This is a genomic window from Mycobacterium sp. IS-2888 (assembly GCF_001954215.1).
Lineage (GTDB): Bacteria > Actinomycetota > Actinomycetes > Mycobacteriales > Mycobacteriaceae > Mycobacterium.
Genome location: NZ_MBET01000023.1, coordinates 1 through 83363, shown reverse-complemented (window position 1 = coordinate 83363; position 83363 = coordinate 1). Strand labels below are relative to the sequence as shown.

At 67.8% G+C, this 83363-nt stretch carries 90 protein-coding genes, 4 pseudogenes and 2 riboswitches; of the genes and pseudogenes, 42 read left to right on the top strand and 52 right to left on the bottom strand.

Annotation, left to right across the window (positions count from 1 at the left end; all coding sequences use genetic code 11):
- The coding region (locus A5745_RS24925) for a hypothetical protein (protein ID WP_371336835.1) at positions 1–256 on the bottom strand (256 nt) is incomplete at its 3' end.
- Between A5745_RS24925 and A5745_RS03960 the strand changes: the two are divergent.
- Positions 165–1097, top strand: a pseudogene (locus tag A5745_RS03960) (26S protease regulatory subunit); the annotation flags it as partial. The gene A5745_RS24925 and the pseudogene A5745_RS03960 overlap by 92 nt on opposite strands.
- Here A5745_RS03960 and A5745_RS03955 read toward each other — a convergent pair.
- The gene (locus A5745_RS03955) at positions 1071–1667 is read right to left on the bottom strand and encodes a TetR/AcrR family transcriptional regulator (protein ID WP_076062634.1); all 597 of its coding nucleotides are present in this window, start codon (positions 1665–1667) and stop codon (positions 1071–1073) included. The pseudogene A5745_RS03960 and the gene A5745_RS03955 sit on opposite strands and share 27 nt — an antisense overlap.
- Positions 1668–1688: 21 nt before the next feature.
- Here A5745_RS03955 and A5745_RS03950 point away from each other — a divergent pair, with 21 nt between their 5' ends.
- From A5745_RS03950 to A5745_RS03940, 3 genes are read left to right on the top strand one after another with little or no spacing between them, the layout of a single operon-like run.
- Positions 1689–2495 (top strand): DUF2867 domain-containing protein, encoded by an 807-nt coding sequence (locus A5745_RS03950; RefSeq protein WP_076115166.1) that lies wholly within the window; start codon positions 1689–1691, stop codon positions 2493–2495.
- A gap of 41 nt (positions 2496–2536) precedes the next feature.
- Positions 2537–2986, top strand: a complete 450-nt coding sequence (locus A5745_RS03945) for a hypothetical protein (RefSeq protein WP_240563063.1) — start codon at positions 2537–2539, stop codon at positions 2984–2986.
- Entirely contained in the window at positions 2983–3882 is a 900-nt protein-coding gene (locus A5745_RS03940; RefSeq protein WP_076115165.1) for an SDR family NAD(P)-dependent oxidoreductase, read from the top strand. The genes A5745_RS03945 and A5745_RS03940 overlap by 4 nt, the downstream gene beginning before the upstream one ends.
- Positions 3883–3886: 4 nt before the next feature.
- Here the strand turns inward: A5745_RS03940 and A5745_RS03935 are convergent, their stop codons facing one another.
- The 6 genes from A5745_RS03935 to A5745_RS03910 are packed head-to-tail and all read right to left on the bottom strand — an operon-like array spanning position 3887 to position 8060.
- Entirely contained in the window at positions 3887–4699 is an 813-nt protein-coding gene (locus tag A5745_RS03935) for an enoyl-CoA hydratase-related protein (protein WP_076115164.1), read from the bottom strand.
- Complete coding sequence (locus tag A5745_RS03930; protein WP_076115163.1) at positions 4696–5346, bottom strand: LON peptidase substrate-binding domain-containing protein; 651 nt, start codon at positions 5344–5346, stop codon at positions 4696–4698. Before A5745_RS03930 ends, A5745_RS03935 begins: the two co-directional genes overlap by 4 nt.
- A gap of 3 nt (positions 5347–5349) precedes the next feature.
- Positions 5350–6489, bottom strand: coding sequence for a glutamate--cysteine ligase (locus A5745_RS03925; RefSeq protein WP_371336834.1), 1140 nt, complete (start codon positions 6487–6489; stop codon positions 5350–5352).
- Complete coding sequence (locus A5745_RS03920; protein WP_076062646.1) at positions 6470–7174, bottom strand: superoxide dismutase family protein; 705 nt, start codon at positions 7172–7174, stop codon at positions 6470–6472. Before A5745_RS03920 ends, A5745_RS03925 begins: the two co-directional genes overlap by 20 nt.
- Positions 7175–7221: 47 nt before the next feature.
- Entirely contained in the window at positions 7222–7698 is a 477-nt protein-coding gene (locus A5745_RS03915) for a LytR C-terminal domain-containing protein (RefSeq protein ID WP_076115162.1), read from the bottom strand.
- 53 nt (positions 7699–7751) lie between these two features.
- Complete coding sequence (locus tag A5745_RS03910) at positions 7752–8060, bottom strand: DUF3263 domain-containing protein (RefSeq protein WP_046185798.1); 309 nt, start codon at positions 8058–8060, stop codon at positions 7752–7754.
- Positions 8061–8255: 195 nt separating this feature from the next.
- On the opposite strand from A5745_RS03910, the gene A5745_RS03905 reads away from it, so the two are divergent.
- The 4 genes from A5745_RS03905 to A5745_RS03890 all read left to right on the top strand — a co-directional run bounded on the left by A5745_RS03905 (position 8256) and on the right by A5745_RS03890 (position 11003).
- Positions 8256–8849: a peptide deformylase gene (locus A5745_RS03905; protein WP_076115161.1), complete on the top strand. Its 594-nt coding sequence runs from the start codon at positions 8256–8258 to the stop codon at positions 8847–8849.
- Positions 8849–9634, top strand: a complete 786-nt coding sequence (locus tag A5745_RS03900) for a GNAT family N-acetyltransferase (protein ID WP_076115160.1) — start codon at positions 8849–8851, stop codon at positions 9632–9634. Before A5745_RS03905 ends, A5745_RS03900 begins: the two co-directional genes overlap by 1 nt.
- A gap of 41 nt (positions 9635–9675) precedes the next feature.
- Positions 9676–10479 carry an exodeoxyribonuclease III gene (locus A5745_RS03895; RefSeq protein ID WP_175879757.1) on the top strand — a complete coding sequence of 268 codons (804 nt, stop codon included), beginning with the start codon at positions 9676–9678 and terminating at the stop codon, positions 10477–10479.
- Positions 10480–10562: 83 nt separating this feature from the next.
- Positions 10563–11003, top strand: coding sequence for a hypothetical protein (locus tag A5745_RS03890; protein ID WP_076115158.1), 441 nt, complete (start codon positions 10563–10565; stop codon positions 11001–11003).
- Between the two features lie 17 nt (positions 11004–11020).
- Here A5745_RS03890 and A5745_RS24920 read toward each other — a convergent pair whose 3' ends face one another.
- Positions 11021–11185 (bottom strand): Rv1535 domain-containing protein, encoded by a 165-nt coding sequence (locus A5745_RS24920; protein ID WP_254848491.1) that lies wholly within the window; start codon positions 11183–11185, stop codon positions 11021–11023.
- Between the two features lie 93 nt (positions 11186–11278).
- Between A5745_RS24920 and A5745_RS03880 the strand changes: the two genes are divergently transcribed.
- Positions 11279–11554 (top strand): hypothetical protein, encoded by a 276-nt coding sequence (locus tag A5745_RS03880; protein ID WP_139329437.1) that lies wholly within the window; start codon positions 11279–11281, stop codon positions 11552–11554.
- A gap of 9 nt (positions 11555–11563) precedes the next feature.
- Here the strand turns inward: A5745_RS03880 and A5745_RS03875 are convergent, their stop codons facing one another.
- Complete coding sequence (locus tag A5745_RS03875; protein ID WP_076062658.1) at positions 11564–12250, bottom strand: PAS and ANTAR domain-containing protein; 687 nt, start codon at positions 12248–12250, stop codon at positions 11564–11566.
- 84 nt (positions 12251–12334) lie between these two features.
- Positions 12335–12444, top strand: a riboswitch (TPP riboswitch).
- Here A5745_RS03875 and thiC point away from each other — a divergent pair.
- The 3 genes from thiC (at position 12436) to A5745_RS03860 (ending at position 15502) form a co-directional block, all read left to right on the top strand.
- Positions 12436–14064, top strand: a complete 1629-nt coding sequence (thiC, locus tag A5745_RS03870; RefSeq protein ID WP_076062659.1) for a phosphomethylpyrimidine synthase ThiC — start codon at positions 12436–12438, stop codon at positions 14062–14064. (Overlaps the previous riboswitch by 9 nt.)
- Positions 14061–14888, top strand: coding sequence for a bifunctional hydroxymethylpyrimidine kinase/phosphomethylpyrimidine kinase (gene thiD, locus A5745_RS03865; protein WP_076062661.1), 828 nt, complete (start codon positions 14061–14063; stop codon positions 14886–14888). Before thiC ends, thiD begins: the two co-directional genes overlap by 4 nt.
- Complete coding sequence (locus tag A5745_RS03860) at positions 14885–15502, top strand: alpha/beta family hydrolase (RefSeq protein ID WP_076115156.1); 618 nt, start codon at positions 14885–14887, stop codon at positions 15500–15502. The genes thiD and A5745_RS03860 overlap by 4 nt, the downstream gene beginning before the upstream one ends.
- Here the strand turns inward: A5745_RS03860 and A5745_RS03855 are convergent, their stop codons facing one another.
- Positions 15503–16288 carry an oxidoreductase gene (locus tag A5745_RS03855; RefSeq protein WP_076062665.1) on the bottom strand — a complete coding sequence of 262 codons (786 nt, stop codon included), beginning with the start codon at positions 16286–16288 and terminating at the stop codon, positions 15503–15505.
- Positions 16289–16502: 214 nt separating this feature from the next.
- Here A5745_RS03855 and A5745_RS03850 point away from each other — a divergent pair, with 214 nt between their 5' ends.
- Together A5745_RS03850 and A5745_RS03845 are read left to right on the top strand one after the other, a co-directional pair.
- Positions 16503–16940 carry a MarR family winged helix-turn-helix transcriptional regulator gene (locus A5745_RS03850; protein WP_076062666.1) on the top strand — a complete coding sequence of 146 codons (438 nt, stop codon included), beginning with the start codon at positions 16503–16505 and terminating at the stop codon, positions 16938–16940.
- 24 nt (positions 16941–16964) lie between these two features.
- Positions 16965–17840 carry an LLM class F420-dependent oxidoreductase gene (locus A5745_RS03845; RefSeq protein WP_076115155.1) on the top strand — a complete coding sequence of 292 codons (876 nt, stop codon included), beginning with the start codon at positions 16965–16967 and terminating at the stop codon, positions 17838–17840.
- Here A5745_RS03845 and A5745_RS03840 read toward each other — a convergent pair.
- From A5745_RS03840 to A5745_RS03815, 6 genes are all read right to left on the bottom strand, one after another.
- Positions 17807–18181: a DUF4190 domain-containing protein gene (locus tag A5745_RS03840; RefSeq protein ID WP_076115154.1), complete on the bottom strand. Its 375-nt coding sequence runs from the start codon at positions 18179–18181 to the stop codon at positions 17807–17809. The genes A5745_RS03845 and A5745_RS03840 overlap by 34 nt on opposite strands.
- A 10-nt stretch (positions 18182–18191) precedes the next feature.
- Positions 18192–19688, bottom strand: coding sequence for a peptidase (locus A5745_RS03835; protein WP_076115169.1), 1497 nt, complete (start codon positions 19686–19688; stop codon positions 18192–18194).
- 125 nt (positions 19689–19813) lie between these two features.
- Entirely contained in the window at positions 19814–21280 is a 1467-nt protein-coding gene (locus A5745_RS03830) for a M28 family peptidase (protein ID WP_076115168.1), read from the bottom strand.
- A gap of 8 nt (positions 21281–21288) precedes the next feature.
- Positions 21289–22788, bottom strand: coding sequence for a M28 family metallopeptidase (locus tag A5745_RS03825; protein ID WP_076115153.1), 1500 nt, complete (start codon positions 22786–22788; stop codon positions 21289–21291).
- 39 nt (positions 22789–22827) lie between these two features.
- On the bottom strand, positions 22828–23205 hold the full coding sequence (locus A5745_RS03820) for a DUF2752 domain-containing protein (RefSeq protein WP_076062673.1): 378 nt from the start codon (positions 23203–23205) through the stop codon (positions 22828–22830).
- 61 nt (positions 23206–23266) lie between these two features.
- Positions 23267–23605, bottom strand: a complete 339-nt coding sequence (locus A5745_RS03815) for a CD225/dispanin family protein (protein ID WP_076062675.1) — start codon at positions 23603–23605, stop codon at positions 23267–23269.
- Positions 23606–24004: 399 nt separating this feature from the next.
- On the opposite strand from A5745_RS03815, the gene A5745_RS03810 reads away from it, so the two are divergent.
- Positions 24005–24505, top strand: a complete 501-nt coding sequence (locus A5745_RS03810; protein ID WP_076062676.1) for a serine/threonine protein kinase — start codon at positions 24005–24007, stop codon at positions 24503–24505.
- Positions 24506–24592: 87 nt separating this feature from the next.
- The gene (locus tag A5745_RS03805) at positions 24593–25111 is read left to right on the top strand and encodes a hypothetical protein (protein WP_076062678.1); all 519 of its coding nucleotides are present in this window, start codon (positions 24593–24595) and stop codon (positions 25109–25111) included.
- A gap of 3 nt (positions 25112–25114) precedes the next feature.
- Here the strand turns inward: A5745_RS03805 and A5745_RS03800 are convergent, their stop codons facing one another.
- The 4 genes from A5745_RS03800 to thiO all read right to left on the bottom strand — a co-directional run bounded on the left by A5745_RS03800 (position 25115) and on the right by thiO (position 27843).
- A complete protein-coding gene (locus A5745_RS03800) occupies positions 25115–25879 on the bottom strand; it encodes an SGNH/GDSL hydrolase family protein (protein WP_076115152.1) in 765 nt (254 codons plus the stop codon).
- Entirely contained in the window at positions 25876–26634 is a 759-nt protein-coding gene (locus A5745_RS03795) for a thiazole synthase (protein ID WP_076115151.1), read from the bottom strand. Before A5745_RS03795 ends, A5745_RS03800 begins: the two co-directional genes overlap by 4 nt.
- Positions 26627–26833 carry a sulfur carrier protein ThiS gene (gene thiS / locus A5745_RS03790; protein ID WP_076062683.1) on the bottom strand — a complete coding sequence of 69 codons (207 nt, stop codon included), beginning with the start codon at positions 26831–26833 and terminating at the stop codon, positions 26627–26629. Before thiS ends, A5745_RS03795 begins: the two co-directional genes overlap by 8 nt.
- Positions 26830–27843, bottom strand: coding sequence for a glycine oxidase ThiO (gene thiO, locus A5745_RS03785; protein ID WP_076062685.1), 1014 nt, complete (start codon positions 27841–27843; stop codon positions 26830–26832). Before thiO ends, thiS begins: the two co-directional genes overlap by 4 nt.
- Positions 27834–27944, bottom strand: a riboswitch (TPP riboswitch). It overlaps the preceding gene by 10 nt.
- A 31-nt stretch (positions 27945–27975) precedes the next feature.
- Here thiO and thiE point away from each other — a divergent pair.
- Positions 27976–28644, top strand: coding sequence for a thiamine phosphate synthase (thiE, locus tag A5745_RS03780; protein WP_076115150.1), 669 nt, complete (start codon positions 27976–27978; stop codon positions 28642–28644).
- Here thiE and A5745_RS03775 read toward each other — a convergent pair.
- Positions 28616–29248: an NUDIX hydrolase gene (locus tag A5745_RS03775; RefSeq protein ID WP_076062688.1), complete on the bottom strand. Its 633-nt coding sequence runs from the start codon at positions 29246–29248 to the stop codon at positions 28616–28618. The genes thiE and A5745_RS03775 overlap by 29 nt on opposite strands.
- Positions 29249–29386: 138 nt before the next feature.
- On the opposite strand from A5745_RS03775, the gene glnX reads away from it, so the two are divergent.
- From glnX to A5745_RS03760, 3 genes are read left to right on the top strand one after another with little or no spacing between them, the layout of a single operon-like run.
- Entirely contained in the window at positions 29387–30706 is a 1320-nt protein-coding gene (glnX, locus tag A5745_RS03770) for a protein kinase G-activating protein GlnX (protein ID WP_076115149.1), read from the top strand.
- Positions 30706–31683: a glutamate ABC transporter substrate-binding protein gene (locus A5745_RS03765; RefSeq protein WP_076115148.1), complete on the top strand. Its 978-nt coding sequence runs from the start codon at positions 30706–30708 to the stop codon at positions 31681–31683. The genes glnX and A5745_RS03765 overlap by 1 nt, the downstream gene beginning before the upstream one ends.
- An 11-nt stretch (positions 31684–31694) precedes the next feature.
- Positions 31695–33989, top strand: a complete 2295-nt coding sequence (locus tag A5745_RS03760; protein WP_371336836.1) for a serine/threonine-protein kinase PknG — start codon at positions 31695–31697, stop codon at positions 33987–33989.
- A 42-nt stretch (positions 33990–34031) separates the two neighbouring features.
- Here the strand turns inward: A5745_RS03760 and A5745_RS03755 are convergent, their stop codons facing one another.
- The 4 genes from A5745_RS03755 to fgd form a co-directional block, all read right to left on the bottom strand.
- A complete protein-coding gene (locus tag A5745_RS03755) occupies positions 34032–34895 on the bottom strand; it encodes an endonuclease domain-containing protein (RefSeq protein ID WP_076115146.1) in 864 nt (287 codons plus the stop codon).
- A 124-nt stretch (positions 34896–35019) separates the two neighbouring features.
- Positions 35020–36177: an acetate kinase gene (locus A5745_RS03750; protein WP_076115145.1), complete on the bottom strand. Its 1158-nt coding sequence runs from the start codon at positions 36175–36177 to the stop codon at positions 35020–35022.
- Positions 36167–38266, bottom strand: a complete 2100-nt coding sequence (gene pta, locus A5745_RS03745; RefSeq protein ID WP_076115144.1) for a phosphate acetyltransferase — start codon at positions 38264–38266, stop codon at positions 36167–36169. Before pta ends, A5745_RS03750 begins: the two co-directional genes overlap by 11 nt.
- Positions 38259–39269: a glucose-6-phosphate dehydrogenase (coenzyme-F420) gene (gene fgd / locus A5745_RS03740; RefSeq protein ID WP_076115143.1), complete on the bottom strand. Its 1011-nt coding sequence runs from the start codon at positions 39267–39269 to the stop codon at positions 38259–38261. Before fgd ends, pta begins: the two co-directional genes overlap by 8 nt.
- Positions 39270–39299: 30 nt before the next feature.
- Between fgd and A5745_RS03735 the strand changes: the two genes are divergently transcribed.
- Positions 39300–40046 (top strand): MBL fold metallo-hydrolase, encoded by a 747-nt coding sequence (locus A5745_RS03735; protein WP_076115142.1) that lies wholly within the window; start codon positions 39300–39302, stop codon positions 40044–40046.
- Between the two features lie 10 nt (positions 40047–40056).
- Positions 40057–40482, top strand: a complete 426-nt coding sequence (locus A5745_RS03730) for a nuclear transport factor 2 family protein (protein ID WP_076115141.1) — start codon at positions 40057–40059, stop codon at positions 40480–40482.
- Here A5745_RS03730 and A5745_RS03725 read toward each other — a convergent pair.
- The 6 genes from A5745_RS03725 to A5745_RS03700 are packed head-to-tail and all read right to left on the bottom strand — an operon-like array spanning position 40454 to position 45845.
- Positions 40454–41812, bottom strand: a complete 1359-nt coding sequence (locus tag A5745_RS03725) for an NtaA/DmoA family FMN-dependent monooxygenase (RefSeq protein ID WP_076115140.1) — start codon at positions 41810–41812, stop codon at positions 40454–40456. The genes A5745_RS03730 and A5745_RS03725 overlap by 29 nt on opposite strands.
- The gene (locus A5745_RS03720) at positions 41809–42930 is read right to left on the bottom strand and encodes an LLM class flavin-dependent oxidoreductase (protein ID WP_076115139.1); all 1122 of its coding nucleotides are present in this window, start codon (positions 42928–42930) and stop codon (positions 41809–41811) included. Before A5745_RS03720 ends, A5745_RS03725 begins: the two co-directional genes overlap by 4 nt.
- The gene (locus tag A5745_RS03715; RefSeq protein WP_076115138.1) at positions 42927–44024 is read right to left on the bottom strand and encodes an LLM class flavin-dependent oxidoreductase; all 1098 of its coding nucleotides are present in this window, start codon (positions 44022–44024) and stop codon (positions 42927–42929) included. Before A5745_RS03715 ends, A5745_RS03720 begins: the two co-directional genes overlap by 4 nt.
- Positions 44021–44518 (bottom strand): GNAT family N-acetyltransferase, encoded by a 498-nt coding sequence (locus A5745_RS03710; protein WP_076062711.1) that lies wholly within the window; start codon positions 44516–44518, stop codon positions 44021–44023. Before A5745_RS03710 ends, A5745_RS03715 begins: the two co-directional genes overlap by 4 nt.
- Positions 44519–44565: 47 nt before the next feature.
- Entirely contained in the window at positions 44566–45483 is a 918-nt protein-coding gene (locus A5745_RS03705; RefSeq protein ID WP_076062713.1) for an SAM-dependent methyltransferase, read from the bottom strand.
- Positions 45480–45845 carry a DUF3054 domain-containing protein gene (locus tag A5745_RS03700; RefSeq protein ID WP_076115137.1) on the bottom strand — a complete coding sequence of 122 codons (366 nt, stop codon included), beginning with the start codon at positions 45843–45845 and terminating at the stop codon, positions 45480–45482. Before A5745_RS03700 ends, A5745_RS03705 begins: the two co-directional genes overlap by 4 nt.
- Positions 45846–45877: 32 nt before the next feature.
- Here A5745_RS03700 and A5745_RS03695 point away from each other — a divergent pair, with 32 nt between their 5' ends.
- Entirely contained in the window at positions 45878–47062 is a 1185-nt protein-coding gene (locus A5745_RS03695) for an acyl-CoA dehydrogenase (protein ID WP_076115136.1), read from the top strand.
- Between the two features lie 28 nt (positions 47063–47090).
- Complete coding sequence (locus tag A5745_RS03690; protein WP_076115135.1) at positions 47091–47699, top strand: hypothetical protein; 609 nt, start codon at positions 47091–47093, stop codon at positions 47697–47699.
- A gap of 8 nt (positions 47700–47707) precedes the next feature.
- Here A5745_RS03690 and A5745_RS03685 read toward each other — a convergent pair.
- Positions 47708–47944: pseudogene (locus tag A5745_RS03685) on the bottom strand (DUF4436 family protein); the annotation flags it as partial.
- A 189-nt stretch (positions 47945–48133) separates the two neighbouring features.
- Positions 48134–49516 carry an HNH endonuclease signature motif containing protein gene (locus A5745_RS03680; protein WP_076115134.1) on the bottom strand — a complete coding sequence of 461 codons (1383 nt, stop codon included), beginning with the start codon at positions 49514–49516 and terminating at the stop codon, positions 48134–48136.
- 370 nt (positions 49517–49886) lie between these two features.
- Between A5745_RS03680 and A5745_RS24200 the strand changes: the two genes are divergently transcribed.
- On the top strand, positions 49887–51584 hold the full coding sequence (locus A5745_RS24200) for a serine/threonine-protein kinase PknH/PknJ (protein WP_076115167.1): 1698 nt from the start codon (positions 49887–49889) through the stop codon (positions 51582–51584).
- 239 nt (positions 51585–51823) lie between these two features.
- Positions 51824–53203 (top strand): NAD(P)/FAD-dependent oxidoreductase, encoded by a 1380-nt coding sequence (locus A5745_RS03670; protein WP_076062721.1) that lies wholly within the window; start codon positions 51824–51826, stop codon positions 53201–53203.
- On the opposite strand, the gene A5745_RS03665 is transcribed toward A5745_RS03670, so the two are convergent.
- From A5745_RS03665 to A5745_RS03645, 5 genes are read right to left on the bottom strand one after another with little or no spacing between them, the layout of a single operon-like run.
- A complete protein-coding gene (locus A5745_RS03665) occupies positions 53200–54420 on the bottom strand; it encodes an O-succinylhomoserine sulfhydrylase (RefSeq protein WP_076115133.1) in 1221 nt (406 codons plus the stop codon). The two genes, A5745_RS03670 and A5745_RS03665, sit on opposite strands and share 4 nt — an antisense overlap.
- Positions 54417–54839 carry a rhodanese-like domain-containing protein gene (locus tag A5745_RS03660; RefSeq protein WP_139329434.1) on the bottom strand — a complete coding sequence of 141 codons (423 nt, stop codon included), beginning with the start codon at positions 54837–54839 and terminating at the stop codon, positions 54417–54419. Before A5745_RS03660 ends, A5745_RS03665 begins: the two co-directional genes overlap by 4 nt.
- A complete protein-coding gene (gene purT, locus A5745_RS03655; RefSeq protein WP_076115132.1) occupies positions 54836–56110 on the bottom strand; it encodes a formate-dependent phosphoribosylglycinamide formyltransferase in 1275 nt (424 codons plus the stop codon). The genes A5745_RS03660 and purT overlap by 4 nt, the downstream gene beginning before the upstream one ends.
- 35 nt (positions 56111–56145) lie before the next feature.
- On the bottom strand, positions 56146–56784 hold the full coding sequence (locus tag A5745_RS03650) for a PaaI family thioesterase (protein ID WP_076062726.1): 639 nt from the start codon (positions 56782–56784) through the stop codon (positions 56146–56148).
- A complete protein-coding gene (locus tag A5745_RS03645) occupies positions 56781–58079 on the bottom strand; it encodes an adenylosuccinate synthase (protein ID WP_076115131.1) in 1299 nt (432 codons plus the stop codon). The genes A5745_RS03650 and A5745_RS03645 overlap by 4 nt, the downstream gene beginning before the upstream one ends.
- Positions 58080–58160: 81 nt before the next feature.
- Between A5745_RS03645 and A5745_RS03640 the strand changes: the two genes are divergently transcribed.
- Genes A5745_RS03640 through A5745_RS03625 form a run of 4 tightly spaced genes read left to right on the top strand, consistent with a single transcriptional unit; the run spans position 58161 to position 60949 of the window.
- Positions 58161–58817, top strand: coding sequence for a peptidase M50 (locus tag A5745_RS03640; RefSeq protein ID WP_076115130.1), 657 nt, complete (start codon positions 58161–58163; stop codon positions 58815–58817).
- A 33-nt stretch (positions 58818–58850) separates the two neighbouring features.
- Positions 58851–59219, top strand: a complete 369-nt coding sequence (locus A5745_RS03635) for a DoxX family protein (RefSeq protein ID WP_076115129.1) — start codon at positions 58851–58853, stop codon at positions 59217–59219.
- Positions 59220–59228: 9 nt separating this feature from the next.
- Positions 59229–60008 (top strand): site-2 protease family protein, encoded by a 780-nt coding sequence (locus tag A5745_RS03630; protein WP_076115128.1) that lies wholly within the window; start codon positions 59229–59231, stop codon positions 60006–60008.
- 41 nt (positions 60009–60049) lie between these two features.
- Positions 60050–60949: a cation diffusion facilitator family transporter gene (locus A5745_RS03625; RefSeq protein ID WP_076062735.1), complete on the top strand. Its 900-nt coding sequence runs from the start codon at positions 60050–60052 to the stop codon at positions 60947–60949.
- Here the strand turns inward: A5745_RS03625 and A5745_RS03620 are convergent.
- Positions 60946–61359 carry a DUF3151 domain-containing protein gene (locus tag A5745_RS03620; protein WP_076115127.1) on the bottom strand — a complete coding sequence of 138 codons (414 nt, stop codon included), beginning with the start codon at positions 61357–61359 and terminating at the stop codon, positions 60946–60948. The genes A5745_RS03625 and A5745_RS03620 overlap by 4 nt on opposite strands.
- An 18-nt stretch (positions 61360–61377) precedes the next feature.
- On the opposite strand from A5745_RS03620, the gene A5745_RS03615 reads away from it, so the two are divergent.
- Complete coding sequence (locus tag A5745_RS03615) at positions 61378–62238, top strand: hypothetical protein (protein ID WP_076115126.1); 861 nt, start codon at positions 61378–61380, stop codon at positions 62236–62238.
- Here A5745_RS03615 and fbaA read toward each other — a convergent pair.
- Entirely contained in the window at positions 62235–63266 is a 1032-nt protein-coding gene (fbaA, locus tag A5745_RS03610; RefSeq protein ID WP_076115125.1) for a class II fructose-bisphosphate aldolase, read from the bottom strand. The genes A5745_RS03615 and fbaA overlap by 4 nt on opposite strands.
- Positions 63267–63339: 73 nt before the next feature.
- Between fbaA and A5745_RS03605 the strand changes: the two genes are divergently transcribed.
- Entirely contained in the window at positions 63340–64056 is a 717-nt protein-coding gene (locus A5745_RS03605; RefSeq protein ID WP_076062740.1) for a DedA family protein, read from the top strand.
- Here the strand turns inward: A5745_RS03605 and A5745_RS03600 are convergent.
- From A5745_RS03600 to clpB, 9 genes and pseudogenes are all read right to left on the bottom strand, one after another.
- Positions 64018–65967, bottom strand: coding sequence for an acetoacetate--CoA ligase (locus A5745_RS03600; RefSeq protein ID WP_076115124.1), 1950 nt, complete (start codon positions 65965–65967; stop codon positions 64018–64020). The genes A5745_RS03605 and A5745_RS03600 overlap by 39 nt on opposite strands.
- The gene (locus tag A5745_RS03595) at positions 65964–67106 is read right to left on the bottom strand and encodes a glycoside hydrolase family 76 protein (RefSeq protein ID WP_076115123.1); all 1143 of its coding nucleotides are present in this window, start codon (positions 67104–67106) and stop codon (positions 65964–65966) included. Before A5745_RS03595 ends, A5745_RS03600 begins: the two co-directional genes overlap by 4 nt.
- Before the next feature lie 123 nt (positions 67107–67229).
- Complete coding sequence (locus A5745_RS03590; protein ID WP_083662692.1) at positions 67230–69113, bottom strand: MFS transporter; 1884 nt, start codon at positions 69111–69113, stop codon at positions 67230–67232.
- A 46-nt stretch (positions 69114–69159) separates the two neighbouring features.
- Positions 69160–69804, bottom strand: coding sequence for an RNA methyltransferase (locus A5745_RS03585; RefSeq protein ID WP_076115121.1), 645 nt, complete (start codon positions 69802–69804; stop codon positions 69160–69162).
- Positions 69801–70706: a hypothetical protein gene (locus A5745_RS03580; RefSeq protein ID WP_076115120.1), complete on the bottom strand. Its 906-nt coding sequence runs from the start codon at positions 70704–70706 to the stop codon at positions 69801–69803. Before A5745_RS03580 ends, A5745_RS03585 begins: the two co-directional genes overlap by 4 nt.
- A 12-nt stretch (positions 70707–70718) precedes the next feature.
- Complete coding sequence (pyrE, locus tag A5745_RS03575) at positions 70719–71261, bottom strand: orotate phosphoribosyltransferase (protein WP_076115119.1); 543 nt, start codon at positions 71259–71261, stop codon at positions 70719–70721.
- Between the two features lie 17 nt (positions 71262–71278).
- A pseudogene (locus A5745_RS24195) lies at positions 71279–71356 on the bottom strand (short-chain dehydrogenase); the annotation flags it as partial.
- A gap of 44 nt (positions 71357–71400) precedes the next feature.
- On the bottom strand, positions 71401–72252 hold the full coding sequence (gene ttfA, locus A5745_RS03570) for a trehalose monomycolate transport factor TtfA (RefSeq protein WP_076115118.1): 852 nt from the start codon (positions 72250–72252) through the stop codon (positions 71401–71403).
- A 151-nt stretch (positions 72253–72403) separates the two neighbouring features.
- Positions 72404–74950, bottom strand: a complete 2547-nt coding sequence (gene clpB / locus A5745_RS03565) for an ATP-dependent chaperone ClpB (RefSeq protein ID WP_076062807.1) — start codon at positions 74948–74950, stop codon at positions 72404–72406.
- 104 nt (positions 74951–75054) lie between these two features.
- On the opposite strand from clpB, the gene A5745_RS03560 reads away from it, so the two are divergent.
- From A5745_RS03560 to A5745_RS03550, 3 genes are read left to right on the top strand one after another with little or no spacing between them, the layout of a single operon-like run.
- Complete coding sequence (locus A5745_RS03560) at positions 75055–76227, top strand: FAD-binding oxidoreductase (RefSeq protein ID WP_076115117.1); 1173 nt, start codon at positions 75055–75057, stop codon at positions 76225–76227.
- Between the two features lie 9 nt (positions 76228–76236).
- Positions 76237–77127, top strand: a complete 891-nt coding sequence (locus A5745_RS03555; protein WP_076115116.1) for an aldose 1-epimerase — start codon at positions 76237–76239, stop codon at positions 77125–77127.
- 15 nt (positions 77128–77142) lie between these two features.
- Positions 77143–77490 carry a YbaB/EbfC family nucleoid-associated protein gene (locus tag A5745_RS03550; protein WP_139329433.1) on the top strand — a complete coding sequence of 116 codons (348 nt, stop codon included), beginning with the start codon at positions 77143–77145 and terminating at the stop codon, positions 77488–77490.
- A gap of 1 nt (position 77491) precedes the next feature.
- On the opposite strand, the gene A5745_RS23915 is transcribed toward A5745_RS03550, so the two are convergent.
- The gene (locus tag A5745_RS23915) at positions 77492–77923 is read right to left on the bottom strand and encodes a hypothetical protein (protein WP_076062759.1); all 432 of its coding nucleotides are present in this window, start codon (positions 77921–77923) and stop codon (positions 77492–77494) included.
- A 49-nt stretch (positions 77924–77972) separates the two neighbouring features.
- Between A5745_RS23915 and A5745_RS24560 the strand changes: the two genes are divergently transcribed.
- Both A5745_RS24560 and A5745_RS03535 read left to right on the top strand, forming a co-directional pair.
- Positions 77973–78293, top strand: coding sequence for a WXG100 family type VII secretion target (locus tag A5745_RS24560; RefSeq protein WP_170874507.1), 321 nt, complete (start codon positions 77973–77975; stop codon positions 78291–78293).
- A 2-nt stretch (positions 78294–78295) separates the two neighbouring features.
- Positions 78296–78586 (top strand): WXG100 family type VII secretion target, encoded by a 291-nt coding sequence (locus A5745_RS03535; RefSeq protein WP_076115114.1) that lies wholly within the window; start codon positions 78296–78298, stop codon positions 78584–78586.
- Here the strand turns inward: A5745_RS03535 and A5745_RS03530 are convergent.
- A complete protein-coding gene (locus tag A5745_RS03530) occupies positions 78561–79700 on the bottom strand; it encodes a hypothetical protein (RefSeq protein WP_076062764.1) in 1140 nt (379 codons plus the stop codon). The genes A5745_RS03535 and A5745_RS03530 overlap by 26 nt on opposite strands.
- 89 nt (positions 79701–79789) lie before the next feature.
- Here A5745_RS03530 and A5745_RS03525 point away from each other — a divergent pair, with 89 nt between their 5' ends.
- From A5745_RS03525 to A5745_RS03505, 5 genes and pseudogenes are all read left to right on the top strand, one after another.
- On the top strand, positions 79790–81103 hold the full coding sequence (locus A5745_RS03525; RefSeq protein WP_076115113.1) for a putative toxin: 1314 nt from the start codon (positions 79790–79792) through the stop codon (positions 81101–81103).
- On the top strand, positions 81100–81738 hold the full coding sequence (locus A5745_RS03520; protein WP_076062767.1) for a HEAT repeat domain-containing protein: 639 nt from the start codon (positions 81100–81102) through the stop codon (positions 81736–81738). Before A5745_RS03525 ends, A5745_RS03520 begins: the two co-directional genes overlap by 4 nt.
- Positions 81739–81746: 8 nt before the next feature.
- Complete coding sequence (locus A5745_RS03515) at positions 81747–82382, top strand: hypothetical protein (protein ID WP_076062769.1); 636 nt, start codon at positions 81747–81749, stop codon at positions 82380–82382.
- Positions 82383–82391: 9 nt separating this feature from the next.
- Positions 82392–83027, top strand: coding sequence for a hypothetical protein (locus A5745_RS03510; protein WP_076062770.1), 636 nt, complete (start codon positions 82392–82394; stop codon positions 83025–83027).
- A gap of 14 nt (positions 83028–83041) precedes the next feature.
- Positions 83042–83363, top strand: a pseudogene (locus A5745_RS03505) (hypothetical protein); the annotation flags it as partial.

Below are 83363 nucleotides of genomic sequence, written 5' to 3'. Positions count from 1 at the left end.
GGCCCCCCCCGGGGGGGGGGGCCGGCGGCGCGGGCGCGCGCGGCCGCCCGCCGGCCGCTTCGCGCACCAGCGCGGCCAGGTCGGCGGCGACGAAACCCGGTGTGCGGCCGGCGATTTCGTCGAGATCGAGGTCGCCGGTGGGTACCGGCTTGAGCAGCGTCTCCAGCAGTGCCCTGCGGGCGGCCTCGCGCGCCAGCGTCGACGGCCAGCCGCCCAGGCTGGAGCAGGCCGACCTCGTCGGTGCGCTCAGCGTCATCCGGCCGCTGTCCCGTTCGGCCAGCGAGGAACTGACCGTCGGGAACGTCACGCTCGACGACGTGGGTGACATGGCCGAGGCCAAACAGGCGCTGACCGAAGCGGTGCTGTGGCCATTGCAGCATCCCGACACCTTCGCCCGGTTGGGCGTCGACCCGCCGCGCGGGGTGCTGCTGTACGGCCCGCCGGGCTGCGGCAAGACCTTCGTGGTCCGCGCGCTGGCCAGCACCGGACAGCTGAGCGTGCACGCGGTCAAAGGCTCCGAGCTGATGGACAAGTGGGTGGGCGCGTCGGAAAAGGCCGTGCGCGAGCTGTTCCGGCGGGCCCGCGATTCCGCGCCATCGCTGGTGTTCCTCGACGAGATCGACGCGCTGGCCCCGCGGCGCGGCCAGAGCTTCGACTCCGGCGTGACCGACAAGGTGGTGGCCGCGCTGCTGACCGAACTCGACGGCATCGACCCGCTGCGTGACGTCGTGGTGCTGGGCGCCACCAACCGGCCCGATCTGATCGACCCCGCGCTGCTGCGCCCGGGCCGGCTGGAACGGCTTGTCTTCGTCGAACCGCCCGACGCCGCCGCCCGCCGCGAAATCCTGCGCACCGCAGGCAAATCCATCCCGCTGAGCGCCGACGTCAACCTCGACGACGTAGCAGCGGAACTCGACGGCTACAGCGCGGCCGACTGCGTGGCGCTGCTGCGAGAAGCCGCGCTGAGCGCGATGCGCCGGTCCATCGACGCCGCGGACGTGACGGCGGCCGACCTCGCGGCGGCCCGCAAAACCGTGCGCCCCTCGCTGGACCCGGTCCAGGTGGACGCGCTACGCGCGTTCGCCAAAGCTCTCTAGCATCGCCCGCGCCGCCGCCGCCACGTCGGCCTCGAGCCAGCGCGGCATCGGATCGTCATGCGCGTGGCGCCGCACCACGGCGTACGGCAGGTCGGCAACCGCCCGGGCGACCGCGTCGATGCACCGCGCGCTGCCGCTGCCGAACAGCTCGCGCGCCAGGCCGCGAACCCGCTGGATCAGCGGCGCGTTCATCGCGGCCAGTGTCTCGGAGAACGCCACGTCGGGCTCGCCGTCGAGCAGATCACCCGGTCGCATCGTCAACAACAGCCGAGCGTCCTCGGGAAGTTCGCGCGCGAAGCTGATCGCCGCCACGGCCATCGTGACGGCGGTGTCAATCGGTGTCTCCCCGTCGGCCGCCATCGCTCGCGCCTGGAAACGTTCCAGCGCGCGCAGCCACGCCGCCGTCAGGATGCCGTCGCGGTTGCCAAACCGGTGATACAGCGTGCCGGCCGGCGCACCGCTGGATTTCGCGATCGCCGCCACGCTCGCCGCGCGCGGTCCGCCGTCGAGCACCAGCGCCCGCGCTGCGTCGAGGATCACATCGGTCTCATGCTTCCGCGGTGGGGCCATGATCTAGTACGATCCTTCTATATGGAACGATTACCCTATATTGATGAGCATGCCATAACGATTGACGCGAATCGCGACGACACGTGGTCGGCGCTGCTGCGCGTGATGTGCCGCGACCCGGGCGACCCGTCCACCGTGCCGCCCGGTTTCGTGCTGGACGAGGCGCGGCCACCCGAGCGGTTCGCGCTGAAGGGGCGCCACCCGTTCGCCGTATACCGGTGGGTGTTCGAGCTGGACGACGCCGGGCGGCAGACCCGGCTGCGGGCGGCGACGTGGGCGGACTTTCCGGGAATTCACGGCAAGGCCTATCGCGCGCTGGTGATCGGGACCGGCGGGCACCGCGTCGCGGTGCGATGGACGCTGCGACGCATCGCCGCGGCCGTACTGGCGGCGCGGGCAGAAACCAGCAAGACCGCGGCCGACTACACGGACGTCTTCGAGGTCCCCATCCTGCACGGCGACTCGCGCACCGCCGAACAGATGTTTCGTGACGCGCTGAGGGACCAACCCGGCGGAGGCGTTGTGCTATGGATCCACCGCCACGTGTTGAGATTTAGGCTAGGTCCGCCCTCCTCACCGAATCACGTAATCGGTTGGCAGATCATGCATTCGGACCCCGATGCCCTCGTACTGACGACAAACGGGTCGCTGATGCGCGGCGAACTCACGCTGCGACGCGAGGACGGTCGACGTGCCACGCTCACCACTCACGTGCACTATCACCGCAAAGTCGCCGCCCGAACGGTCTGGGCCGTGGTGGGCCCTCTGCATCGGGTCATCGCACCACGGCTGACGCAGCGCGCCGCCCGTCTGGTGGCCGCCCCTTGAATCTGGGCCTGACCTGGGGTGTGCGGCCAACGGAACGAACCGTGCCGCTGCCCTGCGACGCATTGCGCCCGCGCGCCGGCGTCCAGGCCGACCGCGCGATCAGCATCGCCGCGCCGCCGTCGATCGTGTTCTGCTGGCTGTGCCAGTTGCGCGTAGCACCCTATAGCTATGACATCCTGGACAACCTCGGCCGGCGCAGTCCTCGAGCGCGCGACCCCGAACTGGTTCATCTCGAAGTGGGACAGCGATTCATGACCTTGTTCGCCTTGCAGTCGTTCACCGACGGTGAGCAGATCACCTTGCGGTCCAAGGGCGTCGCGGTCACCTACGCGGTCCGGCCGGAAGGGGCCGGCTCGCGGCTGCACGCGCGCGTATGGTTCGCGGGGCCCCGGCTGCCCGCTCGTGCGCTGGCGCTCGGCGATCTGGTGATGATGCGCAAGCAGCTGCTCACGCTGAAGTCCTTGGCCGAGCGGGAAGCCGGATCGCAATGACCGAACGCCCGACGGCCCTTCAGGTCGTCGAGGGAATCGACCTGTCCGGCAAGGCATGTGTGATCACGGGCGCGTCGTCCGGGCTGGGCCGTGAGTCGGCACGGGCACTGGCCGCCGCGGGCGCGCACGTGGTCCTGGCGGCGCGCGACCATGGCGCGCTGGCCCAGACGTCCGAATGGATACGGGCGGAAGTGCCCGGCGCGCGGACGTCGACGGTTCACCTGGACCTCACCGCGCTTTCCAGCGTGCGCGCGGCGGCCACGGCGATCGGCGACCTCGCGCCGGTGATCCACGTGTTGATGAACAACGCCGGCGTCATGTTCACCCCGTTCGAGCGGACGCGGGACGGCTTCGAAATGCAGATCGGGACAAATCATTTCGGGCATTTCGAACTAACCCAGCTCCTCGTCCCGCGGCTGGCGGCCGCCGGGAAAGCCCGCATCGTCATCCTGTCGTCGCGTGGTCACCTCCTGGGCGATGTCGACCTGAACGATCCCAATTGGGACGGCCGTGACTACGACAAGTTCGCCGCGTACGGCGCGTCCAAGACGGCGAACATCCTGCACGCCGTGGAGGCCGACCGGCGCCTGCGCGAGATGGGAATCCGGGCGTATGCCGTCCATCCCGGCACCGTCGCCACGTCGCTGGCGCGCCATATGTCCCGGTCGGATTTCTCCCAGCTACGCGAACACGCGTCGGGACGCCTGGAGGTCACCACGCCCGAGCACGGTGCGGCCACCCAGGTTTGGGCGGCGGTGAGCCCCGAGCTGGCGGACCGGGGTGGATCGTATCTCGAAGATTGCGGTGTCAGCGACGCGGTCGCGCCCTATGCCCGCGACACCCAGCGCGCGGCGCAGTTGTGGACGCTCTCCGAGAAGTTGTGTGCGGCGCGGTGAGCCCTCACGGCTCCGGTAAAGCCGTCCACTCGTCGGAAAGCCGCGCGCTGAACCGGGGTGGCCGTCGATCCAGGAACGCGGCGACGCCTTCGCGCGCGTCCGCGGTGCCCATCACCCGGTGGTGCAGCTGCGTTTCCAGCGACGCGACCTCATGCGGGCTGTAGTTGTTGATCGCGCTGTCCCACAGCAGCCGCTTGGCGAGCGCCGCGGACATCGGAGCGACATTGACCGCGATGTCGCGCGCTATTTCCATCGCGTGGGCGAGCACCCGCTCGGCGGGCAACGCCGCATTGGCGACGCCGAGCGCGACGGCCTCCGCTCCGGTGAAGGTCCGGCCGGTCAGCAGTATCTCCGCGGCCGCGCCCAGCGTGGTCAGATGCGCCAACGTCCAGTGCGACATGCAGTCCGGTATCACGCCCCGGCGCACTTGCACCACACCGTATTTGGCGTCGACCGCGACGATGCGGATGTCGGCCTGCAGCGCGATGGTGAGCCCGATGCCGATGGCGTGGCCGTTGAGCGCGGCGATCACGGGCTTGCGCAATTCGAAGGCGGCCGGGTCGATCGGCGATGCCGAGAACGTCTCGCCCGGGGCGTCGAACGGCGAGATGTTGCCCGAGAAGTCCGCGCCGGCGCAGAACGCGCCGCCGGCTCCGGTGACGACGATGGCGCGGACGTGGTCGTCAGCGTCGCAGTCCCGATACGCCTGACTCAACAGCGCACCCATCTCTGCGGTGTAGGCGTTGAGATGGTCGGGACGATTCAGCGTGAGCACCGCCACGCCGTCGTTGATCTCAACTGTCACATCGGTATTCATTCGGATAATTGGAACTCCACCATCTCGGCGACGGTGTCCACGGCCTCGCGCAGCGCGGCGAGCCGCTCGGCCGCCGACGGCGCGGTCAGCACGGCGTACCGGTCTGCGGTCCCGATCGGAATGCGGGCCGCCAACCCAAACATCAGCGAGCCGGGGTCGTCGGCGTCGGCTTCGTCGTAGCCCAGCAGCACGTCGCGGCCGGGCAGCTGCGCGCCGCGCGCTTCGGCGATCCGCTCGAACAGCGCGATTACCCGGTCTTCGATGTCGTGCAGTTGCGCGTGGGTCACGGGTTCCCCCGGCTCGTCGGGCCACAGCGTGACGGTCGCCCGTGGGTAGGGGTCGTCGGTCAGCCACTCGCGCACCCGAATTCGCTCGCCGGTACGGCAGCGCAGCGCGTATCGGTCGAGGCCGTGATCGACGCATTCGGTGATCCGGGTCAACACGCCGACATCACAGCGCGTCTCGCCGCCGCCGACCTCGCGCCCGCGCGAGATGAGCACGACCCCGAAGGGATCATCGGCCTCGACGCAGTGGCGCACCAGCGCGACATAGCGGGGTTCGAAAATCCGCAGCGGCAGATCCTGGTTGGGCAGCACCGCCGATTCGAGCGGAAACATCGCCATCTCAACGGTTTCGAGATCCGCCATGGCTCAGCTGTCCAGCTCGCTTACGAGCGCGTCAACAACGGCGCGCAGATCACCGTCATGGTCTTCGGCGACCCGGCGCTGCCGCTGATACGAAGCGCCGACTCGCGGGATGTCGGCCACCGCCGCCAATTCGTCGGCGCAGTGCAGCGACTTCGCGACGGGCTCGAGCCGGTTCAGCACGTCGAGGAGATCCTCGGTGACCAGGCGCTCGTTGCTGTCGGCGTCCTGGATGATGATCGCGTCCAGGCCGTAGCGGGCGGCTCGCCACTTGTTCTCCTGCACATGCCAGGGCGGCATTGTCGGCAACGACTCGTCGGCGTCCAGCCGGCGGTCCAGGTCCACAATCAGGCAGTGCGTCAGCGCCACCAGCGCGGCCAGCTCGCGCAGGTTGGACACGCCGTCGCAGACGCGCACCTCGATGGTGCCCAGATGCGGCGAAGGCCTGATGTCCCAACGGACTTCGTCGATATGGTCGATGATGCCGGTCTTCTTCTGGTCGTAGACGAAGCCCTCGAACTCCGCCCAGGTCTGGAACTGAAACGGCAGCCCGGCCGTCGGTAACTGCTGAAACATCATCGCGCGATTGCTGGCGTATCCGGTGTCCTCGCCACCCCACCACGGTGACGAGGCGGACAACGCGAGCAGGTGCGGGTAGTACTTCAGCAGCGACGACATGATCGGCATCACCTTGTGCGCCGAGGAGATTCCGACATGCACATGCACACCCCAGATCAGCATCTGACGGCCCCACCACTGGGTGCGCTTGATCAGCTCGGCATAGCGCGGCGCATCGGTGAGCTTCTGGGTGGACCATCGCGCGAACGGGTGGGTGCCCGCGCAGAACAGCTCCATGCCGCGGTCGCGGACGATCCGGCGGGCCGGCCCCAGTGTTTCGCGCAGGTCCTCGATCGCCTGTCCGGTGCAGTCGCAGATACCGCTGACGACCTCGACGGTGTTGCGCAGCAATTCCTTGTGCACGCGCGGGTTTTCGCCGATCTCGGCGATGACGGCGGTGGCCTCGTTGCTCAGGTCGCGGGTCTGCGCGTCGACGAGCGCGAACTCCCACTCCACGCCGATGGTCGGCCGCGGTGAGCGCTTGAAATCGATGCGAGCGCGGGTCTTGTTAGCCGGCACCGATGACACCGCAGGCCACCCGCTTGCCGGCGTCGCCGGTGCTCATCGTCGTCGCGTCGGGCCCCGGCGTGCCGTTGGTCTGGTTGTAGCGATCGCGCGGGATGTTGCCGAAGTTGTCGGCGCCGGCGTGAATGATGATCGCGGTCTTCTCGCCGTTCAACAGGTCTTCCATCGTGAACGCGTCGGTGGTCGTCATCAGCGTCCCCGAACCGTCCTTGCGAACCTGCAGCGACGTCAGGTCACCGCTGGCGGGTTCGGCCGCGTGCCCCGGCACCTGGAAGTGCCCGCCGGCGGACAGGAAGTCGCCGGGCGCGCCGCCGGTGGGTGCGACCGAATTGGGCTCGCACTTGCCGACCTTGTGGATGTGCACGCCGTGGAAGCCGGGCGTGAGCTGACCCGGGCCGGTCGTCGCGATCGTGATGGTGGCATAGCCGTTGGCGAACTCGAGCGTCGCGGTGGCGACCTGGGCGCCGTCCGGAGCCTTCAGATGGGTGATCATGCGCTGCGATGCGGACGCCGCGCCGGCGCCCGCGGGCGCTCCCTCCTCGCCCGAGCCTCCCGACGGCGCGGGCGATCCGGTCCAGATCGCCGGCGGGGTACCCGGGATCGACGACGCGTGTTGGGGCGACGAGCACGCACCTACCAACGCGATCGCGAACGTGGCGGCGGCAGCGACATTGCGGTGCTTAGGCATAGCGGAAGCCTAGCCCGCCGACCTCCGAATTTGCAGCGATGCGAACGTCAGCCCGTCACCAACACGATGACGCCGGGAGGCTGGTTGGTGAGCGCGGGGATGCGCGGTTGGACGGGTGCGCTCAGATTCTTGCCCACGGCATCGGCGGTGGCGTGCTCGTCGTCGGCGTCGGTGTAGTACACCGTGGTGGCCCCGACGTCGGGGATCGACAGGTTCCCCACCTCGGTGACCTTGAAGCCGGCACCGGTGAGCTGGTCCTTGGTGTGCGCGGCGACGCCCTCTTTGGACGAGACGTTGTACACGCGCACCTCGGCCTGGTTCGCCGGGGCCTTACCGGTCGTCGAGGCCGTCGTCGAGGTGGTGCTGGTCACGCTGGACACCTGCGACGCCGAGTCGTCCTCGGAGGTTCCCGAGCTACCCAGGGCCTGCCAGCCCAACAGCAGGAAAATGACGCCCAGGAACAGCAGCACCATCACCATGGCCCGCAGGGGAAGCCCCGTCGAGTCGGGGACGCGCTCTTTCATCGCAGCCCACTGTAGCTAGAACCGGGCCGGAACCTGCAAAGGCGCGTCAGGTGTCAGGTGACCTCGAAGCCCAGGCGCCGCGCCGCACGGGCCTTCTGGCGGCTGGCGCGCAGCCGTCGCAACCGCTTCACGAGCATCGGGTCGGCGGCCAGCGCCTCGGGCCGGTCCACCAGCGCGTTGAGCACCTGGTAGTAGCGCGTCGCCGACATCGAGAACAGCTCTTTGATCGCTTCTTCCTTGACTCCCGCAAATTTCCACCATTGGCGTTCGAATGCGAGGATGTCGTGTTCGCGGCGCGTCAGCCCATCGGCGATTTCAGAGTCGTCCCCCGATCGATTTGCCCGCGCCATGGCGCTGTCCATATCGCTTCCCCTGGACCCTTCTCGGCGATTCTCAAACTGTGCGAATGACTTGACTTACATAGGGGCATGTTTCGGCGAATATTGAACCACGCCGCGAACCCTCAAGCCGTAATCCAGACCCGCGAGTCGGCGGATTCGCCAAGATTGCCCGACTGTCCCCCAAGCCGTTGTCCACCCCGCCTAAGCTAGCCGACCATGGCAGTCGTACCCATTCGCATCGTGGGAGATCCGGTCTTGCACGCCCCGACGACACCGGTGGCGGTGGCCGCCGATGGTTCGCTACCGGCGGATCTGGCCGCATTGATCTCCGACATGTACGACACCATGGACGCCGCCCACGGGGTCGGGCTGGCCGCCAACCAGATCGGCTACGGACTGCGGCTGTTCGTCTACGACTGCGCCGAGGACCGCGGACTAACGGACCGCCGCCGCGGTGTGGTCGTCAATCCCGTCCTGGAGACCTCCGAAATCCCCGAGACCATGCCCGATCCGGGGGACGACGACGAGGGGTGCTTGTCGGTTCCCGGCGAGTCGTTCCCCACCGGCCGTGCGAAGTGGGCGCGGGTCACGGGACTCGACGCCGACGGCAGCCCCGTCGCCATCGAGGGCACCGGCCTGTTCGCGCGCATGCTGCAGCACGAGACCGGACACCTGGATGGCTTTCTCTATCTGGACCGGCTCATCGGCCGGCACGCCCGCGCCGCGAAGCGCGCGGTGAAGTCGCACGGCTGGGGCGTCCCGGGTTTGTCGTGGTTACCCGGCGAGGGGCCGGACCCGTTCGGCCACTGATGATCTCGTGGCCCGAGCCGGGAACGCGGGTGACGGTCCGGTACCGACGCCCCGCCGGTTCGGTCCCGCCGCTGACAGATGCGGTGGGGCACCTGCTGGCGGTCGATCCGGTGGTGCGAGTGCGCACGAAAACCGGCGCCGTCGTCGAGTGCTCGCCCGCCGACGTGGTGGCGCTGCGGGTGCTGACCGACGCGCCGGTGCGCGCGTCGGCCATCAGGGCACTCGAACACGCGGCCGCCGCGGCCTGCCCCGGGGACGAACACACGTGGCTGGACGGCTGGCTCCTGCGCGCCGGAGACGATACCGTCCTTTGCGTCAATTCCGCTGTGCCCCTGGATATTTCCGCCAGCACCGCGACCATCCCCGCGATCGTCGACTGGTACGACCGGCGTGCCCTGACAGCGTGGCTGGCCTTCCCCGACCGGTTGCTGCGGCCGCCACCCGGCCTCGCGGCCGAACACACCGAGCGCGTCTCGGTGCGCGACCTGTCGAGCCTCACGCCAGCGTCACAGCCGGACCCGACCGTGACGCCAGAGCAGCGGGAGCGCTGGCGCGCCGCGGTGACCGACGCGCCCGACGGCACCCGGTGGGTGGGGCTTTCGGCCGTGCGCGACGCGGATGACGCGGCCGCGCTGCTGGCCTGGGGTGCACGCATGGGCGCAACCCGCGCGTACGTGGAAGTCGGCGACGACGACACTGACAAGATCGCGCTTGCGGAATCCCTCGGCTTTCGGCTGCACCACCGCCGCCGCTACGTGGCCGCCCGAAGAATCGATACGGTCTAGCCATGCCCGACGGCGTGATCGATGGCGGCGACCCGCCGCGGCTGCGGCTGGCCACCTGGAACGTGAATTCGATCCGCACCCGCCTGGACCGCGTCGTCGACTGGCTTGCTCGCGCCGACGTCGACGTGCTGGCCATGCAGGAGACCAAATGCGCCGATGGCCAATTCCCGGCCCTGCCGTTCTTCGAACTCGGCTACGAGGTCGCACACGTCGGCTTCAACCAATGGAACGGCGTCGCCATCGCCTCCCGCGTCGGTCTGGACGATATGCAGATCGGCTTCGACGGGCAGCCCAGCTGGAGTAGCAAGCCCGAGGTGGCCGCCGCGGCGGAAGCCCGCGCCCTGAGTGCCACCTGCGGTGGTGTTCGGGTGTGGAGCCTGTACGTGCCAAACGGGCGGGCCCTGGGCGATCCGCACTACACCTACAAGCTGGATTGGCTTGCCGCCCTGCGTGATACGGCCGCCGGGTGGCTGCACGACGATCCGACAGCGCAGATCGCGCTGGTCGGGGACTGGAACATCGCCCCGACGGACGACGACGTCTGGAGCACCGAATTCTATGCCGGCGCCACGCACGTCTCCGAGCCGGAGCGGCGTGCGTTCAACGCGATCGTCGACGCTCAATTCACCGACGTGGTAAGGCCTTTCACGCCCGGCCCCGGGGTCTATACCTACTGGGACTACACCCAGTTGCGGTTTCCGAAGAACCGGGGCATGCGCATCGACTTCATCCTCGCGTCGCCGGCGCTGGCCGCCCGCGTGATCGATGCGCAGATCGTCCGTGAGGAACGCAAAGGCAAGGCGCCGAGCGATCACGCGCCCGTGCTGATCGATATCAAACGCTGAGCCGAATGCGTATGGCCGTTCGCTCCCGTTGAAATAGTCCAGAGCCGGCGTACGCTTGCGATATCTAAAGCCAGGGAGTCGCTATGGGTGTCGTTGGCGGAACGGTCCGCAGCATGGGCAAAACGGTGAATCGTGCGGCAGCGGCCACCACGGCGACCGCCGGAGCGTTGGGCGGCGCCGCGGTGAACGGAATCGTCGGCGGCGTAACCGGCGCCGCGGAAGGCATTAGGCGCGGAATCAACTCCGGCAGTCATTCGACGCCTGCGGCCGCGCTCGCCATCGGTGCGCTCGGTGTCGCCGGCCTGGTCGAGTGGCCGGTGCTGCTGGCGGTCGGTGGCGGCGCGCTGTTGCTGCAGCGGCTGAACCGCAAACCGGATACGCAGCCAACGGCCGCGAAAGCAAACCTCAAGCCGGTTCCGACGGAGCGGCCGCCGCAAAAGGCTCAGAAAGCCGCCGCCAAGCGGCCGGCCAAGAAGACGACGGGCCGCCGGGCGGGCACCACTCAATTGCGCAGCACCAACTGAATGTGTGAGTACCGGGCTCAGCCGACTGCCCGGCTGTGCCCCCCTCGGCCCGCCGGCGCGGGCTCAGGTGCGCGGCACGACATCCGATCGGTCTCCACAATCTCCACGACGCCCACACGCCAGAGCAGGGCATATAGCTGCCGCACGGGCACGGTCAGCACAGAAGCTACCGTCGAAGTCATCGGATCGGCCAGGACGTCGGTCGTCGACATATCTCCGACGTTGACCACCCGACCCGGCTCAACGGCAAATGCTTAGTTACGGAAAGGCAAATGATGGCCGAAAAGAAGGCTCGCAGGGGGACCTCGCAGAGCGAGGCGGTGCAGAAAATCCGCGAAGGCGAGACGTTCGCCGTAAATCTTCCGGTTTTTGGTCAGCTGGAGATTCCGCGGCCCGAGCAGATGGCCTATTACGGGGGTCTGGCGGCGCTGGCCGCGTTCGAACTCATCGACTGGCCGGTGGCCATGGTCATCGCCGCCGGACACCTCTTGGCGAGCAACCACCACAACAAGGTCCTCGAGGAGCTCGGCGAGGCGATGGAAGAGGCCTAGCCGGGCCCGTCAGCGGCTGGATTCGACCGGAACGCGTTCGTGCACGGTCAGCAGCACGTGGTCGAACTGGCTTTGCACGGTCGGCGACGGCGGCGGCAGGCTGACGACTTCGCTGACGAGTTGTTTGGCCAGCACGCGTAGCTTGACGTTGGTCTCCTGCGACCGCCATTGCAGCACCCGAAAGGCCTGATCCGCGCTGACCCGGTAGACGGCTATCAGGACGCCCTTGGCCTGCTCGATGGCCGCGCGGTTCTCGAACAAGTCCGGCAGCGCCTCGTCGAGCACCTCCTGCCGGGTTTCCGAGCGCGCCTCGTCGAACGTATCGGTGAGGTCGATGTAGTAGCCCGCGGTGCCCACGACCGCACCCGATTCGTCCAGGATGCGGTCGGCCACGACGATCGCGTCATGCTCACCGCCGGCGGTGTCGATGAAGCGATGACGGCTGGAGAATGATTCTCCCGACTGCACCGCGTAATCGAGCAGATCACGGACGTGTTCGCGGTCATCGGGATGCTTGTGCGACAGCAGCAACTCCGTCGTCGGCACGACAGACCCGGGCTCGTAGCCGTGCATCCGCGCGACCTCGTCGGACCATTCCCAGCGCTCGCCCGCGAACCAGAAGCGGAAGCTGCCAACGCTCAAGTGTCCCGAGGCGGCGCCCTCGGCATCGCCGGTCGTAGGCGTGGGCTGTGGCACGTCTCCATCATTCCACCGGGTGGATTCGACGGCGAGAGTCGGCAGGCACGGCGTTGGGGGTAACGTCGCGTGCGGACGATCAAACAACTAGGGCGCGGGAGCGCACGCCGAGTGCGCTGAGAGGACGGCTGGGGCCGTCGACCGTACGAACCTGACCGGGTAATGCCGGCGTAGGGAGATGACGAATGACCGCAACTGTCGAACCGTCCGTGACCACGGGACCCATCGCGGGCAGTAGCAAGGCCTATCGCGAAATTGCGGCGCCCGGCACCGGCGCGGGTCTCAAGGTTCCGTTCCGGCGGGTGCACCTGTCCACCGGCGACCACTTCGACCTCTACGACACCTCCGGTCCGTATACGGATCCGGACGCGATGATCGACTTGGCGGCCGGGCTGCCGGCGCGGCCCGGCGTGGTCCGCGACCGCGGGACCCAGCTGCAGCGCGCCCGCGCCGGGGAGATCACCGCCGAGATGGCGTACATCGCCGCGCGCGAGGACGTGTCGGTCGAGCTGGTGCGCGACGAGGTCGCCCGCGGCCGCGCGGTGATCCCGGCCAACCACAATCACCCCGAGAGCGAGCCGATGATCATCGGCAAGGCATTCGCGGTCAAGGTCAACGCGAACATCGGCAACTCGGCGGTGACGTCGTCGATCGCCGAGGAGGTCGACAAGATGGTGTGGGCCACCCGCTGGGGCGCGGACACCATCATGGACCTGTCCACCGGCAAGAACATTCACGAAACCCGCGAATGGATCCTGCGCAATTCGCCGGTGCCGGTGGGCACGGTGCCGATCTATCAGGCACTGGAGAAGGTCAAGGGCGATCCGACGGAGCTGACCTGGGAGATCTACCGCGACACCGTGATCGAGCAGTGCGAGCAGGGCGTGGACTACATGACCGTGCACGCCGGCGTGCTGCTGCGGTATGTGCCCCTGACCGCCAAGCGCGTCACCGGCATCGTGTCCCGCGGCGGGTCGATCATGGCGGCCTGGTGCCTGGCGCATCACCGAGAGTCGTTCCTGTACACGCATTTCGAGGAACTGGCCGACATCTTCGCGCGCTACGACGTCACCTTCTCGCTGGGTGACGGGCTGCGTCCCGGCTCGATCGCCGACGCCAACGACGCCGCGCAGTTCGCCGAGCTGCGCACCCTGGGCGAGCTGACCAAGATCGCGAAAGCCCATGGCGCACAGGTGATGATCGAGGGTCCCGGACACATCCCGATGCACAAGATCGTCGAGAACGTGCGGCTCGAGGAAGAGCTGTGCGAGGAGGCGCCGTTCTACACGCTGGGTCCGCTGGCCACCGACATCGCGCCGGCCTACGACCACATCACGTCGGCGATCGGCGCGGCCATCATCGCGCAGGCCGGTACCGCGATGCTGTGCTACGTGACCCCCAAGGAGCACCTGGGATTGCCCGACCGCAAGGACGTCAAGGACGGGGTGATCGCGTACAAGATCGCCGCGCACTCGGCGGACTTGGCCAAGGGCCACCCGCGCGCGCAGGAGCGCGACGACGCCCTGTCGACGGCCCGCTTCGAGTTCCGCTGGAACGATCAGTTCGCGTTGTCGTTGGACCCCGACACCGCGCGGGAGTTCCACGACGAGACGCTGCCCGCCGAACCGGCGAAGACGGCGCACTTCTGCTCGATGTGCGGACCGAAGTTCTGCTCGATGCGCATCACGCAGGATGTCCGCGACTACGCGGCCGCACACGGGCTCGACAGCGAGGAAGCCATCGAGGCCGCAATGGCCGAGAAGTCGGTCGAGTTCGCCGAGCACGGCAATCGGGTGTATCTACCTATAACGTGACGTACCTGCCGCTGCCCGGGCCGGGCGAGACGCCGCTGCGGGTGCTGGCCATCGCCGGGTCCGACTCCGGCGGCGGCGCCGGTATGCAGGCCGATGTGCGCACCTGCACGCTGCTCGGGGTTCATGCGCTGTGCGCGGTGAGCGCGGTGACGGTGCAGAATTCGGTGGGCGTCAGAGGTTTTCACAAGGTCCCCGGCGACGTCATCACGGCCCAGATCGAGGTGGTCTGTCACGACATCGGTTTGCAGGCGGCCAAGACCGGCATGCTGGCGTCGGGCGAAATCATCGAAGCGGTCGCCGCGGCCTGGCGGGACCACGGCGGCGACGCCCCGCTGGTGGTCGACCCGGTGTGTGCGTCGATGCACGGCGACCCACTGTTGGACACGAGCGCACTGGATTCGGTTCGTACCGAACTGTTTCCGCTGGCTCGCTTGGTGACGCCGAACCTGCACGAGGTGCGGTTGCTGGTCGGCATCGACGTCGTCGACTCGCGGTCGCAGCGAGAGGCCGCACGCGCACTGCACGACTTGGGACCCAAGTGGGCGTTGGTCAAGGGCGGGCACCTGCAGGGTTCGGCGAGCAGCACGGATCTTTTGTTCGACGGCACCGACTTTCACGAGTTCGACTCGCCGCGGGTGGACACCATTCACGACCACGGCGCCGGGGACACCTTGGCCGCGGCGACGGCGTGTGCGCTGGCGCACGGGTTCACGGTGCCGGACGCGGTGTCGTTCGCGAAGGGGTGGGTGACCGAATGCCTGCGCGCCTCCTATCCGCTGGGCCACGGACACGGGCCGGTCTCGCCGCTCTTCCGGTTGTCATGAACCTCGACCAGATCGCGGGCGTCGCGCACCGACCCGCAGGCCCGGCCGCCGGGGTGGTCGTGCTGACCCACGGCGCCGGAGGTAGCCGGGAATCCACACTGCTGCAACAGGTTTGCGACGAATGGGCGCGTCGTGGCTGGCTCGCGGTGCGGTACAACCTGCCCTACCGCCGCCGCCGGCCCAAGGGCCCGCCGTCCGGCTCGGCGGCGGGTGACCGCGCCGGAATCGTGGAGGCGATCACCGTGTGCCGCGGCCTCGCCGACGGGCCGCTGATCGCCGGCGGACATTCCTACGGTGGCCGGCAGACGTCGATGGTCGTGGCCGCCAACGAAGCACCGGTGGACGTGCTGACGCTGTTCTCCTACCCCGTGCACCCGCCCGGCGAGCCGGAGCGGCCCCGCACCGAGCACCTGCCCGACATCACGGTGCCGACGGTGTTCACCCACGGCACCTCGGACCCCTTCGGCACCCCCGACGAGGTTCGTGCGGCGGCGGCTTTGGTCACCGCACCGATCGAGGTCGTCGAAATCGCCGGCGCCCGACACGATTTGCGTTCGACGAAGCTCGATGTGCCCGCGCTCGCGGTGGACGCGGCGCTGCGCCTGCTGCGCTGATCACAGCGTGGTGACGTAGCCGCCGTCGATGCGATAGTCGGATCCGGTGATGTTCCCGGCGCGGTCGCTGGCAAGGAACAAGACGAGGTCGGCGACTTGCTCGGGGGTGGTGAAAAGGCCCGTCGGAGTATTCTCGATGATCGCCGCCCGGACTTCCCCGGGCGTGCGGCCGTCGGCGGCGGCGTACTGAGCGGCCAACCTACCCTCGTCGGTCCAAATCTCCGTCAGCACCGCCCCGGGGCTAACCAAATTGACTCGGATGTCCTTCGGCGCCAACTCTTTTGACAACGCTTTCGAAAAACTGGCGAGGGCGGCTTTGGCGGCGCAATAGTCATAGCTTTCGGGATTGGCAAGGTAGGCGTTGATCGAGCCGATGATGACGATAGAGCCGCGGCCGCGCCTTTCGATCTGGGGTAGCGCGGCGCGGACGGATCGCACGGCGGCCATCACGTTGAGATCCCACGTCGCTTGCCATTGATCGTCGGTGATGCCGGCCAGCCCGCCCGCACGGACCTTCGAACCGCCGACGTTGTTGACCAGAATGTCGATCCCGCCGCGCTCGGCCGCCACGGCGACCAGCTCTTCGGCTGCGCCGGCCTGGGAGAGGTCGACGGGCACGAACGACGCCTGCCCCGTCTCTTCGAGCGCCGGCAGTCCCTTGCCGGGCGTCCGTGACCCGGCCACCACATGAACCCCCGCATCCACGAGGGCTTTGGTGATCGCGAAACCGATGCCTTTGCTGGCGCCGGTGACTACTGCGGTCTTCCCCGATAGACGCAAATCCATATCAGTCCTTCCCGCGTCTGCGGCGCGCACGACGCTAGAGGCTACGCCGCACTGGGCGCGGACTTCGTCAAGCGCGATCCTGGCGCGCCACCGGTTAGAGCTTGCCCAATGGACCGCAACGGGCTCGCCGCAACCCGAGATACGAACCTCCTCCGCCGAGCTATTTATACAGTCCAAACTGGACAGTCTTAGCTGTCTAGTCTAGATTGGTGGCATGGATGGCATCGGCGAGTCCGCCGTCGCGGCCGCGCGAGATATTCGGGTGGTCTTCAGCCGGCTGCGGCGGCGGTTGAGGAACGTCGCGGTTGGTGAGGATCTGACTCCGTCACAGACGGCGGTGCTCACCCGGCTATGGAAAGAGGGGGCGTCGTCGGCCAGCGCGTTGGCAGGCGCAGAACGGGTACGCCCCCAGTCGATGGCAACCATACTGGCCGCCCTCGCACAACGTGGGCTCATCGAGCGCACTCCCGACCCGGAAGACGGTCGGCGCCAAGTGGTCTCGCTGACCGAGGCGGGCCGTGAGCGCGCCGAGAGCGACCGTCAAGTGCGGGAGGAGTGGCTGGCACGCGCGATGCAGGAGCGGTACTCCGAACGCGAGCGGCGCATCATCCTTGATGCGTTGTCGCTGCTGGAGCGCCTAACCGAACAATAGCTACACGAAAGGACAGATTTGGCAATGCAATTGGGAGTGCACTTCATCGATTTTCTGCCAGGCGACCCGGCGAAGCTGGGCCCGACGCTTGCCGACGCGGCCAGAGCCGCCGAGGAAGGCGGGGCAACGCTGTTCACGCTGGCCGACCACTTCTTCCAGATGGAAGCCCTTGGGCCCGCGCAGGATCCTTTCTTGGAGGGCTATACATCCCTGGGTTTCCTGGCCGGACAAACAACGACTATCGACCTGGCCCTGCTGGTCACCGGGGTGACGTATCGCTATCCCGGGGTGCTGGCCAAAACCGTCACCACGCTCGACGTGCTGTCCCAAGGCCGATCGATACTTGGCCTGGGCGCGGCGTGGTATGACCGCGAACATGTCGCGCTCGGCATTCCGTATCCGGCGCTGAGCACACGCTTCGAGATGCTGGAGGAGACGCTGCAGGTATGCCGGCAGATGTGGAGCGATGATGACGGCCCGTACAACGGCAGGCACTATCAGCTGGCCGAGACAATCTGTGCGCCCCAACCGATTCGGCGGCCACCGATTCTGATTGGCGGCGACGGCGAGAAGAAGACGCTGCGGCTGGTCGCGCAGTACGCCGATATCTGGAACAGCATGGCGACCGATGTCGACGAGCTGAAGCACAAGGTCGATGTGCTGAACCGCCACTGCGACGCGGTGGGCCGTGATCCCGGCGAAATCCGCAAGACGGCCGGCGGCCTCGCGACCATGGATCCGTTCGATGACACCGACGCGTACCTGAAGACTGTGGAGCGCTATGCCGCGCAGGGCATCGAGATGATCAACGTCGGTCCCCTGCCGGGAAACCCGGATCCCGTCGGCTTCATCCGCCGGTATGCCGATCAGGTGATGCCGAAGCTGGCCGGGATAGGTTGAGCTGCAACGACTATCGCCGTCGCCGGCGAGCTGGAATGCGTGTGTGACGTGCCGCCGAATACGGCCCCGAGGATCCCCGCGAATATCACCAGCGCGGTCACGATGCCGCCGATGACGATTCCGGCAATCGCCAAACCGCGGCCGCCCTGGCCGCTCTGCCTGATCTGGCCCAGCGCCAAAACGCCGAGGATGATGCCCAGAATGCCGCCGATGATGCACAGCCAACCGAACAAGGAGCACACCAACGAGGCGATGGCCAGCCCATTGGTGCCGACGGGCTGTGGTGGCGGATAACCATAACCACCCGGCGGTGGCGGATAGCTGGGCGGGGGTTCCGACACGGACGCCTCCTTATCCGGGGTAACGCGAGTAGCACGCGTCCATGTTGCCGGTCACGCCGCCGCGGAACGCCGCTATCCGCGTGAAGCCGGCCGGAACGCTGGTACCGTCCGCGTCGCTGGCCACCAGGTGGTTGGTGAGCAACCCCGCGACGGCTTCGTCGAGGTCGCCGGCGGTCAGCAAAAGCTCCTTCTTGGAAGGCAAGTCGATGGGTTCGGCCATCTTGCGGTGCACAACACCGGTCAGGCACGCGGTGCGCAGCGCGGTCCACGGGCTTTGCATCGCCAGCCCGCGTTCGTGCTGTACCGCCAGCGCGTATCGCGACATCACGACCGACAGGGCGGTGTCGTCTCCCTGCGGCAGCGTGTGTTCGCTCTCGGCGGAGACCTTCCCCATCTTCGCCAGCCCGGGCAGATCGACCACGATGGTGTTGGTGGCCGGACAATACGACGCCGGCGGGCTGGCTTTCGCATCCGGGCAATCGGCCGGCTTGTAGGACAACGTCGGCGGATTCTTCGGCGAGAAGATCTTTCCCAGCAGCTCCATCAGCGTCGACAGGGTGTCTTCGTTGAGCGTGACCTCGCCGGTCTCCGGGTCCCCGCTGTTATCGACGCGCAGGGTCTTGGGAAGGTCGCCGCGGCGCTGCTCGATTTCCTGCTTGTTGATCCCTGCGCAAGCCGACGCCCCGCTGATGAAGCCCATCTGGAAGGCGCTGATCCGATCCAGGGCCGAGCCGTGTTCGTCGTCGTTCTCGGTGTCCGCGTCCATCACCGGGTCACGGGTGGTGATGATTCCCGCCAGCACGTGGTCGAGTCCGTCGGCGGTGCTCAGCGTGAAGCGCGGCGACTTGCCGTCGGCCACCCAGAACAGATAGACGCCGGCGAAACAATCGGCCTGCTGTTCGCGAACGATGGTGGGGTCCTTGCGGGTCACCAGTTTCGCCATCTGCTGCAGGGCATGCCCGAACTCGTGGGCCAGCACGCCGTTGACGGACATGTCGCCGAAATAGCGTTGCGCGACAGGCATGAACACGCCGCGGTCCCAGGCGATCAGGTTGCATCTCGATGTGAAAAAGGCGTTGACGAGCTTGTAGGTGTCGTTGTGGCACACGATCGGACTGCTGGGATTGGTGGAGTCGTAGGAGATGAGCTTGCCGACCGGGACGAACGATCCCTGCAGCGATTCGCCGTAAACCGACTTCCAGTACTCCTCGATGTCATTGACCGATAGCAACGACAACTTGTCGATGGTGCCGTTGTCGGTGTTGATCACCGTTCCGGTCGTAGCCGGCGCGTTCGGGCGGATCCCGCTGGGACCGTTGGTGGCGGGCAGACCCCCGACCCGGAACGGGTCGTTGAGCATCGACAGGGCTCGTCCCTCGACGAATGTGCTGCAGCCGGCCACCACGAGTATCGCCGCTGCGCAGGCGATTGCCGCCCGCAGCGCTGCCGCCGCCCTGCGTCGGCGACCTCCGGCCGGTCGACGTCGATACCGCGCGTGGTTATCCATCACCAACCCCATCTCGACCGGCCGAATCAAAGGGTCCTTATTGTAAATCCGTCGATCAACGAGCGTGCCACAAATGGGGGCCTCAGCAAACCCCGAATCAGCAATCGCCTCTGGTGGCCCGGGCGCTACGGCAGCCGCGTGCGGTGCCGCTTGTCGTGGGACGGGACGCCGTTGACGCCCCCGATTGACATGGCATAGCTGCCGACCGCGTACGCCACCCCAGAACCCATGACCGCCAATGCTTCCCGGCTGATGTTGTCGACGGTGTCGCGGGGGGTCTGGAAGTTGGGATCGAAGCCGACACCGGCCTTGCCGCGCCATAGCCGCGCTTGCACAGGGGTTTTCAGCTGTGACGCGCCGGCGCTCAGACCGCCGATCGGCACGCCCGCCACCATGAAGGGGTGGTAGTCGGTCCGGGTGCCCAGCGGCATGTCGGCGGGCCGCTTCCCGGCCAGGTTCAGGTAGCCGTCCAGCGTGCGCTCGATGCCGGCCGAGCCGTCGGGCACATCACCGAACGAGACACCCTGTCCGGGCGGACCGGACTGATCGCCGTCGTCGGTGAAAAAGCCGGCGTTGAGCGAGCCGATCAGGTTGACGTTCAGGTACATGGCGATGTCGTTGCGTTGCTCGTCATCCAGGCCGAACACGTAGTCCGTCACCCCGTTGAGCCCGTCCTCGTCGGCGCCCCAGAACACGAACCGCACCGCGTTGTTCACCGGCGCCAGCGGCCCGAGCTGCAGCGCGGTTTCCAGCACCGCGGCAACCCCCGAGCCGTTGTCGTTGATGCCCGGGCTGTCACGCGGGCCGTCCAGGTGCGCTCCGACCATGATCACGTCTTTAGCCGAGCCGGTCTTGGTCTGCGCCAGCACATTTCGCGACGTGATCTTGACGTTCTCGGCATCCAGGACCAGATGTACCGGTGTGGTGCTGCGTGCGAGCGCGCCAGCGGCCTCGGCACCGGCGACGGCGACCGGAACCGTCAGCTGCTTGAAGTAACCCGGATTGAACAACGTGGGCGGCGCGCCCTGGCCGCCCGGCGTGCTGAGCACGACCAGCGCGACGGCACCCTTGGCCACCGCGCTGTTCTGCTTGTCGACCACCGAGCAGCGGGTGTCGTCGACGACGGCGATCGCACCCTTGGGTAGGGCTGCCGGGTAGTCGCCGACCGCGCAGCCCGACGGCGCGCCCGGCCGGACCGGTTGCCCGGTCAGACCGCCGGGCGGTGTCCGGACCAACAGCGAGGCCTGATCGACCGGATAGCCACGGCCCGCGATCGTCAGCGCCGGCTTGCCCTGGGCAATGGCATACAGCCGGTCGAACTGCGGCGTCGATACCTCGAAACCCTTGCCGCGCAACGCCTTCACCACATACTCCACGCTGGCGTCGTAGCCCGGTGTGCCGTCCGCCCGGTTCCCCTTGTTGGCGTTGGCGATGTCCTGCAGTGCGCGCAGGTGGCCGAACATCCCGTCGGCGCTCACCTTTGCGGCCAGGCCACGACCGAGGTCCGGCGCCGCGGCGGGCGGAGCCGGCCGCGCCGACGAACAGCCCGCCAGCAGCCCGATCACGAGGAGCGCGCCCAGCCGACGGGGCATGGCACGCGTCATGGCTTGGAGAGCACGTGGCGCGTACGGTCCGCCATGACCGGGACGCCGTTTCGTCCGCCGAGGTCCTGCGCATACAGCGCCAGCACGTAGGCAACGCCGCCGCCGTTGATGCCCAGCGAGGTGCGGTCGATGTGGTCGAGGGTGTCGCCCTTCTGGTGGTAGTTCGGATCGAACGGCTCGTTCGCCGTCCCGCCCCACAGCTTGGCCTGCTCGTCGGACTTCTTGTTCTCCGCACCCGAGAACAAGCCGCCCGCGGGGATGCCCGCAAGGGTGAATCCGTCGTAGTCGGAGCGCCCGTCGAACGAGGTGTCCTGCGCGGTTTTGCCGGCCGACTTCAGGTAGTCGACAAACGTGCGCTCGATGCCGGCCGAACCCTCGGGTACCATCGGCTGCCCGCGCGCATCCGGCGGCAGCGATTGGTCTCCGTCATAGGTGAAGTAGCCGGGATTCGGCGACGCGAGCATGTCGAAGTTCAGGTACAGCGCAATGTCTTTGAGCGCATCGAGGTTGAGCGACTCGACGTAGTTGCGCGATCCGATCAGGCCGACTTCCTCCGCGCCCCAGAAGCCGAACCGCACCGCGTTGTGCACCTGCGGTGAATTACCCAGCTGCACCGCGGTTTCCAGAACGGCGGCCACTCCCGACCCGTTGTCGTTGATGCCCGGTCCCGCCGGGACGCTGTCCAGGTGTGCGCCCGCCATCACCACGTCGGTGGGGGATCCGGTCTTGGTCTGCGCGATGACGTTGCGGGCCTTGAAACTCTGGCTGCCGGCATTCAGCTTGATCGTCGTCCGCCCGGGCTGGACGCGCAGCTGCACCCCCACGGACTTGGCCACCCCGACCACCGGGATCTTGACGTCGGTGTCTGCGCCCAGGGTTCCGCCCATCTGCTGCTCGTCCACGTTGTCGGCGACGATCATCGCGACGGCGCCGCGCTGCGCCGCGGCGTCCTCCTTCTGGGCGAAGGGGCAGGTTCCGCGGTCCACCAGCACCACGGCGCCGTGCACTGCCAGCCCGTCGAAGTCGGAGGGCCTACAGCCCGAGCTGTCTCCGGTCGGGGCGGCCACCAGTGGCCCGCTCACGCCGTCCGGCGGTGTGGCGGCGCTGTAGTCGAGGGCGCGCGCCTCCACGGGCTTGCCGCCGACCGTCACCTCCGGTTTGTCCGCATGGAACACCCGGGCCGAGAACTCCGGCGTCTGCACGTCAAAACCGCTGTTACGCAGTGTATTCACCACATAGTCGACGCTGGCCTCATAGCCGGGGGTGCCCACTGCACGAGTGCCGTTGTTGGCGTTGGCGATGTCCTGGAGCTTCGACAGGTGCGCCATCATCGCGTCGGTCGTGACCTTGTGCTGCAGGGCACTGGCGAACTTCGCCGCGGCGGGATCGCCGATCGGTTGCTGCGAATTGGCCGTCCGGTGGAAGCAGCCGGACGCAAATACCGTGACAGCGACCAAGCCGAGCACCGCCGCGACAGCCCTGGATTTGTGCACCATCGCGCCCAACGTTAGACGCGGGGGGTCCGGAGTTCCAGCTCAGACATACAGCGCGCTGAAGGGCGCAAACGGGATGTTGCGCACCACAAACCAGGCCAGCACTACCACCAGCGTCACTGCCGCGGACCATCGATGGTGCTGCCAGCCTCGAATCCGGCGGCCCGAAACGCGGCCGTAAGTCCACGCCGCGAAGGCCCACACCAGCAGTGCGATCGCCACCAGGCCCACAGCGTTAAACCTCGCGGCCGCTAGCAGATTGCCGTGCATCAACGAGTACAGCATCCGCAGGCTGCCGCAGCCGGGACAGTCGATCCCCAACAGCGCCTTGGTCGGGCATACCGGCAGCGGACCGTGCGGTGTGGTCGGATCGCCCACCCAGATGGCCGCGCACACCAGCGTCGTGCCCGCCGCCACCATCAGTGGCGCACCGAGACTCAGCCGTGTCGAACCAGGGCTCACCGTGGAACCAATCGCGGCCTTAGAAGAACATCGTCGTGGCAAGCATCGCGGCGTTCGAGTTGGTGGCCAACCCGCCCGCAATTGCGATGATCGCGTAGATGATGCCCACGACAACACCAATAACGGCCGACCAGATCACGAACTTCTTGGCACTGTCGGCGGCCGCCTGCGCCTCGGCATACTGGCCCTGCGCCCATAATCCGTTGACTTGGCTGGACTTGACGATCGCCACGATCCCCAGCGGAAGGCAGCAGAACAACGTCACCAAAATGGACCACACCAAGTAGTTGTTCGGCGCTTGCCCCGCGGGCGGCTGTTGCGGTGGGTAACCGGGAGGGGGAGGCGGCTGTGCAGTCATCGGGTCTCCAGTCAAGAGAAGTTAGCTGGCGTAAAGCGTGCTAACCATACCTGAGCGACGCCCGTCGAGCAGCTTGTCCGCGAAATTCGTATGCCAGCGATTTTCCGCAAACGCGATGGGAAAAATCGGCCGGTAAACCCGTCATGTCGACCGCGACTGCAGTCGACTGAAATAGCTTGTCTACTAGCCGCTTTGAGCGCGCGCCGGTTTCCGGCACCGCACCGAGGTGCGCCGCGAATGATGCCCAAACAGACAATTTCCAACGGAATGTGTTGCATAGCCACGAGATAGCCTTACGATCCTTTTAGCTGAAGCGCTGTTTTCGGCCGACAACGCACATACACTCCGGGACGTCAGCGCAGCCGCACCGTCGGTCCGGCGACCGTAAGGAGTCATCGAATGTCTCACCTCACCATCACGTTACGAGCCGCGACGGCGGCAGCACTCGTGAGTAGCTCTGTCTGCCTTGGTACCGCCACCGCCGCAGCAGATCCCACCGACACGCTTGCCGGACTACTATCCAAGGGCTACAACACCAGCAACTGCTCCTCGCAGCAGCCCCCGAGTGGCGTGTCGGCGGTGCTCCAGTGCGGCCAGAACAGCGACCCCAGCGGGCCGGTCTTCGCCAAGTACCTGCTCTTCAACAACGCCAGCGATCTAGCCAGTTCGTTCACCAACAGCATCGGCTCCGACACGCTGACCAATTGCGGGGACGCCAAATCGCCGACCGTGTGGCACCAGGGCAGCTCGACCGACTCGGCCGGGCAAGTGGCGTGCGGCACCTATCAAGGCCAGGCCGAGGTCATCTGGACCACGGATGCCAAGACGGTGATGAGCCTCATCCGCGGATCCAGCGGTGACACGGCCGCGCTCTACCAATGGTGGCGAGCCAACGGCTGAACGGTTGCGCCGCACCGCATTTCGGGCATAGCTTCCCGAAACATCCTTGCGTTACCCGGTTTTCCCCTCAAACAAAGGAGTTCAGAATTGTCCCCCCTCACCCACACGCTGCGGGCGGCGACGGCCGTAGCGCTCATCGGCGGCTGCGCCATCGCCGGTAGTGCCACCGCGACGGCGGCCCCCATCGACACGCTCACCAGCGCGCTGTCGAAGGGCTACACCAGCAGCAACTGCTCGCCACAGCAGGTCTCCGACGTGCAGGGCTCGTTTTCCGCCCCGGTGGTGGCGGTGCTGCAGTGCGGACAGAACGCCGACTCCAGCGGTCCGATGGGCGGAAAGTATTTCCTGTTTGGCAGCAGCGCCGACACGGCCAGCTCGTTCACCAAACTGATCAGCAGCGACACCCTCGCCAACTGCGGGGACGCCAAGTCGCCGACCACATGGCACCAGGGCAACTCCGACTCGGCCGGACAGGTGGCGTGTGGAACGGATTCCGGCCAGGCCGAGGTGCTTTGGACCGTTGACTCCAAGAACGTCCTGGCGTTCATCCGCGCGTCCAACGGTGACACGGCCGCCCTGTACAAGTGGTGGCAGGCCAACGGCTAAGCGTCACAACCGAGCCGATACCAGCTCCGCGACCGCGCGCATCCCCGCGCCGTTGGGGTGCAGCGGGGCCGGTCGGCCCGGCACCGGCACACCGTAGCGCGCCGGCAGGGTCGTCCACGGCTCGGCCGACCACGCGTGGTGTTGCCGGCTGGCGGCGGCGGCGCTGACGATTTCGCAGCCGGTCGCCTCGGCGGCCTCGGCAGTGAGTCGTTCGAGCGTCCCGGCGACGTGACGGCCGAGGTCGGATTCCGCCGGCGCGAGCGGCGGGGCCGGTGCGTCCGCGGGCAGGATCGTCAGGTAGTCGACGAAGTAGATCCGGGCACGGGGCGCGCTCTCGCGCAGCGTGCGCCCGACCGTGCACAACGAATCGAACACCTCGGCCAGGGCCCGATCGCGCGTGTCACGGTCCAGCAGTTCGGATATGCGCCCACCCACCAGCGGCAGGCGTCGCGCCCAGTGTGGCAGTGCGGCGGCCATCAGCAGCGGGACGTAGCCGACGTCGTTGCCGCCGATGGTCACCGTTACCAGGCTCTCCGAACCGTCCAGCGCGGCGATCTGCGGCGGCTGACCGTGTTGGTGGTCGGCCAGCACGTGGGCGGTGGTCGCGCCGGAGAACGTGACGTCAACGAGGTCCAGTTTCAGCCGCTCGGCGAGCAGATGCGGGTAATTGCGGGCCGATCGGCCGGACCACCGGGGCGCTCCCGCGGCGCGGGGCATGATGCCGGGACCGGCGGCCATCGAGCTGCCGAGCGCCACATAACGTGTCATCGTTCCGGGCTGGATGCCTGCGCCCAGAACCGTTTTGGGATCCGCCCGGCGCGCCGCGCCAGGTAACCGGCCGTGACGGCGCCGGCCATCGCCGCGGCCATCGCGGGCGGGTCGGCGGCCCGGGTTACCGCGGTGGCCAACAGCACGGCGTCGCAACCCAATTCCATCGCCAGCGCGGCATCGCTGGCGGTACCGATGCCGGCGTCGAGCACCACCGGAACGCCGGCCCGGGCGACGATCATCTCGATGTTGTGCGGGTTGGTGATGCCCAGGCCGGTGCCGATCGGCGAGCCCAGCGGCATCACCGCCGCGCAACCCGTGTCCTCCAAACGGCGGGCCAGGGCCGGGTCGTCGTTGGTGTAGGGCAGCACGACAAACCCGTCGTCGACCAATTGCTCTGCCGCCCGGACCAATTCGACCCCGTCGGGCAGCAGGGTCCGCTCGTCGGCGATCACCTCGAGCTTGATCCAATTGGTGCTCAGCGCCTCGCGGGCCAGTTGCGCGGTGAGCACCGCCTCGGCCGCGCTGCGGCACCCCGCGGTGTTGGGCAGCGGGGTGATGCCGAGCCGGTTCAGCAGTTCCAGCAGCCCGGTGCCGCCCTCGGCGTCCACCCGGCGCATGGCGACGGTGGTCAGCTCGGTGCCCGACGCGATCAGCGCCTCTTCCAGGACCGCCAGGTTCGTCGCTCCCCCGGTACCCATGATCAGCCGCGAGGCAAAGCTGCGGTCGGCGATCGTCAACTTGGAATCAGCCACCCTGCACCGCCGTCACCACCTCGAGTCGGACCGGCTCGGAAAGCTCGGAAAGCGTTGTCGTCCAGCGCGAACGCGGCAGCACGGACAAGTCCATGGCCACCGCGATGCCCCGGTCCGGGAAACCCAGCGACTCCAGCAATGCCGCGACCGTGGTCCGCCCGTCGACCTCGACCCGTTTGTCGTTGACCATGACGATCATCGGTGGGCCCCAACCGGAACGAGTTGACAGACAATCTGTTCGGCGGTCCACGGGGCCAGCAGGAACCCCGATCGCCCGTGGCCTGCGGCGACCAGGGTGCGCGCGTCCAGGCGTTGCACGAGGGGCAGATTGTCCGGTGTCATCGGGCGCAATCCGGCCGCGCACTCGGCAAGTTCGTACTCGCCCAGCGCCGGCACCACCGCGCACGCGTCGTCGAGGAGGTCGCGTACCCCGGACACCGCCGGCGCGGTGTCGCGGCCATGCTCATACTGGGTGGCGCCGACGACGACGCCGTCCGCGCGCGGCACCAGATAGACCTGCCGCCCGTGCACGCGTGCGCGAATCACCCTGCCCAGCAACGGCATACAGCCTTTTCGCCAGCGCAGCCGCAGCACCTCGCCCTTCACCGGGCGCACCGGCAGGCCGGGCCACAGTGCGGGGGCGTCGATGCCGTTGGCGATCACCACCGCGTCACCCTCGACACCGGCCAGCGCGCGCGCCGGCGGCGCCCACTGCACGCCGAGACGCTCGCAGTCCAGCGACAGCGCGTCGAGCAGCGCCCGGTTGTCCACCGCAAGCTCGGTCGGCGCCCGGAAGCCGTGCCGAATGCCTTGTGCCAGCAGCGGTTCGACGTCGCGGGCGGCCGACTCCCAGATCACCGGGTGCCCCTGCGCGGACAGCCAGTCGGCGACGGTGCGCAGGTCCGCGACATCGGCCCGGTCGACGGCCACCACCAACGACTCGCGCGCGGTGATCACCTCCGGTGGCAGCCCGTCGGTAAACCCACCCTCGCGCCACAGCCGCAGCGACTCCAGGCCCAGCCGCAACAGTCGCTCTTCCCCGGGCCAGCCTTCGCTGTGCGGGGCCAGCATGCCCGCGGCGACCCACGACGCGCCGGCCTGCCCGGTGCGGTGCACCCGCACCGACCACCCGGCCCGCGCCGCCGCACGCGCGACCGACAATCCGATGACGCCGCCGCCTACCACGGCCAATGAGCCGGCCATCGGCATCCTCTGCTCCCTTCGCCGGCATGACCCGGATCAGGTTCGACGGTAAGGGCGGGCGCGCCCACTCTCAGTCCCCGCTCGCCGGGACTCCCGTGCTCTTCTTCCTGCCCTACGCTAGCGCGCTAGCGTCGCGGTGTGCACGAACGTCTCGCGCGGCTGGCCGCGGCCCGGCTGTACCTGTGCACCGACGCCCGGCGCGAGCGCGGCGACCTGGCCCAATTCGCCGACGCCGTGTTGGCCGGCGGGGTCGACATCATCCAGCTCCGGGACAAGGGCTCGGCCGGTGAGCGGCGGTTCGGACCGCTCGAGGCACGCGACGAGCTGGCGGCGTGTGAGATCCTCGCGGACGCCGCGCGCCGGCACGGCGCGCTGTTCGCCGTCAACGACCGGGCCGATATCGCCCGCGCGGCCGGCGCGGACGCGCTGCATCTGGGACAGGGCGACCTGCCGCTTGCCGTGGCCCGCGACATCGTCGGGCCGGAGGTGCTGATCGGCCTGTCCAGCCACAACCGGGACGAGGCCACTGCCGCCGCCGGCGAGGCCGACTACTTCTGCGTCGGCCCCTGCTGGCCCACCCCAACCAAGCCGGGTCGCGCGGCGCCCGGCCTGCGACTGGTGCGCGCCGCCGCCGAACTGGGTTCCGACAAGCCGTGGTTCGCGATCGGCGGCATCGACGCCCAGCGGCTGCCCGAGGTGCTCGAGGCCGGAGCCCGCCGGGTCGTGGTGGTGCGGGCGATCACCGCGGCCGAGGATCCGGGCGCCGCGGCGCAGCGGCTCAAGTCAGCGCTTGCAGCAGCGAGCTGATCCGCGGGCTCAGCGGCGAAGGCTCCTGATTCGCGTCGCCCGGCATGCACCAGACGAATACCCCGGCCTCGATCTCCAACGTTCGCGGCAGGCGCTGCCGTCGTTCGTCGGCATGGCCCAGCGGCACCAGGGCCGGGGCGGTGCGCAGCCGCTGCCAGCTGGCGGCGAAGCCCGGATGCAGCGGCAGGTCGGCGACCTCGTCCTCACCGACCCAGCGCAGCTCGGCGCTTTCCCGGTTGGGCACGGTGTGCAGCAGCTCGGCGGCGTCGGCCACGACCGTGGTGTAGCTCCACCGGGCACCGCCATAGCCGGAGACCTCGGCGGTGACCACGGTCGCCCGCACGGCAAGCAGCTCGGCGAGCAGCCCCGCCTCCTCGCGCGCTTCGCGGACCGCCGTCTCCTCCGGGGACTCGTGGCTGTCGCGGGCACCGCCGGGTAACCCCCACGTGCCGCCCTGGTGGCTCCACACGGCGCGATGCTGAAGCAGCACCGCCGGGGTGCCGTCAGGTCGCGGAGCCCGCAGCAACAGACCGGCCGCGCCGAAGCGACCCCAATAGTGGACGCCGCCGTCGGATATCACCCATCCGTCACCGTCGCCCTGCACGAGTTCAGGATATGCAGGTCTGCGACGCCCGGGCCCAATTGCCTCCGCCTCCCCCCACACGCCGGAACATTCTCTTAGAATTCGCTTAAAGGTTCGTACAGCGACTTTTCGAGGCCGAAAGCTGAGGTCTGAACAGACGTGACGGTTGAGCTGGCGCACCCGTCGACCGAGCCGCTGGGGTCGCGGTCGCCGGCCGAACCGGCTCATCCACGCTGGTGGTTCATCTCGACGACGCCGGGCCGCATCTTGACCATCGGGATCGTGCTGGCGGCGCTCGGCGTCTCCAGCGCCTTTGCCACCTCGACGACCATCAATCACCGGCAGCAGGTGCTGACCACGGTGCTCAACCACACCGAGCCGCTCTCGTTCGCCGCCGGGCGGCTGTACACCACGTTGTCGGTGGCCGACGCCGCGGCCGCCACCGCGTTCATCGCCCAGGCCGAGCCGCGCCCGGTCCGGCAGCGCTACGAGCAGGCCATCACCGACGCCGCGTCGGCCGTGACCCGGGCATCAAGTGGGCTAACCGACGAACCGCTGGTGCAATTGCTGGGCAAGATCAACGCCGAACTGGCCGTATACACCGGCCTGATCGAGATCGCGCGAACCAACAACCGGGCGGGCAACCCGGTCGGCGCGGCCTACCTGTCCGAGGCCTCCGGGCTGATGCAATCGACGATCCTGCCCGACGCGGCGCAGCTCTACCAGGCCACGGCCGACCGGGTGGATACGGAGACGACAGCGTCGACCCACTTCCCGGCTCCGGTGATCCTGGTCGTCGCCACGACGGTGGTCTTCGGCGCGTTCTCCCATCGCTGGCTGGCCCGGCGCACCCGGCGCCGGGTCAACCCGGGGCTGGTGGTCGGCGCGCTCGGTATCCTCGTCATGGTGGTGTGGGTCGGAACTGCGCTGACAATCTCGACGACCGCGAGTCGGAGCGCAAAAGACACTGCGGCGGAGTCACTTAAGACGGTGACCAATGTCGCGATCACCGCTCAACAAGCGCGAGCCGACGAGACGCTGTCGCTGATCCGGCGCGGCGACGAGGACCGGCGCAAGCAGTCGTTTTACGAGCGGATCGACTCGATGCACACCCAGCTCGAGCAGTACATGTCGCGCAGCGATGCCGTCGACAAGCCCGACCTGCAGGGCGCCGATCAGCTGCTGGTCCGTTGGCGGCAGGCCAACGACCGGATCAACTCCTACATCTCGGTGGGCAATTACCGGGCCGCCACCCAGGTCGCGCTGGGTAGCGGCGAGGACGACTCCACCCCCGCCTTCGACAAGCTCGAAGACCAGCTGGGCAAGGCCATGGACCAAAGCCGCATCCACCTGCGCAACGACGTCCTCGCCGCGCGCGGCGGGCTGTCGGGCGCCCAGGTCGGCGGCGTGGTGCTCAGCCTGGGCGCCGCCATCGCGGTCGCGCTGGGCCTGTGGCCGCGGCTGAAGGAGTATCGATAATGGTTCGCCCGGCCCGGGTTCGACTGGTGTGCGGCGCACTCGCCGCCGCGGTCGTCCTGGCGGGTTGCAGCCACACCGAGTCGCTGACGGTGGCCACGGTGCCGACGCTGCCGCCACCCTCGCCGGTCGGCATGGACCAGCTGCCCCCGGAGCCGCCGCTGCCGCAGCGTGACTCCACCCAGGACTGCGACGCGACCGCAAGCCTGCGGCCCTTCGCCACCAAGCCCGAGGCCGACGCCGCGGTGGCCGACATCCGCGCCCGCGGCAGGCTGATCGTCGGGCTCGACATCGGCAGCAACCTGTTCAGCTTCCGCGACCCGATCACCGGCGAGATCAGCGGCTTCGACGTCGACATCGCGGGCGAGATCGCACGCGACATCTTCGGCGCCCCGTCGCACGTCGAGTACCGGATCCTGTCGTCCGACGAGCGCGTCACCGCGCTGCAGCAATCCGAGGTCGACGTCGTCGTCAAGACCATGACCATCACCTGCGAGCGGCGCAAGCTGGTGAACTTCTCGACGGTCTACCTCGACGCCAACCAGCGCATCCTGGCCCCGCGTGACTCGCCGATCGCCAGGGCGGCCGACCTGTCCGGCAAGCGGGTCTGCGTGGCGCGGGGCACGACGTCGCTGCAACGGATTCGGGAGATCGTGCCGCCGCCGGTTGTGGTGTCGGTGGTGAACTGGGCCGACTGCCTCGTGGCGATGCAGCAGCGGGAGATCGACGCGGTCAGCACCGACGACTCGATCCTGGCCGGATTGGTCGAAGAGGACCCCTACTTGCACATCGTCGGACCGAACCTGGCCACCCAGCCCTACGGCATCGGGATCAACCTGAACAACACGGGACTGGTCCGCTTCGTCAACGGCACGCTGGAGCGGATCCGCCGGGACGGCACGTGGAACACGTTGTACCGCAAGTGGTTGACGGTGCTGGGCCCGGCGCCCGCCCCGCCCGCGCCGAGGTATGTGGACTGATGGCCGAGCCGATGAAGAAAGCGGACAAAAACCCCGAGGCGCGCGAACCCGCCGACCAACCGGACGAGGACGTCAGTCCCGCGACGCAGCCGCCGGACACCCAGACCGGTGGGATGCCGACGGGACGGCTGCAGGCCACCCAGGCCCTGTTCCGTCCCGATTTCGACGACGATGACGACGACTTCCCACTCATCCACGGTGTCGATACCGAACCGCAGGAGCGGACCGTCGCCACCCGCGTGTTGCCGCCGACCAGGCAGCTCGGCGGCGGGCTGGTCGAGATCCCGCGGGTGCGGGACATCGATCCGCGCGAAGCCCTGATGACCAACCCGGTGGTGCCGGAATCGAAGCGGTTCTGCTGGAACTGCGGAAAGCCCGTCGGCCGGTCCGGGGAAGAGGGCAAGGGGGCGTCGGAGGGCTGGTGCCCATCCTGCGGCAGCCCGTATACGTTCCTGCCCCAGCTGAATCCCGGCGACATCGTCGCCGGCCAGTACGAGGTCAAGGGCTGCATCGCACACGGCGGGCTGGGCTGGGTGTATCTGGCGGTCGACCACAACGTCAACGACCGCCCGGTGGTGCTCAAAGGCCTGGTGCACTCCGGGGACGCCGAGGCGCAGGCGATCGCGATGGCCGAACGGCAATTCCTCGCCGAGGTGGTGCACCCGCAGATCGTGCAGATCTTCAACTTCGTGGAACACACCGACCGCCACGGCGATCCGGTCGGCTATATCGTCATGGAGTACATCGGCGGGCAGTCGCTCAAGCGGGGCCTCAAGGACGGCAAGGCGGACAAGCTGCCGGTCGCGGAGGCCGTCGCGTACCTGCTGGAAATCCTGCCCGCGCTGAGCTATCTGCATTCCATCGGCCTGGTCTACAACGACCTGAAGCCGGAGAACATCATGCTGACCGAGGAGCAGCTCAAGTTGATCGACTTGGGCGCGGTGTCGCGGATCAATTCCTTCGGTTATCTCTATGGCACACCCGGTTTCCAGGCGCCGGAAATCGTGCGGACGGGACCCACGGTCGCCACCGACATCTACACGGTGGGGCGGACATTGGCGGCGTTGACGCTGAACCTGCGCACCCGCAACGGCCGCTATGTGGACGGGCTGCCCGAGGACGACCCGGTGCTGGCCAAATACGACTCGTTCGGCCGGCTGCTGCGCCGCGCCACCGACCCGGACCCCCGGCGCCGGTTTTCCACCGCCGACGAGATGTCCGCCCAATTGATGGGCGTGCTACGGGAAGTGGTCGCGCAGGACACCGGGGTGCCGCGGCCGGGGCTGTCGACGATCTTTTCCCCGAGCCGCTCGACGTTCGGGGTGGACCTGCTGGTCGCGCACACCGACGTGTACCTGGACGGCCAGGTGCATTCGGAGAGGCTGACCGCCCGGGAGATCGTGATGGCCCTGCCGGTGCCGCTGGTCGATCCGACCGACGTCGCCGCGCCGGTGCTGCAGGCGACGGTGCTGTCCCAGCCGGTGCAGACGCTGGACTCGCTGCGCGCCGCCCGCCACGGCTCGCTGGACGCCGAAGGTGCCGACGTATCCGAGTCGGTGGAGCTGCCGCTGATGGAAGTCCGCGCACTGCTGGACCTCGGCGACGTGGCCAAGGCCACTCGCAAGATCGACGACCTGGCCGAGCGGGTCGGCTGGCGCTGGCGGCTGGTCTGGTACCGGGCCGTCGCGGAACTGCTCACCGGCGACTACGACTCCGCCATCAAACATTTCACCGAGGTGCTGGACACCTTCCCCGGCGAGCTGGCGCCCAAACTGGCGCTGGCCGCCACCGCCGAGCTGGCCGGCAGCACCGACGAGCACATGTACTACGAGACGGTGTGGAAGACGAACGACGGCGTGATCTCCGCGGCCTTCGGTCTGGCCCGGGCGCTTTCCGCCGAGGGTGATCGGGCCGCGGCGGTGCGCACCCTCGACGAAGTCCCGGCCACCTCACGGCATTTCACCACAGCGCGCCTGACGAGTGCGGTCACGCTGATGTCGGGCCGCTCGACGAACGAAATCACCGAGGAGCAGATCCGCGACGCCGCGCGACGCGTGGAGGCGCTGCCGCCCACCGAACCGCGGGTGCTGCAGATCCGCGCCCTGGTTCTGGGTGGGGCGATGGACTGGCTCGAGGACAACGACGCCAGCACCAACCACATCCTCGGTTTCCCGTTCACCGAACACGGGCTGCGGCTGGGCGTCGAGGCGTCGCTGCGCGCCCTGGCTCGCGTCGCGCCCACCCAGCGGCACCGCTACACGTTGGTGGACATGGCCAACAAGGTGCGGCCGACAAGCACGTTCTGATCTTGTTCTCGAGTGCCCGTCGTGGGCGGCCTGCGCGCACACTCAAAGCCCTTGGCGCACACTCGATGCGGCCAGCGCGGATTTGACTCGTCGGATGGTAGCGGCGGGGTTGTCCTCAGCGACGACCCGGACGATGGTCCAACCCAGTCGCTCCAGCATCTCCTGCCGCCGAATGTCTTTGACGTACTGCCGGCGTTCGCTGCGGTGATGGTCGCCGTCGTACTCGACGGCGACCATCCGCTCCTCCCAGCCCATGGCGAGGTAGGCGACCGGAATGCCGTCGACACCCAGCACCGGGATCTGGGTCTGCGGCCTCGGCAGACCCGCATCGATGAGCAGCAGGCGCAGGTAGCTCTCCCGCGGCGACTGCGAACCCGCGTCAACCAGCTCCAGCGCGGCCTGCAGCCGCCGAATTCCAGGCGAGCCCGGATGGCCTGCGGCAATTCGCAATACGTCGTCGACTTTGAAGCCCGTCGCATATGCCAGCGTGTCCAGCCGCGCAACGGCCGAATGAACAGCCCCGCGCCGGCCGATGTCGAACGCGGTTCGCTCGGGCGTGGTGACGGCGCGGCCGTCGATAATCTGCGTCTCGCCGTCGAGCAGCGCGTCGCGCCGCGTCAGCACGCCGCGAGGTGCGCGGGGATTGGCATGGATCAGCTCCACCGGAACATCGTCGGGAATCCATTCGGCGCCATGCAGTCTGGCGGCGGCGGCGCCCGCAATCGTCGCCCGGCGGCCCGACCAGAGCCAGGCGCCCGCGATACGCCGTTCGAGCGACGCCTCTGCATCCGGCGAAAGATAGACATTAGGAAACAGTGCGCGGTAGTAGCTGCGCAGTTGGTGGCGGGTCATCTCGCCCAGCTTCAGTGCCTCGCTACCGATGAACGGTTCTCCCAGGTGCCGCATGCCGCGACACTTGCACAACACGGCCAATCGCGACTTCGTCTATGCACAGTGCTCATCGAGTGTGCATCGTGGGCGGCGTGATCGCACACTGAGAGCCCTCAACGCACACTCGCGACTAAACCATTTAGGTTGAGCTGCCCAACAGGCTGACGCAGTCGCGGGCGATGGCGAGCTCTTCGTCGGTCGGGACCACCAGCACGGTGATCGGCGAGTCGTCCGCGGAAATCTGTCGCGCACCCTTGCCGGCCCCGAGGTTGCGCGCCTGGTCGAGCACGATGCCCAGCTCCTCCATGCCGGCCACGGCGTCGCGGCGCACCGCCGGATCGTTCTCGCCGATTCCGGCGGTGAAGCTGATCACGTCGGTATGGCCGAGCACCGCCAGGTAGGCGCCGATGTACTTGCGCAGCCGGTGAATGAATACGCTGTAGGCCAATTGCGCTGCGCTGTCTCCTGATTCGATCATCGCCCGCAACCGGCGGAAGTCACGCTCGCCGGCCAGGCCCCAGACGCCTGAGCGGTGGTTGAGCATCGACTCGATCTCGTCCACACTCATCTTCGCGGTCCGCCACAGGTAGCCGATCACGCCCGGGTCGATGTCACCGCTGCGGGTCCCCATCACCAGGCCCTCCAGCGGGGTCAGGCCCATCGAGGTGTCGATGGGCCGGCTGCCGGCGATCGCCGAGGCCGAGGCGCCGTTTCCCAGATGCAGCACGATCTGCTTCAGGCCGTCGCGCGGCCGGCCGAGAAACGCGGCGGCCTGCTCGCTGACATACCGGTGCGACGTGCCGTGAAATCCGTAGCGGCGGATCTGCCACCGCTCGGCCAGGCCACGGTCGATGGCGTAAGTCGACGCCGCGGGCGGCAAATCATGGAAGAACGCCGTATCGAACACCGCGACGTGCGGAACCCCGGGCAGCAGCTTCCGCGCCACCTTGATTGCCCGCACCGCGGGCGGATTGTGCAACGGGGCAAGTTCCGACAGCGCGTCGAGGTCGGCGATAACCGCGTCGTCGATCAACGTCGGAGCATGAAACTTGTTGCCTCCGTGCACGACCCGGTGCCCGACGGCCAGCAGGCCGCACGACTTCAGGTCTATGCCGCCCTCGGCCAGGTGCTCGAACGCCAGGCGCAACGCCTCCTCATGGTCGGCGACCCGAGACGACGGTTCGCCGATGCTCTCGACGTTGCCGGTCGCGCGGGCCGTGCCCGAATCGGGGTCGACCAGCTGGTATTTCAGCGATGACGAGCCGGAGTTGATCACCAGGACAGTGCTACCGGCCATCGTGCACGCCCTGCGCCTGAATCGCGGTGATGGCAATGGTATTGACGATGTCTTCGACCAGCGCGCCGCGGGATAAGTCGTTCACGGGCTTGCGCAGACCCTGCAGTACCGGCCCGATCGCGATCGCCCCGGCGCTGCGCTGCACCGCCTTATAGGTGTTGTTGCCGGTGTTGAGGTCGGGAAAGATCAGCACCGTGGCGTGACCGGCCACCGGCGAGTCACGCAGCTTGGTGGCCGCGACCGAGGGTTCGATCGCGGCGTCGTACTGGATGGGGCCCTCGACCGGCAGCTGCGGGTCCCGCGCGCGCACCAACTCCGTTGCCGCCCTAACCTTGTCGACGTCGACGCCGGAGCCCGAATCGCCGGTGGAATAGGACAGCATGGCCACTTTCGGCTCGATGCCGAACTGGGCGGCGGTGCGCGCCGAGCTTATCGCGATGTCCGCGAGCTGTTCGGGCGTGGGATCCGGGACGATCGCGCAGTCACCGTAGGCCAGCACCCGATCGGACAGGCACATCAGAAAGATGCTCGACACCGTGGAGACGTCCGGAGCGGTCCTGATGATCTCGAACGCCGGGCGAACGGTGTGCGCCGTGGTGTGGACGGCACCGGACACCATGCCGTCCACCATGCCGTTGTGCACCAGCATGGTCCCGAAATACGAGACGTCGTGCATCATCTCGTGCGCCTGCTCGACGGTGGTGCCCTTCTCCTTGCGCAACTCGGCGTACTGTTCGGCGAACCGGTTTCGCAGGTCCTCGTCGTCCGGGTCGACGATCTTGGCCGCGCTCAGGTCGACCCCGAGTTCCGCCGAGCGCAAACGGATCCGGGCCTCGTCGCCCAGGATGGTCAGGTCGGCGATGCACCGCTTGAGCACCCGTCCGGCCGCCTTGAGGATCCGGTCGTCGTCGCCCTCGGGCAGCACGATGCGCTTGCGATCCGAGCGCGCCTGCTGCGACAGCCGGTGGGTGAACATCTGCGGCGTGGTGACCGTCGGGATCGGAATGGCAAGCTGCGCCAGCAGATCCGCGATATCCACATGGCGCTCCATCAGCTCCACGGCCGTGTCGATCTTGCGCTGCGACGTGGCGGTGACCCGGCCGCGCGCCGAGGCGACCGCGCTGGCCGTGTCGTAGGTGCCCAGCTCGGTGGCGATGATGGGTAACCGAAGCCGCAGGCCCGACACCAGCGCCGAGATCGACGGATGCAGGTCGAATCCGCCGTTGAGGATCAGGCAGCACAGCGACGGAAAGCCTTCGGCCGCATGGGCGCTCGCGACGGCCAGCACGACGTCGGAGCGATCGCCCGGGGTGATCACGGCCGTGGCGTCGCGGAGTCGTTCCAGCACGTGGTCCGCCGTCATCCCGGCCACCAACACGCCCATCGCCTCGCGTCCCACCAGCTCGGCGTCTCCGCTGACCAGCGTCCCGCCCACCGCCGTCTGCAATTCGGCCACCGTCGGCGCCGACAGCAGCGGATCGTCCGGCAGCACATAACTGGGCGGGACGAACGACCGCAGTGCTTCCGCGACGGCGCCCAGCTCCGATGGCTCGCAGCGGTTGGCGACGACCGCGGCGGTGTGGGCGCGCTGGGCCAGCAGCTCGGCGAGGCACAATGAGACGACGCTGGCGACTTCGGTTGGGCTGCGGCCCTTTCCGCTCACCGTCAGCAGCACCGGTGCGCCGAGGTTGACCGCGATCCGGGCGTTGGCCGACAGCTCGGCGGGGCTCGCTGCCCCTCCCAGGTCGGTAAAGTCGCTGCCGACGATCACCACCGCGTCGCACGCCTGCGCCATCGCGTGATAGGCGTCGACGATGGTGGCGATCGCGGCGTCGGTGTCGGCGTGCAGCTGCTGGTACGTGACGCCGACGCAGCGCTCGTAGGGCAGCCCCGCGGTGGTGCGTGTCAGCAGCAATTCCAGGATGTAGTCCCGATCGCCGTCGTGGCGGGCAATCGGCCGGAACACACCGACTTTGGCGACGGTCGCGGTCAGTCGGTTGAGCAGCCCCAGCGCGATCGTCGACTTGCCGGTCTCGGGCTCGGGCGCCGCGATGTAGATCCCCGAACCAGCCCTAGCGGCTTCAGCCAAGTCGCCGCAACCTGGGCGCCAGGTCCTTTTCGAAGAGCTCCAGGAACCGGCGCTGGTCGTGGCCGGGCGCATGGAACACCAGGTGGTTGAGGCCCCACTGCACGTACTGGCCGACCTTTTCGACGGCCTCGTCGGGATCCGACGCCACGATCCAGCGCTTGGTGATCTGCTCGATCGGCAGCGCGTCGGCGGCCTTCTCCATCTCGATCGGGTCGTCGATGGAGTGCTTCTGCTCGGCCGTCAGCGACAACGGCGCCCAGAACCGGGTGTTCTCCCGCGCCAGCTCGGGGTCGGTGTCGTAGGAGATCTTGATCTCGATCATCCGGTCGACATCGTCGGGGTTTTTGCCCGCCGCCTCGGCGCCCTCGCGCATCGCGGGGATCAGCTTGTCCTTGTACAGCTCTTCGCCCTTACCGGAGGTGCAGATGAAGCCGTCGCCGGCCCGCCCGGCGTACTTGGCCACCTGCGGTCCGCCCGCGGCGATGTAGATCGGGATACCGCCCTCGGGCACGTCGTAGATCGAGGCGCCCTTGGTGTTGTAGAACTCGCCCTCGAAGTCGACGCGGTCGCCGAGCCACAGTTCGCGCATCAACCGCACCGACTCGCGCAGCCGCGCGTAGCGCTCCTTGAACTCCGGCCACTCGCCCTCGTATCCGGTGGCGATCTCGTTGAGAGCCTCGCCGGTGCCGACACCGAGGAAGATGCGGTTCGGGTACAGGCAGCCCATCGTGGCGAAGGCCTGGGCGATGACGGCGGGGTTGTACCGGAAGGTCGGCGTCAGCACCGACGTGCCCAGGACGAGCCGTTCGGTGCGTTCGCCGACGGCGGTCATCCAGGCCAGCGAAAACGGCGCATGCCCGCCCTTGTGCCGCCACGGCTGGAAGTGATCACTGACGGTGGCGCTGTCCATGCCGTGCGCTTCGGCGGCGACAGCCAGTTCGACGAGCTCGCGCGGAGCGAATTGTTCAGCGGAGGCTTTGTATCCAAGTTTGAGTTCGGCCACGGGTTATTTCTACTCCTACACTCGGGGGACATGGGACCGGCACCGAACCTTGTTCAGGTCACCGACACCGTGTACCTCGCCCAGGGTCCGGCCGTTAACTGGACGGTGGTTGTCGACGGGACCGGCGTCATGTTGATCGACGCCGGCTATCCCGGCGACAGGGAGGCCGTGCTGGCCTCGCTGCGGCAGCTGGGCTACGGCGCGGGCGATGTTCGCGCCATCCTGCTGACGCACGCGCACATCGACCACCTGGGCTCGGCGATCTGGTTCGCGAGCGAGCACGGCACGCCCGTGTACTGCCACGCCGACGAAGTGGGCCACGCCAAGCGGGAGTACCTGGAACAGGTGTCGATTCTCGATGTCGCCCTGCGCATTTGGCGGCCGCGGTGGGCGGTCTGGGGCGTCCACGTGGTCCGCAGTGGCGGCCTGATCCGCGACGGCATCCCGACCACGCAGCCGCTGACCGCCGAGACGGCCGCCGGCCTGCCCGGTCACCCGATGGCCATTGCCACGCCCGGGCACACCAGCGGGCATTGCTCGTACGTCGTCGACGGGGTGCTGGCCAGCGGCGACGCGCTGATCACCGGCCATCCTTTGCTGCGGCACAGCGGGCCGCAGCTGCTACCGGCGGTGTTCAGCCACAGCCAACAGAATTGCCTGCGCAGCCTGAGCGCGCTCGCGCTGCTGGACGTCGAGACGCTGCTGCCCGGTCACGGCGATGTGTGGCGCGGCCCCGTCCGGGAGGCGACCGATCGGGCACTCGCGCTGGCGCAATGAAAGGAGGGGCATGTCAAGCAACGAAAGTTTTCAGCAATCCGCCGAACGGATCTACCACGACTGGGACGAAGCGCTCAGCAACGACGACGTGGAGGCGCTACTCGCGCTCTACGCCCCCGACGCGGTCTTGGAGAGCCCGGCGGTGCCGTTGACGATGGGCACCGAGACCGGGGTGTGCCGCGGGCACGACGAGTTGCGGCCGCTGCTCGAACGGGTCGCGGCGCGAAAGCCGCCGTTGCGCACCTACTACCGGACCGGCTATCTCACCGACGGCAGCCGGACGATGATCTTCGAGTACCCGCGCGCTACACCCGACGGCGAGCAGATGGATTTCGTCGAGGTCATGGAGATCGCCGACGGCCTGATCCAGCGCCACTGCGTCTACTGGGGCTGGCGCGGCGTCAAGGTCATCCAGGACGACGCGTATCACAAGTGAGCCCAAGGTGATCGCGTAGCGTTTCGCCGCTGTACTCGGTGCGAAACGCGCCGCGCTCCTGCAGGAGCGGGACCACGCGATCGACGAACTCGTCCAAACCATGGGGTGTCAGGTGGGGCACCAGGATGAACCCGTCGCAAGCGTCGGCCTGGATGTAAAGGTCGATCTCGTCGGCGATTCGGGCGGGGGTGCCGACGAACTGCTGCCGGCTGGTGACGGCGATGACGAGCTCGCGGATCGACAGGTTGTCGGCTGCAGCGCGCTCGCGGTAGCGGCGGGCCACCGCGACCGGGTCACCGTGGCGCACCCGCCCCTGGGTGATGTCGCTGTCGACGACCGGATCGAAATCGGGTAGCGGCCCGTCCGGGTCGTGGTCGGAGAGCTCGCGGCCCCACACCTGCTCGAGCATCGCGATCGCCGTCGCGCCGCTGACCTGCTGATAGCGGATGTGGCGGGCCTTCTCCTCCGCCTCGGCGTCGGTGTCACCGATGACGAAGGTCGCCGCCGGAAAAACCTTGAGCCGGTTGGGGTCTCGGCCGTAGGACGTGGCCCGGCCCTTGACGTCGGCGTAGTAGCGCTGCCCGTTTTCCAGCGACGAATGCAGGGTGAACAGGGCATCGGCGTGCCGGGCGCCGAACGCGCGCCCGTCGTCGGAGTCGCCGGCCTGCAGCAGGATCGGATGGCCCTGCGGTCCGGCGGGCAGCGCCGCGAAGCCGCGCACCTCGAACTGCGGGCCGAAGTGTTCGACGCTGTGGATCCGGTCCGGTTCGACGTAGACCCCGGCTTGCACGTCGGCCAGCACGGCATCGGCGTCCCAGCTGTCCCAGAACTGGCGGGCGACGGTAAGAAACTCCTCGGCGCGCACGTAGCGGTCGGCGTGCTCGAGAAATCCGCCGCGCCGGAAGTTGGCGCCGGTGAAGGCGTCCGACGACGTGACGATGTTCCATCCGGCGCGGCCGCCGGACAGGTGATCGAGGGTCGCGAATTGCCTTGCCACTTCGAATGGTTCGTTGAAGGTGGTGTTGATCGTGCCGGTCAGCCCGATCCGGTCGGTGACGCCCGCCAGGGCCGCGAGCACGGTGAAGGTGTCCGGCCGGCCCACCACATCCAGGTCGTAGATGCGGCCGCGGTGCTCACGCAGCCGCAGCCCCTCGGCCAGGAAGAAGAAGTCGAACAGTCCGCGCTCGGCGGTGCGGGCCAGGTGCACGAACGAGTCGAAATCGATCTGGCTGCCCGCGTTGGGATCGGTCCACACGGTGGTGTTGTTGACCCCGGGGAAGTGGGCGGCTAAGTGAATGGGCTTGCGCTGCTTGCCCTCCCGAACGCTCATTCGGCCAGTCCCCATCGTTTGGCGATGAGCTCGTGCGAGCGCAGGCGGTCGGTGTGGCGGTGGGTCACCGAGGTGATGACGAGTTCGTCGGCGTCGGTGGCCCGCTGCAGGGTGTGCAGGCGCTCGGCGACTTCGTCCGGCTTGCCCACGAATTGGGTTGCTATCCGGTCTTTTACCACGGCCAGCTGTTCGTCGGTCAGCGGCGGGCAGTGGTCGGGGTCGGGATACGGGATGGCGCCGCCCCCGGCCCGGATCGAGTAGACCCACTGGCCATAGCTGGACGCCAGGTGTGTGGCGGTGGCGCTGTCGTCGGCCACCACGATGTCGGCCGACACCACGACGTAGGGCCGCGCCAATGCCGCCGACGGCACGAAGGCGTCCCGGTAGGCGTCGATCGCGTCCAGCGCGGTGGCGGGGGTGATGTGATAGCTGGCGACGAACGGAAGGCCCAGCGCGCCGGCCACCTTGGCGCTGCGCCCCTTGCTGCTTCCGAAGATCCACGGCGTGAGCGCCGCGCCCTCGCCGGGCACCGCATGCAGGTCGAAGCCGTCGACTTCGTAGGTGCCCGCGAGCATGGCGATGATGTCGCCGAGTTGATCTTCGAAGTCGGGCGCGACCGCTTCGGGCTGCTGCAGGACGGACATGGTCGCCTTCACCCGGCCGCTGCCCAGCAACCCCCTCAGGTCGAACGGCGGCGGGATCACCACCCCGTCGACCTCGCGCCATTCGCGCGTCGGTTCCGGCCTCGGGGGTCGCGGCCCTTTCGGCTTCGATATTCGTCGCTGGGCCGAGCGGCCCAAGCCGAGGTCGATGCGGCCCGGATAGAAGGCGTCCAGCATGCCGAAGCTCTCGACCACGGCGGCGGCCGTGGTATGGCTGAGCTGCACCGCGCCCGATCCGACGCGAATCGTGTTGGTAGCGGCCGCGATTTGTCCGATCAACACGGCCGGTGCGGCACTGGCGACCGCGACGAAATGATGCTCGGCGATCCAGAAGCGGCGGAAACCCCACTCCTCGGCGCGCTGGGCCAGCTCGATGGTATTGCGCAACGCCGTCGCGACGTCCCCGCCTTCGCTGACTGGAGCGAGGTCCAGGATCGAGATCGGCACCCCGTTCATCGGTTGACCGCCGTGTACCGGTTGACGGCGACCGGCAGGCCGAGGCGCGCGCGCAGCGTTTCGCCGTCCCGATAGCCGTCGCGGAACCGTCCGGCCCGCTGCAGCAGCGGCACCACCTCGTCGACGATCGCCGGAAGGTCGGTGGCGTTGACGGCCGGCCGCAGCCGCGCACCGTCGATGCCCAGCCGTTGCCATTCCACCAGCAGGTCCACCAATTCCATTGCGCTGCCGGCGAAGACGAGCGCATCGGACCGGAAGTCCCCGTTGCCGTCGAACGACACGACCACGTCGGCGAACACCTTCAGCTCGGTGCCGCCCGCCGCGCGCACCTCGCCGAGAATGCCGCGGACCGACGTCTCGTCGGTGGGCGTGACGAAGACAAGATCTGCGGTGGCTGAGGCGAATTCGTACACGGGGCCGGCGTGCGCCAACGCGGCCACCACCGGCTGACCCTGCGGCGGGCGCGGCGTGATCGAGGGCCCCTTGACGGAGAAGTACTTGCCGGCGAAGTCGATGTAGTGCAGCTTGTCCGTGTCGACGTAGCGCCCGGTGGCCACGTCCCGGATGATCGCGTCGTCCTCCCAGCTGTCCCACAATCGCCGCACCACGTCGACGTACTCGGTGGCCTCGTCGAAGAGCGGAATTTGGGACGCGTCGCGCCGGCCGAACAGCGCGGCCTCGTGTGTGGTGACGCTCACCCGCGGTTGCCAACCCGCCCGGCCGCGCGAGACAAAGTCAAGGGTGGCAATGGCTTTGGAGATGTGAAACGGCTCGGTGTGGGTCACCGTGGCGACCGGGATCAGCCCGATGTGGCGCGTCGCCGGCGCGATGCGGGCCGCGATCAACACGGCGTCGCCGCGGCCGGTCAGGCGATCGGGATGAATGCGCTCGCCCCGGCCGATTTGCGGCATCAACGTGTCATCGATGGTGAGGAAGTCGAGCAACCCGCGCTCGGCGGTGGCCGCCAGGTGAGACCAGTAGTCGCCGCTGAGCACCGATGGGGTTTCTGGGTCGGACGCCAGCGTGGAACGCCAGGCCTGCGGGTGCCAGCCGTACCCGTCCAGTGCGACGGCCAGATGCAACGGAACGGTCATGCGGGTCCCCCCGCGAGGATCTTCTCGAACGCGATGGGATGAAACGGTCCCCAGGACGGCATCGGCTCGGCCGGCACCCGGGTGTACCCGGTCGCGTCGTACAGCGCCTCGGCCTCGGGCTGGCGATTGCCGGTGATCAGGTACAGCCGCCGGTAGCCGCGCGTCGCCGTCTCCGCCTCCAGCGCCGCCAGCAACGCCTTCGCGTACCCGCAGCGCCGATGCGCGCGGTCGGTCCAGATCCGCTTGAGTTCGGCCGTCTCGTCGTCGAAACGCCGGAACGCGCCGCCCGTCACCGGCACGCCTTCCAGCACGCCGATCAGCAGGCCGCCGTCCGGCGCGGCCAGCTCCTCGGCCGGCACCGGCAGCCAGGCCAGGTGCGCGCTCGGCGTACCGCCGTATCGCTGCGCGTATTCGACGGCCAGCTCGGCCAGCAGCGGCTGCGCCAGGGGGTCATCCTGGGCGGCGGCTACGAACCGAAGCTGAGAACTGGGCATCACCTAACTGTCTAACGCCTGCTACGTGGATGCATTCCGGCCAGGGCTCAACCGCGCGGCCGGGACCGGGTGGCGGTGACGTACCGCGGGGTGATCGCCTCGTCTTCCGGGCTGCCGCGCCACCGGCCGGCCATTCCGATCGGGGCGAATAAATCCGCGACCTTCCGCTCGACCGTTTCCCAGCCGCGGGCCGCCAGATGCTGGGGAACATAGCGGTATTCGCCTGAATAGGTCAGCCCGGCCAGATCGACGTCCAGCCCCTCCTGGCGCCAGATATCCATAAACGCCCGCCCCTCCTCCAACTGCGTGGGGGTCCACGTGGGCATGTGATCGGCGGCGAGCCGGCTACCGGTAGCGCTGGCCGCCGTGAGTGTTTCGAGTAACCGATTCTGTGCGTCGGGCGCCAGGTACCCAACCAACAGCCCCTCGGCAACCCATACCGTGCGTTGGGAGGCGTCAAAACCCACACGCCGCAGCCCGTCCAGCCAATCCTCACGAAGATCGATGCCGATCGCGCGGCGGTTCGCGGTCAGTTCGGCGCCCAGCCCGCGTAGCACGTCTGTCGTGAAATCCACGATTTCCGGCTGATCGATTTCATACACCGTGGTCCCCGATGGCCACCACAGCCGATACGGCCGGGTGTCCATCCCGCACCCCAGGTTCACCACTTGTCGTATGCCGGCCTTCCCGGCCTCGGCGAGGTATTCGTCCACGAATCGCGTGTGTGCCGCAAGGACATCGATGAGCCCGGTAACTACGGGCGATCTGCCGGCGTCATCGGCGTACCGCTGGTCCTCGATCAACCTGGTGAAGTAATCCACGCCCGCGGCACGAACCAGGTGCTCGGCGAACGGGTCGTTGATGAGCCCCTTGTTGGTGCCCACCGCCCTCGCGACGGCGCCGAACGTCGCGGTCATTCCGACGCCGGTGGCCGGATTCCAGGTGTCGTCGTCGGTCCGTGTCATCGTCGGTTTACGCCGTGCCGCGCGGTCAGCCCGGCGGCGGCTCGCCAACCGAGCAGCAGGACCGCGGTGACCGAGGCCGCGACCAGTACGAAACTCGCCGCCACCCCGGCCGAGCTGGCCTTGCGCAGCAGCATGCCCACCGCCACTGTGCACAGCCACACGACCACCCCGGTGGGAACCACGGCCGTCGGGCGCTGCCAAGCCCGGGACACCAGCCACCCGATGACGGTTCCGGTGAGAAACGGCCATGCCGTCGTCGCGACACCCCCGATGGTGAGCCCTTCGGCGTGGCTGCGGCGTCCGAGGGCGCAGAACACCAGCACAGCGACGACGTCCACGAGCAGGTACGCCATCCTCCGCATGCCGCGAGACTACCGGGTGGCAGGCTGGCCATATGAGCGCCGATTCACCCCCCGCCTTCGACCGATACGACCCGCTCGGCCTCGACGCATCCCTGTCGAGCGACGAGATCGCGGTGCGCGACACCACCAGGAAGTTCTGCGCCGAACACGTCCTGCCCTATGTGGCGGAGTGGTTCGAGATCGGCGACCTGCCGGTCCGCGAGCTCGCCAAGCAGTTCGGCCAGCTCGGGCTGCTCGGCATGCACCTGCACGGCTACGGCTGCGGCGGGGCGTCGGCCGTGCACTACGGCCTGGCCTGTACCGAGCTGGAGGCCGCCGACTCCGGCATTCGGTCGATGGTCTCGGTGCAGGGATCGCTGGCGATGTTCGCGATCTGGAACTTCGGCTCGGAGGAACAGAAGCAGCAGTGGCTGCCCGGCATGGCCGCGGGCGAGCTCCTCGGCTGCTTCGGGTTGACCGAACCCGATGTCGGGTCCGACCCCGCGGCGATGAAAACCACTGCGCGGCGCGATGGTTCGGACTGGGTGGTCAACGGTCGCAAGCTGTGGATCACCAACGGCTCGGTCGCCGACGTCGCCGTCGTGTGGGCCAATACCGACGACGGGATCCGCGGGTTCATCGTCCCCACCAAGACGCCCGGATTCGCCGCGAACACGATTCACCACAAGCTGTCGCTGCGGGCATCGATCACCAGCGAACTGGTGCTCGACGACGTGCGGCTGCCCGCCGACGCGCTGCTGCCCGAGGCAAAGGGGCTGCGGGGGCCGCTTTCCTGCCTGTCCGAGGCGCGCTACGGGATCATCTGGGGCTCGATGGGTGCGGCCCGGGCGGCCTGGCAATCCGCGCTGGATTACGCCACGCAGCGCACCCAATTCGGCCGTCCGATCGCCGGATTCCAGTTGACCCAGGCGAAACTCGTCGACATGGCGGTCGAACTGCACAAGGGCCAGCTGCTGTCGCTGCACCTCGGCCGCCTCAAGGACAGCGTCGGGCTGCGCCCGGAGCAGGTCAGCTTCGGCAAGCTCAACAACACCCGTGAGGCGCTCAAAATCTGCCGGGATGCGCGAACGATATTGGGCGGCAACGGGATATCGCTGGAGTATCCCGTGATACGGCACATGGTCAACCTGGAGTCGGTCCTGACGTACGAGGGCACCCCCGAGATGCACCAACTGGTGCTCGGCCAGGCGTTCACCGGCAGCGACGCCTTCCGCTGATGGCGGCCGGCCGGTAGCCTCGGAAACTATGGCGCTTCGCATTGGCGCGGCTATCGCGGCGGGTGTGCTGTCGCTGAGCGCCGCGGCCGGAACACCCACGGCGACCGCCGATGTCACGCTGCCGGCGATGACGTCCGGCGGGGGCGGAGCGATCATCGGCGGCGGCAACAACGCCGGTATCGCGCAGCAGTTGACGAGCCTGGGGAATCCGAATGTCCAAGAGGTGGACGGCTCGGACGCGGCCCAGTTCATCACGGCGGCCGCGGCGGTGAGCAACGCACAGCTCGCCGCACCCTTCGGGCTGTTGCGCCGGGCGCTTGCCTGCCAGACCAACAACGCCGGATTCGGGGCGCGCGCCTACCGACGCAACGACGGCCTGTGGGGAGGGGCGATGCTCGTCGCCGCGAAGAGCACCGCCGGCAACGTCGACGCCCTTGCGAGTTGCGCCAAAACGAATTGGCGCAGGCCGACGACCGGCAACCAGACGTCGATGTGCGACAACGGCTGGACCACGCCGAACTCCTTCGAAAGTCGGGGCGGAGAAGCCTATTACATCTTGCTCGCCGGTACGGCGAACGACTTCTGCAATCAGCTCAACGGCAAGTACAAGACGAACGCGGGCCCCTGGCCCTTCTAAGTCGTTGGCTAGTCGGGCTTCAGGTGTCGCCACCAGCAGGACAGGTACAGCAGCATCGAGCCGACCAACGCGACGATGACCCAAAGCACGACCGAGACATCGATCCAGGACCCCAGCGGCGGTGAGTCCGGAAGGGCATTGCGCAGCGGTATCACCGCAAAAAGCATTGCGGCTCACCAGGTTGTCATCGGCGGTTGGAAATGTCGCCGGTCACGCGCCGTCTGGGCCGCGACCCAGACACCTACTTTCGAAGTTGACCGTCACCGCGGTTCCTCCGGCAGCGGGCTGACCTTGAGTAAGTTCAATGGGACAGCCACAACCGGACCTCGCGTAGAGCGTCATCGTGGTGATATAGGCCGCAACGAACAGTGTAAGGGCGCGATGGGTCTGTTCGGCGCAGTACCCCTACGCCACAAGCGCTTTCGGTATCCGCGCTAAAAGGGCGGTGGGTCGGCCGCCATTCGGGCTTCGTTGATGCCGCGTTCCCAACCGATGCGGGCGGCGCGGTCGGCGGCGCGAGTTCGTCGTCGCAGCGGCATCATGATTCCGCGGTTGTGTTGCGGCGCCGGCATGCCGGCCGGCAGGGTCAGCGTCCCGGTCGGGACGGCTAGCGCCGGAAAGAGCACAGCGCCAAACGGTTTCGTGGTGTACGTGCGACCGGAAGGAGACGTCCACACCACGGTTCCGTCCGGCAACTGAAGATCGCGCCACTCGCTGTAGAAGGTCTTGAGCAGATGGTGGTGGCGGCACAGAAGTTTGAGGTTCGACGGGTGGGTGGGACCGAGCGGAAACGGCACGGTGTGGTCGATATCGCAGACCTCAGCCGGCGCGTCGCAACCGGGGAATCGGCATGTCAGATCGCGAAAACGGACGAATTCGGCCAACGCCGCAGAGGGTCGGTAACCGGCTTCGGACTTCGGCTGCGCAATCGGCAGCGATTTGATCTTGGCGGAAGGAGCCAGATCGCGCAGCAGCGGCGCCGGCACAGCGCCGAACCCTGGCAGGTACGCCGGAGTTTGCGAGTCGCCATTGACCGCCGCCTCTTCGGCTAGCACATGAATGACAACATGGGTGTTCGGATCCCGTTGCGCGGCCGTGCAATCCACCGCACCGCAGTGGCAGCGCAGCCCCTCCAGCCCGGCGGCCAGCGCACCGAGCGCGTCGGCGCGCCGCTGCTTTTTGGTCCGCGGGTCGTCCCGGCAGACGGTATCGGCCAGCTCGTCGAGGGCGCGATCCAACGCGGCCCCGTCGGTGGAGTGCAGCTGCGCATAGAACCCGGCGAGCCCGGGAGCCGCGGGCAGAAACTCGACATAGCGATCGTCGCTGCGCTGTCGGGGCACCCGCAGACCGGCCGGGTCGAAGCGGGCCACCCACATATCGACACGTTCGACCAACTTGCGCTCCGAAAATTGCATCCACCGTCGGGCATGCTGAGCCAATGCGGCGTCCAGCCCTGCGATCACCTCGGCATCCTCGATCAATTCGGTGCGAGACACGACCGTTGTGATCAACCGCAAATCGACATCTCCGCGCGCGAACACCTCTGCAACCCGGGGCAGGCGCTCCCGCAACGCAATCGCGTAGCGCAGCCGACCCGCAGCCCGGCCACGGCTGATACGCATCGCCGCGGCCACCTCGGCCACCACGTTGTCGTGTCCGTCGACGGCCCAGTTGAACCGGTCGGCATCGTCGGCCGGGGCCCGGCGCGCGTACAGCTCGCCGATCGCCGCCAACTCACGCGCGCACTCGGCGTTCTGCGCGCGTGCCGCGGCGGTGATGGCATCCACCACGGCGCCGTCGTCCATTTCTTCGAACATGTGTTCGATTATAGAAGGTGCTTCCGACAACACACAGCCCGACGAATCGCACGTGGTGCTTCCTACCTTCGATCGCCATCAGAATGACGACGAGCGCCTCAGGAAGTTTGCCAGTGGAGATGCGACCTGTGCCGAGGCGACACGGGATCGCTATCGGGCCTCGGGCCGCCGCAGTGTAGTCGGGCCGCGGAATGGCCCGGCAGCCGATATGGGTTCGGGCGATGGAGGGTTTGCGGCATCTGGAGTTTGACGCGGTTGGGGAGTGTTGACGAACTGGCCTCCGTCGATCCGGGCGGGTCGCATACTGATGCCTGAGATGTGTTTTGGCTGCCGCGTGGCGTAGGCGGCGGGGGGTGTGGTGCCAGAGTCGATGGTTGGTGGTAGCGCCGCGGGTTGGCCGGGACGGGCCGGGTCGCGGTTTGGGCATTATCTGCTGCGCCGGCTGTTGGGCCGGGGCGGGTTCGGGGAAGTGTATGAGGCCGAAGACACCGTGATGGATCGGATGGTGGCGTTGAAGCTGATGGCGCCTGCTTACTCGGGTAACTCGGTGTTTCGGCAGCGGTTGTACCGCGAGGCACGCACCGCCGGGCGCCTGCATGAGCCGCACGTGGTGCCCATCCACCACTGCGGGGAGATCGACGGACAGCTGTTCATCGATATGCGTTTGATCGAGGGCACCGACCTGCAGGCCGTGCTGGCGGCTGATGGGCCGCTGCAGCCGGCGCGGGCCGTGGCGATTGTGCGCCAGATCGCCTCCGCGCTGGATGCCGCGCACGGCGCGCAGGTGATCCACCGTGACATCAAACCGGCCAACATTCTGCTAACTGGTGAGGATTTCGCCTGCCTGGTCGATTTCGGTTTGGCGAATGCGGCCACCGACGCCAAGTTGACCAGCTCGGGCACCACGATCGGAACGTTTGCCTACATGGCTCCCGAGCGGCTGGGTAACACCGAAGTGGATCACCGCGCCGATGTGTACGCGCTGACGTGTGTGCTCTATGAGTGTTTGACTGGCTTCCCGCCATATGCCAGCGGGGACCTGCCGGCGCTGATCACCGCGCACCTCAGCGCGCCGATCCCGCGCCCCAGCGAGGCACGACCGCAGGTCCCGGCTGGGTTTGATGACGTGATTGCGCGTGGCATGGCCAAGAACCCGCAGGATCGCTATGCCAGCGCTGGTGAGCTCGCCCGCGCCGCCCACCACGCATTGACCGCAGTGGGCCAAGACCACGCCGACACCATCCTGGCCAGCACCGAGGCCGCGGCCGCCGGTGAACCCACCCAGGCCGCCCGCCCAGTCAAGCCTCCCGCCCGGCGCAAAAACCGTGTCGCCACCGCCGCAGGGGTTGTCGGGGTGGTTGTCGCGCTCCTCATCATCGGCGCGATGGCCTTGCTGGTGCACGACAACGCGGGGCCGCCCCCGACGACCACGACCCCCGCCACCACTACGACCAGCATGACCACCCCGACCACCGCGCCTCCGGTCGCCGCTGAGGCGCTGCAGGGGTTGTGGCTCAGCCCCGAACAAATCAACAGCGCGGTGGGCTCCACCAAGATGACGGTCGCGGCAACCTCCGCCGCGATGAACGACGCCAGCGCCCAAGTGGCCGACAAGGCCTGCCTACCCGCGCAGGGCCCGGCGCAAGCCACGGTTTACGAGGGCAGCGGGTGGAGCACCGTGCGCGAACAGGGCCTACACGAACCGGGCAATTTCAGTCATTTCGTCCTTCAGGCTCTGGTGTTGTTTCCTTCCGCGCACGACGCGGATGCGTTCTTCGCCTCCTCCGCCCAACGATGGCCGGCGTGCTCAGACCGTCGATACACGGTGACCCAGCCAGGCGTACCCGATACGGAATGGACTGTGGGGCCGGTATCTAGCAGCAACGGCACCCTGAGCGTCACCAAGACCGGCAGGGCCGCCGGGGCGACGGTGACCTGTCAGCGGGCGCTGACCGTGGCCAACAACGTCGCCGTCGACGTCGGCGTGTGTAGCAACAACCTGTCTGACGCTCAGTCCAACTCCGCGGTGAACGTCGCTCGTCAAATCGCCGCCAAAGTTGCCGCTTAGCAGCAACCGGGCGCACAACGTTTGCGCGCCATGTCGGTGGCCAGCGCGCAAACGGAGTGAGCTGGGACCAGGCACCCGACGGAGGTTCGAACGTCGCATTTCACCAACGGTTTTCAGCGCCAGAAGCCGCCAATGCCTCAACGCCGCCTAACAAACAACCCTCGACATCAATATTGATCGCAGGTCACGTTCGTCACGTCATAGGGTGGGTATGCGCTGCGAAGGCGAAAGGGGTAGCTATGTCACGCCATCGCGTGGTCATCATCGGAAGCGGATTCGGCGGCCTGACCGCGGCCAAGGCGCTCAAACGGGCCGACGTGGACATCACGCTGATCTCCAAAACGACCACGCACCTGTTCCAGCCGCTGCTGTATCAGGTGGCGACGGGGATCCTGTCCGAAGGCGACATCGCCCCGACGACCCGGCTGATCCTCCGCAAGCAACAGAACGTCCGCGTGCTGTTGGGTGAGGTCAACGCCATCGACCTCAACGCGCAGACCGTCACGTCGAAGTTGATCGACATGGAGACCGTGACCCCGTACGACAGCCTCATCGTCGCTGCGGGCGCGCAGACCTCGTACTTCGGCAACGACCAGTTCGCCACCTTCTCGCCCGGCATGAAGACCATCGACGACGCCCTGGAGCTGCGCGGCCGCATCCTGGGCGCGTTCGAGGCGGCCGAGGTCGCCACCGACCCGGCCGAGCGGGAGCGGCGCCTGACCTTCGTGGTCGTCGGCGCCGGGCCGACGGGCGTCGAGGTGGCCGGACAGATCGTCGAACTCGCCGAGCGCACGCTGGCCGGGGCTTTTCGCACCATCAAACCCAGCGATTGCCGGGTGATCCTGCTCGACGCCGCCCCGGCGGTGCTCCCGCCGATGGGAAAGAAGCTGGGCCTCAAGGCGCAACGCCGGCTGGAGAAGATGGATGTCGAGATCCAGCTCAACGCGATGGTGAGCGCCGTCGACTACAAGGGCATCACCATCCGGGACAAGGACGGCGGCGAACGGCGCATCGAATGCGCCTGCAAGGTATGGGCGGCCGGAGTGCAGGCCAGCCCGCTGGGCAAGATGATCGCCGACCAGTCCGACGGAACCGAAGTCGACCGCGCCGGGCGGGTGATCGTGGAACCCGATCTCACCGTCAAGGGGCACCCGAACGTCTTCGTCATCGGCGATCTGATGTCGATGCAGGGCGTGCCCGGGATGGCGCAGGGCGCGATCCAGGGCGCGCACTACGCCACCACGGTGATCAAACACGGACTCAAGGGGCAGGACGACCCGCCAAACCGCAAACCGTTCAAGTACTTCGACAAGGGCAGCATGGCGACGGTGTCGCGATTCAGCGCCGTGGCGCAGGTCGGCAAGCTGGAGTTCGGCGGCTTCATCGCGTGGCTGGCCTGGTTGGTGCTGCACCTGTATTACCTGATCGGCCACCGCAACCGCATCGCGGCCATGTTCGCCTGGGGCATCTCCTTCCTGGGGCGCACCCGCGGTCAGATGGCCATCACCAGCCAGATGGTCTACGCCAGGGTGGTGACGAACTGGATGCAGGCACACGCGGAGGAAGGGGCGCTGGCCGCGGCCGAGCGCGCCGATGCCGCCGAAAGGCAAGCGGGCTAGCTCAGCGCCCGGTCGATGTCCGCGATCAGGTCGTCGGCGCCTTCCAGCCCGACCGAGATGCGGACCACGTTGTCGCCCAGCCCGATCGCGGCGCGGCCCTCGGGACCCATCGCCCGGTGCGTCGTCGTCGCCGGGTGGGTGACAAGCGATTTGGCGTCGCCCAGGTTGTTGGAGATGTTGATCAGCTGCAGCTTGTCCAGCACGTCGAAGGCCCGTTGCTTGGCCGCGCTTTCCGCACAGTCGAGCGCGAACGTGACCACGGTGCCGCCTCCGGTCATCTGACGTTTGGCCAGATCGTACTGAGGGTGTGACGTCAGATAGGGATAGCGCACCCAGCTCACCGCCGGATGAGACTCCAGGAATTCCGCGATCCGCTGCGCCGACGAATTGGCATGTTCGACGCGAATCGCCAGCGTCTCAAGGCCTTTCAGCAATACCCAGGCGTTGAAGGCGCTCATTGCCGGACCGGTGTGGCGCATCAGCTTCTGCACCGGACCGTCGATGTACTCCTTTTCGCCAAGGATGGCGCCACCCAGCACCCGGCCCTGACCGTCGATGTGCTTGGTGCCCGAGTACACCACCACGTCGACTCCCAGCGGAATGCCCTGCTGTAGCAGCGGCGTGGCAAACACGTTGTCCAGCACCACCTTTGCCCCGGCGGCGTGGGCCAGTTCGGTGACGGCGGCAATGTCGACCAGCGACTGCATCGGATTCGACGGCGTCTCGAAGAACACCGCCGCGGTGGGCACCGACAGCGCCCGCTCCCACTGCGCGAGGTCGTCGCCGTCGACGAACACCGTCTCTACGCCCCAACGCGGCAGGATCTCGTTGCACACCACGAAGCACGACCCGAACAGGCTGCGGGAGGCGACCAATCGGTCCCCGGCGGCCAGCAGCGCGCCCAGCGAGGTGAACACGGCGGCCATGCCGCTCGCGGTGGCGAATGCCGCGGGCGCCCCTTCGATCAGCCGCAACCGTTCCTCGAACATGGACACGGTGGGGTTGCCGTATCGGGAGTACACGAAGCGGTCGATTTCGCCGGTGAACGACTTCTCCGCGTCGGCGGCCGACTCGTAGACGTAGCCGGACGTCAAATACATTGCCTCGGCGGTTTCGTCGAATCCGGACCGCAGGATCCCGCCGCGTACCCCGGTGGTGGCCTGGCTGACTCCGTCCGGCAGCGGCTGGGGAATGCGGACCGACGGAACGTCGGTCATAACTGCTTCCAGGGCAATCCTATTGCCCGCCAACCTGTTTCGCCACGATGGCCGTGAGCGTTGAGATGACCTTCAAAGCCGTCCAGCACGTTGTAGGCCGGGGTGATGCCGACCTCGGTCGCGACCTCGGCGGCTCCGATGGAGCGGTTGCCCGAGCGACACAGGAATACCACCGGCCGCTCTTCGCCGTCCGCTGCGGGCGGGATGTGGTTCCGCAGTTCGGCCGCGAAGTTCTCGTTGCGCGTCCCGTCGGTCGTATTCCACTCGATGTACACCACGTCCCGGCCGAGGCTGGACAGGTCGGGCACACCGACGAACCGCCATTCGGCATCGGTGCGTACGTCGACCAGCACCGCCTGGGGGTTGTCGCTGAGCATCTTCCATGCCTCGAGCGGCGTGATATCTCCTGCGTAGCTCACCCGCGTGAGTCTCGCATATTCACCGCCGTCGCCACCTGTCGGGCGCGGTCCCGCGCGACGGCCACGGCCGGCGCTGTGGCGAGCGCCACACCGAGTTGGCGCGCCGCACCCGCGGGTGGGCCGAACACCAGGAGATCGCCTTCCGGAACCGCGAGCGCGCCGCTGAGCGCGTCGGCGCCGGGAAACCCGCCCCCGTCGGTCCGCGGGATCGGGTGGGCGGCACCCGGCGAAATCATGATCGTGTCCACCGGCAGACCGAGAATGGCGCGTGCCTGCAGATCGAACACCGAAAGCCGCTGGGTGCGCAGGGTTACCCAGGCGCTCTGCCGCGGGTATGTGGTGACGTCGTTGAAGTACACCTCGTCGCCGTTGATCATCAATTCGACGCCGAAGACCCCGCGCCCACCGAGCGCCTTGACGATGCGCGCGGCGACGGATCTGGCGGCGTCCATAGCGGCGCCGCTCATTTCTTGGGGTTGCCAGGATTCCAGCAGGCCGGCCTCGGCGCGGCGATGACCGATGGGCGGGCAGAACTCGATCACCGGCCCGCGCGCGCCTTCGCTGCGCACCGCGAACAGGGTGACGTCGAATTCGATCTCGACCACCGCCTCGGCCAGCACCCGCGGTTGTGCATGACCGCCCGCGGCGCGCCGCCAGGCGGGCCCGATGTCGTCGGGTCCGTCGACCATCGATCGTCCCGGGCCCGCCGGCCCCCTGACGGGTTTGACCAGCAGCGGATACCCCGCGTGCGCGGCCACCGCCTCGAGCTCGCCGACCGATCCGGCGAACCAGAACGGCGCCGTGGGCAGGCCCAGCTGGTCGGCGGCCAGCCGGCGCAGGCCCTCACGGTCGGCGGTGAGCCGCACGGCGCGGGCGCTGGGCACCGCTTCGGCGAGCTCGTTGTGGGTCCCGGTGGCCAGGGCGTCGAGGGCATCGACGGAGACCGCCTCGGCGGCGGTCACCACGAAGTCGGGTTGCAGCCGCAGGAAGGCCGCCGACAGCTCGTCGGAGTCGGTCATGGCGATGACGACCGATTGGTCGGCGACCCGGTGCGCGGGTGCACCCGCATAACCGTCGACCGCGATCACCTCGGCGCCCAGCCGCCGCAAGGCGATCGTCAGCTCCCGGCCGAGCTCGTCGGAACCCAGCAGCATCACGCGGGGCCGCACGTCGCCGTCCGCGCCGGCGCGCGATTCGCCAGTCTGCGGGGCCACCACGATCGCCGACGTTTTGTCGTCGTCGGCGGGTCCGTGGGTCAAGCCGTCAGTCACTGCACAAGGATAGGTCGGCGGCGCAAAAGCGCTGCTCAGGGCTGGCCCGGCAGCAACCGCACCATCAGGCCGGTGCCTTCGGCCAACACCGCGTCATCGCCGTCGACCAATTCGGCGGACACGAACGCCTTGCGTCCCTCGGTTCTGGTGACGCGCCCGCGCACCACCAACGGCGTATCGATCGGGGTGATTTTGCGGTAGTCGACGTGCAGGAAGGCCGTCCGGCTGATCGGCCGTCCCGCGGCGTGCGAAATCATCCCGAACATGTGGTCAAACAGCAGCGGCAGCACACCGCCGTGCACCGCGTGGTTGCCGCCGACGTGGAACCTGGTGAAATAGCCCGTCATTTCGACGCCGTCGGGCGCATACCGCGTCAACGTCCACGGCGGCAGCAGCAGGCTGCCCATGCCGGGCAGGTCGGGCGTGCGCCCGGCCGGCGCCTTGCCTTCGTCGGCTTCGAACGGGCCCAGCAGCTCCACCAGCGCCGCGGCCCGATCGGCCGCGTCGTCCCAGACACCGTCACCGGGGTCGGCGGACACGGCAAGGTCCTGCAGCCGGCGCATGGACTCCACGAAGCGGCCGAATCCGGCGCCGGGGCTGGCCGGGCCGTATTCCGGAAAGCCACCGTGATGCTCGTATTCGGGGTCGAGTTCTTTGGGGTCCGCGTCCGTCACGGGCGGGCCGCCAGGATGTCGCGGCGCACGATCGTCTGGTCGCGTCCGGGACCGACGCCGATACACGAAACGTGTGCTCCGGCAAGCTCTTCCAGGCGCAACACGTAGTCACGGGCCTTGGCGGGCAGGTCGTCGAACTCGCGCGCTGCCGAGATGTCCTCCCACCAGCCGGGCAGCTCCTCGTAGATCGGTTCGGCGCGGTGCAGATCGCTTTGGGTCATCGGCATTTCATGAGTCTCGGTGCCGTCGATCCGGTAGCCGACGCACACCGGCACCGTCTCCAGGCTGGACAGGACGTCGAGTTTGGTCAGGAAGTAGTCGGTGATGCCGTTGACCCGGGTGGCGTAGCGGGCGATGACCGCGTCGAACCAGCCGCAGCGCCGGCGCCGCCCGGTGGTGACACCGAATTCGCCGCCGGTCTTCGAGAGGTATTCGCCGTTCTCGTCGAACAATTCGGTGGGGAACGGGCCGGAGCCCACCCGTGTGGTGTAGGCCTTGAGGATGCCGAGCACGGTGGTGATCCGCGTCGGGCCGATCCCGGATCCGACGGCCGCACCGCCCGCCGTCGGATTCGACGATGTCACATAGGGATACGTGCCGTGGTCGACGTCGAGCAGCGTGCCCTGCGAGCCCTCCAGCAACACCGTTTCGCCGGCTTCCAACGCGGCGTTGAGCAACAGCCGGGTGTCGGCGATGCGGCGCCGAAATCCGTCGGCCTGGCCCAGCAGGACGTCGACGACGTGGTCCGCCTCCAGCGCCTTGCGGTTGTAGACCTTGACCAGGATCTGGTTCTTGAGTTCCAGCGCCGCCTCGACCTTGTGCGACAACAGCTCCGGGTCGAGCACGTCGGCGACCCGGATTCCCATGCGGGCGATCTTGTCCTGATAGCAGGGCCCGATGCCACGGCCGGTGGTGCCGATCTTCTTGTTGCCCATGTAGCGCTCGGTGACCTTGTCGATGGCGACGTGGTAGGGCATCAGCAGGTGCGCGTCGGCGGAGATCAACAGCTTGGAGGTGTCGACCCCGCGGGCCTCGAGGCCCTTCAGCTCGTCGAGCAGCACACCGGGGTCGACGACCACGCCATTGCCGATCACATTGGTGACGCCCGGCGTCAACACCCCGGACGGGATCAGATGCAGCGCGAAGTTCTCACCGGTCGGCAAGACGACCGTGTGCCCGGCATTGTTGCCACCCTGATAGCGCACCACCCACTGCGCGCGCCCACCAAGCAGGTCGGTGGCCTTACCTTTGCCCTCGTCGCCCCATTGGGCGCCGATGAGGACGATTGCCGGCATGACATGCTCCCACCTGGTCTCGCCTGCTTATTGTGGTCCAGCCGGTGACCTACCCTATCCCAGCGATTTGCGAGGAGTGTCGTGAACACGGCCGATACCACGCCCGGTGTGGCGGTGTTGGTGTTCGGCGACGCGCGGGTGCCCGGGCGGCTCAACGGCCTGCCGATCCGCCGAGCCGACGGCCCGGCCGACTCGGCCGCCATCGACGAGGCGATCGGTCCGCACCGACGGCTGGTGGTGGTCGGTGGCGACGCCGACCTGGCCGCGGTGCTCACCCGGCTGCTGCGGGCGGAACGGCTCGACGTCGAGGTGGCGTACGTGCCGCGCCGGCGCACCGCGGCGACCCGGGTCTACCGGCTGGCGGCCGGACGCCGCGCGGCCCGGCGCGCCCGGCGCGGAACGGCCCGGCGGGTGCCGCTGATCCGCGACGAGACAGGTTCGGCGATCGTGGGCCGGGCCAGCTGGCGACCCGCCGAGGACCGGGAGCCCCTGCACGGCGAGGCCGTCGTCGATGACACTGCGCTGTTCGACGGCGACGTCGCCGGCCTGGACATCGAGCCGACGCTGGCGGTCCCGGGACTGCGGGCCAGGACTCAGGGCGGCCGATGGATTACCGGTCGCGCCGTCCAGCTGGGCAGCACGGGCGTCGTCGTCGTGCGCGACGGTGTTCCGGCGCCCCGGGCCGCGCGCCGGTCGACGTTCTACCGCCACGTCGAGGGGTGGCTGCTGGTCCGGTAGTCACATTTCGGGTCCGCGCGGTGTCGTTGTTGTATGCGTGCCTTCGGTTATTGGACGACGACCGGCCTGCTCGCCGCCGAGTGTTTTGTGGGCGGAGTGATGGGCGCCTTACGCCTGCAACCGTTCAAGGGCGTTGTGACGCATCTGGGCTATCCGCCGTACTTCATGACCATCCTCGGCGTCTGCTACGTGGCGGCAGGCGTCGCGCTGCTGGCGCCGCGCCTGCCCCTGGTCAAGGAATGGGCGTACGCGGGCCTGATGTTCATCTACCTCGGCGCGACGGCCTCCCACATCTGGGCCGGCGATGACGCCAAGACGCTGGTGGGTCCTGTCATTCTCGTGGGGCTGGCCGTCGCCTCCTGGGCGCTGCGCCCACAGCGGCGGCGCGTGGCGGTCCGGTAGTTTCGATCGGTGAGCTTTCCCAGGGTGCACGAATCGGTGCGCCCCAGCCCGATCTTCTTGGCCCTGCTCGGATTGACCACGGTCGGCGGCGTGCTGGCCTGGCTGGCCGGGGCGACCGTGCGTCCGCTGGCCTACGCCGGGGTCTTCACCTTTGTGATCGCCGGCTGGCTGGTGTCGCTGTGCCTGCACGAATTCGGGCACGCGCTGACCGCCTGGCGCTTCGGCGACCACGACGCCGCGGTGCGCGGCTATCTGACACTGGATCCGCGGCGCTACAGCCATCCCGGGCTGTCGCTGCTGCTGCCGATGGTGTTCATCGCCCTGGGCGGGATCGGCCTGCCGGGCGCCGCGGTGTACCTGCGGACGGGGTTCATGACGCCCACGCGGCGCACCCTGGTCAGCCTGGCGGGCCCCGCGGCCAACCTGCTGCTGGCGATCCTGCTGTTGACGCTCACCCGGTTGTTCTTGGACCCGAACCATGTGGTGCTGTGGGCCGGCGTCGCGTTCCTCGGCTTCCTGCAGATCATGGCCGTCGTGCTGAACCTGCTGCCGATCCCGGGCCTGGACGGCTACGACGCCCTGGAGCCACACCTGAGCCCCGAGACCCAGCGCGCGGTGGCACCCGCCAAGCAGTGGGGAATCTTCATCCTGCTGTTCGTGCTCCTGGCGCCGGTGCTGAACCAATGGCTCTTCGGGATCGTGGGTTGGCTGTTCGATCTCTCGGGCGTGCCCCACATGCTGGCGGCCGCCGGCAACTCCCTTACCCGGTTCTGGAGCCGCTGGTTCTGACGCTTGCAATACATGCGCAATCACGCATATATTGCATTTCCATGGGCGCCGGTCACAACCACACCCCTGCCGAGGCAGACGCGTCGCGGATGATCCCCCGCATGATCATGGCCGCGGCAATTCTGGCGGCCTTCTTTGTCGTGGAGTTGACGACGTCGCTGCTGATCAATTCGATCGCGTTGCTGGCCGACGCCGGCCACATGCTCACCGACGTGGTGGCCGTGTTCATGGGCCTGGCCGCCGTCATGCTGGCCCGCCGCGGCAGTTCGTCGCCGGCGCGCACGTACGGCTGGCATCGCGCCGAGGTATTCACCGCGGTCGCCAACGCCGGGCTGCTGATCGGCGTCGCGCTGTTCATCCTCTGGGAGGCCGTCCGCCGGCTGCGGGACGCGCCGTCGATCCCAGGCGTGCCGATGATCGTGGTCGCGCTGGCCGGCCTGGCCGCCAACTTCGTCGTGGCGCTGCTGTTGCGGTCCCACTCGTCGCAGAGCCTGGCCGTGCGGGGCGCCTACATGGAGGTCGTCGCCGACACGGTCGGCAGCCTGGGCGTCCTGATCGCCGGCGTGGTCACCGTCACCACGCACTGGCCGTACGCCGACGTGGTGGTCGCGGTGTTGGTCGCGCTGTGGGTGCTGCCCCGGGCCATCTCCCTGGCCCGCGACGCGCTCCGGATCCTGTCCGAATCGTCGCCGGTCCACATCGACGTCGAGGAGCTGCGTTCGGCCCTGCACGCCGTCGACGGCGTGACCGAAGTGCACGACCTGCACGTGTGGACGCTTTCGCCCGGCAAGGACATGTGCACCGCGCACTTGACCAGCACCGCCGACTCGGCCCGGGTGCTGCAGGACGCGCGAGCGGTGTTGTCCGCGCGCGGGCTGCACCACGCCACGGTTCAGATCGACGGCCCGGGCGGCAACGGCGACTGCTCGGACGGCTGCTAGAGGCCGAGCGCCGCGCGGGCGGTGGGATCGCAGTCGTCGAGCAGATCCAGGCAACGCGCGTACTCGTCGGTCTCGCCGATCGCGTCGGCGGCGCGCGCCAGCGCCGCCACACATCGCAGGAAGCCCCGGTTGGGCTCGTGCGAATACGGCACCGGCCCGAAACCCTTCCAGCCGTTGCGGCGCAGCTGATCCAGGCCCCGGTGATAACCCGTCCGCGCATACGCGTAGGCCGTGATGGCCTTGTCGTCCGCCAGCGCCTCCTCGGCCAGCGCCGCCCAGGCCACCGACGCCGACGGATGCGCGGCGGCGACGATGCCCGGGTTCTCCTTGGCGAGCAGCGCGGCCTCGGCATCGCTGTCAGGAGGCAACAGAATTGGATCAGGTCCCAGAAGATCACCCATCGGCGTCATGTCGTCTATTCTGCCGTCATGGCCAACGCACCCGAGCCCGACCGCGGCGGCGCGCCGAACCGGCCTGGGTCCGAGCCGCCGGAATCCCGGAGCGACCCGGCCGACGAGTGGGCCGCGGAGCCCGGCGAAGAGCAACCCGAGGGCCAGCCCCTGATTCCCAACGACGCCGAGACCGAGACCGTGGTGATCAACAAACCCGACCCGGCCGGCGCCCCGGAGAATCCGGAGGGCCAGCAGCGCGAACGTCGTTTCACCGCACCGGGATTCGACGCGAAAGAGACAGCGATCATCGCCACCACCTCCGAGCCCGCCACCGAGGTCTTCGCATCGCCGCCGACGACCCCGGTGACAACTCCCCCCGCCGGCCCGCCGCCGAAATCGGCCGTACCACAATCAATTCCACCGCGCGACGGGGAAAAGGTCCGGACATCAAGGCAATTCAACTGGGGATTGGTGCTGGCGCTGATCGTCGTGGTGTTGGCGTTGGCGGCGATCGCGATCCTGGGCACGGTGCTGCTGACCCGCAGCAAGCACTTGAAGGTCTCGCCGGAGGATCAGGTCCGCCACACCATCCAGGACTTCGACGTCGCCGTGCAGCGGGGCGATCTGACGGCGCTGCGCAGCATCACGTGCGGCACCACCCGCGACGGGTATGTGGACTACGACGAGCACGCGTGGGCCGAGACCTACCAGCGCGTCTCGGCGGCCAAGCAATATCCGGTGATCGCCAGCATCGACCAGGTGGTGGTCAACGGCCAACACGCCGAGGCGAACGTCACCACCTTCATGGCCTACGACCCGCAGGTGCGCTCGACCCGCAGCCTGGACCTGCAATACCGCGACGACAAGTGGGAGATCTGCCAGTCCCCCAGCGGCTAGCTGACGGACTTCCCGGCGCAGTGCAGGTCGTTGCAGGCCTCGATGACCCGCTCGGTCATCGCGGCTTCGGCCTTCTTGAGGTAGCTGCGCGGGTCGTAGACCTTCTTGCTGCCCACTTCGCCGTCGACCTTGAGGACGCCGTCGTAGTTGGTGAACATGTGCCCGGCAATCGGGCGGGTGAACGCGTACTGGGTGTCGGTGTCGACGTTCATCTTCACCACGCCGTAGCGCAGCGCCTCCTCGATCTCGGACTTCTGCGAGCCCGAGCCGCCGTGGAAGACGAAGTCGAACGGCTTGGCGTCCTCGGCTAACCCGAGCTTGGCCGCCGCCACCTTCTGCCCCTGGGCCAGGATGTCGGGGCGGAGCTTCACATTGCCCGGCTTGTACACGCCGTGCACGTTGCCGAAGGTCGCGGCCAGCAGGTACTTGCCGTGCTCGCCGTGGCCCAGCGCGTCGATGGTCTTCTCGAAGTCGTCCGGGGTGGTGTAGAGCTTGTCGTTGATCTCGTTGGCCACACCGTCCTCTTCGCCGCCCACCACGCCGATCTCGATCTCGAGGATGATCTTGGCGGCCGCGGCCTCTTTGAGCAGCCCCTGCGCGATTTCCAGGTTCTCGTTGATCGGCACCGCGGAGCCGTCCCACATGTGTGACTGGAAGAGCGGGTCCTTGCCGGCGGCCACCCGCTTGGCCGAGATCGCCAGCAGCGGCCGCACGTACGTGTCCAGCTTGTCCTTCGGGCAGTGATCGGTGTGCAACGCGACATTGATCGGGTATTTGGCAGCGATGCTGCGAGTGAACTTGGCCAGCGCCACCGCGCCGCTGACCATGTCTTTCACCCCGAGCCCCGACGCGAACTCCGCGCCTCCGGTAGAGAACTGGATTATGCCGTCACTACCCGCGTCGGCGAAGCCTTTGATGGCGGCATTGACGGTCTCCGAGGAGGTGCAGTTGATGGCCGGGAACGCGTACGAGTTCTCCTTGGCACGGCCCAGCATTTCGGCGTAGACCTCGGGCGTTGCGATAGGCATGCGGTAAGTATCGCAACCACGCGTCGGGCGTTGTTTCCCGGCCCGCAAGGCAACGACGGTATGTTGAACCACCATGCGCACCGCCGTCACGGCCCTGCCGGACATCCTCGACCCGATGTACTGGCTGGGCGCCAACGGCGTCTTCGGGTCCGCGGTGCTGCCCGGGATCCTGATCATCGTCTTCATCGAGACCGGATTGCTGTTCCCGCTGCTGCCCGGGGAATCGCTGTTGTTCACCGGCGGGCTGCTGGCCGCGCACCCGAACCCGCCTGCCAGCATCTGGGTGCTGGCGCCCGCGGTCGCGCTGGTCGCGATCCTGGGCGATCAATGCGGGTATTTCATCGGGCGGCGGATCGGGCCGGCGCTGTTCAAGAAGGAAGACTCCCGGTTCTTCAAGAAGCATTACGTGACGGAGTCGCACGCGTTCTTCGAGAAGTACGGGCCGTGGGCGATCATCCTGGCCCGCTTCGCGCCGTTCGTGCGGACCTTCGTGCCGGTGGTCGCCGGGGTGTCGTACATGCGCTACCCGGTGTTCCTCGGGTTCGACATCGTCGGCGGCATCGCCTGGGGCGGCGGCGCGACGCTGGCGGGCTACTTCCTGGGAACGGTGCCGTTCGTCCACCAGAACCTGGAAAAGATCATCCTCGCCATCCTGTTCGTGTCGCTGATGCCGGCATTCATCGCCGCGTGGCGCGGCTACCGGGGGCGCCGCCGCGCGGGAAAGCAGCCCGCGGCCGAGCAGGAACCCGAGTCAGACCCGACTCCGCCGGTACGCAACGAAAGCGTCTAGCAGTTCCGGCCTGTCGACCGAACTGCGCTGCACGGCCTCACCTGGTGCCGCCCCGAGCAGGATCCGTTTGATCGGGATTTCCAAGCGTTTGCCGGTCAACGTCCGCGGGATACCGGCAACCGCGAGGACGGCATCCGGCACGTGCCGCGGTGAGGCGTGCCGACGGATCTCGCCGACGATGCGCGACTTCAACTCCTCGTCGAGTTCGACACCGTCCGTCAGCTCCACGAACAGCGGCATCCAATAGCCGCCGTCGTCCTGCTCGACGCCGACCACCAGGCAGTCGCGCACCTCGGGCAGGCCCTCCACCGCGCTGTAGATCTCGGTGCTGCCCATCCGGACACCCAACCGATTGAGCGTGGCATCCGAACGGCCATGCACCACAACCGATTCCCGGTCGGTGATGGTGATCCAGTCGCCGTGACACCACACGCCCGGGTACTTGTCGAAGTACGCGGCGCGGTAACGGCTGCCGTCGTCGTCGTTCCAGAAACAGACGGGCATCGACGGCATCGGTTGCGTGAGCACGAGTTCGCCCTCTTCGCCGATCACCGGATGTCCGTCGGCCGACCAGGATTCGACGGCCGCGCCCAGGCAGATGCACGACAGCTCGCCGGCAACCACCGGCAGAATCGGGCAACCGCCGAGGAACGCCGTGCACACGTCGGTGCCACCGCTCATCGAGATCACCGGAACGCACCGGCCGAGTCCCTCTTGTACCCAACGGAATCCGGACGCCGGCAGCGGTGAACCCGTCGAACCCACCGCGCGCAGGGCGTCCAGCGGATACGACGCACCGGGCTTCAGCCTTTCCTTGGCGCAGGCCAACAGGTAGCCGGCCCCGGTGCCGAGGAACGTGACACCGGCCTGGGCGGCGACCCGCCAGAGGCCGTCGGTCGTCGGATGGGTCGGGCTGCCGTCGTAGAGCACGATGGTGGTGTCGACCAGCAGACCGGACAGCTGAATGTTCCACATCGCCCAGCTGGTCGACGAATACCACAGGTACCGGTCGCCGGGGTGCAGGTCCAGCTGCAGGCTCAGATATTTCAGGTGCTCCAGCAGCACGCCGCCGTGGCCGTGCACGATGCCCTTCGGCTTGCCGGTTGTGCCCGACGAGAACAGCACCCACAGCGGGTGCGCGAACGGGACCGCCGTGGTCTCCAGGGCGGCTTCCCCACGGACGGCCGCGCCCCACGGCGTCACGCCGTCGGGGTCCACGTCGAGCCCGAGCCGCGGCACCACCACGGTGGCCCGCAGGGTCGGCAGTGCCCGCCGAATCATGGTCAGCTCGTCGCGGCGATCGATGCGCTTGCCGTGGTAGCGCGAGCCGTCGCTGGCCACCAACACGGCCGGCTCCAGTTGGCCCAGCCTGGCGACGACACCCTCGACGGCCAGGTCCTGATTGCACACCGCCCAGATCGCGCCCACGCTGGCCGCGGCCAGGGCGGCGACGACGGCTTCGGCGACGTTGGGCAGATACCCGACGACGGCGTCGCCGGGCCCGACGCCTAGGCCGTTCAGGTAGGCCGCGAACGCCGCCGTCTCCCGCTCCAGCCGGGCCCACGACCACTCGCTCGAGCCGTCCTCGCCGACGACGATTAGGGCGGGTCGCTCGGCGGTGGCGTGCCGGAATACCTCGGCGGCGTAGTTGAGCGTGGCGCCCGGAAACCACTCGGTGCCCGGCATGGCACGGTTGCCCAGCACCGAGCGGGGTGGGTTGGCCGCCTGGACGTCGAAATAGGTGAAGACCGCGTCCCAGAACCATTCGATGTCGGCCACCGACTTGGCCCACAGCGCGTGGTAGTCCTCGAATTCGCCGCGTCCGCTCTCGGCGAGCCAGCGCAGGAAACGGGTGAGGTTGGCTTGCGCCAGCGTTGCCTGGTTGGGGATCCAGTCGCCGGGTTCGGTCATGTCGCGCCGGCCGCCGTCACGGCGGTGACGTTACAGGCGGCCTCCATCAGCATCCACCCGGACAACTGCACAGACAGGTCGCGCTCGGCAACCTCGGATTCCATCACCGCGCCCGCGACGAATTGCGCCGCGTGGCCGTCGGCGGTGGGCAATTGCGCGTCGCGGTCCCAGAACGGCCCGAAGACCGGCAGCCCGTTCACCGTTTGCCGGTAGTCCCATGCGGATTTCGCGCTGGCCAGCACCAATGCGCGTGCGGTGTCGCGGGCCACCGCGTCGTCGGCGGAGTCGCCCGGCAGCGTGGTGGCCACCAGCGCGAGGTAGCGGGCGGTGATGCCGGCGAACAGTCCGCCGTCCCCGCCGCCGGCGCCCTTGAGCACCCTCGACGTCGCCATGTGCTCGTCGACGGCCGCGACCAGGCGGCGCACCCGCGCCTGATGCCGGGCCCTGGCTTCCGCGCCGGTGCGCGACGCCAACTCGGCTTCCAGCCCGAGCACCACGCCCTGGCAGTAGGTGTACTGCGCGCGTACCAGCGACCCGGCCTTGATGCCGTCGAACACCAGGTGCGTCTCGGGGTCGATCAGTGTGGCGTCGATCCAGTCGCCCATCTGCTCGGCACGTTTCAGGACGTCGGGATGGCTGTCGGAGTAGCGGGCCAGGAAGAGCCCCGCCGGTCCGTTGGCGGGCGCGTTGAAGAATTGGTCTTGCTTGCGCCATGGAATGCCACCGCCGTCCTCGGGCACCCACGCCGTGACGAACTGGTTGGCCAGCTTGGGCAACGCGCGGTGGCGTTCGACGCCCGCGATCCGCGCCGCCCGTTCCAGCGCCAGCGCCAGCCACGCCATGTCGTCGTAATAGCTGTTGGTCCAGCGAAAGTTGTTGCGCAGCCGGTGCGAGCGCACCTGGCGGTTGATCGCGGTGCGCCGCTGTGGCCGCGGATCCCGAAGCTGCGCATCGACGAGGCAATCCAGCAGATGCGCCTGCCACCAGTAGTGCCAGGTGCCGAACAAGCGGTCCTTGCGGGTCGACGGCCAGGCGACGACTCCGAGCTGGGTGCCCGGCAACGCCCACAGCCGTTTCAGGTGTCGTTGCGCGATCGCGGCTTCGGAGCTGGCCGCCCGGTTCGCCCATAGCTGGTCCATACCGTCCGATCCTGCCTCAAGCCGCGCCCGCCTCGTCGAGTGTGCGCTGACGGCTTTGAGTGTGCGTGCACGGCGGCGACACGCCGACAAATTCCGCCCTCAGTGCACACTCGATGCGGGAGATCAGATGCGCCCAGGAACACCCACTAGCTTGCCACCTACGAATTCGCAGTCGGGGGCGTTGGCCAGTTGGTTGAGGGAACCCGGCCGGTAGTGCACGGCTTGTGGTTTTGTGTGGGCGACGCAGTTCCAGACAACCCCGGTGTTCGATCGCGATGCTGGCGATGTCGCGGCCATCATGGCGATGGCAATCAGCGCAATGCCCAGTGCGGCCCCAAGCAGCTTGGCGTCCAATCTGATTGGATTGCGCGGCGCGGGGCGAGATACCGGCGGCGGGTTGTCCGCGCTCAGGTGGCTCAATTGTGCTGACAGGTAGCGGTTTTCGGCTTCCAGGCGCCCGATCTTCCGCTCGAGATCGGCGATGATTCCGACCGTGACTCGGTCGGCACCGTCGCCGGTGTCGCGGTCGTGCGGCTCAGTCACGGGTTCACGACGCAGCAGCAGCGCGGTAGTCACTGCCCCCGCCAGGAACAGCCCGCAACTGACGCCGAACGCGACGGTGTAGCCGTGCACTGCGGCGGCGGGTTGCAGAGCGGGGCTTGGGGGCCGATGACTCGCCATGTAGCGGGTCAGCGCGGACGCGAAAATGGTTGAGAGCGCGGCCGTTCCAATGGCACCGCCGATCTGCTGGCTGGTGTTCACCATCGCCGACGCGACGCCGGCATCGGGTCCGGCGACACCTGCCGTCGCCGTGGCGATCGCCGGCGCGAACGTCAACCCCATGCCTACTCCCAGGGCCAGAAGCGGGCCAAACACGTTGCCCGCGTAAGTGGAGTGGACGTCGAGCTGGGCCAGCCAGAACATGCCGCCGGCGGCGATCAGCATCCCGGGCGGAATCACCCGGCGGGGACCCAGCCTCGGGATCAATCGAGCGTTGGCCAGACCGGCCGCCACCGCGATACCACCGGCCAGCGGCAAGAAAGCCACGCCGGTCTTCAGCGGGCTATAGCCAAGGTTTTGCTGGGCATAGTAGGTCAGGAACAAGAAGGCGCTGAACATGCTGCAAAAGGCGATCATGATGGCCAGGTATGCGCCAATGCGGTTGCGGTCCATGACAATCCGCAGCGGCAGCAGCGGGGCGTCGGCCCGCGCCTCGATCACCGCGAAGGCGGCCAGCAGCAGGCCGCTGCCGATGAACATCACGACGGTCAGCGGCGCGCTCCAGCTGTGTGTTTCGGCGTTGGACAGGCCGTAAACCAGACAGAACAAGCCCCCGGAAGCGGTGATGACGCCGAGCCAGTCGAGCCGGGCCAGGCTGCCGCGGTGATCTTTCGCCGCCACCAACGCCAGCACCCCCGCGGCGGCGACCACCGCGAAAACCAAGTTCACGTATAAACACCACCGCCACGACAGCCACTCGGTGAGCGCGCCGCCGAGCAACAGACCCACGACGGCGCCGCCGCCGGCGATCGCGCCGTACACGGCGAACGCCTTGCCGCGCTCTTTGGTGTCGGTGAAGACGACGTTGAGGGTGGACAGGGCCGCCGGGGCCAGCACCGCCGCGAAGGCGCCTTGGAATGCGCGCGCGCCGGCCAGCACCGCGAAACTGGCCGCCGCGCCGCCGACCGCGGATGCGGCGGCGAATCCGGCCAGACCGATCAGCAACGTCCGGCGGCGCCCGAAGATGTCCGACAGCCGTCCGCCCAGGAGCAACAGGCTGCCGAACGCCAGCGAATAGGCGGTGATGATCCATTGCCGGCTTTCGACGCCGAAATGCAGGGACGCCTGCGCGGAGGGCAACGCGATGTTGACGATGGTGGTGTCGAGCACCACCATCAACTGGGCGATGCCGATGACCGCCAGGACCAGCCATGGGTGCTGTCCGCGCGGCCGCTGTTCACGGCCGGCGGCGCTGCCGGGAATGTCGGTTTGGGTGCTCACTGCCATGAACTGTCTGGTACCCGCTGAGGCGCGATCGAAAGCCGCGGCGCCGTTACCAGGCGCGGCTCAGGTCCGCGTGCTGCCGGATCCACGCGTGCATCGCGATCCCGGCGGCGACGCCGGCGTTGATGCTGCGCGTCGAGCCGAACTGGGCGATGGACACCGTGATCGCCGCACCGGTCCGGGTGTCGCCGGTGATGCCGGGCCCCTCCTGGCCGAACACCAGCAGGCACTCGCGCGGCAGCGCCGTCTCCTCCAGGCGCGCCGCGCCCGGAACGTTGTCCACCGCGACGACGGTCAGACCCGCGTCGGCGGCGAAGTCCAGCAGTTCGGCGGTGCTGTCGTGATGACACAGCCGCTGGTAACGATCGGTCACCATGGCGCCGCGGCGATTCCAGCGCCGGCGCCCGACGATGTGCACCGTGTGCACGGCGAATGCGTTGGCCGTGCGCACCACCGAGCCGATGTTGGCGTCGTGGCCGAAGTTCTCGATCGCCACGTGCAGCGGCTGCCGGCGCGTATCGATGTCGGCGATGATCGCTTCCCGCGTCCAGTAGCGGTAGGCATCGACGACGTTGCGAGTATCGCCGTCGCGCAACAGGTTTGGGTCATAGCGCGGGTCGTCGGGAAAATCGCCCTCCCAGGGCCCGACGCCCCCGGCCGGTACACCCCATTCGGTCGGTCCGGGTCCGGTCATTTCTGTGTCCACACCCCGGCGTGGGTGCCGTCGACCGCGACGGTCGCGTAGAGCAGCGCCTCGTTGATCTCGCCCTGGGTGCACAGCGACGCGTTGACGTGCACCGCGTCCAGCGACGCGTCGGGGAGGATCAGCACCGACGACCCGTACGCCGTGCACGCCGGATTCAATCCCGGCCCGGGCAGAGTCGGCGAGGAGAGCAACATCAACGGGCCGCCGCGCTTGGCCGAGTCGTCTCGATACCGGGCCGCGACGGAGTCGGCTTCCAGCCCCAGCAGCATGTAGCCGTTGCCGCTGAACGCCCCCGCATCGCCCAATTGCGCCTTGGTGACCGGGGTTCCGTCGGCGCGCCACGCCGACAGGCTGGTGGTCTTGACGACCAGGCCGGTGTCGTTGGCGTTGGTCGGCATCATCCCCACCGGAAAGGCCGCCGGATAGGCCGCCGATGTGTTCGGGATCCGGTCCCGCGGCGAATAGCTGTAGATCCCGCGGACCTGACTGTGATCCTTGAGCGGGCCGAGGCACACCGTGCCGGTCAGCCGGTCGGCGGGCGCCGACAACGGAGAGCCGAGGTCGTGCACGCTGGTCGCCGCGGCATCGCAACTGCCGAGCCCGGACGCCTCGATGGGATGCGCCAGCGCGCCGTACAGCCCGAAGCGGATGTCCTCGGCCTTGGCGTGCGGCGCGTGTGGGTCCTTGGACGCCACGGCGGCCGAGACGTCGACCAGCACGTAGTCGCCGTCCCAGCGCAAGTTCGACACCGACGTGTTCCAGCCGAGCAGCGCCAGCGATTCGCCGAGCCGCGCGCCCTGGGCGCCGTACGGGTTGACGGGATGGGTGGACCCCGAGCAGCCGAGCAGGCAAACCGCCAGACAGGCGAACACCGCGATGAAGCTGCGCATACCGCCCGCGGCCTACCCCAGCCCCAGATCGGCGAGGCCCAGCACGCTGCGGTACGACAGGCCCTCGGCCTCGATGGCCTCGGCGGCGCCGGTGGCGCGGTCCACCACGGTGGCCACGCCTATGACGTCGCCGCCCGCGTCCTGCACGGCGCGCACGGCCGTCAGCGCCGACGCGCCCGTGGTGCTGGTGTCCTCGACCACCAGCACGCGCTGGCCGGCGACCTCCGACCCCTCGATAAGGCGTTGCAGGCCATGGGTTTTCGCCGACTTGCGCACGACGAACGCGTCGATCGGCCGGCCCGGCGCATGCATGATGGCCGTCGCCACCGGGTCGGCGCCCAGTGTCAGGCCGCCGACGACCGCGTAGTCCCAGTCGTGGGTGAGCTCGCGCATCAGCCTGCCGATCAGTGCGGAGGCCCGGTGGTGCAGGGTGGCGCGGCGCAGGTCGACGTAGTAGTCGGCCTCCTTGCCGGACGACAGCGTCACCCGCCCGTGCACCACCGACAGCCGTCGCACGAGCTCCGCGAGCTCCGTGCGCTCGTCAGCTCCGGTCACGACCGCCGACTCTCTTCGTCGCGTGCGTAGAGTCGCGCGTAGCCGGCGCCAATCCCGGATGTGGGCCCGGTGATCAGGGCGACGGGGCGTGGCATGAGCGACAGTGTACTGACCGGACGCCGACCGGCCCGGCGCGCTATCAGCGCTGGTAGTTAGTGGCCTGATGGCCGTTGCGCCCCGAAGGCGGCGGACGCCCGCCCGGGTCGCGGCGCACCGGCTCGGGTTTGCGGCGGGCGCCCTGAACGTCGGAGCCCAGCAGCCCGGCCACGTCTTGCTGCGGGCGCCGCGAACTCAACTCCGCGCGCCCGGCCGGAGCCAACGGCCGGCTCGGTGACGCGTTGCGGAGGGCGGCCGGTGCCCCCGCCTCGGCGGCGGTCTCCTCCGGCAGCGGCGGCAACACCCGCAACAGGTCGTTGAACTGGCGGACCGTGCGCAGGCCCTCGTCCCACTGGGTGCGCGTGCTCGCGATCGGCATCGCGACCAACGTCCAGTTCTGCTCGTTCCACATGATCTCGGCGCTGTCGGGTGCCGTGTGCGCGAAGGTGACCATGCGCCGGTCGCAGGCCCGCCGCGCCGCGTCGAGGTTGGTGGAGTACACCATCCGCGGCCCGATCGCGCCCAGCAACCAAATGTCGCTCTCCCGTGGCTCTTTCAGTCCTTTGAGGCGCAGGTCGACGACGACGTTGGTGCCCACCTTGCGGTGCAGCGCGATCACCGTGGCGACTTCCTCGAGGTCGAAGATGTACACGGCCTCGCCGCGAATCTGACCGAGCACGACGTTGTGTGCCGGGACATCGCCGACCGTCGACATCACCCCGCGCTTCCAGCGCTTGAGAATGTCGGTTGATTCACGTTCGAAGTCGAAGCCGTGCGACCGCGCCCACGATCGACGCCGCCTGCTGCGTCCCCGGCGTCGATCGATGTCGACGTACAGCAACACCACCGCGCCGACAAAGCACAGCGCGGAGAGCGTGAACCAGAGGGGGACCATCCCCAACAGGGTATCTGCTATCGGCCGGGAATACCGAAATCGACCAGGTCACAACCCCATCACAGGACGAGCCGACGGCGCTTTTTGCGCCGAACGTCAACTGTTGGGCGATTTCGGGCGAAATGCCGACAACAAGTCGACGCTCGCGCCGTTAGCCGAGAACCAGCGAGTCGCCGTCGGGACTGACGTTGACGGGCACCACGTCTCCGTCGTGCACCTCGCCCGCCAGCAACATCTTGGCCAGCTGGTCGCCGATGGCCTGCTGCACGAGCCGGCGCAGCGGCCGGGCGCCGTACACCGGGTCGAAGCCGCGATGCGCCAGCCACTTCTTGGCCGGCAGCGACACTTCCAGCTGCAGCCGGCGTTGCGCCAGCCGCTTGCCCAGCTGGGCCAGCTGAATGTCGACGATCTGCACCAGCTCTTCGGGGTTGAGGCCGTCGAAGACCAGCACGTCGTCCAGGCGGTTGATGAACTCCGGCTTGAACGTGGCGCGCACCGCGGCCAGCACCTGCTCCTCGCTGCCGCCCGACCCGAGGTTGGACGTCAGGATCAGGATCGTGTTGCGGAAGTCCACGGTGCGGCCCTGGCCGTCGGTCAGGCGACCCTCGTCGAGCACCTGCAGCAGCACGTCGAACACGTCCGGGTGGGCCTTTTCGACCTCGTCGAACAGCACCACCGTGTAGGGGCGCCGGCGTACCGCCTCGGTCAGCTGACCGCCCTGGTCGTATCCGATGTAGCCGGGGGGCGCGCCCACCAGGCGGGCCACCGAGTGCTTCTCGCCGTACTCGCTCATGTCGATGCGGACCATCGCCCGCTCGTCGTCGAATAGGAAGTCCGCCAGCGCCTTGGCCAGCTCCGTCTTGCCGACACCGGTGGGGCCCAGGAACAAGAACGAGCCCGTCGGCCGGTTGGGGTCGGCGACCCCGGCGCGGCTGCGGCGCACCGCATCGGACACGGCCTGCACGGCCTTCCGCTGGCCGACGACGCGCTTGCCGAGCTCGTCTTCCATCCGCAGCAGCTTGGCGGTTTCACCCTCGAGCAGCCGTCCGGCCGGGATGCCCGTCCACGCCGACACCACGTCGGCGATGTCGTCGGGACCGACCTCTTCCTTGAGCATCACGTTCTCGCGGGCCTCGGCCTGCGGCAGCGCGGCGTCGAGTTTCTTCTCCACCTCGGGGATGCGCCCGTAGCGCAGCTCGGCGGCCTTGGCCAGGTCACCGTCGCGCTCGGCGCGCTCGGATTCGCCGCGCAACGTCTCCAGCTGCTCCTTGAGCTCGCGCACGACGTCGATCGCGTTCTTCTCGTTCTGCCAGCGAGCGGTCAGCTCGGCCAACTTCTCCTTGTGATCGGCCAGCTCGGCGCGCAGCTTCTCCAGCCGCTCCTTGGACGCCTCGTCCTCTTCCTTGGCCAGCGCCATCTCTTCGATTTCGAGCCGGCGCACCAGCCGCTCGACCTCGTCGATCTCGACGGGCCGCGAGTCGATCTCCATTCTCAATCGCGACGCGGCCTCGTCGACGAGGTCGATGGCCTTGTCCGGCAAGAAGCGCGCCGTGATGTAGCGGTCGGACAGCGTCGCCGCGGCCACCAGCGCGGAGTCGGTGATGCGCACACCGTGGTGCACCTCGTAGCGGTCCTTCAGCCCGCGCAGGATGCCGACGGTGTCCTCGACCGACGGCTCGCCGACGAAGACCTGCTGGAAGCGCCGCTCCAGGGCGGCGTCCTTTTCGATGTGCTTGCGGTATTCGTCGAGGGTGGTGGCGCCGACCAGTCGCAGCTCGCCGCGGGCGAGCATCGGCTTGATCATGTTGCCGGCGTCCATCGCGCCCTCGCCGGTCGCGCCCGCGCCGACGATGGTGTGCAGCTCGTCGATGAACGTGATGATCTGACCGGCGGAGTTCTTGATGTCGTCGAGCACGGCCTTGAGCCGTTCCTCGAACTCGCCGCGATACTTGGCGCCGGCCACCATCGACCCGAGGTCCAGCGCGATGACGGTCTTGTCCCGCAGGCTTTCCGGCACGTCGCCGGCGACGATGCGCTGCGCCAGGCCCTCGACGATGGCGGTCTTGCCGACGCCGGGCTCGCCGATGAGCACCGGGTTGTTCTTGGTGCGACGGGAGAGCACCTGCACGACGCGGCGAATCTCGTTGTCCCGCCCGATAACCGGGTCGAGTTTGCCCTCGCGGGCCCGTCCGGTCAGGTCGGTGGAGTACTTTTCCAGCGCCTGGTAGGTGGACTCGGGATCGGGGCTGGTGACCCGGGCGCTGCCGCGCACCTTGACGAACGCCTCCCGCAACGCTTGCGGCGAGGCGCCGTGTCCGGTCAGCAGCTTGGCGACGTCGGAGTCACCGGTGGCCAGCCCGACCATCAGGTGCTCGGTGGAGACGTATTCGTCGTCCATCTCGGTGGCCAGCTGCTGGGCGGTGGTGATCGCGGCCAGCGATTCGCGGGACAGCTGCGGTTGCGAGCTGGCGCCGCTGGCCTGGGGCAGCTGGTCCAGAAGCCGCTGCGCTTCGGCGCGGATGGTGGCGGGCTCGACGCCGACAGCCTCCAATAGCGGCGCGGCGATCCCGTCGTTCTGGGTCAGCAGCGCCAACAGCAGGTGAGCGGGTCTGATCTCGGGATTCCCCGCTTCGCTCGCCGCCTGCAGGGCCGACGTCAGGGCCGCCTGCGTCTTGGTTGTCGGGTTGAAAGAGTCCACGACACCTCCGTTCGAGTATGTAGTGAAAATGCTTGTCGCGATGTTCAACGTCGTCAAGGTTGAGTCTGTTCCGCTCAACTCTACCGAAATTAGAATCGGCGTCCGTGGGCTTAGACGACCGGGACGCGCTGCAAGTGCTGCGCGATGCCTTCGTGCCGGAGGGTCCGGGGCTCGGGAACGAACTCGTCCGCCGGTTCTACACCAACTGGTTCGACCTCGACGTCTCGATCCGCGACCTGTTCCCGCCCGAAATGGAGGCCCAGCGCGCCGCGTTCGCCCACGCGCTGCACTGGGTGTACGGCGAGCTGGTCGCGCAGCGCGCGCAGGAGCCAGTGGCCTTTCTGGCCCAGCTCGGCCGGGACCATCGCAAATACGGTGTGTTGCCACCACATTACGAAACGTTGCATCGCGCGCTGTACGCATCGCTGCGCGGGCACGTCGGCGATCGCTGGACCGACGCGGTCGACGACGCGGCCACCCAGTCACTCAACCTGATCACCGGGGTGATGAGCGGGGCCGCCGACGCCGAAGAGGGACCCGCCTGGTGGGACGGCACCCTGATCGAGCACCTTCGGGTGTCCCGGGACCTCGCGGTCGTCCGGCTGCGGCTGGACCGGCCGATGCCCTATCACCCGGGCCAATACGTCAATGTCCAGGTTCCGCAGTGCCCGCGCCGCTGGCGGTATCTGAGCCCCGCCATTCCGGCCGACCCGGACGGCGGCATCGAATTTCACGTCCGCCTGGTTCCCGGCGGCTTGGTCAGCACCGCGATCCTCGAGGAAGCCCGCCCCGGCGACCGCTGGCGGTTGTCCAGCCCGCATGGCGGCATGAGCGTCGACCGGGGCGGCGGCGACGTGCTGATGGTGGCGGGCAGCACCGGCCTGGCCCCGCTGCGGGCGTTGATCATGGACATGTCCCGCTACGCCGAGAACCCGCGGGTGCACCTGTTCTTCGGCGCCCGGTACTTCTGCGAGCTCTACGACCTGCCCACCCTGTGGCAGATCTCCGCGCACAATCCGTGGCTGTCGGTCTCGCCGGTCACCGAGTACAACCGCGATCCACCCTGGTCCGCCGACTACCCCGACGTGACGCCGCCACGCGGCCTGCATGTGCGCCAAAGCGGAAGGTTGCCCGACGTGGTGACCAAGTATGGCGGCTGGGGCGACCGGCAGATCCTGATTTGCGGCGGGCCGGCGATGGTCCGCGCAACCAAGGCCGCTCTGATCGCCAAAGGGGCCCCACCGGAACGCATTCAGCACGACCCGCTGTCACGTTAAGCTGACCGCGTGCATGTGGTGACCCTGCACGATGCGTCGTCATCGGTGACCGCGCAGTGGGTGCCCGACGCGGGCATGATCGGAACGTCGCTGACGGACTCCGGTATCGAGTTGCTCGGGCAACGCCGCGGGCTGGACGCCTACCTCTCCGACGGCAAGACGATGGGGATTCCGATTCTGTATCCCTGGGCAAATCGATTGGGCGACAAGACATATACGGCAGAGAACATGACCGTGACGCTGGCGCCGGGCGAAAACGGTGTGCGTGCCGATCCCAATGGGTTGCCCATCCACGGCGTACTGGCCGCCTACCCGGGCTGGCGGGTGACGGCGCAGTCGGCCGACGAGTTGACCGCCGAGCTGGACTTCGGCGCCGATACCCGGTTGCTGGCCAGCTTCCCCTATCCGCATCTGCTGACGGTGGAAGTGGGCCTGGCAGACCGGCGGCTGACCGTGCGCGCCACCGTCACCGCAACCGGGGAGACGGCCGTTCCGTTGTGCTTCGGCTTTCATCCGTATCTGCGCCTGCCGGACGTGGCCCGCGGGGAGTGGATCGTCGAGACGCCACCGCTTCGTCATCTGAGCCTGGACGAGAAGGGGCTGCCCACCGGCGAATCGGAAGAGCAGCCGGCGCGGGAAGAGCCGTTGGGCGACAACGCCTTTGACGATGCTTACGACGAGGTGGCCGATGGGGAGGTGTTCGCCGTGTCCGGCGGTGGGCGACGCCTGGAAGTGCACTTCGAGCGGGGGTATCCGGCGGCGCAGATCTTCGCGCCGCTGGCCGAGGACGTGATCTGTTTCGAGCCGATGACGGCGCCGACCGACGCGCTGCGCCGGGGTGGCTATCGGTCCGCGCACCCCGGCAAGCCAGCGGTCACCCAGTTCTCAATCCGGGTTTGAGCGACGGAGCGACAGGTGACCAGCCCCGGACACCCCCAGGTCGGACACATGATGCGCCACTTCGAAGTGGTGAAGTCACTCCTCGACGAAGAGGTTGAGCGGATGGGTGCCGAGTCGTTCGTGGTCAGCGATCAGGCGGGCACCGTCGAGGTGACACTCAATGGTCATCTGCGCCTCACCGATCTGCGTATCGATCCGCGAATCCTGGGCCTGGGCGCTGCAGAGGTTACCGCGCGGATCAACGAAGCCCTTGGCGCAGCAACCGATTTCGCGTGCGATTGCGTCGAAACCGACCTTGAAGAGCTGCACGGCCGGGTCGCCGAGGCCTTGGCCGAGCTGCGGGACTTGTCACCCCCGACGTAGGTCACACCCAGATGCGACGGTCTTCGCGGTGGGCCGATGGCGCCTCCAGCTCCGCGTTACCGTCGGCGCCCACGGTGTAGGGAAAGATCAGCCCGATTGCGACGCCCTCGCGATGTTCGGCCCGGATCTCGATGCCGTCCCGATTGGCCTCCGTCAAGCTCACGTTGAATGCGACGACGGCGGCGCGCAGGCTGTCTTTCAAATCGCCGAGGGCACGCCACTGCGCGTCGAGCTGGTCGGCGATCTGTAGCTCCCGAGCGCGTGGGTAGTTGGGCTGAATGGCTTGGCGCTCACCGCGAGTGGACACCGCGAGCGTGAACGGCAGGAACTCGCCCGCCGATGCGATGCGCTCCAGAGCGAATTCGACTGCAGCGTCGACCAGATCGTCAAGGTCGGCTTGCGCTTGTTCCGTCACGGTGTCTCGCCAGCCCATGCGCCTGAGGGTAGCCTGCGATCAGGACAGCTTTCGAAAGGTGCTGAGCATGGCCGACGCGCTGCGCGCCTACTGCGCCGAGCTCACGCACGCGTCCCAGGCGGCCACTGGAGCCGCGGGCGAGATCGACGGCCTGCGCGGCAAGCTGGGAACACAGATGGACAACCTGGCCCGGACCTGGACCGGGCAGGCGGCGACGGCCTATCTGAACGTGTGGACCGAGATCAACGACGAGTGCGGCCAGATGCTCGCCGACTTGCGCTGGATCGGGGAATCACTCGCCGCCGCCGCAGCGGGCTACTCGCAAATGGACAACAGCGGAGCGCAGGCCCTCGGCGGCGTCAGGCCTAGCGGTTCGGGCGGAGTCTGATCATGGCGCGGCGCACTGTCAACGAGGCCGAGCTGGTGGACGCGGCCGACGCGATGCGGCAGTTCTGTCAGGCCATGAAGGACCGACTCGACGAGGTGGCCACCGATTTGAAGGGTCTGCAGAGCAGTTGGGAAGGCGTCGCGTTCGACGCATTCCTCGAGCGGCTGCAGCACTGGCAGCGCTGGGCGGACGAGATGAGCGAGGTGGTGTTCGACATGCACCTCAATGCGCATATCGCGCACCGCAACTACATTCACAACGCCGAGGTCAACACTTCGATGTGGGGCGGATAGCGGCCGGGCTGTTTTTCGGCGGGTTAGCGGGCCCATAGTCGGAGGGAATCGCAGTGACGCGCAAGGAGTTTGGAAACGGGTCTGGTAGGGCTGCGAGCTGGCCGCGGTCGGTGGGCTCGTCGGTGGGGGCATAGAGCGCCCCCTCGGCGTAATAGGTGGTGTGCTCGGGCGGCAGATACTCGCGCACCAGGGGCAGATAGTCGGTGCCCAGCCAGGTCCACCAGATCGGGTTCGCGGGCAATCCCAAGATCCCATCGTCGTCGCGCAGCAACCCGCTGAGGTCCCAGCTGTGATCCGGAGGACCCGCGAGTTTGTGGTTACGCAAGACTTCGCCGGTGGCGAGCACACAGCCGCGTCGCCGGGCGTACTCGACGAAGAAGCGCCGCACGGTGTTTCGCCAGCGCGGGTCGTCCAACGGCTCGGCCACCATGCGGATGCTGTCGATCAGGATGCCCCCCCAATCAGGTGCGTACAGCCCTCCGTCGAGGACAGGCAGGGTCGCCGTAAAGGACGGCGAATAGAAACCCCCTTTGGATCGGCCATAGCTCGAGATGAAAGCTTCGTCCCCGTCACGGTCCAGCTTGTGCTGGTATGGGTAATACTCCCCGAAGCGGCGTGGAAGTGCTTCCGGCAGAAGCTTTCTCGCCAGCTCAAGCCAGAGCGTGGGCGCGTTGGGCGCCGAGGCCGGCGAGTACCAATGCAGGTCGAGGATACGGATCAGCTCGGCGGCGGGACGGGTTGCTTTACGGGCCGCCCTGGCGCCGAGGATGTCCTCGGTTTGCTCGTCGAATGCGACCCCACCCGCGGCAACTGCGAGGGCTTTGGCGAACCGCCGTGCGGGCCGCACCTCGGCGGGGTCGCTGCCCTCGACGACGACCTGCCAGCTGGTCGTGGGCTCCAGCACGTACGGCACCACGTCGTCGGGCACATCCTCGGGCTCGATCTCGTACGGCCCGAAGATGGTGAACGCGTATTTTTCCTGCTTACCGCGCAACACGGTCAACTCGTGATCGCCGCTGTCGCCGGCCGCCAGGCCAGGAACGGATTCGATGACCGCTTCCAGCTCTTCATCGTCGATGCGGGACGCCGCGTAGACCGTCAGGTCATAGGACATCGCGTGAGTACTCCGATTCGCGTGTAATCACAAAATCCCAGGTTGCCATAGAATCGATCCGCTAGTGCGAGAGTGAGGCGGGGGCCGCCGTGACCGACGTTGATCCAGAACTGTTCTACGACGCGGCCGCTGCATACAAGGAGAACAGCGATCACACCGCCGCCGCGCTGGGCAAGCTCACCGGGGTGGATCCCTCGACCGCTGCCGGAACGCACGGGGTTGGTCCACAGTGGGCGACGGCCTACGACACGGCAGCCGACGAGGTCGGCCAGATCGCCTACCGGCTGGTAAATGTCTTCAGCAACTTGGGAAGCCTGCTCCGCCAGGACGGCGTCAATCACGACGAGACGGAAGAGGCCTCCACGCTCAACCAACGTGACGCTTACGGCGCGCCGATTACCCCGCCCGGCGAATCCGCCGGGACCTACATTGAGGCTGCCGTGAAGGTGGGTTCGGTGGCCGGGGGCGGCGACCCCGAGCCGCCGCATTGGGATCTGGTACGCGGTCAAATCGTCGATGGCTGGCCCGACGGGCACCCTGACCGCGCGCTGGCCGCGTCGACGGCGTGGGAGACGTTTGGTCACGATCTGGTCCATATCGACGATCAGCCCGGGGCGGCGGAACAACGACTCATTGTCGACGTTCAGGCGGCCGAAATCGACTTCGTCGTTGCGCGACTCAACGAGGCCCGCGGACTCAGCACCGATGTGGCCGGCGCCTGCGGCGACATGTCGCGTGCGGCCAAGGACTACGGAAAAGAACTCAAGTCCGTCAAGGACGACATGAGGTCCATCGTCAACTACCTGCACATGATCTTGACCATCTTGGATGCCTACCCCCCGGTGTTGCGCCCAATGACCGAGGCGATCAAGCAAACGTTCATCGCGACGGCCGTCACTCAGATCAACGGGCTCAATGCCGCGCTCCGGGTGACCGCGACCTCGTCGATGAAGGACCTGGGATCGGCGGGCACGGCGATGGGCGCTGCGCTGCCTGCGATCAAGTCGTTGCTGACGCTCGTGCCGCGCAACGTCAACCCCACGCCCGCGCAGCGGGTCAACGAGAACCGACACAAGGGCGCCCGCGCCGAGGCGCTCGCCGGCATCGACCCAAATGTGCCGAAGACGCCGATCCAGGTGATCGACCAGGATACGGGTGAACGGAGAACCCGCATTCCAGACGAGATCGATCGAGACGCGGGCGTGGTGCGTGAGGTCAAGAACGTACAAAGGCTCACAGCGACCCAGCAGATCCGTGACATGGCGCAGTGGGCGAAAGAAAACGGCTATAAATTCGTCATCGTCGTGGACAAGGGTCGCACTGACTACACCGGACTGGTAGAGACAATGAAAACGAAGTATGGGTTGGACGTGGAAATCGACAGTAGCACGAACCTGTCATGACGAACTACGAGGATGACCCCGAGGCGTGGCCCGAGTACCGGCGTGCGATGAAGCGCCAGCTCGACGAAGCGGATATCCCCGAAGACACTGTGTGGCAATTGGTTAACTCACGCTACGACTACCCGCAAGCCGTGCCGATCATGGTCGACTGGCTCCAACACCTCGACGAACGAGTTCCACCCGGCGAAGCGCGCCGGTCAATGCGGGTGGGCTTGATCCGCAATCTGATCACCAAGAATGCGAAGGGCAATCGCGCCGCTGCTGACATCCTGTTCCATCAATTTGAGGTGGAGCCACCGTTATCGAACGAGGAACTCGAGGCCACTGGATTTGCGCTGGCCCAAGTAGCGGACCGCTCCGACTTCCCGCGAGTGGCGGCCCTGATCCGCTCCGAGCGCGACTTTCCCACCAAATCGGTACTGGTTGAGTGGCTCGGCCGATTCAAAACCGAAGAAGCCAAAGAGATTGCTGTTAGCCAACTTCCGAATCCTGGAACACGGATTCAGGCCATGCGCGCTCTGGTGCGCCAGAAGGCCACCGGGGTGCGTGACGCGGTCGCCGTATACCTCGACAACGAACACGAGGTCTTCCGCAAGGAAGCACGCAAGACCCTCGACAAGCTTCCAAAAGAATAGGGCCTCTGATGAGGTCCCCCGGCGAGCCCGAGACCTGGCCGGAGTCCCAGCAGGCGATGAAACGCGCACTAGACGCCGCCGACATTCCCGAAGACACCGTCTGGGAACTGATGAACTCGCGCTTCGACTATCCGCAAGCGGTCCCGATTATTGTCGACTGGTTACAACATCTCGATCAACGCGTCCCGCCCGATGAAGACCGTCGAGCATGGCGTGTTGGGTTGATACGCAACCTCATAACCAAACACGCAAAGGGTAACCGCGCAGCCACCGACATCCTGTTTCACCAGTTCGACATCGACCCGCCGCTCAGCAACGAAGAACTCGAAGCCACAGCCTTCGCGCTGGCCAAAGTCTGTGAACGGTCGGACTTCCCGCGGGTTGCCGCTCTCATCCGCTCCGATAGGTATTTTCCCGCAAAATCTCAGTTGGTGAACTGGATAGGCCAATTCAAGACCGAGGAGGCGAAACAGCTCGCCGTTAGCCAGCTCAACGATCCCAGAACACGGTCCGCCGCCATGCGCGCCCTGGTGTGTCAGAAGGCTACCGGCGTGCGTGATGCGGTCGCCGTGTACCTCGACAACGAACACGAAGTCTTTCGTACGGAAGCACGCAAGGCCCTCGACAAGCTTCCGAAGGAATAGGAATCTCTCGTGAGGTCGCCCGGCGAGCCCGACACCTGGCCGAAGTCCGAACAGGCCATGAAACGTGAACTCGACGCAGCTGGCATCCCCGAAGACACCGTCTGGGAGCTTATGAATTCGCGCTTCGACTACCCGCAAGCCGTCCCGATCATGGTCGATTGGCTACAGCACGTCGACGAACGCATCCCGCCCGACGAAGACCGGCGTGCGTGGCGCGTTGGGTTGGTACGCAACCTGATCACCAAACACGCCAAGGGGAATCGTGCGGCCGCCGATATTCTATTTCACCAATTCGACATCGAGCCTCGCTTGAGCAATGAAGAGCTCGAGGCTACGGGCTTTGCGCTGGCCCAAGTCGCGGACCGCTCTGACTTCCCACGCGTGGCCGCACTGATTCGATCGGAGCGCGATTTTCCTGCCAAATCGGCATTGGTCCAGTGGCTGGGACAGGTCAAAACCGAAGACGCCAAAGAGCTTGCCGTTAGCCAACTTCCGGATCCCGGGACACGAATTCAGGCCATGCGCGCCCTAGTGCGCCAGAAGGCCACCGGCGTGCGCGACGCTGTCGCGGTATACCTCGACAACGAACACGAAGTCTTCCGCAAGGAAGCACGCAAGACCCTCGACAAACTTCCCGAAGATTGAATGTCCCGGCCGGAATGAGTAGTTATAGCGACGACCCCGAGACCTGGCCAGAATATCGCCGGGCGATAAAGCGCGAACTCGACGAAGCAGGCATCCCCGAAGACACCGTGTGGCAGCTGGTTAACTCTCGCAACGACTATCCGCAAGCCGTCCCGATCATGATCGATTGGTTGCAGCACATCGATGAGCGCGTCCCTGCGGGAGAGGACCGACAAACGCTGCGCGAGGGTCTGGTTCGCAACTTGATTACCAAGCACGCCAAAGGAAACCGCGCCGCCATCGATATCTTGTTTCACCAGCTCGAGATCGAACCTGGTCAGCGGGGGTTGTCTCTTA

Excerpts from the sequence above, each read along its gene's own strand:
- A5745_RS03690 (WP_076115135.1), top strand. The coding sequence starts at position 47,091 with ATGGCGCTTCGCATTGGCGCGGCTATCGCGGCGGGTGTGCTGTCGCTG.
- A5745_RS03760 (WP_371336836.1), top strand. The coding sequence starts at position 31,695 with ATGAAGAAAGCGGACAAAAACCCCGAGGCGCGCGAACCCGCCGACCAA.
- A5745_RS03845 (WP_076115155.1), top strand. The coding sequence starts at position 16,965 with ATGCAATTGGGAGTGCACTTCATCGATTTTCTGCCAGGCGACCCGGCG.
- A5745_RS03600 (WP_076115124.1), bottom strand. The coding sequence starts at position 65,967 with ATGACCGAACCCGGCGACTGGATCCCCAACCAGGCAACGCTGGCGCAA.
- A5745_RS03765 (WP_076115148.1), top strand. The coding sequence starts at position 30,706 with ATGGTTCGCCCGGCCCGGGTTCGACTGGTGTGCGGCGCACTCGCCGCC.
- A5745_RS03930 (WP_076115163.1), bottom strand. The coding sequence starts at position 5,346 with ATGGCGGATCTCGAAACCGTTGAGATGGCGATGTTTCCGCTCGAATCG.
- A5745_RS24920 (WP_254848491.1), bottom strand. The coding sequence starts at position 11,185 with ATGACTTCGACGGTAGCTTCTGTGCTGACCGTGCCCGTGCGGCAGCTA.
- A5745_RS03620 (WP_076115127.1), bottom strand. The coding sequence starts at position 61,359 with ATGACGCCGATGGGTGATCTTCTGGGACCTGATCCAATTCTGTTGCCT.
- A5745_RS03520 (WP_076062767.1), top strand. The coding sequence starts at position 81,100 with ATGACGAACTACGAGGATGACCCCGAGGCGTGGCCCGAGTACCGGCGT.
- A5745_RS03735 (WP_076115142.1), top strand. The coding sequence starts at position 39,300 with ATGGGACCGGCACCGAACCTTGTTCAGGTCACCGACACCGTGTACCTC.
- A5745_RS03680 (WP_076115134.1), bottom strand. The coding sequence starts at position 49,516 with ATGTTCGAAGAAATGGACGACGGCGCCGTGGTGGATGCCATCACCGCC.
- A5745_RS03725 (WP_076115140.1), bottom strand. The coding sequence starts at position 41,812 with ATGAGCGTTCGGGAGGGCAAGCAGCGCAAGCCCATTCACTTAGCCGCC.
- A5745_RS03850 (WP_076062666.1), top strand. The coding sequence starts at position 16,503 with ATGGATGGCATCGGCGAGTCCGCCGTCGCGGCCGCGCGAGATATTCGG.
- A5745_RS03695 (WP_076115136.1), top strand. The coding sequence starts at position 45,878 with ATGAGCGCCGATTCACCCCCCGCCTTCGACCGATACGACCCGCTCGGC.
- A5745_RS03835 (WP_076115169.1), bottom strand. The coding sequence starts at position 19,688 with ATGGATAACCACGCGCGGTATCGACGTCGACCGGCCGGAGGTCGCCGA.
- A5745_RS03720 (WP_076115139.1), bottom strand. The coding sequence starts at position 42,930 with ATGAACGGGGTGCCGATCTCGATCCTGGACCTCGCTCCAGTCAGCGAA.
- A5745_RS03530 (WP_076062764.1), bottom strand. The coding sequence starts at position 79,700 with ATGTCCTATGACCTGACGGTCTACGCGGCGTCCCGCATCGACGATGAA.
- A5745_RS23915 (WP_076062759.1), bottom strand. The coding sequence starts at position 77,923 with ATGGGCTGGCGAGACACCGTGACGGAACAAGCGCAAGCCGACCTTGAC.
- A5745_RS03755 (WP_076115146.1), bottom strand. The coding sequence starts at position 34,895 with ATGCGGCACCTGGGAGAACCGTTCATCGGTAGCGAGGCACTGAAGCTG.
- A5745_RS03810 (WP_076062676.1), top strand. The coding sequence starts at position 24,005 with ATGTCTCACCTCACCATCACGTTACGAGCCGCGACGGCGGCAGCACTC.
- A5745_RS03800 (WP_076115152.1), bottom strand. The coding sequence starts at position 25,879 with ATGACACGTTATGTGGCGCTCGGCAGCTCGATGGCCGCCGGTCCCGGC.
- A5745_RS03595 (WP_076115123.1), bottom strand. The coding sequence starts at position 67,106 with ATGGACCAGCTATGGGCGAACCGGGCGGCCAGCTCCGAAGCCGCGATC.
- A5745_RS03825 (WP_076115153.1), bottom strand. The coding sequence starts at position 22,788 with ATGGTGCACAAATCCAGGGCTGTCGCGGCGGTGCTCGGCTTGGTCGCT.
- A5745_RS03910 (WP_046185798.1), bottom strand. The coding sequence starts at position 8,060 with ATGGACAGCGCCATGGCGCGGGCAAATCGATCGGGGGACGACTCTGAA.
- A5745_RS03920 (WP_076062646.1), bottom strand. The coding sequence starts at position 7,174 with ATGCCTAAGCACCGCAATGTCGCTGCCGCCGCCACGTTCGCGATCGCG.
- A5745_RS03670 (WP_076062721.1), top strand. The coding sequence starts at position 51,824 with ATGTCACGCCATCGCGTGGTCATCATCGGAAGCGGATTCGGCGGCCTG.
- A5745_RS03535 (WP_076115114.1), top strand. The coding sequence starts at position 78,296 with ATGGCGCGGCGCACTGTCAACGAGGCCGAGCTGGTGGACGCGGCCGAC.
- A5745_RS03900 (WP_076115160.1), top strand. The coding sequence starts at position 8,849 with ATGATCTCGTGGCCCGAGCCGGGAACGCGGGTGACGGTCCGGTACCGA.
- A5745_RS03935 (WP_076115164.1), bottom strand. The coding sequence starts at position 4,699 with ATGAATACCGATGTGACAGTTGAGATCAACGACGGCGTGGCGGTGCTC.
- A5745_RS03590 (WP_083662692.1), bottom strand. The coding sequence starts at position 69,113 with ATGGCAGTGAGCACCCAAACCGACATTCCCGGCAGCGCCGCCGGCCGT.
- A5745_RS03750 (WP_076115145.1), bottom strand. The coding sequence starts at position 36,177 with ATGGCCGGTAGCACTGTCCTGGTGATCAACTCCGGCTCGTCATCGCTG.
- A5745_RS03905 (WP_076115161.1), top strand. The coding sequence starts at position 8,256 with ATGGCAGTCGTACCCATTCGCATCGTGGGAGATCCGGTCTTGCACGCC.
- A5745_RS03915 (WP_076115162.1), bottom strand. The coding sequence starts at position 7,698 with ATGAAAGAGCGCGTCCCCGACTCGACGGGGCTTCCCCTGCGGGCCATG.
- A5745_RS03860 (WP_076115156.1), top strand. The coding sequence starts at position 14,885 with ATGAACCTCGACCAGATCGCGGGCGTCGCGCACCGACCCGCAGGCCCG.
- A5745_RS03890 (WP_076115158.1), top strand. The coding sequence starts at position 10,563 with ATGGGTGTCGTTGGCGGAACGGTCCGCAGCATGGGCAAAACGGTGAAT.
- A5745_RS03645 (WP_076115131.1), bottom strand. The coding sequence starts at position 58,079 with ATGCCGGCAATCGTCCTCATCGGCGCCCAATGGGGCGACGAGGGCAAA.
- A5745_RS03635 (WP_076115129.1), top strand. The coding sequence starts at position 58,851 with ATGCGTGCCTTCGGTTATTGGACGACGACCGGCCTGCTCGCCGCCGAG.
- A5745_RS03950 (WP_076115166.1), top strand. The coding sequence starts at position 1,689 with ATGGAACGATTACCCTATATTGATGAGCATGCCATAACGATTGACGCG.
- A5745_RS03605 (WP_076062740.1), top strand. The coding sequence starts at position 63,340 with ATGCGCACCGCCGTCACGGCCCTGCCGGACATCCTCGACCCGATGTAC.
- fbaA (WP_076115125.1), bottom strand. The coding sequence starts at position 63,266 with ATGCCTATCGCAACGCCCGAGGTCTACGCCGAAATGCTGGGCCGTGCC.
- A5745_RS03710 (WP_076062711.1), bottom strand. The coding sequence starts at position 44,518 with ATGCCCAGTTCTCAGCTTCGGTTCGTAGCCGCCGCCCAGGATGACCCC.
- A5745_RS03665 (WP_076115133.1), bottom strand. The coding sequence starts at position 54,420 with ATGACCGACGTTCCGTCGGTCCGCATTCCCCAGCCGCTGCCGGACGGA.
- A5745_RS24560 (WP_170874507.1), top strand. The coding sequence starts at position 77,973 with ATGGCCGACGCGCTGCGCGCCTACTGCGCCGAGCTCACGCACGCGTCC.
- A5745_RS03880 (WP_139329437.1), top strand. The coding sequence starts at position 11,279 with ATGGCCGAAAAGAAGGCTCGCAGGGGGACCTCGCAGAGCGAGGCGGTG.
- A5745_RS03615 (WP_076115126.1), top strand. The coding sequence starts at position 61,378 with ATGGCCAACGCACCCGAGCCCGACCGCGGCGGCGCGCCGAACCGGCCT.
- A5745_RS03940 (WP_076115165.1), top strand. The coding sequence starts at position 2,983 with ATGACCGAACGCCCGACGGCCCTTCAGGTCGTCGAGGGAATCGACCTG.
- A5745_RS03625 (WP_076062735.1), top strand. The coding sequence starts at position 60,050 with ATGGGCGCCGGTCACAACCACACCCCTGCCGAGGCAGACGCGTCGCGG.
- A5745_RS03585 (WP_076115121.1), bottom strand. The coding sequence starts at position 69,804 with ATGACCGGACCCGGACCGACCGAATGGGGTGTACCGGCCGGGGGCGTC.
- A5745_RS03715 (WP_076115138.1), bottom strand. The coding sequence starts at position 44,024 with ATGACCGTTCCGTTGCATCTGGCCGTCGCACTGGACGGGTACGGCTGG.
- A5745_RS03955 (WP_076062634.1), bottom strand. The coding sequence starts at position 1,667 with ATGGCCCCACCGCGGAAGCATGAGACCGATGTGATCCTCGACGCAGCG.
- thiO (WP_076062685.1), bottom strand. The coding sequence starts at position 27,843 with ATGCCGATGGCCGGCTCATTGGCCGTGGTAGGCGGCGGCGTCATCGGA.
- A5745_RS03705 (WP_076062713.1), bottom strand. The coding sequence starts at position 45,483 with ATGACACGGACCGACGACGACACCTGGAATCCGGCCACCGGCGTCGGA.
- A5745_RS03700 (WP_076115137.1), bottom strand. The coding sequence starts at position 45,845 with ATGCGGAGGATGGCGTACCTGCTCGTGGACGTCGTCGCTGTGCTGGTG.
- A5745_RS03815 (WP_076062675.1), bottom strand. The coding sequence starts at position 23,605 with ATGACTGCACAGCCGCCTCCCCCTCCCGGTTACCCACCGCAACAGCCG.
- A5745_RS03515 (WP_076062769.1), top strand. The coding sequence starts at position 81,747 with ATGAGGTCCCCCGGCGAGCCCGAGACCTGGCCGGAGTCCCAGCAGGCG.
- A5745_RS24200 (WP_076115167.1), top strand. The coding sequence starts at position 49,887 with ATGGTTGGTGGTAGCGCCGCGGGTTGGCCGGGACGGGCCGGGTCGCGG.
- A5745_RS03820 (WP_076062673.1), bottom strand. The coding sequence starts at position 23,205 with ATGGTGGCGGCGGGCACGACGCTGGTGTGCGCGGCCATCTGGGTGGGC.
- A5745_RS03830 (WP_076115168.1), bottom strand. The coding sequence starts at position 21,280 with ATGCCCCGTCGGCTGGGCGCGCTCCTCGTGATCGGGCTGCTGGCGGGC.
- A5745_RS03855 (WP_076062665.1), bottom strand. The coding sequence starts at position 16,288 with ATGGATTTGCGTCTATCGGGGAAGACCGCAGTAGTCACCGGCGCCAGC.
- ttfA (WP_076115118.1), bottom strand. The coding sequence starts at position 72,252 with ATGGTCCCCCTCTGGTTCACGCTCTCCGCGCTGTGCTTTGTCGGCGCG.
- A5745_RS03730 (WP_076115141.1), top strand. The coding sequence starts at position 40,057 with ATGTCAAGCAACGAAAGTTTTCAGCAATCCGCCGAACGGATCTACCAC.
- thiS (WP_076062683.1), bottom strand. The coding sequence starts at position 26,833 with ATGATCGTCATGGTCAACGACAAACGGGTCGAGGTCGACGGGCGGACC.
- thiC (WP_076062659.1), top strand. The coding sequence starts at position 12,436 with ATGACCGCAACTGTCGAACCGTCCGTGACCACGGGACCCATCGCGGGC.
- A5745_RS03580 (WP_076115120.1), bottom strand. The coding sequence starts at position 70,706 with ATGCGCAGCTTCATCGCGGTGTTCGCCTGTCTGGCGGTTTGCCTGCTC.